Source organism: Aneurinibacillus uraniidurans (genome assembly GCF_028471905.1).
GTDB lineage: Bacteria > Bacillota > Bacilli > Aneurinibacillales > Aneurinibacillaceae > Aneurinibacillus > Aneurinibacillus uraniidurans.
Genome location: NZ_CP116902.1, coordinates 877,528 through 992,870 on the forward strand (window position 1 = coordinate 877,528; position 115,343 = coordinate 992,870).

At 45.4% G+C, this 115,343-nt stretch carries 108 protein-coding genes, 3 pseudogenes, 2 riboswitches and 1 other annotated feature; of the genes and pseudogenes, 83 read left to right on the top strand and 28 right to left on the bottom strand.

The annotated features are described in order from the left end of the window. The first annotated feature begins 689 nt into the window (after positions 1 to 689). Positions 690 to 2,282 (top strand): FMN-binding glutamate synthase family protein, encoded by a 1,593-nt coding sequence (locus PO771_RS04370; protein ID WP_272562064.1) that lies wholly within the window; start codon positions 690 to 692, stop codon positions 2,280 to 2,282. A gap of 60 nt (positions 2,283 to 2,342) precedes the next feature. On the opposite strand, the gene PO771_RS04375 is transcribed toward PO771_RS04370, so the two are convergent. Both PO771_RS04375 and PO771_RS04380 read right to left on the bottom strand, forming a co-directional pair. Beyond that, positions 2,343 to 3,788 (bottom strand): aldehyde dehydrogenase family protein, encoded by a 1,446-nt coding sequence (locus PO771_RS04375; protein ID WP_272562065.1) that lies wholly within the window; start codon positions 3,786 to 3,788, stop codon positions 2,343 to 2,345. 23 nt (positions 3,789 to 3,811) lie between these two features. Beyond that, on the bottom strand, positions 3,812 to 5,386 hold the full coding sequence (locus PO771_RS04380; protein WP_272562066.1) for an acetolactate synthase large subunit: 1,575 nt from the start codon (positions 5,384 to 5,386) through the stop codon (positions 3,812 to 3,814). Positions 5,387 to 5,604: 218 nt separating this feature from the next. Between PO771_RS04380 and PO771_RS04385 the strand changes: the two genes are divergently transcribed. From PO771_RS04385 to PO771_RS04400, 4 genes are all read left to right on the top strand, one after another. Beyond that, positions 5,605 to 6,006, top strand: coding sequence for a DoxX family protein (locus PO771_RS04385; protein WP_272562067.1), 402 nt, complete (start codon positions 5,605 to 5,607; stop codon positions 6,004 to 6,006). 23 nt (positions 6,007 to 6,029) lie between these two features. Then, the gene (locus PO771_RS04390; protein ID WP_272562068.1) at positions 6,030 to 6,911 is read left to right on the top strand and encodes a pirin family protein; all 882 of its coding nucleotides are present in this window, start codon (positions 6,030 to 6,032) and stop codon (positions 6,909 to 6,911) included. Positions 6,912 to 7,358: 447 nt separating this feature from the next. After that, positions 7,359 to 7,526, top strand: coding sequence for a hypothetical protein (locus PO771_RS04395; protein WP_272562069.1), 168 nt, complete (start codon positions 7,359 to 7,361; stop codon positions 7,524 to 7,526). A 32-nt stretch (positions 7,527 to 7,558) separates the two neighbouring features. Next, a complete protein-coding gene (locus PO771_RS04400) occupies positions 7,559 to 8,608 on the top strand; it encodes an HD-GYP domain-containing protein (protein WP_272562070.1) in 1,050 nt (349 codons plus the stop codon). A gap of 250 nt (positions 8,609 to 8,858) precedes the next feature. Here the strand turns inward: PO771_RS04400 and PO771_RS04405 are convergent, their stop codons facing one another. Further along, positions 8,859 to 9,233 (bottom strand): PaaI family thioesterase, encoded by a 375-nt coding sequence (locus PO771_RS04405; protein WP_272562071.1) that lies wholly within the window; start codon positions 9,231 to 9,233, stop codon positions 8,859 to 8,861. A gap of 192 nt (positions 9,234 to 9,425) precedes the next feature. On the opposite strand from PO771_RS04405, the pseudogene PO771_RS04410 reads away from it, so the two are divergent. From PO771_RS04410 to PO771_RS04420, 3 genes and pseudogenes are all read left to right on the top strand, one after another. Then, positions 9,426 to 9,779 (top strand): annotated as a pseudogene (locus PO771_RS04410) (sigma-70 family RNA polymerase sigma factor); the annotation flags it as partial. Positions 9,780 to 9,908: 129 nt separating this feature from the next. Next, the gene (locus PO771_RS04415; protein ID WP_272562072.1) at positions 9,909 to 10,631 is read left to right on the top strand and encodes a PIG-L deacetylase family protein; all 723 of its coding nucleotides are present in this window, start codon (positions 9,909 to 9,911) and stop codon (positions 10,629 to 10,631) included. Between the two features lie 273 nt (positions 10,632 to 10,904). Further along, complete coding sequence (locus PO771_RS04420; protein WP_272562073.1) at positions 10,905 to 11,123, top strand: hypothetical protein; 219 nt, start codon at positions 10,905 to 10,907, stop codon at positions 11,121 to 11,123. Positions 11,124 to 11,574: 451 nt separating this feature from the next. On the opposite strand, the gene PO771_RS04425 is transcribed toward PO771_RS04420, so the two are convergent. Further along, positions 11,575 to 11,724 carry a hypothetical protein gene (locus PO771_RS04425; protein ID WP_272562074.1) on the bottom strand — a complete coding sequence of 50 codons (150 nt, stop codon included), beginning with the start codon at positions 11,722 to 11,724 and terminating at the stop codon, positions 11,575 to 11,577. 877 nt (positions 11,725 to 12,601) lie between these two features. Here PO771_RS04425 and PO771_RS04430 point away from each other — a divergent pair. From PO771_RS04430 to PO771_RS04440, 3 genes are all read left to right on the top strand, one after another. Continuing rightward, positions 12,602 to 14,110: a recombinase family protein gene (locus PO771_RS04430; protein WP_272562075.1), complete on the top strand. Its 1,509-nt coding sequence runs from the start codon at positions 12,602 to 12,604 to the stop codon at positions 14,108 to 14,110. 104 nt (positions 14,111 to 14,214) lie between these two features. Then, positions 14,215 to 14,460 carry a YkuS family protein gene (locus PO771_RS04435; RefSeq protein ID WP_272562076.1) on the top strand — a complete coding sequence of 82 codons (246 nt, stop codon included), beginning with the start codon at positions 14,215 to 14,217 and terminating at the stop codon, positions 14,458 to 14,460. A 154-nt stretch (positions 14,461 to 14,614) separates the two neighbouring features. Next, positions 14,615 to 14,929 (top strand): YbjQ family protein, encoded by a 315-nt coding sequence (locus PO771_RS04440; RefSeq protein ID WP_272562077.1) that lies wholly within the window; start codon positions 14,615 to 14,617, stop codon positions 14,927 to 14,929. A gap of 119 nt (positions 14,930 to 15,048) precedes the next feature. Here PO771_RS04440 and PO771_RS04445 read toward each other — a convergent pair whose 3' ends face one another. Then, entirely contained in the window at positions 15,049 to 15,660 is a 612-nt protein-coding gene (locus PO771_RS04445) for a dienelactone hydrolase family protein (protein WP_272562078.1), read from the bottom strand. Between the two features lie 348 nt (positions 15,661 to 16,008). Here PO771_RS04445 and PO771_RS04450 point away from each other — a divergent pair. Further along, positions 16,009 to 16,107 (top strand): annotated as a pseudogene (locus PO771_RS04450) (RNA polymerase subunit sigma-70); the annotation flags it as partial. A 611-nt stretch (positions 16,108 to 16,718) separates the two neighbouring features. Further along, positions 16,719 to 21,839 carry a cadherin-like beta sandwich domain-containing protein gene (locus PO771_RS04455; protein ID WP_272563096.1) on the top strand — a complete coding sequence of 1,707 codons (5,121 nt, stop codon included), beginning with the start codon at positions 16,719 to 16,721 and terminating at the stop codon, positions 21,837 to 21,839. Between the two features lie 156 nt (positions 21,840 to 21,995). Here PO771_RS04455 and PO771_RS04460 read toward each other — a convergent pair whose 3' ends face one another. Together PO771_RS04460 and PO771_RS04465 are read right to left on the bottom strand one after the other, a co-directional pair. Further along, entirely contained in the window at positions 21,996 to 22,499 is a 504-nt protein-coding gene (locus PO771_RS04460) for a recombinase family protein (protein WP_272562079.1), read from the bottom strand. A 52-nt stretch (positions 22,500 to 22,551) separates the two neighbouring features. Beyond that, a complete protein-coding gene (locus tag PO771_RS04465) occupies positions 22,552 to 22,701 on the bottom strand; it encodes a hypothetical protein (RefSeq protein ID WP_272562080.1) in 150 nt (49 codons plus the stop codon). 31 nt (positions 22,702 to 22,732) lie between these two features. On the opposite strand from PO771_RS04465, the gene PO771_RS04470 reads away from it, so the two are divergent. Then, a complete protein-coding gene (locus PO771_RS04470; RefSeq protein WP_272562081.1) occupies positions 22,733 to 23,140 on the top strand; it encodes a helix-turn-helix domain-containing protein in 408 nt (135 codons plus the stop codon). Between the two features lie 185 nt (positions 23,141 to 23,325). Here PO771_RS04470 and PO771_RS04475 read toward each other — a convergent pair whose 3' ends face one another. Further along, entirely contained in the window at positions 23,326 to 23,493 is a 168-nt protein-coding gene (locus PO771_RS04475) for a hypothetical protein (RefSeq protein ID WP_272562082.1), read from the bottom strand. Positions 23,494 to 23,575: 82 nt separating this feature from the next. Here PO771_RS04475 and PO771_RS04480 point away from each other — a divergent pair, with 82 nt between their 5' ends. Continuing rightward, positions 23,576 to 25,147, top strand: coding sequence for a recombinase family protein (locus PO771_RS04480; RefSeq protein ID WP_272562083.1), 1,572 nt, complete (start codon positions 23,576 to 23,578; stop codon positions 25,145 to 25,147). Between the two features lie 131 nt (positions 25,148 to 25,278). On the opposite strand, the gene PO771_RS04485 is transcribed toward PO771_RS04480, so the two are convergent. After that, positions 25,279 to 25,437 (bottom strand): hypothetical protein, encoded by a 159-nt coding sequence (locus PO771_RS04485; protein ID WP_272562084.1) that lies wholly within the window; start codon positions 25,435 to 25,437, stop codon positions 25,279 to 25,281. Between the two features lie 152 nt (positions 25,438 to 25,589). On the opposite strand from PO771_RS04485, the gene PO771_RS04490 reads away from it, so the two are divergent. From PO771_RS04490 to PO771_RS04500, 3 genes and pseudogenes are all read left to right on the top strand, one after another. Continuing rightward, on the top strand, positions 25,590 to 26,156 hold the full coding sequence (locus tag PO771_RS04490; RefSeq protein ID WP_272562085.1) for a TetR/AcrR family transcriptional regulator: 567 nt from the start codon (positions 25,590 to 25,592) through the stop codon (positions 26,154 to 26,156). 57 nt (positions 26,157 to 26,213) lie between these two features. Beyond that, the gene (locus PO771_RS04495) at positions 26,214 to 28,073 is read left to right on the top strand and encodes an alpha/beta fold hydrolase (protein ID WP_272562086.1); all 1,860 of its coding nucleotides are present in this window, start codon (positions 26,214 to 26,216) and stop codon (positions 28,071 to 28,073) included. A 103-nt stretch (positions 28,074 to 28,176) separates the two neighbouring features. Beyond that, positions 28,177 to 28,470: pseudogene (locus PO771_RS04500) on the top strand (sigma-70 family RNA polymerase sigma factor); the annotation flags it as partial. Between the two features lie 67 nt (positions 28,471 to 28,537). Here PO771_RS04500 and cspD read toward each other — a convergent pair. Then, the gene (gene cspD, locus PO771_RS04505; RefSeq protein ID WP_096464194.1) at positions 28,538 to 28,741 is read right to left on the bottom strand and encodes a cold-shock protein CspD; all 204 of its coding nucleotides are present in this window, start codon (positions 28,739 to 28,741) and stop codon (positions 28,538 to 28,540) included. Positions 28,742 to 29,195: 454 nt separating this feature from the next. On the opposite strand from cspD, the gene PO771_RS04510 reads away from it, so the two are divergent. The 6 genes from PO771_RS04510 to PO771_RS04535 all read left to right on the top strand — a co-directional run bounded on the left by PO771_RS04510 (position 29,196) and on the right by PO771_RS04535 (position 34,326). After that, entirely contained in the window at positions 29,196 to 30,290 is a 1,095-nt protein-coding gene (locus PO771_RS04510; RefSeq protein WP_272562087.1) for an acyltransferase, read from the top strand. A 180-nt stretch (positions 30,291 to 30,470) separates the two neighbouring features. Next, positions 30,471 to 31,058 carry a PilZ domain-containing protein gene (locus tag PO771_RS04515; protein WP_272562088.1) on the top strand — a complete coding sequence of 196 codons (588 nt, stop codon included), beginning with the start codon at positions 30,471 to 30,473 and terminating at the stop codon, positions 31,056 to 31,058. Between the two features lie 110 nt (positions 31,059 to 31,168). Further along, on the top strand, positions 31,169 to 31,429 hold the full coding sequence (locus tag PO771_RS04520) for a hypothetical protein (protein WP_272562089.1): 261 nt from the start codon (positions 31,169 to 31,171) through the stop codon (positions 31,427 to 31,429). A 129-nt stretch (positions 31,430 to 31,558) separates the two neighbouring features. After that, positions 31,559 to 32,986, top strand: coding sequence for an aspartate ammonia-lyase (gene aspA / locus PO771_RS04525; protein ID WP_272562090.1), 1,428 nt, complete (start codon positions 31,559 to 31,561; stop codon positions 32,984 to 32,986). A 103-nt stretch (positions 32,987 to 33,089) separates the two neighbouring features. Next, positions 33,090 to 33,275 (top strand): alpha/beta-type small acid-soluble spore protein, encoded by a 186-nt coding sequence (locus PO771_RS04530; RefSeq protein ID WP_272562091.1) that lies wholly within the window; start codon positions 33,090 to 33,092, stop codon positions 33,273 to 33,275. Between the two features lie 178 nt (positions 33,276 to 33,453). Continuing rightward, positions 33,454 to 34,326: a DUF2167 domain-containing protein gene (locus PO771_RS04535; RefSeq protein ID WP_272562092.1), complete on the top strand. Its 873-nt coding sequence runs from the start codon at positions 33,454 to 33,456 to the stop codon at positions 34,324 to 34,326. A gap of 48 nt (positions 34,327 to 34,374) precedes the next feature. Here the strand turns inward: PO771_RS04535 and hemY are convergent, their stop codons facing one another. The 5 genes from hemY to PO771_RS04560 all read right to left on the bottom strand — a co-directional run bounded on the left by hemY (position 34,375) and on the right by PO771_RS04560 (position 39,559). Then, complete coding sequence (gene hemY / locus PO771_RS04540; protein ID WP_272562093.1) at positions 34,375 to 35,805, bottom strand: protoporphyrinogen oxidase; 1,431 nt, start codon at positions 35,803 to 35,805, stop codon at positions 34,375 to 34,377. Beyond that, entirely contained in the window at positions 35,805 to 36,749 is a 945-nt protein-coding gene (gene hemH, locus PO771_RS04545; RefSeq protein WP_272562094.1) for a ferrochelatase, read from the bottom strand. Before hemH ends, hemY begins: the two co-directional genes overlap by 1 nt. Positions 36,750 to 36,780: 31 nt before the next feature. Continuing rightward, a complete protein-coding gene (gene hemE / locus PO771_RS04550; RefSeq protein ID WP_272562095.1) occupies positions 36,781 to 37,818 on the bottom strand; it encodes a uroporphyrinogen decarboxylase in 1,038 nt (345 codons plus the stop codon). 85 nt (positions 37,819 to 37,903) lie between these two features. After that, on the bottom strand, positions 37,904 to 38,713 hold the full coding sequence (locus tag PO771_RS04555; protein ID WP_272562096.1) for a M15 family metallopeptidase: 810 nt from the start codon (positions 38,711 to 38,713) through the stop codon (positions 37,904 to 37,906). 117 nt (positions 38,714 to 38,830) lie between these two features. Beyond that, complete coding sequence (locus tag PO771_RS04560) at positions 38,831 to 39,559, bottom strand: 2-phosphosulfolactate phosphatase (protein WP_272562097.1); 729 nt, start codon at positions 39,557 to 39,559, stop codon at positions 38,831 to 38,833. Between the two features lie 121 nt (positions 39,560 to 39,680). Between PO771_RS04560 and PO771_RS04565 the strand changes: the two genes are divergently transcribed. Both PO771_RS04565 and PO771_RS04570 read left to right on the top strand, forming a co-directional pair. Beyond that, positions 39,681 to 39,944: a DUF2619 domain-containing protein gene (locus PO771_RS04565; protein ID WP_272562098.1), complete on the top strand. Its 264-nt coding sequence runs from the start codon at positions 39,681 to 39,683 to the stop codon at positions 39,942 to 39,944. Between the two features lie 19 nt (positions 39,945 to 39,963). After that, positions 39,964 to 41,190 carry a M14 family zinc carboxypeptidase gene (locus PO771_RS04570; protein WP_272562099.1) on the top strand — a complete coding sequence of 409 codons (1,227 nt, stop codon included), beginning with the start codon at positions 39,964 to 39,966 and terminating at the stop codon, positions 41,188 to 41,190. Here PO771_RS04570 and PO771_RS04575 read toward each other — a convergent pair. After that, positions 41,187 to 41,954: a sulfite exporter TauE/SafE family protein gene (locus tag PO771_RS04575; RefSeq protein ID WP_272562100.1), complete on the bottom strand. Its 768-nt coding sequence runs from the start codon at positions 41,952 to 41,954 to the stop codon at positions 41,187 to 41,189. The two genes, PO771_RS04570 and PO771_RS04575, sit on opposite strands and share 4 nt — an antisense overlap. Before the next feature lie 120 nt (positions 41,955 to 42,074). Here PO771_RS04575 and PO771_RS04580 point away from each other — a divergent pair, with 120 nt between their 5' ends. From PO771_RS04580 to PO771_RS04595, 4 genes are all read left to right on the top strand, one after another. After that, complete coding sequence (locus tag PO771_RS04580; RefSeq protein WP_272562101.1) at positions 42,075 to 43,352, top strand: ArsB/NhaD family transporter; 1,278 nt, start codon at positions 42,075 to 42,077, stop codon at positions 43,350 to 43,352. Between the two features lie 25 nt (positions 43,353 to 43,377). Further along, positions 43,378 to 43,656 carry a hypothetical protein gene (locus tag PO771_RS04585; RefSeq protein ID WP_272562102.1) on the top strand — a complete coding sequence of 93 codons (279 nt, stop codon included), beginning with the start codon at positions 43,378 to 43,380 and terminating at the stop codon, positions 43,654 to 43,656. 128 nt (positions 43,657 to 43,784) lie between these two features. After that, positions 43,785 to 45,497: a methyl-accepting chemotaxis protein gene (locus tag PO771_RS04590; protein ID WP_272562103.1), complete on the top strand. Its 1,713-nt coding sequence runs from the start codon at positions 43,785 to 43,787 to the stop codon at positions 45,495 to 45,497. Between the two features lie 12 nt (positions 45,498 to 45,509). Then, positions 45,510 to 46,103 carry a L,D-transpeptidase family protein gene (locus PO771_RS04595; RefSeq protein ID WP_272562104.1) on the top strand — a complete coding sequence of 198 codons (594 nt, stop codon included), beginning with the start codon at positions 45,510 to 45,512 and terminating at the stop codon, positions 46,101 to 46,103. Positions 46,104 to 46,125: 22 nt separating this feature from the next. On the opposite strand, the gene PO771_RS04600 is transcribed toward PO771_RS04595, so the two are convergent. Then, positions 46,126 to 47,166 carry a YkvI family membrane protein gene (locus PO771_RS04600; RefSeq protein ID WP_272562105.1) on the bottom strand — a complete coding sequence of 347 codons (1,041 nt, stop codon included), beginning with the start codon at positions 47,164 to 47,166 and terminating at the stop codon, positions 46,126 to 46,128. A 147-nt stretch (positions 47,167 to 47,313) separates the two neighbouring features. Between PO771_RS04600 and lepB the strand changes: the two genes are divergently transcribed. Both lepB and PO771_RS04610 read left to right on the top strand, forming a co-directional pair. Further along, positions 47,314 to 47,826, top strand: a complete 513-nt coding sequence (lepB, locus tag PO771_RS04605) for a signal peptidase I (RefSeq protein ID WP_272562106.1) — start codon at positions 47,314 to 47,316, stop codon at positions 47,824 to 47,826. Between the two features lie 128 nt (positions 47,827 to 47,954). Continuing rightward, positions 47,955 to 48,122: a hypothetical protein gene (locus PO771_RS04610; protein ID WP_272562107.1), complete on the top strand. Its 168-nt coding sequence runs from the start codon at positions 47,955 to 47,957 to the stop codon at positions 48,120 to 48,122. A gap of 71 nt (positions 48,123 to 48,193) precedes the next feature. Here PO771_RS04610 and PO771_RS04615 read toward each other — a convergent pair whose 3' ends face one another. After that, entirely contained in the window at positions 48,194 to 48,916 is a 723-nt protein-coding gene (locus PO771_RS04615) for an alpha/beta hydrolase (RefSeq protein WP_272562108.1), read from the bottom strand. Between the two features lie 197 nt (positions 48,917 to 49,113). Between PO771_RS04615 and pdhA the strand changes: the two genes are divergently transcribed. From pdhA to lpdA, 4 genes are read left to right on the top strand one after another with little or no spacing between them, the layout of a single operon-like run. Next, complete coding sequence (gene pdhA / locus PO771_RS04620) at positions 49,114 to 50,154, top strand: pyruvate dehydrogenase (acetyl-transferring) E1 component subunit alpha (RefSeq protein ID WP_272562109.1); 1,041 nt, start codon at positions 49,114 to 49,116, stop codon at positions 50,152 to 50,154. 2 nt (positions 50,155 to 50,156) lie between these two features. Further along, positions 50,157 to 51,137 carry an alpha-ketoacid dehydrogenase subunit beta gene (locus PO771_RS04625; RefSeq protein WP_272562110.1) on the top strand — a complete coding sequence of 327 codons (981 nt, stop codon included), beginning with the start codon at positions 50,157 to 50,159 and terminating at the stop codon, positions 51,135 to 51,137. Positions 51,138 to 51,177: 40 nt separating this feature from the next. Continuing rightward, the gene (locus tag PO771_RS04630) at positions 51,178 to 52,500 is read left to right on the top strand and encodes a dihydrolipoamide acetyltransferase family protein (RefSeq protein ID WP_272562111.1); all 1,323 of its coding nucleotides are present in this window, start codon (positions 51,178 to 51,180) and stop codon (positions 52,498 to 52,500) included. A gap of 5 nt (positions 52,501 to 52,505) precedes the next feature. Beyond that, entirely contained in the window at positions 52,506 to 53,918 is a 1,413-nt protein-coding gene (lpdA, locus tag PO771_RS04635; protein ID WP_272562112.1) for a dihydrolipoyl dehydrogenase, read from the top strand. Positions 53,919 to 54,337: 419 nt separating this feature from the next. Here the strand turns inward: lpdA and PO771_RS04640 are convergent, their stop codons facing one another. Beyond that, positions 54,338 to 55,198: a methyl-accepting chemotaxis protein gene (locus tag PO771_RS04640; protein ID WP_422664980.1), complete on the bottom strand. Its 861-nt coding sequence runs from the start codon at positions 55,196 to 55,198 to the stop codon at positions 54,338 to 54,340. A gap of 243 nt (positions 55,199 to 55,441) precedes the next feature. Here PO771_RS04640 and PO771_RS04645 point away from each other — a divergent pair, with 243 nt between their 5' ends. The 12 genes from PO771_RS04645 to PO771_RS04700 all read left to right on the top strand — a co-directional run bounded on the left by PO771_RS04645 (position 55,442) and on the right by PO771_RS04700 (position 67,468). Continuing rightward, a complete protein-coding gene (locus tag PO771_RS04645; RefSeq protein WP_272562114.1) occupies positions 55,442 to 56,866 on the top strand; it encodes a nicotinate phosphoribosyltransferase in 1,425 nt (474 codons plus the stop codon). A gap of 113 nt (positions 56,867 to 56,979) precedes the next feature. Beyond that, a complete protein-coding gene (locus PO771_RS04650; protein WP_272562115.1) occupies positions 56,980 to 58,335 on the top strand; it encodes an S-layer homology domain-containing protein in 1,356 nt (451 codons plus the stop codon). 120 nt (positions 58,336 to 58,455) lie between these two features. Beyond that, positions 58,456 to 58,974 carry a YqeG family HAD IIIA-type phosphatase gene (locus tag PO771_RS04655; protein ID WP_272562116.1) on the top strand — a complete coding sequence of 173 codons (519 nt, stop codon included), beginning with the start codon at positions 58,456 to 58,458 and terminating at the stop codon, positions 58,972 to 58,974. A gap of 10 nt (positions 58,975 to 58,984) precedes the next feature. After that, positions 58,985 to 60,088: a ribosome biogenesis GTPase YqeH gene (gene yqeH / locus PO771_RS04660; protein WP_272563097.1), complete on the top strand. Its 1,104-nt coding sequence runs from the start codon at positions 58,985 to 58,987 to the stop codon at positions 60,086 to 60,088. 62 nt (positions 60,089 to 60,150) lie between these two features. Then, positions 60,151 to 61,008: a shikimate dehydrogenase gene (aroE, locus tag PO771_RS04665; protein WP_272562117.1), complete on the top strand. Its 858-nt coding sequence runs from the start codon at positions 60,151 to 60,153 to the stop codon at positions 61,006 to 61,008. Between the two features lie 19 nt (positions 61,009 to 61,027). After that, entirely contained in the window at positions 61,028 to 61,321 is a 294-nt protein-coding gene (yhbY, locus tag PO771_RS04670; protein ID WP_272562118.1) for a ribosome assembly RNA-binding protein YhbY, read from the top strand. Continuing rightward, positions 61,305 to 61,904 (top strand): nicotinate-nucleotide adenylyltransferase, encoded by a 600-nt coding sequence (locus PO771_RS04675; protein ID WP_272562119.1) that lies wholly within the window; start codon positions 61,305 to 61,307, stop codon positions 61,902 to 61,904. Before yhbY ends, PO771_RS04675 begins: the two co-directional genes overlap by 17 nt. Beyond that, complete coding sequence (gene yqeK, locus PO771_RS04680; protein WP_272562120.1) at positions 61,894 to 62,481, top strand: bis(5'-nucleosyl)-tetraphosphatase (symmetrical) YqeK; 588 nt, start codon at positions 61,894 to 61,896, stop codon at positions 62,479 to 62,481. Before PO771_RS04675 ends, yqeK begins: the two co-directional genes overlap by 11 nt. 5 nt (positions 62,482 to 62,486) lie before the next feature. Then, positions 62,487 to 62,831 carry a ribosome silencing factor gene (rsfS, locus tag PO771_RS04685; protein WP_272562121.1) on the top strand — a complete coding sequence of 115 codons (345 nt, stop codon included), beginning with the start codon at positions 62,487 to 62,489 and terminating at the stop codon, positions 62,829 to 62,831. Then, positions 62,812 to 63,594, top strand: a complete 783-nt coding sequence (locus tag PO771_RS04690; protein WP_272562122.1) for a class I SAM-dependent methyltransferase — start codon at positions 62,812 to 62,814, stop codon at positions 63,592 to 63,594. Before rsfS ends, PO771_RS04690 begins: the two co-directional genes overlap by 20 nt. Before the next feature lie 45 nt (positions 63,595 to 63,639). After that, positions 63,640 to 63,873, top strand: a binding site (T-box leader). Between the two features lie 69 nt (positions 63,874 to 63,942). Next, a complete protein-coding gene (gene leuS / locus PO771_RS04695; RefSeq protein ID WP_272562123.1) occupies positions 63,943 to 66,402 on the top strand; it encodes a leucine--tRNA ligase in 2,460 nt (819 codons plus the stop codon). Positions 66,403 to 66,493: 91 nt separating this feature from the next. After that, entirely contained in the window at positions 66,494 to 67,468 is a 975-nt protein-coding gene (locus tag PO771_RS04700) for an ABC transporter substrate-binding protein (protein WP_272562124.1), read from the top strand. Positions 67,469 to 67,499: 31 nt separating this feature from the next. On the opposite strand, the gene comER is transcribed toward PO771_RS04700, so the two are convergent. Next, positions 67,500 to 68,336, bottom strand: coding sequence for a late competence protein ComER (comER, locus tag PO771_RS04705; RefSeq protein WP_272562125.1), 837 nt, complete (start codon positions 68,334 to 68,336; stop codon positions 67,500 to 67,502). A 108-nt stretch (positions 68,337 to 68,444) separates the two neighbouring features. Next, entirely contained in the window at positions 68,445 to 68,693 is a 249-nt protein-coding gene (locus PO771_RS04710) for a DUF2533 family protein (RefSeq protein WP_272562126.1), read from the bottom strand. Between the two features lie 96 nt (positions 68,694 to 68,789). Between PO771_RS04710 and PO771_RS04715 the strand changes: the two genes are divergently transcribed. The 9 genes from PO771_RS04715 to holA all read left to right on the top strand — a co-directional run bounded on the left by PO771_RS04715 (position 68,790) and on the right by holA (position 78,537). Continuing rightward, on the top strand, positions 68,790 to 69,434 hold the full coding sequence (locus tag PO771_RS04715) for a helix-hairpin-helix domain-containing protein (RefSeq protein ID WP_272562127.1): 645 nt from the start codon (positions 68,790 to 68,792) through the stop codon (positions 69,432 to 69,434). A 102-nt stretch (positions 69,435 to 69,536) separates the two neighbouring features. After that, positions 69,537 to 69,639, top strand: a riboswitch (SAM riboswitch). 127 nt (positions 69,640 to 69,766) lie between these two features. After that, positions 69,767 to 71,065 carry a homocysteine synthase gene (locus PO771_RS04720; protein ID WP_272562128.1) on the top strand — a complete coding sequence of 433 codons (1,299 nt, stop codon included), beginning with the start codon at positions 69,767 to 69,769 and terminating at the stop codon, positions 71,063 to 71,065. Positions 71,066 to 71,148: 83 nt separating this feature from the next. Further along, complete coding sequence (locus PO771_RS04725) at positions 71,149 to 71,652, top strand: deoxycytidylate deaminase (RefSeq protein WP_272562129.1); 504 nt, start codon at positions 71,149 to 71,151, stop codon at positions 71,650 to 71,652. A 106-nt stretch (positions 71,653 to 71,758) separates the two neighbouring features. Further along, complete coding sequence (locus PO771_RS04730; protein ID WP_272562130.1) at positions 71,759 to 72,343, top strand: hypothetical protein; 585 nt, start codon at positions 71,759 to 71,761, stop codon at positions 72,341 to 72,343. A gap of 94 nt (positions 72,344 to 72,437) precedes the next feature. After that, positions 72,438 to 73,082, top strand: a complete 645-nt coding sequence (locus PO771_RS04735) for a MazG-like family protein (protein WP_272562131.1) — start codon at positions 72,438 to 72,440, stop codon at positions 73,080 to 73,082. A gap of 16 nt (positions 73,083 to 73,098) precedes the next feature. Beyond that, a complete protein-coding gene (locus PO771_RS04740; RefSeq protein WP_272562132.1) occupies positions 73,099 to 75,477 on the top strand; it encodes a DNA internalization-related competence protein ComEC/Rec2 in 2,379 nt (792 codons plus the stop codon). A gap of 68 nt (positions 75,478 to 75,545) precedes the next feature. Beyond that, positions 75,546 to 76,088, top strand: coding sequence for an RNA polymerase sigma factor (locus PO771_RS04745; RefSeq protein ID WP_272562133.1), 543 nt, complete (start codon positions 75,546 to 75,548; stop codon positions 76,086 to 76,088). Position 76,089: 1 nt separating this feature from the next. Further along, entirely contained in the window at positions 76,090 to 77,292 is a 1,203-nt protein-coding gene (locus tag PO771_RS04750) for a zf-HC2 domain-containing protein (protein ID WP_272562134.1), read from the top strand. Positions 77,293 to 77,475: 183 nt separating this feature from the next. After that, positions 77,476 to 78,537 (top strand): DNA polymerase III subunit delta, encoded by a 1,062-nt coding sequence (gene holA / locus PO771_RS04755; protein ID WP_272562135.1) that lies wholly within the window; start codon positions 77,476 to 77,478, stop codon positions 78,535 to 78,537. A gap of 76 nt (positions 78,538 to 78,613) precedes the next feature. Here the strand turns inward: holA and rpsT are convergent, their stop codons facing one another. After that, the gene (rpsT, locus tag PO771_RS04760) at positions 78,614 to 78,880 is read right to left on the bottom strand and encodes a 30S ribosomal protein S20 (protein ID WP_096464284.1); all 267 of its coding nucleotides are present in this window, start codon (positions 78,878 to 78,880) and stop codon (positions 78,614 to 78,616) included. 157 nt (positions 78,881 to 79,037) lie between these two features. On the opposite strand from rpsT, the gene gpr reads away from it, so the two are divergent. From gpr to deoC, 20 genes are all read left to right on the top strand, one after another. After that, positions 79,038 to 80,150: a GPR endopeptidase gene (gene gpr / locus PO771_RS04765; protein WP_272562136.1), complete on the top strand. Its 1,113-nt coding sequence runs from the start codon at positions 79,038 to 79,040 to the stop codon at positions 80,148 to 80,150. 535 nt (positions 80,151 to 80,685) lie between these two features. Continuing rightward, positions 80,686 to 81,858: a stage II sporulation protein P gene (gene spoIIP / locus PO771_RS04770; RefSeq protein ID WP_272562137.1), complete on the top strand. Its 1,173-nt coding sequence runs from the start codon at positions 80,686 to 80,688 to the stop codon at positions 81,856 to 81,858. Between the two features lie 16 nt (positions 81,859 to 81,874). Further along, on the top strand, positions 81,875 to 82,192 hold the full coding sequence (locus tag PO771_RS04775) for a DUF3679 domain-containing protein (RefSeq protein WP_272562138.1): 318 nt from the start codon (positions 81,875 to 81,877) through the stop codon (positions 82,190 to 82,192). A 91-nt stretch (positions 82,193 to 82,283) separates the two neighbouring features. After that, complete coding sequence (locus PO771_RS04780; protein WP_272562139.1) at positions 82,284 to 83,408, top strand: M24 family metallopeptidase; 1,125 nt, start codon at positions 82,284 to 82,286, stop codon at positions 83,406 to 83,408. A 346-nt stretch (positions 83,409 to 83,754) separates the two neighbouring features. Continuing rightward, complete coding sequence (lepA, locus tag PO771_RS04785; RefSeq protein WP_272562140.1) at positions 83,755 to 85,569, top strand: translation elongation factor 4; 1,815 nt, start codon at positions 83,755 to 83,757, stop codon at positions 85,567 to 85,569. A gap of 78 nt (positions 85,570 to 85,647) precedes the next feature. Next, on the top strand, positions 85,648 to 86,802 hold the full coding sequence (gene hemW, locus PO771_RS04790) for a radical SAM family heme chaperone HemW (RefSeq protein ID WP_272562141.1): 1,155 nt from the start codon (positions 85,648 to 85,650) through the stop codon (positions 86,800 to 86,802). Positions 86,803 to 86,874: 72 nt separating this feature from the next. Beyond that, positions 86,875 to 87,909, top strand: a complete 1,035-nt coding sequence (gene hrcA, locus PO771_RS04795) for a heat-inducible transcriptional repressor HrcA (RefSeq protein WP_272562142.1) — start codon at positions 86,875 to 86,877, stop codon at positions 87,907 to 87,909. Positions 87,910 to 87,945: 36 nt separating this feature from the next. Next, complete coding sequence (locus tag PO771_RS04800; RefSeq protein WP_272562143.1) at positions 87,946 to 89,490, top strand: TCP-1/cpn60 chaperonin family protein; 1,545 nt, start codon at positions 87,946 to 87,948, stop codon at positions 89,488 to 89,490. An 11-nt stretch (positions 89,491 to 89,501) separates the two neighbouring features. After that, on the top strand, positions 89,502 to 90,053 hold the full coding sequence (gene grpE / locus PO771_RS04805; RefSeq protein ID WP_272562144.1) for a nucleotide exchange factor GrpE: 552 nt from the start codon (positions 89,502 to 89,504) through the stop codon (positions 90,051 to 90,053). 63 nt (positions 90,054 to 90,116) lie between these two features. Next, positions 90,117 to 91,949, top strand: a complete 1,833-nt coding sequence (gene dnaK, locus PO771_RS04810) for a molecular chaperone DnaK (RefSeq protein WP_272562145.1) — start codon at positions 90,117 to 90,119, stop codon at positions 91,947 to 91,949. A gap of 102 nt (positions 91,950 to 92,051) precedes the next feature. After that, entirely contained in the window at positions 92,052 to 93,185 is a 1,134-nt protein-coding gene (gene dnaJ / locus PO771_RS04815; RefSeq protein WP_272562146.1) for a molecular chaperone DnaJ, read from the top strand. Between the two features lie 57 nt (positions 93,186 to 93,242). After that, positions 93,243 to 94,277: a 50S ribosomal protein L11 methyltransferase gene (prmA, locus tag PO771_RS04820; RefSeq protein WP_272562147.1), complete on the top strand. Its 1,035-nt coding sequence runs from the start codon at positions 93,243 to 93,245 to the stop codon at positions 94,275 to 94,277. 14 nt (positions 94,278 to 94,291) lie between these two features. Next, entirely contained in the window at positions 94,292 to 95,026 is a 735-nt protein-coding gene (locus tag PO771_RS04825) for a 16S rRNA (uracil(1498)-N(3))-methyltransferase (protein WP_272562148.1), read from the top strand. Positions 95,027 to 95,079: 53 nt separating this feature from the next. Beyond that, positions 95,080 to 96,420: a tRNA (N(6)-L-threonylcarbamoyladenosine(37)-C(2))-methylthiotransferase MtaB gene (gene mtaB, locus PO771_RS04830; protein ID WP_272562149.1), complete on the top strand. Its 1,341-nt coding sequence runs from the start codon at positions 95,080 to 95,082 to the stop codon at positions 96,418 to 96,420. 80 nt (positions 96,421 to 96,500) lie between these two features. After that, positions 96,501 to 98,102, top strand: a complete 1,602-nt coding sequence (locus tag PO771_RS04835; protein WP_272562150.1) for an ATP-binding protein — start codon at positions 96,501 to 96,503, stop codon at positions 98,100 to 98,102. A 1-nt stretch (position 98,103) separates the two neighbouring features. Next, positions 98,104 to 98,811 (top strand): response regulator, encoded by a 708-nt coding sequence (locus tag PO771_RS04840; protein WP_272562151.1) that lies wholly within the window; start codon positions 98,104 to 98,106, stop codon positions 98,809 to 98,811. A gap of 120 nt (positions 98,812 to 98,931) precedes the next feature. Next, positions 98,932 to 100,194 (top strand): dicarboxylate/amino acid:cation symporter, encoded by a 1,263-nt coding sequence (locus tag PO771_RS04845; protein ID WP_272562152.1) that lies wholly within the window; start codon positions 98,932 to 98,934, stop codon positions 100,192 to 100,194. Between the two features lie 103 nt (positions 100,195 to 100,297). Further along, entirely contained in the window at positions 100,298 to 101,353 is a 1,056-nt protein-coding gene (locus tag PO771_RS04850; RefSeq protein ID WP_272562153.1) for a DctP family TRAP transporter solute-binding subunit, read from the top strand. A 32-nt stretch (positions 101,354 to 101,385) separates the two neighbouring features. Further along, on the top strand, positions 101,386 to 101,835 hold the full coding sequence (locus PO771_RS04855; RefSeq protein ID WP_272562154.1) for an NUDIX hydrolase: 450 nt from the start codon (positions 101,386 to 101,388) through the stop codon (positions 101,833 to 101,835). Then, entirely contained in the window at positions 101,832 to 102,503 is a 672-nt protein-coding gene (deoC, locus tag PO771_RS04860; RefSeq protein WP_272562155.1) for a deoxyribose-phosphate aldolase, read from the top strand. The genes PO771_RS04855 and deoC overlap by 4 nt, the downstream gene beginning before the upstream one ends. Positions 102,504 to 102,535: 32 nt before the next feature. Here the strand turns inward: deoC and PO771_RS04865 are convergent, their stop codons facing one another. Continuing rightward, positions 102,536 to 103,462, bottom strand: a complete 927-nt coding sequence (locus PO771_RS04865; protein WP_272562156.1) for a Na/Pi cotransporter family protein — start codon at positions 103,460 to 103,462, stop codon at positions 102,536 to 102,538. A gap of 96 nt (positions 103,463 to 103,558) precedes the next feature. Here PO771_RS04865 and PO771_RS04870 point away from each other — a divergent pair, with 96 nt between their 5' ends. Then, a complete protein-coding gene (locus PO771_RS04870) occupies positions 103,559 to 103,795 on the top strand; it encodes a hypothetical protein (RefSeq protein ID WP_272562157.1) in 237 nt (78 codons plus the stop codon). A gap of 28 nt (positions 103,796 to 103,823) precedes the next feature. Here PO771_RS04870 and PO771_RS04875 read toward each other — a convergent pair whose 3' ends face one another. After that, positions 103,824 to 104,213 (bottom strand): hypothetical protein, encoded by a 390-nt coding sequence (locus tag PO771_RS04875; RefSeq protein WP_272562158.1) that lies wholly within the window; start codon positions 104,211 to 104,213, stop codon positions 103,824 to 103,826. After that, positions 104,210 to 104,683, bottom strand: a complete 474-nt coding sequence (locus PO771_RS04880; protein ID WP_272562159.1) for a hypothetical protein — start codon at positions 104,681 to 104,683, stop codon at positions 104,210 to 104,212. The genes PO771_RS04875 and PO771_RS04880 overlap by 4 nt, the downstream gene beginning before the upstream one ends. Positions 104,684 to 104,875: 192 nt before the next feature. On the opposite strand from PO771_RS04880, the gene PO771_RS04885 reads away from it, so the two are divergent. The 3 genes from PO771_RS04885 to PO771_RS04895 all read left to right on the top strand — a co-directional run bounded on the left by PO771_RS04885 (position 104,876) and on the right by PO771_RS04895 (position 108,373). Then, the gene (locus tag PO771_RS04885) at positions 104,876 to 105,487 is read left to right on the top strand and encodes a lysozyme family protein (RefSeq protein ID WP_272562160.1); all 612 of its coding nucleotides are present in this window, start codon (positions 104,876 to 104,878) and stop codon (positions 105,485 to 105,487) included. A gap of 98 nt (positions 105,488 to 105,585) precedes the next feature. Next, positions 105,586 to 107,760 (top strand): sensor domain-containing protein, encoded by a 2,175-nt coding sequence (locus PO771_RS04890; protein ID WP_272562161.1) that lies wholly within the window; start codon positions 105,586 to 105,588, stop codon positions 107,758 to 107,760. 25 nt (positions 107,761 to 107,785) lie between these two features. Next, complete coding sequence (locus tag PO771_RS04895; RefSeq protein ID WP_272562162.1) at positions 107,786 to 108,373, top strand: YdcF family protein; 588 nt, start codon at positions 107,786 to 107,788, stop codon at positions 108,371 to 108,373. A gap of 49 nt (positions 108,374 to 108,422) precedes the next feature. Here the strand turns inward: PO771_RS04895 and PO771_RS04900 are convergent, their stop codons facing one another. Next, entirely contained in the window at positions 108,423 to 110,123 is a 1,701-nt protein-coding gene (locus PO771_RS04900; RefSeq protein ID WP_272562163.1) for a YcdB/YcdC domain-containing protein, read from the bottom strand. Positions 110,124 to 110,366: 243 nt separating this feature from the next. Between PO771_RS04900 and PO771_RS04905 the strand changes: the two genes are divergently transcribed. Both PO771_RS04905 and PO771_RS04910 read left to right on the top strand, forming a co-directional pair. Then, positions 110,367 to 110,495, top strand: a complete 129-nt coding sequence (locus PO771_RS04905) for a hypothetical protein (protein ID WP_272562164.1) — start codon at positions 110,367 to 110,369, stop codon at positions 110,493 to 110,495. A 155-nt stretch (positions 110,496 to 110,650) separates the two neighbouring features. Then, on the top strand, positions 110,651 to 111,634 hold the full coding sequence (locus tag PO771_RS04910; protein ID WP_272562165.1) for an NAD(P)H-dependent flavin oxidoreductase: 984 nt from the start codon (positions 110,651 to 110,653) through the stop codon (positions 111,632 to 111,634). Here PO771_RS04910 and PO771_RS04915 read toward each other — a convergent pair. Further along, positions 111,629 to 113,050, bottom strand: a complete 1,422-nt coding sequence (locus tag PO771_RS04915; protein ID WP_272562167.1) for a HAMP domain-containing methyl-accepting chemotaxis protein — start codon at positions 113,048 to 113,050, stop codon at positions 111,629 to 111,631. The two genes, PO771_RS04910 and PO771_RS04915, sit on opposite strands and share 6 nt — an antisense overlap. A 164-nt stretch (positions 113,051 to 113,214) precedes the next feature. Next, a riboswitch (cyclic di-GMP riboswitch) is annotated at positions 113,215 to 113,300 on the bottom strand. Positions 113,301 to 113,447: 147 nt separating this feature from the next. Further along, entirely contained in the window at positions 113,448 to 115,139 is a 1,692-nt protein-coding gene (locus tag PO771_RS04920; RefSeq protein WP_272562168.1) for a methyl-accepting chemotaxis protein, read from the bottom strand. Positions 115,140 to 115,343: the final 204 nt, after the last annotated feature.

Here is a 115,343-nt window from a genome sequence, read left to right on the forward strand (position 1 = left end):
TTCATCCTTTAGTTATCCTTTAAACGGAACATAAAAAGGTAAAATGTCATAAGTAACAAGATACCTAAAATAAAGGGAAATATGTATGGAATATTCACAAAGGTTTCTTCGTAGTGTTGAAGTTTGGTTAGATAAACAGCTGGACCAAACACGAGAATAAAAGCACCTATTTTTTGAAATGAAAATGATGATTTCTGTGCCTTGGGTCTGTATAGGTTGGATATAAACAAAAGAGTTGTTGATGTCCACAGTCCCAAAATAAGAATAGCATGGGAACAACGTATCCATATAAGTGTTTTAATGGATAGCACGAAAGCAGTAAGTATAATGAAAGCTACTATCGGGGAAACCATGAAAATGATAAATCTTTTTTTCGAACCAAACGTAACCGTTTTAATTTCCTTGTCACTTAATAGAAAATAATATAGTAAACCAGCCCAAATAAGAAATGAAAAAATTGACATATACAGCTCCTTGAATAGTTTCTATGCCTTGATTTTATCATGAAAGTATGAATACAAAAATGTCTAAAAAACCTATCCGTGATTGTATTACACAAAACCATGGATAGGTTTTTACTTTTTATTCCGATTGGTTTTCGTAAACATAAAGACGAAAGGGTGATGTTGGATAAAAATCTGTACTTGGTGGAATAATAATCTAATACAAAAGCTCTGAGGAGAGAAAAGATGAATATAGCGAACTATTTAACCATCATCGAATTTGTTGTGGTTGTTATGCTGCTGTTACTTGTTACTTTTGTTTTAACCTACATGTTTTTCATTGATAAAAGGCAAAAGAGACACCCTGTGTTACGGAATTATCCGGTGCTTGGTCGGATGCGATATTTTCTCGAGAATATCGGGCCGGAAATGCGTCAATATTTTTTCGATAATGATACAGAAGGTAAACCTTTTTCCCGTGATGATTATCAGCATATTGTTAGAAGTGCTAAATATAAGCGGGATGTTATCGGGTTCGGTTCTAAACGTGATTTTGAGCAGCCCGGTTACTATATCCGAAATTCTATGTTCCCGAAACAAATGGAAGAATTGAACATGGACCGTGAGACAAAGGTGAAAACAAGAAAATATCTGCTGCTTAAGGAGACGTTATTTACACAACGAAAAGAAGAACTTGTAGATGAAGAGACACTTACCTACTTGCTAAAAGAGGAAGACGCAGTTGTGATCGGGGAGAAGGCAAGAAATCCTTTTGTGGTTAAAGGACTTATTGGCATGTCAGCCATGAGTTTCGGAGCTCTAGGAAGCAATGCGATTACCGCGTTGTCGGAAGGACTAGCGATCGTAAAAGGTACCTGGATGAATACTGGAGAAGGTGGACTCTCCAAGTATCACTTAACAGGTGGGGCTGATATCATTATGCAAATCGGCCCAGGAATTTTCGGGGTCAGAGATGAAGATGGAAATTTTGATTGGGAAGAGCTGAAGAAAAAAAGTGAGATTCCGCAAATTAAAGCTTTTGAACTTAAGTTAGCCCAGGGAGCCAAAATACGCGGTGGACATGTGGATGGTGAGAAGGTAACACCGGAAATTGCGGAAATTCGCAGGGTTAAACCTTACAAACCAATCGATAGCCCGAACCGTTTTCATCAATTCGGGGATTTACCGACGATGTTTGATTTTATTGAGCGTATCCGTGAGACTACAGGAAAACCGGTTGGGATCAAAGTTGTAATTGGGAGTTATGATGATGCAGATGAATTGGCAGTGTATATGAAACAGTCAGGAAAGGGCCCAGATTTTATTACAGTAGACGGAGGAGAAGGGGGAACGGGTGCCACCTTTCAAGAACTGGCAGACAGTGTGGGCTTGCCGATTAAATCAGCTTTACCCATTCTTGATGCCGCCTTGCACAAGCACGGTGTACGAGATCGTGTAAAAGTAATCGCCTCAGGGAAGCTGTTTACTCCTGATCGGGTTGCCATTGCACTTGCCATGGGTGCCGATCTAGTAAATATTGCACGTGGTTTTATGATTACAGTAGGTTGTATCCAGGCCCTTAAATGTCATTCTAACGCCTGCCCAGTTGGTGTTGCGACAACTGATCCAAATCTTCAGAAGGCGCTAGTCATCGATGAGAAGAAATATCGCGTTGTTAATTATGTAATAACGATGCGCGAAGGCCTCTTTCGATTAGCGGCTGCTGCGGGAATTGACTCACCTGTTCAATTTGAGCGGAAGCATATTGTGTTTAAGGACGATAAAGGAACTGTTTATCCATTAGAGGATATTTATCGGTCATATCTTAAAGCATTCTAATCTGCTTAGAAAAAAGCGATCCTTTCCAAAAAAGAAGGGATCGCTTTTTGTATCTTTATTTTATGGTTGGTATACATTCATACGCAGTACGACGAGTTTAATATCCATCATTTCCTCCATTGCGTAGCGGATTCCTTCACGACCGCTACCGCTCTCTTTAACCCCACCATACGGCATCTGGTCAACGCGGAAAGTCGGAATTTGATTAATTAAAACACCACCGGATTCCAATTTTTCTGCTGCCTGGAATGCACGCTCAATATCTTTCGTAAATGCACCGGAGTTTAAGCCGAATTTTGAGCGGTTAGCCATGTCGATCGCTTCTGACCAAGTCTCGAACGGTGTAATCGTTATAATTGGACCAAAAGCTTCTTCCGTATTTAATTCTGCATCTGGAGATACGTTGGTAAGGATCGTTGGCGCCATTACATTGCCTTCAAAGGTGCCTCCTGTTTGAACGACGGCGCCTTTTGAGACAGCATGCTCTACCCATTTTTTGAGTCGATCTGCGGCTGTGGTATTGATAAGAGCGGATATATTTGTATCTTCTGCGAGCGGATCGCCGATCTTTAGTTTTTCTGCCCGCTGTACCATGCGCTTCACAAAACCGTCGTATATATTTTTGTGCACATAAACCCGTTGAATCGAGATACAAACTTGTCCATCGTAATTAAAGGAACCGTTTGTTGTTTCGTCCGCAATTTTTTCTAATTCATCAGGGGAAAACCCTTCATCGATGAGTAGCGGCGAGTTTGAACCGAGTTCGAGTGTAACTCTGCGTAAACCAGCTTGAGCACGAATTAATTTTCCGACCCGTGGACTACCTGTAAAGGTGATAAAAGCTACTTTTGGATGTGTGGTCAGTATTTCACCTAGTTCGGCACCGGAGCCAGGAATAATGTTTAGTACACCAGCAGGCAAACCCGCTTGCTGAAATAGCTCAGCCAATATGAGTGAAGATAACGGAGTTTGTTCGGCTGGTTTTAGGACAATTGTGTTTCCGGCAGCTATGGCTGGTCCTACTTTATGGGCGACTAAATTCATCGGAAAGTTGAACGGTGTAATAGCGGTAACAACACCAAGTGGTTTACGCTGTGTATAGGCGATATGATTTTCGCCGTGTGGGGCAGCATCCATCGGAATGGTTTCGCCTCTGTTGTCGCGTGCTGCTTCTGCTGCAAACAAATACGTTTGAATCGTCCGATCGATTTCACCGCGTGCCGCTTGAATCGGTTTTGCGGATTCTTCGGCTATGAGCCGGGATAATTCTTCGTGTCGCTTTTCCATCGCACTTGCAACTTTCCGTAAAATCTCTGCGCGGGTATATGCCGGTACCTTATAAAAGGATTTAAACGCAGCCGCGGCTACCTCAATAGCTTGCTCTGCTTGTTCGACTGATGCATAGCCGATTTCTGCAATTGGATTTCCATTATAAGGGCTATGTAGTGTCACGGTGCTTGCTCCGGGAATCCACGTATCACCAATCCACAATTGTGTTTGTTTCATATACATCCTCCCATGCATATCTCTTAAAGCACAACTTCAATGAGGTTTAACTTGTTACTACCAATGGCAGATTGTAAACAATCGTCGAATGATTCCGGTGTTTCAGCCCTGTAATATTCAACACCAAAGCTTTTTGCAAGCAATTGAAAGTCTGGGTTGCTAAAAGAGATTCCTGTTACAGCTAAATTGGCATCACGCTGTTTCTTTTGAATAAGGCTGTACGTTTTATCGGTGAAAACAATCATGGTGAATGCAGCACCCAGTCGTCTCGCTGTTTCGAGTTCATGTACATTCATTAGAAAACCACCATCTCCAGAGACAACAACGACTGAGGAATGAGGTTCAACCAGTTTACTTGCAATACCTGCTGGCAGGGAGCCTCCCATTGATGCAAAGCCGTTATAAATGATGGTTCGACCCGGTATTTTTGGCTGATACCATCGTGATACCCATACCTTGTGTAATCCGACATCTGATATAACGAGTGTGTTCTCGGGGAGTTTCTCTGACAGGGTTAACATTACATGACGCGGCAGTTCCTCCTGGTTATGTGAAATGGAAGTGATTTCTGCCAGGCGATGGGATCGAATTTCATTATGCAAGGTAGGTTCCGGCTGCTGCTCAATGAAACGTGTTAGCAGCGTAAGGGTATGACGTAAATCACCAACGAGCTCTGTTACGGTAGGGAAATGCTCATCTACATCGACAGGTGTCTCATGAATGTGCACAACGCGACGGGCATGGTCAAAGTTCCATGTTGCTGGCTCATATTCAACAAGATCGAATCCAATCGCAATGACTAAATCTGCTTCAGATAGGGGTCGTAGTACTTTTTGCGAATACGGTTTTCCGCCTACGGTAAAGAGGTTTCGCGGATGTTCGAAAGGCAGAATCCCTTTTGCCATAAATGTATTGACTAAAGGAAGATTGGACTTATCTACTAAAGCGCGAACCTCGTTCCACGCTTGTGAGCGAATAACCCCATTTCCTGCTAAAATAACGGGACGACTTGCTTGGGAAATGATATCAACAGCCGACTGTATCATCGATTCGTTTACAAGAGGGGGGGAGAGATGCGATTTTAGTAATGGACGTCCCTCAATATCCTTTTGAGCTACATCTTCTGGTAGTTGAATATGTATAGCGCCGGGGCTTTCCATGACAGCAAGCTGGAACGACTTGCGAATCACCTCTGGAATGATACTTGCGTGTAATACTTGCTGACTGTACTTCGTAATTGGTTCAAACATCTTAACGGTATCAATGTTTTGATGAGATTCTTTATGCAATCGTGTTCGTGTTGCTTGTCCTGTAATCGCCACAAGGGGAACCCGATCCAGATGTGCGTTGGCCACGCCAGTGACCAGGTTGGCAGCACCTGGGCCAAGTGTCGCCAGGCAGACACCGGGTTTACCGGTCAGGCGGCCGTACATATCGGCCATAAATGCGGCCCCTTGCTCGTGTCTTGCGATTACAAACTGAATCGAGGAGCGAGAGATAGAGTCCATTAGATCAATATTTTCTTCACCAGGAATGCCAAAAATGTATTCCACGCCTTCCGCTTCTAAACATTGCACAAATAAATCGCTTGCTTTCATAACTATCGCACGCTTGAGAGCCTATTTCGTTACTCAAGCTACCTCCTTTCATGTTACAGTTCTGATTTTATGGTTTCACACTGCGTACACATGTATACGTACCTCTGTATAGCAATACCCATATGAAAGTTGCTTGACATATACTGATTTTAGAAGTATCATACTAATATAAAGTTTATAACTAAAAGTAAGTAATAGTATAAATCAAGGAGGATGAAATGATGAATTTTGGTCTATTGCTCATTCGTTTAGTTGTAGGAGTAAGTTTTATGGGGCACGGCGCACAAAAATTATTTGGTTGGTTCGGAGGATATGGTCCGAAAGGGACTGGAGGTTGGATGGAATCTATTGGAATTAAACCGGGTGTAATGATGGCGGTTCTTGCCGGATTGAGTGAATTACTCGGAGGATTGCTATTTGCAAGTGGATTCTTGACTCCAATAGGTGCGGCTTTGATTGTGATCACGATGTTGATGGCGATTATCAAAGTTCATGGACCAAATGGATACTGGGTTACATCCAATGGATACGAATATAACTTACTGCTCATAGTAGTCGCAATAGGTGTGGCTTTGACTGGTGCTGGTGCATATTCCGTTGATTCCTTGTTAAACATGTAAAAAATGATAGGAGTTGTGAAACGATGGCAGCATTTCGTTCAATTGTGGGAGCCTTTAAAGGGGCTCCCTTCCATATGGTAGGGGACGGTTTTCGAGTATCAAACTATTTCCCGTCAGGAAATAGTTTTCAGCAGCGTATCAGTCCCTTTATTTTATTGGACTATAATTCACCTTTCGAATTTCCACCGAGTTCCACTCCGAAAGGTGTAGGAGCACATCCACATCGAGGTTTTGAAACGGTGACGATTGCCTATGAGGGTTATGTAGAACATCATGATAATGCAGGAAATCATGGGATCATTGGTCCCGGCGATGTGCAATGGATGACGGCTGGTTCTGGTGTTTTGCATAAAGAATATCAAGAAAAGTCATTTTCTCAGCGCGGTGGCGAACTTCATATGATTCAATTATGGGTTAATCTCCCAAAACAATATAAAATGAGTTCACCTAAATACCAAGCCCTTTTAGACGAACAAATGAGTCGGGTGGAGCTTCCAAACGATGGTGGTAGAATCCGCATTATCGCAGGTGAGTTGGAAGGTGTAAAAGGTCCTGCTCAAACATTTACTCCTGTCAATCTTTTTGATATTACATTTAAAGAACATGGTAAAGCTCGGTTTACTCTCCCTTCTATGTTCAATACTGGCTTATTAGTGCTTAAAGGAAAAGTAAAAATCAACGAAACAAATGAATACTCCGAAACCGATTTTGTTTTATTTGAAAATGAACAAGGAGAAATCGAAGTAGAAGGAATCACCGAAAATGCGCTGGTGATCGTAATGAGCGGTGAGCCAATTAACGAACCGATGATACAGTACGGACCGTTTGTCATGAATACCAAACAAGAAATCGTTCAAGCTTATGAAGATTTTCAATCAGGGAAATTTGGCAGCCCTAATTTTTAAATACCCAGCATTCAAAACTAAGAGCAACATGTATCTATGTTGAAAATTGACCAATGTAAAAGCCACATTAATTTGTGGCTTTTTTTATGGATTGATAAATATTCTGATAGTTCCATTTGAATTAATGTGGCACTACTAGTTCAAAATTAAAAAAATAAAAATAAAAATAACTAGTGAGCTACATTATCTGTGTTACATTTATTGGATTTTGTTCAGAATTTGTTCAGTAGCGTAATGTATAATTTGACAATAGTTGCTGCTATGCAGCCTATGTTTGATAAAAGGAGGAGTGCATTATGTCCGATACTACACTTTCCTTATAAGTCAAAACCTGAAGCCCTACGCCAATATCAGTTCAGGATTCTGCAGACTACGGTATTTGGGATACTATCTGTGTGATTTTTGGGAATGAAGGTGGAGAACTATGAATAAGGAAGAAGTAATATTATGAAGGAATCATTCAGTCCCTGTGCAGTAGTCGAGGCATTAATTCATATAAAAGAAGAGATTAAAAATAAAATTATGGATTCATCAATCACTTGGGAAGAACGTCTTTTGCTTTATGAAGCGACCCAAAGGATTAACAAATATATCAAAGAGATTAGAGAAGGTTAAACATAATTATCTAATCTTAGAAGGGAGTCAAGATGAATATAAAGAGGTCTAACTTTGACTTCGTTGGTTTTTGTTTAAAACATGATATTATTAATCACCATGGCATACTGCTTTTAGCAGCAAACACCACAATAGGTAAAGAACATATTGTATTGCTTATGAATAATCATATCATTTTAACCGAACATGATTTCATTTCAGAACAAGAAAATAATCTTGCTCCCCAAAAAGATACGATAACAGAAAAACTGATTGAAGAAGCAACCCTACAAGTAAAAGATATTTTTCAATTTGTACGGAAGAGAAATAAAATTCCTATACTAGAAGTGAGAAACCATATTATCCCTGTAATTCATCAAGCATCTGAAAATAGCGATGTAGTTCAATTGTTTTCCATGCTGCAATCAAAAGATGATTATACCTATCGACATAACATTGGGGTAGGGGTATTTGCTACTTTGATTGGAAAGTGGTTACATTTACATGAATCTGATTTGAAATTGCTGACCATTTCGGCTACGTTACATGATGTGGGAAAAATGAAAATTCCCGATGAGATTTTAAATAAACCAGGTAGATTAACGGCTGCGGAATACGATGAAATCAAGAAACATACGACTTATGGATATGAAATGCTAAAAAAAACAATAGGTATTTCTCCTACATGCGCTCTTGTTGCTTTACAGCATCATGAGCGAGAAGATGGAAGTGGATATCCATTTGGATTGAAAGGTGATAAAATTCATCAATTCAGTAAAATTGTAGCGGTGGCTGATATTTTTCACGCTATGACTTCTAAGCGTGCTTATCACGAACCTGCTCCCTTTTATAAAGTCATTAACCAGATGCAAGAAGATCGGTTTGGCAAATTGGACCCTAAAATAATCAGATTATTCTTGCATAAAATCATGATGATTCTTATAGGTAGTGAGGTTGTTCTTTCAGACGGAAGAAAAGGGGAAATTGTAATGATTCATACCCATGAACCTGCTCGGCCACTTGTCAAAATAGGAAATGAATTTATTGATTTAAGTAAAAGTTCATCGATAAATATAGAACAGATCGCACTTCCTTACGCTTAAATTTAGAATAAAGAAGACAGTCTGGTGTTGGTCCACCAAGCGATCGAGATACAAATAGCCGCTTCTCCACAAGGAAGCGGCTCAAAGATTCGTATTTCTAGTAATAGACTTCCCAGTGCTTTGCAGGCTCAAAGGAGGTCTATTTTTCTTTCTTCATGACAGCAATGGTCAGCTCATCCCTCCTTTTCATGCGGGGATGAGCTGACTACCCTTGAGAGAGCCATATCTACTTGTTTCTATGTGTGAATACTCATGGTGTGCGAAATAAGATCGCTTTAGATTTAGCAACAAGCTCTTGTTTATCGTTATAAATCGAACATTCCGTATGGATTAAAGTTCTACCCTGTTTTTCAATTTGGGCATGTGCTATCAAGTATGTACCAGTAGCAGGTTTTAAAAAGGAAACATTTAAATCGACGGTTACGACTTGTTGTATACCGTGCTCATTTGCTGGAATCAAGTTTGACATGGCTACATCAGCCAATGAAGAAATGACTCCCCCGTGTACAACCCCTGCACTGTTAATGAAGAGGTCTTGAACTGGTAATCGAACTTGTAATTTATTATCATCAAGCTTTTTATATTCAAAACCTAAAAATTCGTCAAACAGCTGTTTTATAAACATGCATACACCTCCTAGAGAAAATGACAATATGTATACATTACATATTCGTTTATGTTCGTAAGCTATCCTGCCCGTTATTGAAATAAGGAAAGTGTTGAAAAAATAGGCTTATCCTTTGGAACCGTACAGGCACGGACTGGGCGCGGAGTTCATACCCTGAGATAAGGTGAAAAACATCTCGGGGGTGACGCTATGTCAAGCTTGTTCGCAATGCTAACTATGTTTTTCAAAGACATGATGATGTTCGTGTCGTACATTAAGAACAATGCGTTTCCGCAACCGCTCAGTGAGACGGAGGAAAATCGATATCTGGATTTGATGGCGGAAGGTGACAAGTATGCGCGGAATATGCTGATTGAGCACAACTTACGTTTAGTCGCGCATATAACAAAGAAATTTGAAAACACCGGGGAAGACAGCGAAGATTTGATTTCCATTGGTACGATTGGACTCATTAAAGCAATTGAAAGTTATAAGAAAAACAAAGGTACGAAGCTGGCAACATATGCAGCACGTTGTATCGAAAATGAGATTTCGATGTCAATAGTGGTGCGTAAATAAGTAGAGAGTAGTGAGCGGCCTATTTCTTACAAAGTAACTTTCTGTGTATATTTCCGATTTGTTCATCACAATTTAAATACGGAGAAAAGAATTAGTAAAGAGGAGAAGAATGTAATGTCTCATATTCTTGCTGTTTTCCCCCATCCAGATGATGAATCATTTACATGCGGAGGTACACTAGCGAAGTATGCAGAGCAGGGGATTCCTGTCACTCTAGTTTGTGCAACAAATGGAGAATCAGGTATTCGGATGGGGGATCCTCCTTTTACAACAAAGAAAGAACTTCCAAGTGTAAGGAAACAGGAATTGCAAAAAGCATGCGAAATATTAGGTGTATCTGAATGTATTTTTCTCCATCTACCCGACAAGGGGATTGAAAAAATAGAACCCGAACTCCTTACGAAAGTGTTGATTAGAATTATTTGTACAGTTAAGCCCAGTGTTATGATTACATGTGGACCCCAAGGAGAATTTGCTTATCATCCGGATCATCGCTCGCTTGGGCGATGTGTAACACATGCTTTTTGTTTATCAGGCAATCCTGAAGTAATTGAAAAAGGATATAATCCGCATAAAGTGAGCAAGCTCTATTATCCAGTGCTAAGTCGGGAGTACCGCCAGCCAGAAAAGGTAGGGGCTGTCCTAGCTCAGATGACAAAGATCGATATTACAGCGACATGGTGCAAAAAAGTGAATGCGTTAAAAGCACATTTAACACAATTTCAACAAGAAGCATGGCTCTGGAATGAAGAAGCGGTAAAAAGAAAATTACCTGACTGGGAAGGTTTCATTCAATACCACAAGCCTTATCATAATGAGGAAAATGATTTTTTCTAGCACAATTAGAACAGGACTCTAACAGCTATAAGACAACCCCACTGTCCGTTTGGGTGGTGGGGATTTTTTATTTTGTCAAAAATTATCCCTAGGAATAACAACATGAGAAACACGACGAAAAACAGAGGAATCATAAGATTACATATTATGACATCCGCTTTCATCCTCTTTCAGCACCAATGATTGTCGCTTTCATGAAGGAATATCAACTTTGTGAAAATGCACCATAAAGGTGATAATAAAGATGTAGTACATACACGGGGGTAATAAAAAATGAATGCAGTTCAAGTTAGGAAATCAGAAATGAAGGGTATCCTACAAGCACTCCTCTTTATTTCTGTTTTATGGGGCGTACTCGCATTAGCGACTAAAGTAGAAATCATAACACCATCAATAGAAAAATCACCAGAGCAAAAACATATTAATCTCTATGAAGCAAGAGCAAACTCTGCTAATGTATGGGCAGAACAAATGAAAGTTAATGTTAAGTAACCAGTAGGAGTCTACGTATAAATTCCTTTCTATGTGGAAATAATCTGGTTGCTCCACAAGCACGATAAACCATACCAGACTGTATACAGTCAAAAGCCTCCCAGATGAACGGGAGGCTTATTTATTGTGTTAAAAAATATCAAAAAGAAGATCATTATAAATATTTAATCACTTATCGTCCTCGCATCAGCCAAAGTTTTACTGCCATGGCTATAAACCAAATCGCCGATGTTGCGAACAATGCATAATCAATCCATCTAAGGTTTGAGTAGTTAGTAGTAGTTAAGGCAATGACTAAGGCAATAGCCAATAAACCATCTGTCCATGTTATACGCTTCATTTTGTTTGGTGGTTAATGCTGTGAAGGATTTTATTGTGTAGCCCAATGCAACCACCATCGTTCCTCTCCTCTCCACACCCCAATTTAACATATTTTCGAAAAAAGACTGCATCACTTTGATTCGATTACTTGAATCATTCCTGTTAGCTGTTTGATTTTCTCAGTATCTGTGCTATCACTTTCCAGCAGTAGTTCCCTTGCCACAAAGTAAAACATGGTAATGCTTTTTTCGTTATCTTTAATAAACTTTTCCACATCCATACAAAAACAAACTCCCTAATCTATTTAGTCTAATAATACTATATAAGTATCAGTATTTACTATACAAGTATATAGACTCTAAGACTATGGGTACTCGGGTATCGTGTGGAAATAAATAAAATCGGCGCGAGGAATTGAGTGGAAAATAGAAGATGAGAACATCTTGATCCCCGAAGAACTCTGATAGCATATCGGATTAGATACTGGAAATCATCTACAGGTGTATGTAGATGATGGGGAAATTATTTTGAAGCGAATTTTGGAGTGACCAGCTAATCATTTTCATCCGACTAGCTGGCTTGATATTAAGATATCTGCGGAATAATCCCGATTCTTTTATGTTCATATCCATACTTTTCTAGATACCTATACTTTTCTTCTGTGTCAATTGGTCGCCAACCATAACATAGTCTTTCGGCATCATTAATCCATTGGTTAGTGAAACAACAGAGCTTTCTCATACAACCTTCATCTTTTGCCCACCAGCAGTTTTTGCAATTTCTATAGTCTTTTTTGTTATGCATCTCTCACACCCCTAACTTTATACTCGAAAAAAAACATCACATAAAGTTATTTACGGTATTTATGTGACATACATTTTATGGGGTATTTTGATCATTTTTGTTTTTTTCTTACAGGATAATGAACCTATTTATAAATATTTATAAATGCATGAAGCTCAACGGAAATAATATAACCCTACTGCCCGTTTGGGTGGTGGGGTTTTTTAATCATTTGAACAAGCAGCGTCTGCATAGCTTTCAGTAGCGAGGTGATACGCAGATGCATGTGAAAATTGTGAAAGGTGACTCTACTGATAAAAGAATGCTTGCCTGCTATATGTATCTCAAAGAGAAGTATAGGAGGGAGAAGCTGCGTGATCGGTATCTATGCGAGGGTAAGTACAGAAGAACAGGTGAAGAGTGGCTTCGGTCTGGAGAGTCAGATCAGGGAGTGTCGGAAGAAGGCCGGGACCACTGAATGCAAAGAGTATGTAGATGAAGGAATTTCTGGAGAGTTTCTAGATCGGCCAGCATTATCACGCCTACGCCAAGATGCTCGTGATGGGCTTATTACTAAGATTGTTTGCCTTGATCCGGACCGGTTATCACGTAAGCTTATGAATCAGCTGCTGATCACAGAGGAGTTTGATCGTCGAGGGGTGGAACTTGTTTTCGTAAATGGTGAATATGCACGCACACCTGAAGGGCAACTTTTTTACAGCATGCGTGGTGCGGTTGCAGAGTTTGAAAAAGCCAAGATCAATGAGCGAATGAGTCGAGGACGCAGGGAGAAAGCGCGTCAGGGGAAAGTACTGCGTGACTTTCAGGTGTATGGTTACAACTATGATAAAGAGACCGGACAGATGGTTATTAATAAAGAAGAAGCAGCTGCTGTTCGTCTTATTTTTAAGTTGTTTACAAAGCCAGGAGAGGTACAGGGGATGAACGGGATTGCTCTGTACCTTACCAAAGAAGGGATACCTACTAAAAAAGGAAAGGGTGTATGGCATCGTCAAGTAGTGCGCCAAATCCTAATGAATCAGGCTTATGTTGGTGAGTTCTATCAGAACCGCTGGAATACAGAGGGGATGCTCGGGAACAAGCATAAAGATCCAGATGAGCGTGTGCAGATGAAAGAACGTCCGAGAGAGGAATGGATTCATGTTCCTTGCCCACCTATTATCGATCATGAACAATTTGAATATACGCAGGAACTGCTACAGGATTCGCGTCGTCGCTGGGCTAAAAAAAGTTTAAATCAATATTTATTGAGCGGGGTGCTTCGCTGCGCAGATTGTGGAAATACCTTAACCGGCAGAAAAGCAAAGAACTGGGGCAAATATGTATACGAGTATAGTGACATAAAGAATACTGCTGGAGCTAAGATTAGAGGATGTGGCAGAAGAGTAAAAGTTGAAGAGCTGGATCATGAGGTGTGGGAAACAATTCGTACCTGGTTAGAGCATCCAGATGAAGTGGCAGCGGCGGCGGAAGTCGAAGGTGAAGAGCACGAAGAAATTCCATTTGAACAGGTAGAGATTGGACGGCTAGAAAAAGAGATAGAAAAAGTGAAGACGGGACGTAAGAGACTGCTTTCCCTTTTTGCTGTTGGTATGGATATAGGTGAAGAAGAGATTCGGGAAGAAATACGGGCTTTGAAGGAGAAGGAAGAAGCAGCTATGAAACAACTGGAAGAGCTGAAGATAAGGTTCAAAGAAGTAAAGGAAGCCGGGTTTAATCAGAACCTATTGAGTGAGGCAGCTGAATACTATTTGACCAGGAGGCATGATGAGCTAACGTTTGAAGATAAGCAGCAGCTGATTCGCCAGATGGTGCGCGAGATTATCGTGTATGAGGACCACATCGAGATCTTTACATACTAGGCAATATTATTGACCTTGGGGTAGAGGATATTTCAATGTTAATAGTAATGCATAAAAATCTCCTTATTTGGGATAACTATGAACTGTACAAGGAGGTGGATATCATGGCGAAAATTGCAGTGGAACAATCATTGACAGCAGTGAAGCAAGAACTTCAGAATCGTGGTCATCAAGTTGTTGACCTGAAAAATGAGTCAGATGCAAAAAATTGCGATTGCTGCGTGATTTCAGGTGCGGATAATAATGTGATGGGAATGCAAAATGTAGTGACACAAGGATCTGTAATCGATGCAAGCGGCCTCACAGCTGAGGAGGTTTGCCAGCAGGTAGATAACAGCTTCCAAGCATAATAAGGATCAACTATGTAGTGGAGAGGCAATGATATAAGGCCTCTCTTTTTGTTTGTATCAGTGGTGATACATATAGTAATGAAACTACAGGGCCGCGAATTTCGTAATAAAGAATAAGCTTCAAAAATCCATATCCTTTATAGGGGGAATCACGATGATCGTTACAACGACACCAACATTGCAAGGAAAAGAAATCGAAGAATATATTTCAATTGTAGCGGGAGAGGCTATTATGGGCACGAATGTAGTGCGTGATTTCATGGCAGGCATTACTGATATTATTGGGGGACGCAGCGGCACTTACGAAAACAAGCTCGCGGAAGGCCGGGAGATCGCGATTAGAGAAATGATTGATAAAGCACGTTCGCTAGGTGCCAACGCAGTTGTTGGTGTTGATCTAGATTTTGAAACGCTTCGAGAAGGTATGATGATGTGTATCGCTACAGGAACAGCAGTGAAAGTTCGGTAAGTAATAAGACATTACATAACACAAATGTATAAAGTGAAAGCGTGAATATTTTAAATCCAAAGCTGGTATTTCTAAAGTAAAGAAATATCAGCTTTTCTTTGTTTAACAATGGACTCACATTAGCCCAATATGACTAAATGTCTCTGAAGAAAAACCAACATTTGGTTAAACGATTTTTTAGCTGATTCTTTGTTATACTTTAGGGAGAATGGATCACTAAATCCGTGTTTTCCATTTAATTTATGAACCTCGACTTTATTCTTATTATCTAAAGCCAAAACCAACTCATCAACATTAAAAGACTTTTCTTCCTGCGGAAAAAACAACAATACAGGACATTGAGGTGATATTTCCATATAATTTCTGATACGAGAACCATAATACCCGATTATTCCATCAACAAGCTGTTCTTCACTACACTGCCAAGCAACAGTTGCTCCTACACTGAATCCAACGACAAATATTTTTTTATATTCGTCTTTAATATCCATTAATAAATTTTTTATTGTGACCAAAGCATTTGTAAAACCAACGTTCTTCATAAAATTAGAGTAAGCATTTTCCTCATTAGAATAATCAAAAGGCAGTTCTCGTTCTAATAAATTCGGACACAAAACATCAAAGTCATATTCAGATAATGATTGACAAATAAATTCCATGTGTTTATTGATTCCATAAATCTCGTGAACAACGATAATTGCAGTATCAGAATCTTTTTGTATGCTAAACATTTTGTTCCCCCATTAAAAGTGTTGTTCCATAAATTCCTCGTGCATCTTTTTCTACTTTTCAGAGGTTTATTCATTTTCCTTTATTATACAAGACTTCTCGTTAGCAGAACAAATAAATTGACGTAAATAAAATCGTGAATTGCTTGATGTTTTTAGGTTAAATTTATACTAATTAATGTTCCCGCATAAAATGATATCCAATTACTTTCGCGACAACCTGTAAAGCATCCTTGTGATGCTTTTTCATTTTCTCTGACGGGGAATTTGAGCATGCAGCTGTTGCATACCTTTCAGTAGCGGGTTGATACGTACTGCATGTGAATAAGCAACACTATTGACTTTAGAATGGAGATTCTCATGCATCTTAGATCTTTGAAGAAAACGAAGAAAGATGTATCTCTTCATGACCCGATTGGTACAGACAAAGAAGGAAATGAGTTTCCTTTACATGGTTATCTGTTTATAAATAGGCTTCCTCCTCTCTTCTTTCTCAAAAAAGGTCCTCTTTCTTTTTCGCTTGTGTATCTCACTAATTTACCAGTTGTTAAACGGTTATAGGTCAAAAGTACTTATATATAGTGACTGAAATATGACTTATTTGTTTGATATAATTGATTTTACCTACATATTATTCTTCCTAGCTACTATAAGTTTTAGAGAAAGGGGGCTATTTATTGAGAGTCAATTATTCAAAAGTAAATGAGACTTAGATAGGAGAAGCATAGTATTTGTTTCAATGCTATGTTTATTGTTGTTGTTGATATCGTGTTTATTTCTAACCAAAGTCGTTGTTGCATCGTTGGGGTTACACAAGTCATATTAAGTGGAAATATTCAGTTTCAACTTTCTAATAATTATAGAACGTCAACCTAGGCAGCTTGATGATAAGCTAGGGAGCATTATATCAGGCGTTTGCCTCTAGCACAAAGAGTTACAATGCAATTAACGATCAGATGGTGTCGTAGAATTTAAAAAGACATCATGTAACAAAAAAGGAGAGGGGGTGTCCGGTTCTGTATCAGTCTTTTTTTAAAAAATGGGTTGTTCGATTTTTGAGCGTGTTTTTGATTTTTGCCATTCTTTGCTCGGTAACTGAGATTCGTTTTTTTGTTGCTCCGGTAGAAGCTTCCACGGCTTGGACATTGCGTGCCTCTAATACTGGCGGCGACATCAATGGAATAACATATGCCAACGGATTGTTTGTTGGCGCGGATAATAGATCATCTAATCTCGTAACTTCTACCGATGGTGCTACGTGGAACGCCAAGAGTTTTAGTGGCAAGGCTACAGCACTGTATTCGTCTGCATATGGCGCGGGGAAATGGGTATTGGCTGCTAGTGATGGGAAGGTAATTGTTTCTAACGATAACACCGTGACGTGGGGCGCTCCGATTCAAGCTCATTCTCCCGGCAATGATTTATGGTCGATTACGTATGGCAACGGGAGATTCATTGCTGTGGGAGCTTCTGGGGCTGTGACGCAATCTGTGGACGGGGTGACTTGGAGCCAATCCACACTAGGCCCTGGTGCTCCCACATTGTACTCGGTCATCTATGCGGGTGGGCAGTTTGTGACCGTCGGGACGAGTGGGAGTATCTACACTTCTCCTGATGGGACGGCGTGGACCAAGGGAACAATCGGTAGCACCACCAACATCAATTCTATTGCTTACGGGAATGGGCTCTACGTCGTGGCTACAGATAATGGACTATACAGTTCAGTAGACGGCATTACGTGGGCAAAACGCTATACGTCCAGCAGCATTATCTATGGAGTAACGTATGGAGGAAATAAATTCGTCGCCGTAGGTGCAGGAGGCAACGTATACGTTTCACAAGAAGGGATCTTTTGGACGATAGAAGGACCTAGCGGAACTAGTAACGATCTGTATTCAGTGGCATCTGGAGGTGGACAGTTTGTTGCAGTCGGTGCTAACGGCATTCTTTTGACGCAATCGCAAAGCAGCGTCGCTGATTTGAGCAGCTTGTTACTCAGCGCCGGAACTTTGTCTCCGAGTTTCTCGTCGTCTACCACCAGCTATACAGCCTCAGTAAGCAATGCGACGACCAGTTTGAAGGTAACGCCTACTGTGGCTGATGCGTATGCGACGGTTACGGTCAACGGAGCTTCGGTGACGAGTGGTACAGCTTCTAGTTCGATCCCTCTGACTGTCGGCTCGAACACCATCACGGTGGTGGTTACGGCTCAGGACGGCTCGACGACGAAGTCCTACACGATTTCAGTTACTCGTGCAGCGCCTCTTTCTACCAATGCCGACCTTAGCGACCTTGTTCTCAGTCAAGGTACGCTGTCTCCGGCCTTTAGTTCCGGTACGACTTCTTATACCACCAGTGTTGGGAATGAGGTTACGAGCCTGACGGTGACGCCGACGGTGGCTGACTCGACGGCATCAGTGAAGGCGAACGGAACGGCAGTTACTTCGGGCAGTGCATCTATTCCGATTACGCTGAATGTGGGATCGAATACCATTACGGTATTGGTCACGGCACAAAATGGATCGACTAAAACGTACATGGTGACAGTGAATCGAGCATCGTCTAGCAATGCTAATTTGAGCAATCTGACGATAAATCAGGGGACTTTGTCACCGGCGTTTGCCTCTGGCACAACCGATTATACAACGAGTGTAGCGAATGGGGTAAGCAGCATCGATGTGACATCAACAGTAGCAGATAGTACGGCAACCATGAAGGTAAACGGTAGCACTGCAACGAGCGGTACTGCATTCAATGTACCACTGACTGTGGGAACAAATCCGATTGCAGTGCAGGTAACGGCGCAGGACGGCATCACGCAGAAAACGTACACCGTAATAGTAACCCGGGCGCCATCTAGTAACGCCAACCTAAGTGGAATAACTGTATATGTAGCAGGATTGAATGAACCTTTTTCACCCGATACAACAACCTATACACAAAGCTTAGCGAACGGAGCCACTGAGACATGGGTGAAACCTACAGTAGCCGATGCTAATGCAACTGTAACTGTGAATGGGATTTCTATAGCAAATGGACAGGTAAGCGGAGCGATTCCTTTACAAGTGGGATCGAATACAGTCACGATTGTGGTGACAGCTCAGGATGGAACGACTAAGATATATAAAATTATCATAACGCGAGCACCGTCTAACAATTCGAATCTGAGCGGTCTGACATCAAGTCATGGAACTTTGTCTCCAGCGTTTGCTTCTGGCACGACGAGTTACACAGCGAACGTGGAGAATGCAGTGAGCAGTTTGACGGTGACCCCGACCGTGGCTGACTCTACAGCCACGGTGAAAGTGAACAGTACTTCCACGACGAGTGGTGTTGCTTCGAACCCGATCTCTTTGAACGTCGGCTCGAACACCATCACCGTTCTGGTCACTGCTCAGGATGGAACGTCAAAGGCGTATACCGTTACGGTGACACGCGCAGCCCAAACGGATGCAGAAGCGGTGGCGGCAGCCAAAGCAGCTCTGGACATTGGCTATGCCGGAGGCGATAGTGCCAGCAGCGTGATGCAGAATGTAACGCTGGGTACTACGGGAGCGAATGGCACGACGATTAACTGGGCTTCCAATAATTCAGCGATGATTGCGGCGAATGGTGCAGTAACACGCCCAACTCATAGCCAAGGCGATCAAACGATAACACTGACCGCTACGATTACCAAAGGTGGGGAAAGTGATACGAAAAGTTTTACCGTGACAGTAAAAGCTTTAGCCGAAACGGATACAGAAGCGGTGGCGGCAGCCAAAGCAGCTCTGGACATTGGCTATGCCGGAGGCGATAGTGCCAGCAGCGTGACACAGAATGTAACGCTGGGTACTACGGGAGCGAATGGCACAACGGTGAGCTGGAGTTCAAGCAATTTGGGTGTTCTTGCGGTGGATGGCACGGTGACGCGTCCGTCTAATGCAGACGGGAACAAGACAGTAATACTTACCGCAAGCATCAACAAAGGTAGTGTTACTGATACAAAGGAGTTCAATCTTACAGTCATAGCGTTATCTCTATCCCCACCCGTAAATGTACCGATCACAGGCGTGAGCCTGGATCAGTCTACGTTAAGTCTGACAGCAGGCGGAGCGACAGGGACGTTAACGGCTGCAGTCCTCCCTGCGAATGCGACAAATAAGAAAATCATATGGAGCAGTAGCGACCAAAGTGTAGCGACAGTATTAGGTGGTGTAGTGACTCCATTGCAAAAGGGAACGACGACCATTACCGTTACATCAGAGTCTGATCCTACGAAACAGGCAACTTGTCTTGTTACAGTAGAAGAGTCGACGACGACTCCAGATACGATAGCCGTTACAGGAGTATCGCTGGATCAATCCAGTCTTACGTTAACAAAAGGCGGAGCAACAGGAACGTTAACAGCTGCAGTCCGTCCAGCTGACGCAACGAATAAAAAAGTGCTATGGTCGTCCAGTGACCCGAATGTGGCAGCGGTAGATGAGAATGGAATCATTACTCCTGTGGAGGTTGGAACGACGACGATCACCGTGACAACAGAAGCTGGAGGTTATACCGCGACAAGCACAGTCACGGTAAATCCGGCACCACTAGTGAATGTACCGGTGACCGATGTGGTGCTGGATAAAACGGCGTTGAATCTGACAGCAGGAGGCAGCACAGCACGACTTACGGCTACAGTGAAGCCAGACAATGCAACGAACAAGGAAGTCATGTGGAGCAGTGACAATTCAAATATAGCCACAGTCGATGCAAATGGTGTGGTGACTCCAAAGTCAGCGGGAACGGCAACCATTACGGTCACAACAGCAGGTGGAAATAAAACCGCCGTTTGCCTTGTGACAGTACAGCAAGTACCTTCTTCCGGTGGTGGAAGTGCTGGCAGTGGAGGAGGCGGTGGCAGAAGCAGCACACCTGCACTGCCTTCTACTCCAAGCGTACCAAACACTGGAGTTGAAGTGCTTGTTAATGGGGAAGTGGAGAATGCGGGAACCGCAACCACAACCAAAGTGAATGGCCAGACGGTAACGACCATTACGGTTGACGCGAAGAAGATTGAAGAGAAGCTTGCAGCGGAGGGTCAGCATGCCGTCATCACCATTCCGGTCAATGACAAATCTGATGTTGTTGTTGGAGAAATGACCGGACAGATGGTCAAAAACATGGAACAAAAACAGGCGGTTGTAGAAATCAAAACAAATAATGCTACCTATACACTACCTGCACAGCAAATTAACATTGACGCTATATCGGATCAAATCGGCAAAACGGTGGCCCTTCAAGATATTAAAATCCATATCGAAATCGCCAAACCGACAGCGGGGACAGTCAAAGTGGTGGAAAACTCCGCAGCAAAAGGAGAATTTATGATCGTTGCTCCGCCACTCAATTTCACGGTCAAAGGCACATATGGAGATAAAACAATTGATGTATCCAAGTTTAATGCATATGTAGAAAGAACGATTGCGCTCCCTGAAGGTATAGATCCGAATAAAGTTACAACAGGAGTGGTTGTTGACCCGGATGGAACTGTACGTCATGTACCAACTAAAATTGTTGTCATTAATGGTAAGTATTTTGCCAAAGTGAACAGCTTGACGAACAGCACGTATTCTGTCGTATGGCATCTATTGGAATTTAAGGATGTCGAACATCACTGGGCAAAGCAGGCGGTAAATGACATGGGGTCTCGAATGGTCATCAGTGGCACTGGCAATGACCTTTTTCATCCGGATCAGGATATTACACGCGCCGAGTTTGCGGCAATTATCGTTCGGGGACTGGGACTCAAGTTGGAGAACGGTCCAAACCCATTTGCGGACGTAAAGGCTGTTGATTGGTACAGTAGCTCCGTGCAAACCGCCTATAAGTATAATTTAATCAGCGGATTTGAAGACGGTACGTTCCACCCAATGGACAGAATTACTCGGGAGCAGGCAACGGTCATCATCGCTAAAGCGATGAAAACAACCGGTCTTCACGCAAAACTTCAGGCGAAAGAAGCTGAGGAACTGCTGCAGCCATTCACAGATGCGAAAAAGGCATCGGAGTGGGCGAAGAGCAGTCTAGCGGATTGCCTGCAGGCAGGGCTTGTGTCTGGAAGAAACGGCAAGCAGTTGGCACCAAAAGAGTACATCACAAGAGCAGAAGTTGCAGCAATTGTTCAGCGGCTTCTCCAAAAGTCTGAGTTTATTTAAGGAATGGAAGGGCTATTCTCTAAACGATCGAATGAGCGTTTTGGAGAATAGCCCTGTTTCATTTCCATTTCGTTGCTTTAAAAATAACTATTTGCCTAATTATCGAGAGATACAGATAAACATTAATTGTCGTTGTTCCTAATAACCGAATAAGGATTATGAATTTGTCCACCTGACTATAATGGAGAATAGGACAAACCGTTGGTATCTCTTGGGACAAGACAAATTATTGGTACAATGTGCTCGGTGAATAATTTGTTCGCCTTCCCTTTGAAGCATGGAACCTAAGATTAACTCGAAAAATTCTGCAATAGGTGTGTACTCCATTGAAAGCTCTTGTTCAGCGGTAAAAATAACGTTTACCTTTTGCGCACGTAATTTGTGATAAATCAACAAGTGCTGAAGGGTATTTCTGGCTAGTCGATCTCTCTTGTATACAATCAGATTTTTAACTTTACCTTGATCAACGAGGTCCAATATTTGATGTAGCGCTTTTCTCTCTTGGATATTTGTTTGGCGGGCAGAAACGGCATCATCAATAAACTCCTGATCGATAATTAGACTATGTTTAATGCTACATTGAAGTGCTTTAAACCTTTGCATCTCGATGGAGTGTTCTTGGATCGTAGATGATCGGCGATAGTATGCAACGGTAAGCAAGTGGACACCTCCAGATTTCTTTTTACAAATACGTATGCGTACAGCGAAGGTACTAGTCCTTTCGCTCAAGTTTGGAGCATTCATGTAACAGCTCTTTTTTGGCGAGCTTTACCCATATGTCAAACCATTTCATGTTGGAATCCGGGTCTAGTGAATAGCTAATGGAGCGAATTTCGATTTTGTTTTTCTTCTTCTTTGTCAAATTAGACACCTACTTTTAGGAGGAATACGTCATGAAGCATGAATTCGGCAAGCAGGTGCGCTTGCTTCGTGAACAACAGGGAATCAGTCTGAATGCTATGGCCAAAATGTTAGGTGTTTCTACAGGCTATCTGAGTAATTTAGAAAGTGGCAAAACGGAAACCGTCAACTTAACCGTCCTACAAAGATTGTTTAGTATGCTTGAGATTAAAGCTTGTCCTTTATGCCAGCAAGAAAAGAGTTCTTCAAAGTCATCTGAGGGCAGCTCATTGAACTGGCGGGTTCATCGCCTTTACCAAACCATGATTGATTTAGCAAGTAGTGATCCCATGGTGCTTGAACACCAGCTTCAATTGCTTGAATCGGGTTTTCTATTTTCTAAAACTGCTCTACGTCATTCTGTGTCCACTCCTATCTCTGATCATTCCATCATCAATTAGAATGCCAACTTATATCTGGATTATTCATCACAATGAAAACATCTTGTTCACCTGAATGAATACAAAAGCAAAAAGGAGACAGCCTAACATCGATGGGCTGCCTCCTTTTTGCTTTTTAAGATATGTATGATTGTACGTCTGGAATAAGGTCTATGGATGTAGTTTTCGCCATAGCGTGTAATGTATCAAAGGATTTTACTCTCCTCCTTCTCCTGTATTTCTTCAAGGATAGCCCACCCGGCAAAATGGAATTCGTCTAAAATCCGTTCAATTTCGCTATCTGTTACTGAGGAAGGCGCCACAAAACAGATGGTCGTCTTTCCTACTTTGATGGTCATGTCATACGCTTCCATGTAAACATCACCTCTACATGATGTGTATGCAGCCATAAGCTGAGGACGGGCCTGATTTTTTAGTTTGTAGGGAGGTTTCGTGATGGAACGAGTCTGCATGTATCTAAGAAAATCGCGTGCCGACCTGGAATCAGAGGCACGTGGCGAGGGAGAAACGCTTGCTAAACATAAAAAAGCTTTATTAAAGCTGGCTAAAGAGAAGAAATTAAATGTCATTAACATATATGAGGAAATCGTATCGGGAGAAAGTTTGGTACATAGGCCACAGATGCTGGAGTTGCTGAAAGAAGTGGAAGCTGGCGTATACGAAGCGGTTCTTTGCATGGATTTGGATCGCTTAGGCCGTGGAAATATGCAGGAGCAGGGCTTGATTTTGGATACGTTTAAACGTTCCAAAACGAAGATTGTTACACCTAGAAAGACATATGACTTAATGGATGAGTGGGATGAGGAATACAGCGAGTTTGAGGCTTTTATGGCACGCAAAGAATTAAAGATTATTACTCGTCGGCTGCAAAGTGGCCGTATCCGATCTGTGGAGGAAGGAAATTATATTGCCACTACCCCTCCATATGGATACCAGATAAAAAAAACGGATAAAGAACGATATCTTATCCCTGATCCTGAGCAGGCTCCTATTGTAAAAATGATTTTTGAATGGTACACGCATGAAAATCCAAAGATTAGATTAGGAAGCGGCAAAATTGCTAACGAATTGAATCGATTAGGATACAAAAGTTCAACAGGACAGGAATGGAAGAGTCATTCTGTACTTAATGTCATTAAAAATGCGGTATATGCTGGTCGGATTCAATGGAAAAAGAAAGAGGGAAAGAAATCAAAAGAACCAGGAAAGAAAAAAGATGTTCGTACTCGGCCACGTGAAGAATGGATTGATGTAGAGGGGAAACATGAACCATTAGTTTCGATGGAAACATATGAGAGAGCGCAGGAAATATTAAATAAAAAATATCATGTGCCGTATCAGCTTGTAAACGGAATTAAAAATCCGTTAGCAGGTTTGATTAAATGTGGGATGTGTGGGGCCTCTATGGTTCTGCGACCGTATGGGAAGCAGAAGCCGCATATTATGTGCTATAACAAGTCGTGCAAAAATAAAAGTAGCCAATTTGCTTATGTGGAAGCCCGTTTGCTAGAAGGATTAAGGCACTGGTTGAAGACGTATGAAGCGGAATGGGATAAACGGAAACCAAAAGACAACAAGGAGCAGAGTGATAATGAATTAGTGATTAAGGAGCAGGCACTTTTAAATCTGCAACAGGAGATGAAACATCTAATCCAGCAAAGGGATAAGCTCCATGATTTTTTAGAGAGAGGGATTTATGACGAGGAAACGTACCTCACCCGTTCACAAAACATAGCCGATAGAAAGGAAAAGATAAAGGATTATATTGAAAAGGTTCAACAGGAAATTGAAACAAAAAAACGTCAGGAGAAAGCGAAACAAAAGATTATTCCTAATGTAAAGCATGTTTTGGATTTGTATGAGAAAACAGATGATGCTGCAAAGAAGAATAGTATGTTGAGGTCTGTACTAGAATATGCTACCTATCGGAAAGAAAAGCAACAGAGAAATGATGATTTTATACTTGTTATTCATCCTAAATTATCAAATAGTTATCAGGGGTTATAAATAAAGGGCGGTTTTAGATTACGCCCTTTATTTATAACTATTAGAAAGAGATGCATTTTCACAGTCTGTTCGTGATGTCTCGGACAATTATTTGTTGGTATGAAGCTTTTATATCCAATTTAGAACATTCATTATTGTCCCTTATAGAACGGCACAGGAAACAAGGACCTCGCATACATCTTATCCAGCTCTTCATTCACCAGTTTCTGCAATATAAACGTAAAAGGCAGCAGCAGTAACAAATATCTAGTTTTCAATTTTTTTGCATAAGAACGAATGTGTTGAATCATTTGATCTCCCCCTAATTCATTGTCATCGACTACAAACAAAGTGTAATGTCTTCCGTAATGAGAGAGTCAACGATGAATGTATAGAGAATTATAGCTGCTTGAAATTCCATAACTAGTACTGTATAGTACTAGTTATGGGAAATCCAAAAAGAATGAACCGACATCGAGTTGTTGAAGCAGCAGCAAAATTATTTTTAGAAAAAGGATATGCTTATACGAGTATCGATGAACTTGTTCGGGTAAGCAAAGTATCAAAATCCAATGTATATTACCATTTTTCCAATAAGGAGGAGCTATTAGCAGGTGTAATCGAGTATTGGATCAATACGTATAACGATGCCATTGAAAAAATTCTTGTACAGGATCATCTATCAGTTGAGAGTCGAGTTATGCTCTTTTTAACGCATTTATCGCAGGGGATTCAAGAGAGGGAGTTTAAGGGGAGCTGTCCATTTATTACGCTTTACATTCAAAGTCCTGAGCAGGCTGCTCAAATGAAAGAAAAAATCGCGGGCTTTTTCTTCGAATTACAAGCAAGAATAGGTTTATTATTAAAACAGGGGATTGAAAGGGGAGAATTTAGAAACAACATACATATACATGAAGTCTCTGCGCTATTTGTAACTAATCTTGAAGGTGCTTTGTTTATTTCAGAAGCCTTGAAAGATGCATCGGTTGTCACAAATACTGCACAGCAATTTTTTAATCTGCTTCGGTAATAGAGGCATTTTTTTTGTAATTAATTAGTACTAAATAGTACTAAAAGGGAGGAAGCGATGAAGACAATATTTTTAACCGGGAGTACAGGTTTTATAGGCAAACAATTAGTTCAGGAATTAATGAAGGAAAAGGTAAAAGTTTTACTGCTCGTTCGTTCAAAAATAAAAGCTGCAACTATCTTTGAAGAAATGGGGATTTTTAATCCGGAAATCATGGAATTCGTCGAAGGAGATTTAACAAAAAAAAACCTGGCATTACGTGATGAAGATCGAAGAAAAGTATTACAAGCAGATATTATTATTCATGCTGGCGGACCTATGGATATTCAATTGGGGGAAAAGGAAGCTGTTTCTTCTTTTTTACAAGGCGCAAAGTATATAGGGGAAGTAGCCAAAAGCATTCACGAATCGAAGGGTCTGGAACAATTTGTTCATATTGTTGGTTATATGAGCCCTTTTGATGATGACAATAGCCGGATTTCCATTGATGTCTTTAAAGAAGGAAATGAGTATTTGAAAATAAAAAATCCTTATGAAAGAACAAAGTTTTTAGCAGACCTCTATATTCGACAACAAGCAGCTTCCATTGGGTACCCCCTTTCCGTTATTAATCCACCTACTGTCGTCGGATCGAGCAAAACAGGCAGCACGGAGCAAATGGAAGGCCTGGGATTGCTTGTCTCAGCTGTAAGAAAAGGCTTTATGCCTGTTGTACCTGGAGGGAAAAAATATCGATTACCGATCATACCAAACGATAAATTGGCTGCATTCATTACCCGAGTTTCCATGATGGAAGCTTCGTCCATTAAGACTTATACATTGGTTCCTGATAAACATACAGACCTTGATATATATGAGCTATTATCAGTGATGGCAGAAAGTATGAATATGAAACCCCCGACGATTTCCGTTCCAAAAGGGCTAATAAAACTGCTCCTGAAAAGTGGAGGAAGCAAATTGACCGGAACTTCTTCTGAATCACTAGCCTTCATTACGAACAGAGAGTTTTCAAATGAATCAGCGAAAAAAATAGTGAACAAAGGATGGCTTGAAGACGGAAGTGTAAAAAATCTCATCCCTGTAGTTGTGGCCGATTTAGACTATCGGTTGACGTATCAGAATCACCAAATGGACAAAAGATTTGAAAGAACACGTGTGGAACATACAACTGTTTATCGATTAAAAGGAGAAGGGAACCCCTTTATTTTATTTCATGGACTCCTTTGCGATGGGGAAGATCTTTTTCCATTGGGCATACGTATTCATGAAAAAACGGGTCATCCTGTATGGATTGTCGATCTTCCTGGTTTAGGACGTTCGCCTTTTCTACGAGAAAAAAAGCTTCTTGCTCCTTACATTCATAGTGTAAAAAAACTTTTGAAAGAATCTGCCAGCGGCGCCTATCTTATTGGACACTCCTTTGGCGCCCTGACTTTATTAGAAGCATTGAAAGAAAATGTGATACGGACACAAGATTCTCTTATCCTTCTTCAACCCCCTATAAAAAAACAAGTAACAGCATTAGATCGATTCCCTTCTATAAGCAAGTGGTTGCTGAAATTGGCTACCCCGAACAAAATCGAACAATACATATTGAAACAAGGATTATTTGACCATAAGGAGACGATTCCAGCAGGGTATATAAAGAAAGTCGCACAAAGCTTTACTTCACCTAGAATATTACATACAACCGTTCAACTGAATTCCTTTTTGTCAGAGACAATGGAAAAGAATGTGGATACTCATCCAAATCGTGAAATTCATATTATTTGGGGGAACAAAGATGCTGTTTATACGCCGCCAATATCACTTGGTACTATGGATTATGTACCCTTCGGCCATCACTTTCCTATCTCTCATCCTGATGAAACGGCAGAGAGGATTATTCATCATCTAAACAAACAGGGACTTTCTTGAGTAAGCATCTTTGTTTTCTTTTTATCCAGTTTCTCCGGCCTTCCACCCAGGCCTCCTCTTGCTAAATTCAGCAAACGCCGCAAACAGATAACCTGTTAGCAGAAACGAAATCAGCCTAATTGATATTCTTGGAACCGAAGCTAATGAAATCGAAGACCTTGTTCAGCTCAAAATCGAAAAAAATAAAATCTATAAGCACATCCATATTCTTGACGAGCGGGAAAAGGAAGTCATCATCGGTCGGTTCGGACTCGATAATGAAGAAGAACGTACCCAGCGTGAGATTGCGCGGGAGCTGGGGATTTCGCGGTCTTATGTATCACGAATCGAGAAGCGGGCATTGCTTAAATTGTTCCACGAGTTTTACCGAAAGAATGAAAACGAAGTGAAAAATTAATGATTTGATCCATTTTCATAAAAAAGGACGCTTCCCGAGGGAGAGCGTCCTTTTGCATGATTGAGTCTTACAGCTTAACTACGTTTTCAGCTTGCGGTCCACGGTTTCCTTGAACGATCGAGAACTGAACGCGTTGACCTTCTTCTAACGACTTGAATCCTTCGCCTGTAATTGCGCTGAAGTGAACGAATACATCGCTGCCGCCTTCAACTTCGATAAAACCAAACCCTTTTTCAGCATTAAACCATTTAACTGTTCCTGTTGTTTGCATGAAAGGAACCTCCAAAAAATTAGTATTTATATAAGGTCTCTATTTACCGGGTAAATAAACACGCATATATCAAAAAGTGAATGGTACTTTTGACATCTCAAAACAATGAAAGCCCTACCTCTCTTTCATCCTTACGGTTCCGATGACCGTGCCAGTGTGAATTGCATGGCAAAAATATAAACCGATACTTAGTATCACCGTTTCTTACAGGATTATACATGGAGTTGATCAGAAATAAGAAAAAGAAGTGATAAAAAGAGGATATAATAGAAGAGAAGGAACGATAAGATATACAATCATGGCGTGTCTACACGCGAATTACCCAACTATACGCTCTTTCCGAAGAAAAGTCAAATGCATTCTTCATCTGTTTTGTATAAAAAAAGATTGCTCCTACTGTTATTTTTTCGATATAGTAACATCGTATTCTTCATGTAGAAAGGACTTTATTTCCATGCAAAAAAGGTTGCGCGAGTTGGACTGGATGCGGTCATTTGCTGCCCTATCGGTTATTATGATTCATGTCACGTCGGGATATGTGATCGCTAATCCAGCTGCTTATGTTGTAAATCAGGCGATGCGCTATGCAGTGCCGCTCTTCATTATTTTATCCGGCTTTTTATTGTTTTATGTGGATCGGAATCGTGATCAATTATCATGGTCTTCTTTTTATAAGAAGCGCTTCAGTAAAATTGTCGCCCCTTATTTGATTTGGACAGTCATATATACGCTGTATACCTACCATGATGCAGTAGCGGCAGGGCAATATGGGAAGTGGCTAGCCGCATTGAAGGTAGATCTTATAAGAGGAACGGGATTTGTCCATCTGTATTTTCTTCTGATTATGGTGCAGCTGTATGCCATCTATCCACTGCTGTGGAAATGGCTGCAAAAGCATGCGGCTAGCTTTTTGGCGGTAACATTTGTTGTGACGGTGTTTTCGCAGACGATGATTTATTTCCATGCGCTGCACATTGTTCATTTGCCACGGCTGGTTGTGCCCTATGTTATTCTTTTCCCGCTCTGGTTGTTTTATTTTGGCGCTGGGATGTATGTGGCAAAACATAATGAGACGATTACTTCTGCGCTATCTGGTTGGACTGTACAGCTTGGTATAATGTATATAGCTTCATTTGGGCTGCTGTTACTGGATAGTCACTATACGCACACGTACGATTCTTCAATCAAGCCGACGGTTATGGTGTATTGCTTTGTCTCTTACGCATTCTTCCTGAGCATAGCGATGAAGCTCAAAGACGTGCGTGGCCAACTGGCTCGATTTTCTGACTGGTTGGCAATTCAGTCCTTTTTGGTATTTTTGCTGCATCCACTTGTACTTGTTTGGATTCAGCGCACGTATCATGAATGGGCACAGTTCTGGAAAACAACACCAGGATTCCTCCTGTTGTTTGGTATTGTTACAGCTGTATCATGTTTGCTCGTTTATATGGCGAGCTGGCTTCGCCCTGTTATTTGGATCGGTGGCATACCGCGGTCAACTCCTGCGGCTTCTTCCTCTAAACAGAAGCAAGCTACAGGTGCACAGTAAAATAACATCTATGAAAAAAGTCTGCCCAGATATGTTTGAATTTGGGCAGGCTTTTTTCACAAATTCTTACGTTTAATAGGTCTAATTATTCATTTATTACCTCCTTGTTAGGGGGTAAAATTTTCTTATATTAAATGTGAACAAAGAAAAAAGTCCCTGATTTGTTTTGGAGGTGTCTTTATGGAGCAGGTCAAGTTTGAATATAAAGGAAGACTTGAGTTTGGGAATATGGGCGTGATTGAAGGTGAATTGCTTAGTTTAGAAGTTGCCAATGCAGATAGATATACTGTGGGTGACGTGATTATGTTTTTAGATGCAGGAAAGCGTTTTCCTATGAAGATTATTAAAAAAGGAATACGTGAGCTATATTTATTTGTCCCTTTATTTGAAACCCACTTTCCAAACAATCGGCGCCGTATGGCACGGGTTCCTGTGAAACTGCCAGCTTATGTGAATGATTATATCAGCGAGCGAGTGTATGAAATTCCTGCTGACCTGCGTGTTCGCGTCATTGACGTAAGCTTACAGGGCTTTGGTTTTGTATCGTCTGAACGCTTACGAGTGAATCATGCATATTATGTAGCATTTGATACGAATGACCTAGAAATTAAAACAAAGACGATCATTCGTAATGAAACGATGGCCGATGAGGGATATCGATATGGTTGCGAAATTCAGTCAATCACACGAGAAGACTTCCATGTGTTGCGACGATTTTTATTGGTTCGCCAACTATCTCGGGCACTACAGAATCCATTGCGTTCGTAAGACGCAGAATAATGATTAATTTCTTGAATATTGTCTATTGAGTTTTGAGTAAATATACCTATAATTAAGTATAAAGATAGTAGGAAAGAGTATGCTTGGAGGTGGGAGAGATGTTGTGGGGACCGGTTAGCCTTATTGGTTTCTTTTGTACACTTGTTTTTTTAGGATTTGCGATTCTTTCGCTTTTGTTGATTTTCTCGAAGCGAGGAACGTTTATGCAGGGTATTGGTGGCCTCCTTCTTTCTTGTGCATGTTTCGCTGTTTTTGTATTTGGTGCAGTCAAGGTACAACAAAATATCGAGAACTCTTCCCATAAATTAGATGCTCGTGCTACCCAGGTGGCTAAGATACAGTCTGAAGTGAAAAAATAAATGTAAAACCTGTTTTCTTCTACTGTAGGAAAGCAGGTTTTTTTGTTGGCAAATGAATAAACTATGATACGATGATGGAAGTAATGAATATTTTTATATGATATTACGTTATAGGAGATGTTACTAACTATGGAACAAGCAAACAATTATCGCGTAGAAAAAGATTTCCTTGGTGAAAAACAAGTACCCCTTCACGCTTATTATGGTGTGCAGACGATGCGTGCCGTTGAGAACTTCCCGATTACAGGCTACCGTATTCACGAATCCCTTATCGTAGCGATGGCGATTGTAAAGAAAGCTGCAGCGCTGGCAAATATGGAAACTGGTCAGCTGAACTCGCGCGTTGGAGAAGCAATTGTTAATGCAGCGCAAGAGATCATGGATGGCAAGCTGCATGATCAGTTTATTGTCGATCCGATTCAAGGCGGCGCTGGTACGTCCATTAATATGAATACAAATGAAGTAATTGCAAATCGTGGACTTGAACTGCTTGGCAAAGAAAAAGGCAACTATTTTGAGTTAAGTCCGAACACACATGTGAATATGGCCCAGTCAACGAATGACTCGTTCCCAACTGCGATTCATATCTCAGTGCTGAGTATGCTCGATAAACTGCTGATTACGATGCAGGAGATGCATGATGCATTCGGCAAAAAAGCAAAAGAGTTCGACCATGTGATTAAAATGGGACGTACGCATTTGCAGGATGCAGTGCCGATTCGCCTTGGTCAGGAATTCGAAGCATACCGACGTGTGATAGAGCGTGACATGAAGCGAATCAAGCAGTCACGCCAGCATATGTACGAAGTAAACATGGGAGCAACTGCCGTTGGTACTGGTTTGAATGCTGATCCGCGCTATATTGAAAGCGTTGTAAAGCATCTGGCTGATATTTCAGGCTTCCCGATTGTGGGGGCGGAGCACCTGGTTGATGCGACACAAAATACTGACGCGTATACAGAAGTATCTGCTGCACTTAAAGTGTGTATGATGAACATGTCCAAAATCGCCAACGATCTGCGCCTGATGGCATCTGGTCCACGCGTTGGACTTGGTGAGATTACACTGCCAGCGCGCCAGCCAGGCTCTTCGATCATGCCAGGTAAAGTAAATCCGGTTATGGCCGAAGTCATCAATCAGATCGCGTTCCAGGTAATCGGTAACGACCATACAATCTGCTTGGCATCTGAAGCAGGTCAGCTGGAACTGAATGTTATGGAGCCTGTGCTTGTGTTCAATTTGCTACAGTCGATTAGCATTATGAACAATGGTTTCCGTGTCTTCCGGGAATACTGCCTTGAAGGCATCACAGCTAATGAAGAGAAGATGAAAGAATACGTGGATAAGAGCGTGGGAGTTATTACAGCCGTAAATCCACATCTTGGTTATGAAACAGCAGCACGCATTGCACGGGAAGCTATTCTGTCTGGTAAGTCCGTACGGGAGCTGTGCTTGCATTACAACGTGCTAACAGAAGAAGAGCTGGATCTCATTCTTGATCCGTTCGAGATGACACACCCAGGCATTGCCGGCGCATCGCTGTTGTTCAAAGATTAATCCAGTAAGAAGAAAATCCTCCTGCTCTGGAAAGAAGTACGCCTTATAAAATGCTTCGGACGACGGACACTAAAGGTACTTTCCGAGGCAGGAGGTGAACAGTATGGCACGCAACAACAAGCTTCTTGTACCGCAAGCAGCTCAACTGCTTGACCAGTATAAATACGAGATCGCATCCGAATTTGGTGTACAGCTAGGGAGTGATACCGTCTCTCGCGCAAACGGTTCGGTTGGCGGGGAGATTACGAAGCGTCTCGTCCAAATGGCTCAGCAGCAGCTAAAAGGATAAGTAGCATATACATGGATAAAAGCACCCGTATCGGGTGCTTTTTTACTATGTTATGAAGTGTAAAATATTACTGTATTACAATAAAAAGGTAAATATTGCACATGAGATATAAAGGTAAAAAAAGTATAATTTTAAAATATTATTCCATTTTATATTAAGAGAGAAAAGGGGAGAGTATATGCGATTTTGGTTACGTATTTTTGTAGTATGTACCCTGCTAACAAGTATTTCTTCAGCAGTTCTGGCAGAGGTACAGGTCAATTGGATTAAAGGTGGGAAACCTGTTCAGGTTGGCGATAAATTCGCAACCTTTGATATGAGTCCGAAGCTTCAGTATTTACATAAAGACGATACGATCAAGCTGCAAAAGGAATATGGGAATACACCGACCTCGCGGGAGATTGGAAGTATTTATCCGGTTGATCGGAAAGAGAACTGGTTTGTTGTTCTTGAATATGATGAAGTCGGACATATTAAGGACGAAGAAAAAGGTAAAATTGATGCGGATGCCATTTTGCAAAGCTATAAAGATGGAAGTGAGGAAGACAATAAAACTAAAAATCCGGAAGATCGTCTTCAGGTAATCGGCTGGGATATTGTGCCTTCCTATGACGAGAAAACTCATCAGCTGCAATGGTCTATGCTAATCGAAGATGCCAAAAAAAATCGTCTGATTAACTACAATGTTGAAATGTTAACGCGTCAAGGATATGTCTCATTTATTCTCGTATCTGATCCAGAAAATCTGGCTAAAAACAGAAAGTCATTAAATGATCTCATCCTATCCAAGTTTAAAGTAAACGAGGGAAATCGCTATGAAGATTTTAACGCTTCTACTGATAAGGTTGCAGAGTATGGTTTGACCGGATTAATTATGGGTGGACTTGGACTAGCAGCTGCTAAGAAACTTGGATTATTAGCTCTGTTAGGTTTATACTTTAAAAAAGCAGTCATATTGATTGTAGCTGCACTTGGGGCAGTAGTAGTTTTCATCAAAAAACTCTTTACGAAAAAGAGCGAGACGGATGATGATTTAAAAACAGGTACATAACGAAAGAAAGACTCCCGCTATGTGGGAGTCTTTCTTTCGTTATGCATATTAAAGTGAAATAGCTGAAGGCGTATGTAAAAACTTGATTACTTCAGATACAGCAGCTTCTCCCTGGTCAATACAATCGGGAAGCCCTGATCCATAGTAGGGAGCGCCAGCGACAAACATACCAGGCATGTTCTCACCAAGCTCATGTACGAATTGATCGATGCGAGCTTTATGCCCGACTACATATTGTGGACGCACTTGTTTCCAACGGGAGATACGATAAAATTCCGGTTTTTGATCGATCTTCATAATTTTGTTCAAGTCATTCATAATCACCGCGATTAGTTCCTCATCCGGAAGGTGGACCGGAGAATCATCCCACGGACGACCAACAAAGCAACGAAGTAGTGCTTTACCTGCTGGAGCTGTATGCGGCCATTTTTTATGTGTCCACGTACAGGCGGTAATCGTAAAGTTTTCGTTGCGGGATACGATGAAGCCTGTGCCGTTCACATCTTGCTGAATCGCTTCGAGTGGAAAGGCGAGGGCAGCAGTTGCAACAGATGAAGTAGGAATTTCAGATAGCAGATGAGAGAAATCGTATTCCGCTAGCATCTTCCGCGTTGGATGTAGGGATGAGCTAAGCACCACACTGTCTGCATTCAGTTGTGTGCCATCTGATAGATGAAGCGTATAGCCACTTTCCGCCTGTGCCACGCGAGATACGCTCGTTCCTGTGCGGATACAGTTTGGGTCGAGCCGAGCTTCAATCGATTCTACCAATGATTGGAGTCCGCTTTTGAATGTCATGAAAGCGCTTGACGACTTTTTATCACCGGCTGACTTTGGTTGCTTAGGTGTCGTAGAGCGCATGCCAAGAATGAGACTGCGATATTTTTGCTCCACCTGATAAAACTGCGGGAATGTCGACATTAGGCTTAAGTCATCAATATCCCCTGAATATACACCGGAGAGAAGTGGCTCAATCAAGTTTTCTACCACTTCATTGCCAAGACGACGACGGAAGAACTTCCCTAGTGACTGATCAGATCCGTTTGACTGGGCGCGTGGGAGAAACAGGTCGCAGGCTGCTCGCATTTTCCCAGGTAAGGAAAAGAGAGACGTGGTAACAAACGGAGCTACTTTTGTCGGAATGCCCATGATGGAACCGCCTGGCATTGGATGAAGCTGGCCATTTGTCAAAATAAAAGCCTGTCCGGTATGATTGCGCACAAGATCATCTTTAAGCCCGACTTCCTCTGCGAGACGAATTATGCTTGTCTTGCGAGCCAGAAAGGAATCGGGTCCGAGTTCAATCACAAAGTCGTTCGTGTAATCTGTTATGATTGTACCGCCTAGACGGTCTTCTGCTTCAATGAGTACATAGCGGATCGGCAAATTTTGTTCCCGAACGGCCTTTTGCAAATAGTACGCAGTTGTCAGGCCAGTGATCCCACCGCCGATGATCGCAACTGTATGGGTTGGAGTCATTATTTATCACGTTCTTTCTTTGCAATCTCATCCAGCACAGCGTTTGCAAGTCCCTCGATGAATGTATCATGTGTGTTCGGCATAGGTGGACGCAGATAGCGGATACCAAGTTCATCGGCTATCTGCTTACATTCAATGTCGTTGTCGTACAATACTTCTAGATGGTCCGATACGAATCCAACCGGACAGAATACCATTGTCGTGTAGCCTTCTGCATGCAGCTCACGCATTCGGTCCTGCACATCTGGTCCAAGCCATGGCTCTGGTGTTCGACCTGCGCTCTGCCAGGCGGTTGTATAATGCTGTATGCCTGCTTCTTCTGCAATCATACGAGCGGTATGGGCAATTTGCTCGGGATACGGATCATTCATCTGCTTGATGCGTTCTGGTAAGCTGTGCGCTGTGAATAGCACAACTGTCCGATCACGGTCCACTTCCGAAACGGTCGAAAATGTCTCACGCAGGCGATCTGCCCAATAACGGATGAACGCAGGCTGATCATACCAGCTGTCAATCGAATGGATGCGTATATTCCCGATTGCTTTCGCCTCCGCCTGTGCGCGATCATTATATGATTGCGCACTAAACGTGGAGTAGTGCGGCGCAAGCACGATGCTAACAGCTTCGTGCAGGTCTGCTTCCCGCATGTTTTTCACTCCGTCTTCAATGAACGGGGTAATATGCTTAAGCCCGAGAAAGGCTGTAAACGTAATCGTGTCTTGCATCTCATTTAACTTTGCAGCAAGCGCCTTGGCCTGTTCCTCTGTAATACGAGCAAGAGGGGAGAGCCCCCCAATCCGTTCATATCGTGTGATCAACTCATTCAGAAGTTCGGGGGTAGGTTTTCGCCCGCGTCGAATATGTGTATAGTAAGATTCTACTTCATCGGGACTGTGCGGCGTTCCGTACGCCATCACGAGCAGTCCCATTCGCTGTTTCGTCATCGTTCTTACTCCTCCCACTTGCCTTCGTCCGCTAGTTTTTGGCGGAGTATTCATGGATGAACGCCGTCAGACGTTGCAGGGTTTCAACTTGTACTTGCGGATATACACCATGACCAAGGTTGAAAATAAAGTTCGGGTTTTCCATGCCTTGATCAAGAATTTCTTTTGTTTTTTGTTCAATCTGTGCCCAATCAGCAAGAAGCAGACCTGGATCAAGGTTACCTTGAACAGTACGAGTTACGCCCTGCTCCCGTGCAGACTGGATGCTTGTGCGCCAGTCAAGTCCGATGACATCAAGCGGCAAGCGATTCCATTCCGTAAGCAGATGGCTTGCTCCGACACCAAACATAATTTTTGGTGCGTCTTCATCTTGAAGAGCAGAGAAAATCTTGTTCATAACTGGAGCTACGAACGTCTGATAATCTTGCGCATTAAGTGCTCCTACCCAGGAGTCGAACACTTGAATTGCCTGAGCACCTGCCTTGATTTGTGCTTTCAAATAAGTAATCGTCATTTCGCCAAGCTTGTCCATCAATAGATGCCATGCTTCTGGTTGAGCATGCATGAAAGCTTTTGTTTTATAGTAGTTACGTGATGGACCGCCTTCAAGTAAATAGCTGGCAAGTGTGAAAGGAGCGCCTGCAAAGCCAATGAGTGGGACATGGAGCTGTTCACGTAACAGTTTAATCGTATCAAGAATGTACGGAACGTCTGCGTCCGGATCAAGCGTACCGAGTTTTTCTACGTCAGCTTTGGATGTGATCGGATTGGCAATGACAGGTCCGATGCTTGATTTAATTTCTACATCAATTCCAAGGGCCGGCATTGGTGTCATGATGTCAGCAAACAGAATGGCCGCATCCACATCAAGCTGCTGGATTGGAAGCATAGTAACTTCCGCACAGACCTCCGGGCGGTGTGTAATTTCAAACAGCGAATATTTTTCGCGAATTTTACGGTATTCTGGCTGATAACGACCCGCCTGACGCATATACCATACAGGTACGTGGTTGTGCTCCTCACCTCGGCATGCTTTCAAAAAATTATCATTAAATGGCTTTGCGCTCATTCTTCCACACCTTTCTCTTCCATAAACACGTGTTTAATTATTTCTTATTGTACGATAGCATAAATGTTCGAGCAAAGTTAAGGAATTATTGTGACAGATACTCTTCAAGAGTGATCCCTTTCTCTGTAATTTCCTGGGCAACAGTTTTGCCTACATAGCGAATATGCCACGGTTCATACGCGTAGCCTGTAATGGATTCTTTACCTTTTGGATAGCGGATGATAAAGCCGTATTTTGGTGCATTTGCTGCAAGCCATTTTCCTTCCGGTGTATCGCCAAACGTTTGCTCAAGTGTATTACCCATGCGTTTGCTTGTGATGTCAATCGCAAGGCCGGTCTGGTGCTCGCTTTGACCTGGATAGGCACTGACGGCATTTGCTTTCTCTTCACTGCCGTATTTTTTGGTTAGGCGGGCAAATACTGATTTTTGCATCGAATACGGACGGTACGCTGATTGGCCGAGGAGGTCGATGTTTTCCGCTTTCGCTTGAGCGAATAGCTCTTCAAGCGCTGTCGCTGCTTCTTTACGCATCATTTTGCGCGGGCTTTTTTCTTTGAATGAGAATGGAATATTTGGCTCTACAAGATCAGACGGTTCAAAAGTAGATTGAAGATTCCGCTGCTTGTTTACCACGACCAGTACATCATTCATATTTGTTACTTCCTGAACACCGCTATTATTTTTCATAACGGTAGTAGCCAGTGCTGCTTTTGTTCTCTCATCTGTAAGCGGGTCAGGTTGAGCTTGGGCCTGGGTATTTTTGTGGCTGTTATTTTGGCTTGGTGGTTGCGTAGCTGTCTGATCTGATGGTTTTGATCCGGTCTCAGATGTGCAGCCTGCTGTAAAAGATGCGGCCGCCAACAGGAGTGCCAGCATCGTTGTTTGTTTGTTCACAGTATATCCCTCTCTTTTTAGAAAACACAAAAATCGAGCATACACGCTTTGGGGTGAATGCTCGGTTTTTTCGTTTTTTAGCTTCTCTAGTATTCTAGCATACTATCGATTTAGCATTCAATTTAATGAAGAGATTGTAGCTGCAATCAGATTTTTGTCTTGCAGCATCGGAACGATGGAAGTTGTATTCAATCTGGCGCAGTACAGCACATCTGCTGTTCCCTGCTGCTGGGCGATACGCCTGCCGGTTGCGGTCTCAAGCAGGAGATCAGGAAGGGATGAGGCTAAGTGTGTGTAGCTTGCAGCAAGAGCAATGCCGAGGTCGCATATACGTACGCATGGTAGAAGGGTTCTGGCGTGTTCGATCATAAGTCCGGCTGCCAGTCCGTCTTCTAAGGCAAAAGCCTGCCGTGTTCCGGCACAGTACAGCGTAATATCGAGCTGACGACGCAGTGCTTCTTCGATGCAGGCATATGCATTTAGGAAGCAGCCAATCAGTAGATGAGCGGCACGGGCTGCTTTACTGATTGCGATTGTGCCATCTGTTGTTGTCAGCACAAGCTGTTGTCCGGGCTGTTTATGGGTGCACAATTCAGTAGGTGAATTACTGTATGTGAATTCGGAAATTTTTTTGCCGTGCCGCTCACCAGCGAAGATGACATTTGGCGTCTTTCGTAGTAGTTGTGCCTGCCCAATGGTTTCGACAGGGAGTACAGAAGCAAATCCCAAATCAAGTGCGGTTACAATCGTACTGCCTGCTTTTAGCACATCAATGACGATAACAGTACGTCCGGCCACCTGCTCATGGCGGATTTCTTCTACGGTTTGCACGACTTCGATCTTCATAGTTGTTCTCCTCTTTCCGTAGACGTTATGTCTGTATAGTATGCCGGACAAAACAAAGAAGTGTCGGACGACTATTCCGGTAGGTACATGCATACGTTTGGAAGAAAGGGAGGGAAAGCCCGTGTTTGAAAAGGCAATTCTCGGTATGGCCTCACTCCGCATTTTGTCCGGGTCACTGGAAATACTTGCGGCACTTTTTATTTTACGTGTGAATCAGGTGGAAAAAGCACTTCTGATTAACTCTGGCTTAGCATTTGTTGGACCGCTCGTGTTGTTGTTGACGACAACCATCGGCCTGCTTGGTGTAGCGGAACGGGTTAGTTTTGGAAAATTAGTATGGATTCTGGCCGGCGTGGCGCTTATTTTGATTGGGGTACGAAAATAAAGAGAAAGGGGAGATGCGTATGCAATATACAGTGCGAAAAGGAGACACACTGCAAAAAATCGCCAACCGATTTGGTGTGAGCGTAGAGGCAGTTCGATACTGTAATCCAGGAGTAGTTGGCGTACGGCTCATACCGGGACAAATGCTGTCGATTGTCGGATCACTTCGACGTTACGAGATACAACCGGGTGATACTCTTGATTTTATTGCGCAGGCGTTCAATCTAGCACCAGAGAGGATTGCAGCTATCAATCATTTTTCGGATGGCATGGCACTTGAACCTGGTAAAGTGATTGCATTGCCTCCAAGTCAGCCTGATGGAATCGTACGCACGGATGAAGAGTATACGCATCGCAATCTTGCTCATGATCTGGCCGCACTCCTTGATCTGTATCCCTTCCTTGGGATGGAGGTGATTGGTTATTCAGTATTAGGCAAGCCGCTGTATGCCATTCGACTTGGAATAGGGGAAAAAGAGGTATTCTACAGTGGTGCCTGGCATGCGAATGAATGGTTGACAGCAGCTGTATTAATGAAATTCGTGGAGAATGCTGCTTGTGCATATGCACGTGATGAATGGCTAGATGGGTATAATGTGAGACAGTTACTAGACACGTTTACGATCTGGATTGTGCCGCTTGTAAATCCTGACGGAGTAGAGCTATCTGTAGAAGGAATGGATCCATGCCACCCGTTCTACAAAGAAGTACTCGATATTAATGGTGGAGTATGTAATTTCACCGGATGGACGGCAAATGTACGAGGGGTGGATTTGAACCACCAATGGCCGGCGGGATGGGAGGAGGAGGCTAAAACAAGCCCGGATCGCCCATCGCCTCGCCATTATGGTGGACCGACTCCTTTGTCAGAGCCGGAAGCCCAGGCTGTTTATGCCTTTACAAAAGCGCATGATTTTCTTGGTGTACTTGCGTATCACTCGCAGGGTCAGGTGATCTACTGGGGATATCAGCACATGGAGCCGCCGGAGAGCCGGGCGATTGTCCAGCAGCTGCAGGTGCTGAGTACGTATCAGCCAGTCCGCACAGCGAATAGTTATGCCGGATATAAAGACTGGTTCATTCAGGAGTACCGCCGCCCTGGCTATACGGTTGAGATCGGGATTGGTGTCAATCCGGTGCCGCTGGAGCAATTTGATTCGATCTATCGGCAGAATCAGGCGGTTCTGCTTGAGACACCATTGTTGCTTGACAAGCGATGGGATGAACCGAGTAAGCAGCAGGATTAATGGGCGAGCAAATCCCACACTTGTTTGCCGATCATCAGCACGGTTACACCAATAAACAATGGCCGGACGTAGCTAGAGCCTTTACGGATGGCAACCTGTGAGCCGATCAATGCGCCGATAATCATGGCGATCCCCATTGGAATCCCGTATTGGTAGTTAATATGGCCAAGTGCAGCAAAGGTAACCAGCCCAGCGATGTTACTGCCAAAATTCAGCACTTTGGCATTGCCAGCCGCTCCCACAAAATCAAATCCCATCATTAAAAAGGCAAACAGTAGAAACGAACCCGTCCCCGGTCCGAAGAAGCCGTCATAAAAACCAACGAGTAGCGCCACTGTCACAGACAGAATGGCGATTTTTTTTGTGATTCCTTGATACGTCGATGTGCTGCCCCAATCTTTTTTGAACAGCGTGTAAACCGTTACGCCAATTAATAGTACAACGACGAGCGGTTTAAGGAATTCTGGCGGGATTTTGGTAACCGCATAAGCACCAAAAGCGGACCCGATTAACGAAAGTGGAAATAAATATTTGACTAGCTTAAAATTGACTTTGCCAGAGCGCATAAAAGAAATTGTGCTGGTGCAGGACGCCATTGTGCTCGCCAATTTATTTGTACCGAGTGCTACCGTTGAAGGAAGACCGGTCAACAGCAGGGCAGGAAGTGAGATGAGTCCGCCACCGCCGACAACTGAATCAATGAAGGCGGCGAGGAACCCTGTCGCAAGCAGGAAGAGTAGCATGTGAGTATCGAGCATTTCCATGTAGAATGACCTCCTGGTTAAGATAAGAAATATCATGTATTTTTAAACTATACACTAAAAATCCGGTATAATAAGCATTAATAACAAAGTAATTTGATTAGACAAGCAGGAGGATGGTTTATGGAACAGCAGGCGATTTATGCGATCGCCATTTTTCTGGTGATTTATGCGCTTATTATTTCAGAAAAAATTCATCGCACGATTGTTGCCATGATCGGTGCGCTTCTGATGGTGGGGGCAGGGATTGTTAGTCAGGAAATGGCACTCCATCATATTGATTTCAATACACTTGGGTTGTTGATCGGGATGATGGTGATTGTGAGTATTACCGCTCAGACAGGATTATTCAAGTATATTGCGATCTGGGCCGCAAAGAAAGCAGGCGGGAATCCGGTTCGGATTTTGGTAGCGCTCGGGTTGATTACGGCGCTGGCTTCGGCTTTTCTTGACAACGTAACAACGGTGTTACTTATGGTGCCAGTTACGTTCAGTATTACCCGGCAGCTGCGTGTGACACCGATTCCGTATTTATTGACGCAAATTTTGGCGTCTAATATTGGCGGAACGGCTACGCTGATTGGAGACCCGCCGAACATTATGATCGGCAGCGCGGTTAAAGAGCTGACATTCATGGCTTTTATTGTGAATTTGGCTCCGGTTATTGTTGTAATTCTTGCGGTAACGATTGCGATCCTCGCTTTTTGGTATCGCGATCAGCTCCGAACACAGCCGGAATTGCAGGCTGAGCTTATGCAGATGAATGAGAAGGAAGAGCTAATTGATCACAAATTGCTCAAAAAGAGCTTGTTTGTGCTTGTGCTGACGATTGGTGGTTTTTTTGCCCATCAGGCACTGCATCTTGAATCTGCTACGGTAGCCCTAGCTGGAGCATTTTTGCTGCTGTTGATTAGTGGAGAGGCTTACTTAGAGCCTGCGCTCGAACGAGTAGAATGGACGACGATTTTCTTCTTTATTGGCCTGTTTGTATTAGTTGCTGGTTTAATCGAGACCGGAGTAATTGCTGCATTAGCACAAAAAGCGGTAGCGCTTACCGGTGGCAATCTAAAAGAAACGGCTATGTTGATTTTATGGTTGAGTGCAATTGCGTCTGCATTTGTCGATAATATTCCATTTGTGGCTACGATGATTCCGATGATTCAGGAGATGGGCAAAATGGGGATGGAGCATCTCGAACCGCTCTGGTGGGCGCTGTCGCTCGGCGCGTGCCTCGGTGGGAACGGAACGTTGATTGGAGCGAGTGCGAATGTGATTGTAGCAGGAATGGCCGCGAAGGAAGGGCATCATATTTCATTTATGCGGTTTTTATGGATTGGCTTTCCGCTTATGCTGATTTCGATTATTATCTCGACTGTATATATTTACATACGCTATTTATAAATATAGTAGCAAAAGGAGGAATGGGATGATTCGCTATCATTATGCTACAGAAGAGTTGGATGTTGAAGAAAAGGAAAACGGTCAGGATCGTGAATTTCTATTTCATTTTAAAATTCCTGGTCAGTATGTGCATGATTTTCAGAAAGTACGTGCTCATTTTGATCGTGATCGTGTGATTACAGACGTATTTTTTTATCCGCAGGCCGACCAGAGGTGTCGTGTGATTGTGCGAAATGATTATTATATTGACTTTGTGCTGGCATTGTTCAAGTATCAGATTTTTTCTCGCATAGAATGGATCTAGTAGAGAGCTCGTCTTTTATGACGAGCTTTTTTTGTAACGAAAAATTTTAATATAATAAATACTAGGTTAGTAATTCTCTGGTAAAATAAAAAAAGGGAGTATTGATGTACAGAGGGGAGATGGATGGTATGGGATGGTTGCGTAATTTACGAGTTCGTCAGAAAATGCTTGTATTGAATGTGGTAGTTGGGATTTTTCTGGCCACTGTAGGAATTTCGGGATATACACATATGAATGATTTAAATAAGCAGACAGAGGCAATGTATGCAGAAAGTCTTCAACCTGTAGAATGGTTGAATGAAGCACGTACTCATTCACGGGGGATTGAGGCGTTGACAGCTCGGTTAATGCTTGAGAAAGATGTGAAGCGACAGCAGGATATGGTGGAAGAGATTAAGGAGCGGATTGAGAAATCGGATCAAGTGTTGGGACAATTTGCAGCACTTTCACTTGATGAATACGAGAAAGAACGTATGAACAAAATTAAGGAAATTGTACCGGAGTATCGAGCAGAGCGACAGAAAGCGATTGATCTTGCATTAGCAGGACACCAAACGGAAGCGTATACATACTTTGTAAGCCATGCGCTTACACCGTTAAATGAGTTCAACAGTCTTCTGCAAGAGTTGACCGATTACAACGTCAAACGGGCAGATGAGATGAGTAAGCAAGGCAGACAAAATGCAAATGAAGCGAATCTCATTATGATTGGTACTTTTGTAATTGCTATGATTGTTTGTGCAGCGCTTTGTTCGATTATCTCGGGCATGATTTCTAAGCCGCTTGTGCGCATACAGGAATTGATGGAGCAGGCAGAGACCGGGGATATGACAGTCCGGGGAGACTATGAAGCAAGCGATGAACTAGGCCAATTGAATCGCACGTTTAATAATATGATGAATGGGCTGTGTACGGTTATTAAGCAGGTGAATGACAATGCAGCCGGTCTCGCGAATAGTTCTCGTCAGCTCGCTGCAAATGCGGAGGGAGCGAATCATGTAACGCATGAGATTGCAGCAGCTATTCAGAAAGTGGCTGCAGGTTCTGAGACGATGATGGGAGGCGCGGGTGAGAGTGCGCGTTCAATGGAAGAGATGGCGATTGGGATTCAGCGGATCGCAGAGAATTCTTCGATCGTTTCTGAATCATCGGATGTAATGGCGAAACAGGCACAGCAGGGCAATGAGATGATTCGCAAAGCCGGGAATCAGATGAGACTAATCAATAGCTCGGTTGACAATTTATCTGCAGTCATTACCCAGTTACATACACGCTCGCAGGAAATCGGACATATCGTAGAAGTGATTACCGACATTGCTTCCCAGACGAATCTGCTGGCGCTTAATGCAGCGATTGAAGCAGCTCGTGCTGGTGAACATGGCAAAGGCTTTGCTGTTGTGGCAGATGAAGTGCGTAAGCTTGCCGAGCAGTCTGAGCAATCAGCTGGTAAAATTACGGAACTGATTCAGGAAATACAAGGTGACACGATTCTTTCAGTAGAAGCGATGGAAAAAGGAACGAAAGATGTAGCCGAAGGGATGGAAGTTGTTCGACATGCTGGAACTACATTTGAAAGCATTGTAGACGCGGCTAAACAGGTCGCGGAACAGATTCAGGAAGTATCAGCAGCAACAGAGCAGCTATCTGCAGGTTCTGAGCAGGTGACGGCATCTGTAACTGATATGAGCTGTATTGCGAAGGAATCAGCAGAGGATACGAGCCGGGTTGCATCGGCCGCACAAGAGCAGTTGGCTGTTATTGAACAAATTCACGACTCGGTAGAATCGCTTAGTGCGATGGCAAAAGAACTGGATGGAGCGGTGCGCAAGTTTACAATCTAGGGGGCTGATCCGATGGAACAGGCGGAACAGATGCTTGTGGTCACCGTACAGAAGGCGCAGCAGCGAGCGGCTTACGTAACCGCTTATGCAAAAAAAGCAGGTGAATGGATACCGGTACTTGGTCCGTTTCCTGCTGTTGTCGGGAAGAATGGAGTTACGGCGAATAAGCGGGAAGGGGATCGTAAAACGCCGCTGGGGCTGTACCCGATTCGATACGCATTCGGAACAGCAGTCAAGCCGCACGGTATCCACCTGCCGTATCGCATGGTGACGCGGCATGATTACTGGGTAGATGACCCTGCTTCACCTGACTATAATCGCTGGGTAACATGCTATGCACAGCCGAAAAAGTACTGGAATTCGTTCGAAAAACTAAGCATTTCAGCATACAAATATGCGCTCGTAATCGGGTACAATGATGACCCGCCGATCGCAGGGGCCGGAAGTGCGATTTTTCTCCATGTATGGCGTGGGCCTGCAAGTTATACCGCCGGGTGTGTGGCTCTGGCAGAAGCAGATGTACTGCGCATTCTGCGCTGGCTGCGCCCAGAGAGTAATCCTGTGATCTGGATCAGAACTATACAGGAAGAGCCTGTCTCTATATGAACTTGAATGAAAAAAGCCGGAATTATACCGGCTTTTTTTTCATGAAGATAAGCAAGAGCGTAATACAGCCTATGATACCGAACAGTGGATAGAGGTGATGAACAAGAACGGCAAATCCAAACTGGCTGATGAAGCAGCAGATGGCAAGCAGACCGATAATAAGTGTGCGCTCGGTAACAGAAGGAGGGAACAGACGCCGTAGTTGCCGGGTAATACCGAATACATTGCCAGCAAGCGTTGTAAAAATCTCACCAAAAATAACGAGGGAAAATAGCCATTGAACAAGCGGACCAAAATTTACGACGATGACGGCCATTGGAATCTCGGCTCCTTCAATTTGAGACAGATGAGCAGTGAGGACGAAATTGGACAACCAGAGCAATATCCCAAGCCCGACGCCCCCCATTATGCCGCCAGCGATAATCGTTTGTCGATTCTGAAATTCGCTGCCGAGTGGCACAAGTACGGCGAGTGCCAAAGTAAGATTGAAAGCCGCGTACAGAAAAGGTGATAACATCCATAAGTCGCTATCTGGTGTCGGAGCAGGAAGTGCTGTAGCTGCTCGTCCGCTTCCGAGCGTAGCGATGCCGATTAACATACTGAATAAGAGCATGACGGGCACAACGATTGTATTGATTACCATAACGGCATGCATACCGCGAGTGACAACAAGATATAGGATGAATACCGTAATCGCAACTCCAGGAACCCCCAGGCCGTTTACGTGCTGATTGAACAGAGCAGCTGTTCCTGCAAGCATCACACCCGTAATACAGATCAAGATAAGTAAGGTTATCAGATTAATCCATGCCCCGGCTGTTCGCCCGAATATATACTCGTTGAATGCATCATACGAAGCGGTCCGCATTTTGCTGGAGAGTAACATAATTTTTGTGCCAACAATGATAAACAGCAGCACTGCCACCGCGATAATGAGATAGCTTTTATCACCAAAACGGGTGATGAATTGAAAAATCTCCTGGCCACTGGCAAAACCAGCCCCAACCACGGTTCCGATGTACGTGAAACCGATCTGCATAACAGCTTTGTACGATATTCGCATTTTTCGCTCTCCCGTGCTTTTTCCTTTTAGCCTATGAGGTTGTCCGGTAAAGTAGAATCCAAAAAATTAGTCGTTACAAGATAACCGGTTTGTTTTACAATGTAGGGAAGGAAGAAGTACAGTTGAAGTACAGGAGGACCTATCTGTATGTGGAAATGGTTAAAAGAATGGGTGCCGATTATTGTGATCGCACTTGTACTTAGTATGACAATTCGGACGTATGTTGGAGAGGCTGTTGTCGTTCCAAGCGGCTCGATGCTGCCTACTATTCACATTAATGACCGCCTTGCGGTAGAAAAGTTTAGTAAGACGGAAAATCTTAAGCCGGGTGATATTGTGGTCTTTTACCCACCTGTTCCGGATAAAAAGGATGAGCGTTTCATTAAGCGTCTAATCGGAGTCGGTGGGGATACGATTGAGATTAAAGATGGAGCATTGTACCGCAACGGTAAAAAAGTAGATGAACCGTATATTCGGGAGCCGATGACGTATACTTTCGGCCCGGTAACTGTTCCACCTGGTAAGTTTTTCTTCCTCGGGGACAATCGAAATGAAAGCTTTGATTCGCATCTGTGGCCGACTCCGTTCGTAGATAAGAGCGCCATTTGCGGAAAAGCAGTTTTTCGTTTCTATCCATTCTCTGATATGAAAGTGATGTAGTCTCCCATACTTGTGTATTCTCCCGCTTTATTTTTATGTAAAAGCGGGAGATTTTTTTGTGTCTTTCTATTGTACTACTACAGAACATCTGTTATAATACAGAAAAAGAGCGATGGAGGGGAAAAAATATGGGATACGGATACCGACCACAGCGCGGTGTGACTCAGCCGGAAACAGAATCTTTTTCAACAATGTACGGACGAAACGTGTCCGTCAAACGTGATGGCAAAATGATGTTTATAAACCGCATTGTTGTGCAGGGGACATCCGCTATACCCGCCCGTTCGCTTCGCTAGTCCGTGTATAGTACGCAATTGAATTAACTAAGCTGCCTCCTCCACCAGGGATTTTTTATCCTGGTGGTTTTTTATTTTGGCACGCCAAAGAAAAAAGTAAGGGCATCAGGGAGTTCGCGCTGCCAGAATCCCCAGTCGTGTCCACCTGAGCGTTCCACGTACGTGACGGAAGCACCGCGTTCTTCGAGTAGCGCTTTCATCTCACGGTTCAGAGCAAGAAAGTCAGCTGTTCCATCCCAGACAGGTACGGCAGTTTCTTCTAGTCCGATAAGCATATAGATCATCAAAGAGCGAAGTTCCGGCTTACGTAACACACCTTTCATTACCTCTGGGTAGAACGCTCCAGACAGGGAGAGTACGTGAGAGAAAAGTTCTGGATGTTCAAGAGCCAAATCCAGGCTGACAGTACCGCCCAGCGAATCACCAGCGAGCACCCGCTGACTGACGGATACTTCCTGTTCAACGGCGGGCATAAGTTCTTCGATGAAAAAAGACTTGTACAAATGATTGCGTGAGCGATTTGTACCATATTCACTCGTGCGGTTCTCACGAGATACTGTAACAGCAGCTATTATGAATGGATACAGTTCACCGTTGAGAATCATTTCTTGTGCTACTGTTGCCCCCCGGCCAAAGTTGAGAAACTGCTCGCCATCCTGGGCATATACAATTGGATACGCTTGATCCGCATTGTATCCCGGTGGCAGATACAGCTTGTAGGAGCGTATTTCCCCTAGATAGTTGCTAGTAATTTCACGACGTAGGATGGTTCGCTTTCGTAAGTTTTCCTCCATAAATACAACGTCTCCTCTCGCAATGTATGCAAAATAATTGGACATGCTAACAATGAAGTGCTATACTCATCGCGAATTCAGAATACGTAAACTGTATTTGTTCTGTAACACGATGTGTTATAGTTGGTGTTTGTTCTATTACAGTAGTGTTAACCGAATTTTACTTAATTCATTTTTATAAAAAGGAGCTGTCATTGATGTTACAAATTCTTTCGCCTGAAGGCAAGATTACCGACACACAGCAACCTCAAGTCGATAATGCGACACTTCAAGAATTAATGCACAAAATGGTGTATACCCGAGTGTGGGACCAACGTGCAATCAGCCTGAATCGTCAGGGACGCCTGGGCTTTTATGCACCGGTTGCCGGACAAGAAGCGTGCATGATTGGGAGTCAGACTGCACTTGATAAGCAGGACTTTATTTTGCCAAGTTATCGAGATATTCCGCAAATTGTTTGGCATGGACTTCCACTGTACCAAGCATTTCTGTATTCACGCGGACACTTCCATGGCGGTCAAATCCCGGAAGATGTAAACGTTCTTATGCCACAAATTATCATTGCTGCCCAAATTACGCAGGCGATGGGTGTGGCCATGGCATTCAAACTGAAAAAAGAAAAACGAGTTGCGATCACATACATCGGGGATGGCGGTACATCACAAGGTGATTTCTACGAAGGTCTTAACTTCGCTGGTGTATACAAAGCGCCTGCTATCTTCTTTGTACAAAATAACCGATATGCGATTTCAACGCCATTCTCCAAGCAAACAGCCGCTGAATCCGTTGCGATCAAAGCACAGGCAGCTGGCATTAAAGGTGTGCAGGTAGATGGTATGGACGTACTTGCTGTCTATAATGCAGTGCGTGAAGCGCGTGAACGTGCGCTGGCAGGAGAAGGTCCGACACTCATTGAAGCACTCACATTCCGCTACGGCCCGCACACGATGGCCGGCGATGACCCGACGCGCTACCGTAAACAGGAAGAGATGACAGAGTGGGAACAGAAAGATCCACTTGTACGTTTCCGTTCATACTTAGAAAGCCAAAACCTCTGGTCCAAAGAGGATGAAGATAAAGTAATCGAGCAAGCAAAAGCTGAAATTGCCGATGCGATTAAAAAAGCAGACGCGCAGCCGAAGCAGAAGGTGACAGACCTCCTCGACATTATGTACGAAGAGAAAACACCACTCCTGCAAGAGCAATATGACGAGTACAAGCAGAAGGAGATGAAGTAGTCATGGCACAAATGACGATGATTCAAGCGATTACAGATGCGTTGCGTACTGAGATGAAAGCAGATCCGAATGTTCTTGTTTTCGGGGAAGACGTCGGTGTAAACGGCGGGGTATTCCGTGCGACAGAAGGATTGCAGCAAGAATTCGGTGAAGAGCGTGTCATGGATACACCGCTTGCTGAATCCGCAATCGGCGGTATGGCAGTCGGCCTGGGTCTGCAAGGATTCCGTCCGGTAGCCGAAATTCAATTCTTTGGTTTTGTATTTGAAGTATTTGATTCGGTTGCGTCTCAGGCAGCCCGTATGCGCTACCGTTCAGGCGGTAAGTACAACGCGCCGATTACATTCCGTGCTCCGTTTGGTGGCGGTGTAAAAACACCAGAACTGCACGCAGACAGCCTAGAAGGTTTGTTCTTGCAAACACCAGGTGTAAAAGTTGTTATTCCGTCTAATCCTTATGATGCAAAAGGACTTTTGATCTCCGCGATTCGCGACAATGACCCGGTTATTTTCCTTGAGCATATGAAGCTGTACCGTTCATTCCGTGGTGAAGTACCAGAAGGATCATACACAGTGCCGATCGGCAAGGCTAATGTTGTCAAAGAAGGAAAAGACGTTACGATCATCACATACGGTGCCATGGTTCAAACATCACTCAAAGCGGCAGAACAAATCGAAAAAGACCGCAATGTAAGTGTCGAAGTCATTGACCTGCGTACGATTAATCCGCTTGATGTAGAAACGATTATTGCATCTGTTGAAAAGACAAATCGTGCCATTGTGGTACAGGAAGCGCAGCGCCAGGCAGGCGTGGCGGCTGAAATTATCGCTCAAATTAATGAGCGTGCGATTTTGTCTCTTGAAGCACCAGTTCTGCGTGTAACAGCTCCAGATACTGTCTTCCCATTTGCAGCTGCAGAAGATGTATGGCTTCCAGACCCGACTCGCGTAATCGAAGCCATTAACAAAGTGCTTGATTTCTAAACCTGAGTGATCGATACGAATATCCAAAGGAGGGTTCCGCATGGCGTTCCAGTTTAAAATGCCGGACATCGGTGAAGGCATTCATGAAGGCGAGATTGTAAAGTGGCACATTAAAGAAGGAGATCAGGTCGAAGAAGATCAGATCATCATGGAAGTGCAGAACGATAAGGCAGTCGTGGAAATTCCATCCCCGGTAAACGGGAAGGTTCTCGCTATTAAAGTAGAAGAAGGCACGGTAGCGGTTGTTGGTGATGTACTGGTTGAGTTTGACGCAGAGGGTGCACCAGCAGAAGAGGCACAACCACAAGCTGAACCAGCTGCTGCGGAAAAAGCAGAGCAGAAGACTGTGGAAAGTGCTCCAGCAGCACAGGCTCCTATTCAGCAAAATGCTGCACCTGTTGATGAATCCAAGCGTGTATTTGCCACTCCGGCTGTTCGCAAGCTAGCCCGTGAGCGCGGCATTAACATCCGTCAGGTAGCAGGAACCGGCAAAAACGGACGGATTACGCGTCAGGACGTAGAAGCATTCGCATCCGGTGGTGCACCGGTAGCACAGGCTGTACCAGTTACCGCTCCGCAAGCGGCACAGCAGGCAGAGAATGTGGTTCCTGCGGAAGCAAAAGCAGCGTCAGCAGCAGCTCCGGTTCAAACACCGGCAGGACTCGAAGAGCGCAAGCCGCTTAAAGGCATCCGCAAGGCCATTGCAAATGCTATGGTCAAATCGATGTACACCGCTCCGCACGTTACAATCATGGACGAAGTCGATGTAACGAAGCTGGTTGACATGCGTACACGCTTCAAACCACTGGCGGCTCAAAAAGAAGTGAAATTAACATACCTTCCGTTTGTCGTTAAAGCAGCGATTGCTGGTCTGCGCCAGTTCCCGGAACTGAATGCAAGCATTGATGAAGAGACAAACGAAGTGGTACTGAAAAAATACTACAACATCGGAATTGCAGCAGCGACAGATGAAGGTCTGCTCGTGCCAGTGATTAAGGATGCTGACCGCAAACCGCTGTGGAAAATTGCCGGGGAAATCTCCGAACTGGCGACAAAAGCACGCGAGCGTAAAGCATCTGCTGATGAGCTGAAAGGCAGCACATTCTCGATTACGAATATCGGTTCAGCAGGCGGCATGTTCTTTACTCCGGTTATTAACTATCCAGAAGTAGCAATTCTTGGTGTTGGCCGTATCGCGAAGAAACCGATTGTGAACGAAAATGATGAAATCGTAGCAGCTCCAGTACTTGCCCTCTCACTTAGCTTTGACCACCGCCTCATTGATGGGGAGTTGGCTCAGCTGTACATGAACTACATCAAGAACTTGCTGCAAAATCCTGAAATGCTTGTTATGGAGGTGTAGAATCCATGGTAGTAGGGGAATTTACGACAGAATTAGACGTTCTCGTCATCGGAGCAGGTCCAGGTGGGTATGTGGCAGCCATTCGCGCTGCCCAGCTCGGTAAGAAAGTAGCCATCGTGGACAAGTCAGAGGTGGGTGGCGTCTGCCTAAATCGGGGATGTATCCCATCCAAGTCCTTGATCTCAGCGGCACACCGCTTCGAGCAGGCAAAAGACGGCCACGAAATCGGCATTAATGTCGGTGACGTAAGCGTTGATATGAAAAAGGTTCAGGAGTGGAAGCAAAGCGTTGTGAGCAAGCTGACAGGCGGTGTACGCTCCCTTCTGAAAGGAAACGGTGTGGAGATTATCGAAGGCGAAGCACTGTTTGTCAACGAAAACGAAGTGCGTGTGTTTCATGGCTATGACGTGAATCGCTATCATTTCAACCATTGCATCATCGCAACTGGCTCCCGCCCAATTGAAATTCCGGCGCTGCCGTTTAGCGACCGCATTCTGTCTTCGACGGAAGCTTTGACACTTGATCATATTCCAAATAAGCTGCTTGTTGTTGGTGGTGGCTATATTGGGATCGAGCTTGGCACTGTATTCGCGAAGTTAGGTGCACAAGTAACGGTGCTGGAAGGATCGGATGGCATCCTGCCAGGCTTTGAGAAAAACATGGTGCAGCTTGTGAAGAAAAAGCTGAAAAAACTGGGTGTAGAGATTCATACGAATGCTCTTGCAAGCAGCAGTGAAGTAACAGGCAATGGTGTCAAAGTTACAGCCAAAATCGGCGATAAAGAAGAAGCGTTTGAGGCGGATTACTGCCTCGTTACTGTTGGACGTCGCCCGAATACGGATGAACTTGGTCTGGAAGCAATCAGCATGAAAATGACTGATCGCGGCTTGATTGAGATCGATAAACAGTGCAAAACAAATGTGCCAAACGTATACGCTATCGGCGATATCGTAGCGGGACCTGCGCTCGCACATAAAGCGTCATATGAAGGCAAGGTAGCAGCAGAAGTAATTGCGGGGCTGCCAAGTGAAATCGATTATCTGGCGATTCCGGCGGTTGTTTTCTCTGATCCAGAGATGGCAAGCGTTGGCTTGACAGAAGATCAAGCAAAAGCGGAAGGCTACAACGTGAAAACAGGTCGTTTTTCTTTCGGTGCGAACGGTCGCGCCCTCAGTGTAAATGAAACAGACGGCTTTGTGAAAGTGGTAGCGGATGAAGCAGACGGCCGTGTACTCGGCGTACAGATCGTTGGACCAGAAGCATCTGACTTGATTGCCGAAGCAGGACTTGCGATTGAAATGGGTGCAACATTAGAAGACATTGCACTGACCATTCATGCGCATCCAACGCTTGCGGAAGTGACGATGGAAGCTGTAGAAGCGGCACTTGGACATGGGGTTCATTCCTTGTCAAAGTAACTCGGCGAGCGTGAATTCAATAAGCTGAAAATGGTAAGACGGAAGCTGCCCTAAAAGCCAGAACATGGCGAATGGGGCAGCTTCTTTTTGTAGAATCGACAACGTTTTGGGGATGAGGGAGCGGGATCGGGCGGGGCAACGGAACGCCTGTACGCGACCTCCCAGCGGAAGGGGCTGGACGGACGGGCCTTTGCCCACAATACTTCGAGGTACATACATCGTAGGCATCTTTTGTGGGCGAGTTCGTCTGGCACCTGGAGCGGACAGTCCAAACTTCTTCGTAAGCGTATCGAAGTGACGAGGTCCCGCCCGATCCCGACTCCTCCACCACACTTTGGAGAAAACCGCCCCCAAGAAAAGAAAGAGGCTGCCTTCAATCGCTGTGTTACAGCTTTTGAGACAGCCTCTTCCATTTATGATCATTGAGTCAGCGTTTCCGCTACCTCGCTTACTTTGCGTGAGTTTTCTTCGAGAGATGACATAGATGCGCTAATCTCCTGAGTAGCAGCAGCCTGTTGCTGAGCGAGTCCATCGAGGTTTTTGACTTCTTTGGCGATCTCTTCGATTGTGTTCGACATCTCCATTAAGTTCTTTGAGATTTCTTCCACATTCTCACGTGTACTTGAAGCAAGCTTACGTACTTCATCGGCTACTACGGCAAAGCCGCGACCGGCATCTCCGGCACGAGCTGCCTCGATCGCTGCGTTGAGTGCTAGCAGGTTTGTCTGATCGGCTACTTGCTTAATGAGATTGATTACTTTGCCGACGGTGCTGAGGGCGTTCTGTGCGTTTTGTGAATTGACGGCCAGTGCGCCAACAGCATCTGCCATGCTTGTTGCACCAGATGCGATTTCTTCCGTTGCAGTAGTCGTCTGTTCTGTTGTTTGCATTAATTCAGACGCCATCTTCTTCAGGATTTCTTGTTTATATGTAGGCATCGCAATTCCAAGTGCTCCGATGACTCGGCGGCTATCATCATAGATAGGCATTGTGTTGCCCGTATAGCCGAAATTAAAGGTGGACTCGTGTTCAGAGACGTTTTGATTAATTTTGCGTTTCTGGTCCATAGCCTGACGCATAACGGTATTCGCTGGTAGGGGAGAACCGACTTTGAAGCCAAATTTGATATGTTTTCCTTCCCAGTACCCTACAATTTTTTCTGTATCAGATACAATAAAAGTATTTTCCTGATTAAACATATCAAATAGATGAGAACATGCTTTTAAGAGAGCGCTAAAATCATCACAGCGGTGCTCATGTTCTTGAGTCGTCATAAACATTCACTCCTGTCCTGAAGGTAATTGTTAATCTTTTTCTTTTTTGTTTTAAACTATATCTTCTTAATGATAGAACAAAAGTCTGTATTTGCAAATAGTTAAAAGAGCACAGATGATGAGGATAGCAGGAGAGAATACGGCTGCATATATTCCATAAATTTCGATTAGGGTGCATACTAATAAGAAATGATTTTGTCGGAGAGAGACCTTATTCCGAGCGATAATCAGAAGGGAGGTTCACAGAAAATGAACCAGACAATGAGCACAGATTTGTATCAGATTAATATGATGTACGCGTACTACAAGCGGGGAATGGAAAATACTCGGGTTGTATTTGATATGTTTTTTCGGAAGCCACCGTGCGGCAATGGGTACGCACTGTTTGCAGGTCTTGAGCAGGCGCTTCATTTTATTGAGAATATAAAATTTACCGAAGAGGACCTGAGTTATTTTCGCAGTCTATATCCGTATGAAGAAGCGTTTCTTGAACGACTGGCCAATATGAAATTTACAGGAAATATCGCGGCTGTGCGAGAAGGAACGGTGGTATTTGCTGGTGAGCCGCTTGTTCGGGTAGAGGCCCCTGTGATGGAAGCACAGCTGATCGAGACAGCGCTGCTTGCGATGATTAATCATCAGACATTAATTGCGACAAAAGCAGCGCGTATTGTGCGGGCGGCTGGTAACGATCCGGTACTGGAATTTGGACTGCGCCGAGCTCAAGGGACGGAGGCGGGCTATTATGGCGCACGTGCCGCGTATATTGGTGGGGTCGCAGCTACTTCGAACATCATGGCAGGACGTGATTTTGGGATTCCGGTCAAGGGAACGCATGCGCACAGCTTTGTGCAGCTGTTTGAAGATGAGCAAGAAGCGTTCCGTGCATATAATGAAGCATTCCCGGATGAGACGACGCTATTAGTTGATACATACGATGTGCTCGGTGTTGGTGTGCCACATGCGATTGAAGTAGGGCTGGAATTACAGAAGCAAGGTAAGAAGCTTGTCGGCATTCGTATCGACTCGGGTGATCTGGCGTATTTATCGAAGAAAGCACGCAAGCAGCTGGATGAGGCAGGATTGACCGATGTTGCGATTGTGGCTTCAAGCGATCTGGATGAGATGCTCATTCGCGATCTAAAGACACAGGGAGCTAAAATTGATGTATGGGCAGTTGGTACGAATCTGATCGTGGCACAGGGGTGTCCGGCGCTTGGTGGCGTGTACAAGCTTGCCGCTATCCAGGAGAACGGAGAATGGAAGCCGTGTCTAAAAATATCGGAGAACCCGGCCAAAATCACAACACCTGGCTATAAGCGGCTGGTGCGCTTTTATGATGAGCAGAGTGGACAGGCGCTTGGTGATTTGGTGGCATTTGCAGAGGAAGAGATTCCGAGTGACATGATCACCTTGTTTGATCCGCTATTTCCACATAAACGAAAAACCATTCGGAGATATCGAATGGAGGAGCTGCTTGTACCAGTTATAGAGAATGGTCAGCGTATCGGAAAGCCAGTTTCGCTTGAAGAAAGCCGGGTGCATGCGAGGGAACAGCTGGCTCATTTCTCAGATGAAGTGAAGCGCCTTGTCAATCCACACGGCTATCATGTAGATTTAAGCCAGAAGCTGTGGGATAGCAAGCAGGAGTTGCTACAACGTTCACGTCTATAGAGGAATCCATGTATTCTCTTCCTCATCTTTTTTCTCCATACTATGAAACTTTTTCCACACTTTTCTCGTATGTAAGTAATGAAGAGATTACATATATGCGAGGAGAGGTAAATATGAAAAAACGTAATGCTGCAGCTGGTTTGCTTAGTTTGTCTATGCTGTTCGGGGGTTCAGCAGTTAGTGTGTTTGCAGCTGAACCTGCACCTGTGTTGTCTTCGCAGGCGCAAAATATGACACGCGGTGAGTTTTTGCTCATGCTGGATAAAATGGTTAGTCTGCCTGATACAGCAGTACACAGCCAGTATAAAGATGTTCCGGCGGGAAGTGCCTTGTCGAAAGTGATCGATAAGATGCGAGCGAATGGCGTTGTTGCTGGAAATAGCGCACAAATAAACCCGAACCAGCCGATTACCCAGATTGAGGCACTGGCGTTCGTTGGCCGTGCGCTTGGTATTCCGAATAAGGCCCTGCCAGGTAGTACAGTAGATCTGCCGAAGTCACATTGGGCATACGGTACGGCAACCTGGTTATCAGCAGCGGGGGCCAATATTGATTGGAAGCAAAGTGATCGTATCCTGACAACAGCGGAAGGGGACGCACTGCTTGCACAGCTTTTGAAAACATCGCCAGAAGCGAAACAAAAGCTTGAACAGTCTCAGAAGGCACAAGCAGCTGTGAAGTCGTTCAAAATGAATGGTACGATGACGATGCAAGTTAAGTTTGATGAACGTGCGCTTGCTTCTATGCCATCTGACGCTCGCAAACAAATGGATACATTGGATGAGCCACTCAAGATGAAGATTGCTGCGGCATTCTCGCTGCCGGATCACATTAAAATGGAAACAGAAATGAAGCTCCCGGCCATGCCAGGACTCGCTCCTGAGATGAAAATGGAGCAGTATATTATCGGCCATGATATGTACATGAAAGTGAACATGCCAGGTATGCCGGAGAACAAAGAAAATCCGTCTGGCTGGATGAAAGCGTCGAATGCGTTTCCAATGGATATGAAGGCAATGATGGAACAGCAAATGCAAGGTATTCCACCGGAGCTTGAAAAAAATACGTTCTACTCGATTACTAAAGACGGGCAGCTTAGCTATAAGACCCGTATTAATAGTTTGAAAGATCTGATGAGCATGGTTCAGGGCATGCAGGGTATGGGCGATATGAAAGCAATGTTTGATGAAGCGGACAAGATGGTTCAATCGATTTACTTGCAAGGTACAATGAAGCTTGATGAAAAAACACAAATGCCTGTTGTGAATAACAATCAAATCGTGATCAACTTCAAGCCACAACAAGATATGCCGCTTACCCAAATGATTATGACGCAAGATCTAACATATAGCGATTATAATGCGGATGTTAAGATTGAACTGCCAGCGGAAGCAAAAAATGCTCAGGTCGTTCCGATGATGGGCGAGAAAACAGCAACAGAATCTGGAACAAAATCTACAACAAAATAATATGTACGGGAGAGAAAGGCATGCGTAAGAAGCATGCCTTTCTTTTATAGGGGGAATATGGTATAGTAAATGCCGGATTTATGCGCATGATTATACGTAAAAACCAGATGGAGGGGTCGCATGATTACCTCGTTATTGATTCCGGATCTACACGTCGATTCGATTTATGACATTGATTTGGTGCAGCTAAAGCAGCGTGGTGTGAAAGGGATTATCACTGATCTGGACAATACGCTGATTGAATGGGATCGGCCTGAGGCAACCCCGGAGCTTATGGCATGGATCAAAGAGCTCAAGGAGCAAGGGTTCTCCGTTGTGATTGTGTCCAACAACAATGAGATTCGTGTATCTAAGGTTGCGGAGCCGCTCGGTGTTCCCTATATTCATCATGCGAAAAAACCGACAACGAACGCATTTCGTAAGGCAACGCGCGATATGGGACTGTCCGTGCAGGAAACAGTTGTCATCGGAGATCAGTTATTTACCGATGTGCTCGGCGGCAACCGCATGGGCCTATATACGATTCTCGTTGTACCGGTCTCGCAGACAGACGGCCTGATTACCCGTTTTAACCGCGGACTGGAACGAGCTGCATTGAGCTGGATGAGAAAACGCGGAAAAATTCCGTGGGAGGATTAGAATGAACAATATGGAACATGACATTTACTGTGCGGGATGCGGGGTCGAGATTCAGACGGAAGACCCGAAGAAGGTTGGCTATGCGCCGACTCAGGCACTGGAGAAAGAAACGATTATTTGCCAGCGCTGTTTCCGTATCAGACACTATAATGAAGCGTCTACTGTTACACTTGGTGACGATGAATTCGTGCGTATTCTGAATAGCATTGGTGATACGAAGTCCCTTGTGGTACAGGTAGTTGATATTTTTGATTTTAACGGAAGCTGGTTGCGTGGTCTGCAACGCTTCGTCGGCAATAATCCGATTTTGCTTGTTGGCAATAAGGTGGACTTGCTTCCGAAGAACGTCAATCGTAACCGTTTGATCAACTGGATGCGTAAGTCAGCGGCTGACCTTGGTTTGAAGCCGGTTGATGTCATTCTTGTGAGCGCACATAAGGGTGAGGGGATCGATCGTCTAGTAGCGGCGATGAATGAGTACCGTCGTGGACGTGATATTCATGTTGTCGGTGTAACGAATGTCGGTAAATCCTCGCTTATTAACCGATTACTGAAGCAGTTTGGGGAGTCTGAGCTTGATATTACAACATCGCAGTTCCCTGGAACAACGCTGGATGTAATTGAGATTCCACTTGATGAACGCTCATCCTTATATGATACACCGGGGATTGTGAATCGCGATCAAATTCTGCATCTGGTAGCGCCATCTGAGCTCAAGCTTCTTTTGCCAGATAAGCAGCTGAAGCCGAAGACGTATCAGTTGAATGATAAACAGACGCTATTTATTGGTGGCCTTGCACGGATTGACTTCGTGAAGGGAGAGCATCAGCCGTTTGTATTCTACGTTTCGAATCAGCTTACCATTCACCGTACGAAGCTGGAGAAGGCGGATGAGCTGTATGAGAAGCATTTAGGCGAGCTGCTTTCACCGCCAGGAAAAGAAATGGCAGAAAACATGCCGAAACTCGACCGTTTCACGTTTAAAGTGCCGGCAGGTAACCAGGATATTGTCATCTCCGGTCTCGGCTGGATTGCGCTGCATGGGAGCGGTGCGAATGTGGAAGTGCGTGTGCCAAAAGGTGTAGCGGTCAGCATCCGTCCATCGCTTATATAAACACGAGAGAGGTGCCCCTGCCGCTTGCTGTAGGGGCATTTTTGAAACGGAGGAGAGAGGGCATGAATAGCCAGACCGTCATAATGGGACTTCTTGGCCATCCCGTCAGTCATTCGCTGTCACCGTTGATGCACAATCGGGCATTCGATGTGCTCGGCTTGAATATGCGTTATGCGGCATTTGATGTAGAGCCTGCACGCATCGGGGAAGCTGTTGCGAGCATTCGAGCCCTTGGACTTCGTGGTGTGAATGTCACGATTCCGCATAAAGTAGGTGTGATGGAGCACCTTGATGAGATTGATGAAGAAGCGCGTTTTATTGGGGCGGTCAATACGATTGTAAATGAGAATGGGCGCCTTATTGGGTATAATACAGATGGAAGAGGGTATGTTCGCTCTCTTGTTGAAGAAACGGGAGTTGTACTGGCTGAACAGTCGGCTTTAATGCTTGGAGCAGGAGGAGCAGCACGCGGTGTGGCATTTGCTTTACTTGCATCTGGATTGCCTAAGCTTATCATTGCGAACCGAACGCGGGAAAAAGCAGATAGCCTAGTTCGTGATCTTGGACGTATCTATCCGCAAGCACAGTTGACTGCGATCTGTACGGAAGAAGTCGATGCTTGTGTAGCAGATGTAACATTGCTTATACAGACTACTTCAATTGGTATGCACCCGCATATCGACGTTAGTCCATTGGATGCGAAATATTTGCATGATGGACTGCTTGTCAGTGATCTGATTTACAATCCGCTCGATACGAAGCTATTGCGAGATGCGGCTTACGTAGGTGCACGTACGCATCGAGGGGTTGGAATGTTTATTTATCAGGGGGCGTTGAGCTTCGAGTACTGGACGAAGCAGCAAGCACCTGCCCAGGAGATGCGTGAGACTGTTATGGACGCACTTACGCATCGCAAATAACGGAAGGGGACTACTAAACGTGTTAACAGGCAAACAAAAACGGCATTTACGCGCATTGGCGCACCATCTTAACCCAATCTTTCAAGTGGGGAAGGGTGGCGTAAACGATAATTTGATCAAGCAAATTGATGAAACGCTAGAAGTGCGGGAGTTGATTAAAGTATCAATCCTGAACAACTGTGGAGAAGACAAACATGAAGTAGCAGAAGCGATTGCGGAAGGAAGCGGCGCGGAAGTTGTTCAAATCATTGGCAGTACAATTGTGCTGTACAAAGAATCGCAGGAACACAAAACGATTGAGCTTCCGAAATAAAAAACGGCGCATCGGTGTGTACGGTGGGACGTTTGATCCTGTGCATACCGTGCATCTGATTGTCGCAGAACGAGCACGTGATGCGCTCGCGCTCGACGAAATCTGGCTCATGCCAGCCCGCATTCCACCGCACAAGCAGGATAAAGTCATTACGGCCGACCGCCACCGGGTTGAGATGCTCAGGCGGGCTGTAGCGGGGAACCCGTTTTTTCAGATTAATACGGTTGAGCTTGATGTACAGGAGAGCATGCCATCGTATACGTATGATACGATGTGCAGACTGATAGCAGCCCATCAGGACGTGGATTTTTTCTTTATTATTGGTGGCGACATGGTGGAATACTTACCGAAGTGGCATCGAGTAGACGAGCTGCTTCGCATGGTGCAATTCGTGGCGTTAGCCCGTCCAGGGTATTCAATGAACACGCCGTATCGGGAGCGGTTGATTGAAGTGGATATGCCGCAGCTTGATGTCGCTTCCAGTCAGGTGCGCGATCTAATCCGGAGCGGACATTCCATCCGTTATCTTGTGCCGGAAGCGGTTAGACTATATATAGAGGAGAACGGGCTGTATGAATCGTGAACAATTGTTGGCGGCTGTCAAAGAACAGGTCACGAAGCATCGCTATGAGCATATCCTAGGCGTCGTAGAAACAGCGAAAAAGTTGGCTAAGCGCTATGATGCAGATAAGAAGAAGGCAGAACTCGCAGCGATTCTTCACGACTACTGCAAGTTCTGGCCGGAAGAAAAAATGAAGCAGATTATTGAGGACACTCCACATATTCCAGATGATTTGCTTGAGTACGATAAAGAGCTATGGCATGCTCATGTGGGAGCGGAAGTAGCCAGACGAGAGCTTGGCATTGAGGATGAAGAGATACTGGATGCCATTCGCTACCATACATCCGGTAGAGAAAATATGACACTACTGGAGCGAGTTGTATGTCTGGCGGATTATATCGAGCCGAATCGTCAGTTTCCCGGCGTGGATGAACTGCGGAAGTTGGCGAAGGAAGATCTGGACCGGGCGCTGGCACAGGCGCTTGGTGGCACGATCACGTTTCTTGTGAATCGGGAAAAGAAGATTTATCCGCTCACGGTACTTGCACGCAACTCGCTCGTAAAACCAAAAAAGAAGCAAGCCAAGGAGGACGCATAACGACCATGACAGAACTCGATATTGCCAAAATTGCCGCGCGTGCGGCAGACGATAAAAAAGCACAAAAGGTAATGCTCCTTGATATTCAAGGATTGTCAGTTATCGCTGACTATTTTGTAATTTGTCACGGGAATTCTGAGCCGCAAGTACAGGCGATTGTCGATAATATTAAAGACAGTGTGGAAGAAGCAGGAGCTACAATTAAAGGACGAGAAGGATATGATGATGCACGCTGGGTGTTGATGGATTTAGGGGACGTTGTCGTTCATGTGTTCCATCGCGATGAGCGTGAGTTCTACAATATTGAGCGCCTGTGGAAAGATGCCCGTGTTGTCGAATTCGAAGAATAACACCAGCTATCGTCGTCTTGCGGACGTGTACGACCATCTCATGGCAGATGCACCGTATGATCAGTGGATGCAGGTGGCGGTTGAAGTATGGCGTCATGCCGGAGTTCGTCCAGCTCGTGTGGCAGAGCTTGGTTGCGGCACAGGGTCATTGACCCGGTACTTATTGGAGCATGGCTTAGAAGTATGGGGTGTCGACTTATCAGCCGATATGTTACACGTCGCCAAGGAGAAAGTTGAACGGAGCCATCCGGATGCTCCTGTTCACTGGTTATGCCAGGACATCCGGGAGCTTACGCTTCGTTCGCAAGTAGATAGCGTGCTATGCTTTTGCGATACGCTGAACTATATTCCAGATGCGGATGGCATACAGCGTGTATTTGCCCATGTATACGAGGCGCTTGTACCGGGCGGCACGTTCCTGCTTGATGTACATACCCCATACAAAATTGCGGAAGTGTTTGGCAACGAGTCGTTTACCCATCAGGATGAGGAAGTAGCCTATATATGGGAGAGTACGTATGATCCAGAAGCAGAAGCGGTTGAGCATGACTTGACGCTATTTGTGCAGGAGCAGAACGGATTATATCGGCGGTTCCATGAACTGCATCGCCAGCAGGCGTATCATCTTGCTGATCTGACAGATTGGCTTGCAGCAGCAGGATTTGAACTGTTATCGATTACCGCTGATTTTACGAGACAGCCGGTGGAAGCAGACAGTGAACGGGCATTTTTTGCAGTGCGGAAGCCTGTCAGGGAAGATTAGTTGACAGTAGTAGAATATGTTGCATATAATCGTACATAATTGCACATACAGGTTAAGAAGAGGAATAGTAATGACGAGCAGACGTATGCAGAGAGTTAACGGATGGTGTGAGTTAACCGTCTGACGTAATGAACTCACCTCGGAGCCGACAGCGGGAATGATAGTAGCGCTGTCCGCGTGATCCACGTTATGGATTATAAGGTGAACGCTTGCATGCTTTAGTGTGCATATTGCGTTAACTAGGGTGGTACCGCGGGAAGTAGGCTTCTCGTCCCTGGGTTTTCCCGGGGATGGGAGGCTTTTTTTGTTGTATTTTTGAAGACGTAAGATGTTTAGGAGGGCAAGCAAATGTCAGCTTACAAGCCGCATGAGATTGAAGAGAAGTGGCAGCAGTACTGGAATGAAACAGGGGCCAACGTAACAAATGAAGACGATAGTAAACCAAAATTTTACTGCCTTGAGCAGTTTCCGTATCCGTCCGGTCGCCTGCATATGGGGCATGTGCGCGTATACTCGATTGGGGATGTTGTAGCTCGCTATAAGCGCATGAGTGGGTATCAGGTACTTCATCCAATGGGTTGGGATGCCTTCGGGATGCCAGCAGAGAACGCAGCCATTAAGCTTGGTGCACAACCGGCAAAGTGGACGTATGAAAACATTGATTTCATGCGTAATCAACAGAAAAAACTTGGTGTGAGCTATGACTGGGATCGCGAATTTGCGACCTGCTCACCGGATTACTATAAAATGACACAGCAGCTTTTCTTGCTGTTCTATGAACGCGGTCTTGCTTATCGCAAAAATGGTGCCGTAAACTGGTGCCCGAATGACCAGACTGTACTTGCGAATGAGCAAGTAGAAGAGGGCTGCTGCTGGCGCTGCGGCACGGAAGTGGTGAAGCTTGATCTTGAACAGTGGTATTTCAAGATTACAGATTACGCCGACCGTCTGCTTGAAGATCTGGATCAGCTGCAAGGCTGGCCGGATAAAGTTAAAACGATGCAGCGTAACTGGATCGGCAAGAGCACGGGGGCTGAAGTCACGTTTGAAGTGCCGGAAATTAATGAATTGTTGACGGTATTTACAACGCGTCCTGATACGCTGTACGGTGTTACATTCATGGTCCTTGCACCGGAGCATCCAGCTGTGCGCAAGTTAATTGCGGGTAAAGACAATGAGCAAGAAGTTACTGACTTCATTGAGCGTATTCGTAAAGAATCAGACATTACTCGTACAGCGGCCGATGCGCCGAAGGAAGGGATGTTCACAGGAGCGTACGCTCGTCATCCGCTGACTGGTAAAGATGTACCGATCTGGATTGCCAACTATGTCCTGATGGACTACGGTACAGGTGCAGTTATGGCTGTTCCGGCACATGATACACGTGACTTCTCATTTGCGCGTCAATATGACCTGCCGATTGTACGTGTTATCGCACCAGCTGGAGAAGATGTAGATGTGTCTGCTGAGATGGAAGAAGCATTCACCGAAGATAGTGTGCTCGTGCAGTCTGCAGAGTTTGATGGTATGCCAAACCGGGAAGCGCTTGTAAAAATTGCCGACAGTCTGAAAGAAAAAGGCATTGGCGGTTCTACCGTTTCATATCGCCTGCGTGACTGGCTTGTATCTCGTCAGCGCTACTGGGGGGCACCAATCCCGATTATTTACTGTGATACATGCGGCACCGTTCCAGTTCCAAAGGATCAACTGCCAGTTCTGCTTCCAGAAGATGTTGTGATCGACGGGGCAAGCAATCCGCTGGCTAAGTCAGAGGAATTCGTGAACACTACATGCCCGTGCTGCGGTGGTGCGGCACGCCGTGAAACAGACACGATGGATACGTTCATTGATTCGTCCTGGTATTATTTGCGGTTTACTGATTCGAAAAACGATGAGATTCCGTTTGAAGCGGCAAAAGCAAATAAATGGCTGCAGGTTGACGAATATATTGGCGGGATTGAGCATGCGATTCTGCACCTGCTGTACTCCCGTTTCTTCACGAAAGTACTGCATGATGCAGGCATGGTTAACTTTACCGAACCGTTCAAGAGCCTGCTGACGCAGGGCATGGTTCTTAGGGACGGCGCAAAAATGTCGAAATCCAAAGGCAACGTTGTGAGCCCGGATGAGATCATTCAGAAATATGGGGCGGATACGGGACGTCTATTCATCCTGTTCGCAGCTCCACCGGATCGTGACCTAGAGTGGAGCGATTCTGGTGTAGAAGGCAGCTTCCGTTTCTTAAACCGCGTCTGGCGGGTAGTAGAGACAAATGCAGAGCTTGTAGCGAGCCATCCAACTGTGAATATGTCTGACAGCGATGCAAAAGAATTAAATCGTACGCTGCATGCGACAATCAAAAAAGTAGGCGACGACATCGGTGAACGCCGTCAGTTCAACACAGCGATCAGCTCGATCATGGAGCTTGTTAATAAAATTTATGCGTATCCGGAAACAGCAGACCGCGGCATGTTCGCTCATGCGATTGAAACAACAATCAAGCTGCTTGCGCCGTTCGCACCGCACATCGCTGAAGAAATGTGGCGAATGATCGGACACGAAGACAGCGTGCATCATCAGGCATGGCCGACATTTGATGCATCGGCGCTTGTGCTTGACGAAATCGAGATCGTACTGCAAATCAACGGCAAAGTGCGCGACAAAATGATCATTCCGGCAAGCGCGACAAAACAGGACATGGAAGCGCTCGTGAATGAAAATGACAAAATCAAGGAATTGATTGCAGGTAAGACCGTGCGTAAGGTCATTGCGGTACCGGGCAAACTTGTTAATATTGTTGTTGGATAATGTGATAGTATTCCTCTAATCCTCCGTGCTATAATCTTGACAAGCATAAGGCTTACAAGACTTTAGTTGAGAGAGTTGGAGGAGAGGTAAGATGAGAAGAGCAGCAGTTGTATGCATTCTGTTTGTATTCGCGATGATGATGGCAGGATGTGGTCAGGGAAAGCAGGCGGCGAATAAGCAAGTGAAAGTGGGCATTACCCAACTTGCTGAGCATCCGGCGCTTGACTCGATTCGCAAAGGCATTGTTGACCAGCTGGCAGCGGAAGGATACAAAGATGGTTCGTCCATGAAGCTTGAATACATTAACGCGCAGAACGACATGAACAATGTCGCGGCAATTGCCGGGAAGATGGCAGCGGATCGTAAGGATATCATTATCCCGATTACGACGCCGTCCGCGCAGGCTGTTGTTAACCAAGCGAAAGACACACCGGTTGTGTTCTCGGCTGTTACCGACCCGGTAGCGGCAAAGATTGTCCCATCACTTAATAAGCCAAAGGCAAATGTGACGGGTACATCAGATGCGTCTCCGATGGATAAGCAGGTAGAACTGGTGAACGCTTTTGTTCCGAAACTGAAAAACCTCGGTGTCATCTATACGACGGGTGAAGTGAATTCATCTGTTCAAGTTGACATGATCGAGAATGCAGCAAAGGCAAAAGGCATTAATGTTGTGCGTGTCGGCGTAACGAATTCAAACGAGGTAAAACCGGGTGCAGAATCGCTGGCTGGTAAGGTGGATGCGATTCTCATTCCGGTCGATAATAACGTAGTGTCTTCGTTTGAATCGCTGTTGAAGGCGGCTAATGCTGCGAAAATTCCAGTGTTTGCGTCTGATAGCGACACAGTGAAGCGCGGTGCGGTTGCGACGTACGGTATTGACTATTACAAGCTGGGCAAGCAGACAGGTGTTATGGCTGCGCGCGTGCTGCGCGGTGAGAAGCCAGGAGACATTCCGGTGGAGACACTAAAAGATGTTCAGTTGATTGTGAATACGAAAGCGGCGCAAAGCTTCGGCCTGTCTATCCCTGAGCAACTTAAAAAGGGAGCACAGATCGTTAAATAATGTGCTACCCAAAAAATCCCCTCCACAGTAGTTAGTGGAGGGGATTTTTTTTGTCAGTAAACTGTTCCTGTACGTCACGTAAATCTGTGTGGAATTTGCGCTGGGTGGCCTGCACGAGATGATTGAATGTGTCTTTTGTTTCCTTATCCAGCACATTTAGACCGATGCCGGTCACACCGCCAGGTACACACACTTTGGCCTGTAAGGATGGCAACGAGTAGCGTCCGTCTTCGAGCAGACGACCCATGCCAATAACCATCGCCGTCATCATCTCAGTCGCCTGCTCCTCCAAAATTCCGGTTTCTTCTACGGCACAATCGATATAGCGCTGCATAAGAAAACTAAAAAAAGCAGGTCCGCAGCTTGTGATATCCGAAGAAATGCGCGTGTGTTCCTCCTCAATCTCAATCGGTGTACTGATTGCAGTGATTAGCTTCAGGAGGGTCATTCTGTCTGCTGGTGTCAGGCGAGAGCCGAATGTAACAAGGGAAGCTCCGGAATGTGCTGTGTTTGTAATGCTTGGAATAATACGAGCGATTTTAGCTGGGCTATACGCTTCTAATCGTTTAACACCGATTGAGCTCGTAATTGATAGAACCAGCTTTTGAGGAGTCAGGTATGCCCCAATTTCATCAAGGACAGTCCGGTATTCAAGAGGCTTAACGCAAAGAAAAATAATGTCTGCTTTCTGAGCTACATGAATGTTCGTTCCGGTATGCAGACCAGAATGTTTTTGCATGAGAACAGCGAGCTTCTGAGGAGAACGATTGGAAGCGATGATCTGATTGGGTGCTATAGCACCTGATTCAATAAAAGCCTCTAGCAACATGCCCCCCATGCTTCCAGTGCCAATAAAGCCGATATGCATCTGAATCCCTCCGGCTTTGTTTTTATTATTCGTAATACTGTATGGGAGCCAGGAGAGATTCAGTACACATATTTTTACTGATGTGATAAAATGTAAATAAATGGAATATTATTTACTTGCGCTTTCGATCATGTCCGCTGTAACAAATTTACGTGGCGGCAGATGGTGGCGCTGTGCCAGTTGATTGATTTGTTGAGTAACTTCGTTAATAGAAGCAAGATCAACAGCCTCTCCTGCGCGGTGTTGTTCAATCGCCCGTTCAATTCGGACTTCACGCATCACATCAAGTTTGCGATACAGAACGATATACTCCGCCTGACTAGCCGAATGGGCTGAAATCGCATGATGAACACTCATAGTTAGTAACCTCCTTGTTTCCGGTATAAATCCAGAATTGTTTATTTAAATTATAGGCAAAGCAATAGCAAATCACAAGCAGGGGGAATAAAAGAGATGAAAGAATGGCTGCGTACACGAAAAAAACGAGTTGCTAGTATTATATGCGCTTTATTCCTCGGTAGTAGTTTTTATTTGTATAACACGAGCAAAGCGGAGCCAGAACTTGTTCCTGTGACAGCAGCAGCTCCTGCTACAAAAGAAGCACATGATTCGAGATCAGGCCAGAAGCCAGCGCAGGAGACCGATGCTTCTCTTCCTGCTACGCCGGTTACTGTGGATGTGAAGGGAGCGGTCATTCGACCGGGCGTATATACGCTGTCACCTGACTCCCGTGTACATGAAGCGATCAAGCAGGCGGGTGGTCTGGCACCGAATGCAGACAGCCGCAGTGTGAACGGAGCAAAGAAGCTGGTGGATGGGATGCTGATTTATGTGCCGCACCAGGGAGAGACGCTGCCGATGCCAGGCGGGGAGAATAGTACAACCGGTACAGATAGCGGGAAAGTGACTGTCAATCTGAATCAGGCGACATCTGAACAACTCCAGACCATTCCGGGCATTGGCCCAGCGAAAGCGGCGGCGATTCTGGAATACCGGGAGAAAAAAGGGACGTTTAAGAAAGTAGAAGACATTACGAACGTGTCTGGTATTGGACCGAAAACATTGGAGAAAATTCGTGCTCATCTCACCGTTGAATGAAAAAGAATAAAAAAATTTTTCAGATTAAGTTGACAGGTCGGAATAGTGCGCCTATAATAAATAACAAGAACAGCACGACACACGTACACAACAAAATAGTATCTCTTATCGAGAGAGGCGGAGGGACTGGCCCTATGAAGCCCGGCAACCGGCACGACGTGCAAGGTGCTAAATCCAGCAAAGCAATGGCTTTGGAAGATGAGAGCGGTGATACATACCTGAGTATGCAACCCTCTTCTTCCATAACGGAGAAGAGGTTTTTATTTTGGTACATAACATCGCCCTCCGTGAAGAACAACTACTACACTTACTTTTTCAAGGGGGATATGACAATGTCACAAGAACGCGAATTGAAATTTGAAACCATCTGCCTGCACGGCGGACAGCAGGTAGATCCAACTACACAATCACGTGCGGTTCCGATCTACCAGACGAGCTCATATGTATTCAAGGATACAGACCATGCAGCAAACCTGTTTGGACTTAAAGAGTTTGGCAATATTTACACACGCATTATGAATCCAACGCAAGATACATTTGAGCAGCGGATTGCACAGCTTGAAGGCGGTGTGGCTGCGCTTGCTGTATCATCTGGTCAATCTGCGATTACTTTCGCAATTCTCAACATTGCCGGTGCAGGTGATGAGATCGTTGCATCGAGCAACCTGTACGGTGGCACATACAATCTGTTTGTACACACATTAGGCAAACTTGGTATTAAAGTAAAACTGGTTGATCCGTCTGACACAGAAAACTTCCGTGCGGCGATCACAGATAAAACAAAAGCAGTCTATACGGAGACAATCGGTAATCCGCGTATTGACGTAGCGGACCTTGAAGGGATTGCCGCAATCGCACATGAGAATGGTGTTCCACTTATCGTGGATAACACATTCGCAAGTCCATACTTGTGCCGCCCGATTGAATTCGGTGCAGACATTGTCATTCATTCTGCTACGAAGTTCATTGGTGGACATGGGACATCAATCGGTGGCGTAATCGTTGATTCTGGTAAATTCGACTGGAACAATGGCAAGTTCCCAGGCCTGAGCGAGCCGGACCCAAGCTACAATGGAGTAGTATATACAGAAGCGGTAGGTAACCTGGCGTACATTATCAAGGCTCGTGTACAACTGCTGCGTGATATCGGGGCTGCTACGACACCGATTAACTCCTGGTTGTTCATTCAAGGTCTTGAAACGCTTCACCTGCGCATGGAGCGTCATGTGGAAAATGCGCTGAAGGTTGCGCAATTCCTGAAAAATCATGAGCTTGTATCATGGGTGAACTATCCAAGTCTTGAAGGTGACAAATATTATGAGCGTGCGCAAAAATATTTGCCAAAAGGAGCAGGGGCAGTCTTCACATTCGGCATTAAAGGCGGAGTTGAAGAAGGTAAGAAATTCATCAACAGCCTGAAGCTGTTCTCACACCTGGCGAATATTGGGGATGCGAAATCACTCGTCATTCACCCGGCAAGCACAACGCACTTGCAGCTTACAGAAGAGCAGCAAATCAGTGCGGGTGTATCTCCTGACCTCATCCGTCTGTCCATCGGGATTGAAGCCGTTGATGATATTATCGCAGACCTGGAACAAGCGCTTAAAGTGAGCCAGTTGGCAACTGTATAAGATACGAAAAGGATGCTGTGCATTTTGCACGCATCCTTTTTTCGTTTACTATAGAAAAAAGAACATGTAGAGGAGAGAGAATCATGAGTGAACGAAAAACATGGGATGAATATTTTATGGATCTGGCTTATATGGCATCTACACGTGCAACGTGCCCGCGTCGGCATGTAGGGGCTGTGCTGACAAAACAGCGCAAAGTACTAGGCACTGCCTATAACGGGAGTCCGAGTGGTGTACCGTCCTGTCTGGAGGAAGGGTGCTTGCTACATAATTATTACGAGACAGATGAAGTAGGCGTTATTCAGGAGAAACAGAAGTGCATTCGAACGATTCACGCGGAGCAAAACTTGTTGTTGTTTACAGATCAGGCAGATCGACAGGGGGCGACGATTTACGTGACTGATCAACCGTGCTGGACGTGTGCGAACATGATTGCAAACAGCGGCATTGCGGAAGTCGTTTTTCATCGTCCGTATGCAAAAGATCATGCGAAAGTAGCAGAGTTATTCCAAAGGAAAGAGATTTTATTCCGACAGCTGGATATATATAAGGCTCCTGCTGGCGTTAAGATGGAGTTTGTGGATTAGCATAATTTTTTTATAAAATGCATGAAAAACTGGTATGGACTGGTCGCGAGGGGGTAAAGATGTAGCAAGAAGGCAATGAAGCTGAACTACAAAAGAGGTGAATGATATGCAACCGCATGTGACAACGATACGTGGTGTGTGCGATAATTTTCAAGCTCCGCAAGAACGCGTGGATGATGTCTATCGAATTGTAGAAGAAGCCAAAACGCGTCCGGAAATTACAGTAGAAGAAAAGAAAACAATGCAAGGCACGCTTCTGCTCGGATTTTATACAGAACATGGTGTGTTTCGACTGGTTGTACAGTCAGGGCTTCCGATTAAAGGGAGGCTGTACATTAACGGGATCACCGAGGAAGAGCTCAAGGCCAACCCGCTCATTCGTTTATTCCATGGCTCGATCTATTTGATGGGAGCGAGCGGTATGCTTCGGTTGTATGAAGAAGGACTGAGCAAGGACATTCATTTCCGAGAAGGTCGCATCTTTGAAAACAATGGTTTCGGGGAAGAAAAAGAGCTGGCTAACGTTTTGGTTGAGCAGTATATCGAACAGCAAATTGTCGAAGGCCGCATTAACTGGCTGCTTGAGAGGTTGAATGACTGCATGGAGCAGCAGGAAGAACCGAATATGTACATAATTAAGCAGGAATTGTCTGTACTTACAGATCAGTGGAACAGCCTGCAAAGTTCGTAAAAGGAAGAGAGCTGCCTCTTCCTTTTTTACATTTATTTACAAAATGTTTGCGCGGTATGGTACAATAAAGAGAAAAAAGGGAGTTGTCCATACGATGATTGAGATTGTACTGCCCCGGCTGAACCAGCTTGTTCCATCGCTGGAATCGACATTTCAAAAGCTGGTAGAAGAACAGGGAGAGCTGAGTGAAGCGATTCTGCGCTGGATAGAGGAGCAGGGAACACCAGGTGCACGTGAGGCGCTGCATCATGTAGCAGGGGAGTTGCTTGATGTGGCACAGACATGCATTTCCATGACATTCGTGCTCGAAGACATTGCGCCGGATGTACGGCTTGATACGATGATAGATGAGCATCTTGCCAAACTGATACGCAAAGGCTATGTGCAGCAGATGCAGGAGGTAGACGATGTATATATAACGGTAACAGCGGATGGATATCGGTCGCTGCGGCTGCCGCGTCTAGTCATTCCGGGTGTTACGCTCGATAGTACGGTGTTGAATATCTCGGTCGCGATTGGGCGGTTCGCGCAGTGGATTGGCAAATTCCGTGGGGCTAGTGGAGAAGAGTGTGTTCGGACGGAGGAACAGGTGCTGCGTGGCTGCGGTCTAAACTTACTGCATATTGCCCAGTGCTGTTTTACGATGTTATACATATTGGAAGAAACGTTTGTGATGGATATTACGAGTCTATTGCACGCGCATGTAGAGAAGCTGAAGCTGCGCGGATATGTGAAATAATATGATCAGGCGGCGGATGTTGTTTGTATATAGTTTGTACGCATTAGGTGGACTCATTTGCGCCTCAGTATATGCAAACAATGTCAGGTCCGCTTTTTTGGTAGTCGCGATAAGCCTTCTGGCGTCGACTGTTTTATTTATGCGATGTACAGCGTGTAGACGCTACATCATCATCGGTTTATGTTTGTTTGTGGCTGCGTTCGGTTACTATCGGTTGATTGACAGCCGTAATGTAAGTATGCTTCCAGTTGGGTCCATTACATGTGAAGGGGAAATCGTGAGTAAGGTTACGCACGACGGAGATCGCGTTCGGTTCGCATTGCGTGTATATAAGGTATATACACAGCCGAGTGTAGTAGAGGAAACGGTGCAGGTAACGGTACGTCTGAAGAATATAGACGAATGGAAGCGAGCCCGGGACGTGTTCCAGTACGGCACGCGGCTTGCGGGTCCGATTGAGCTTTCAGTGCCGCCCGAACCAACGAATCCTGGTGCCTTTGATTATGCGCGTTTTTTGTATTTCCAGCATGTTCATCGAGTGGGGAGCATAGATGGGCTGCGCGCGATTTCGTATCATGCTCCTACGTTTAGTGTATGGGGGAGTTTAGTAGCATCTCAGGAATGGCTGGCGGAACGGTTGAAGGAGATGTATGGGCCGGATACAGAGGGGCTATTGTCCGGATTTTTACTCGGCTCTGTTACGGAGATTGATCCAGAGACCTATGCGAAATTCTCTGGTCTTGGTCTAACCCATGTCATTGCCATCTCGGGTCAGCACATTACGATGCTTGCTGCCGCTATCGTCTTTCTGTGTCGACTTACTGGCCTGTCGCGAGAGCGTAGCTTTCGACTCACTATGGCACTGCTGCCGCTGTATGTGTTTTTGACCGGAGCTAGTCCGTCTGCTATGCGTGCTCTCATTATGGGAGAGCTTGTTTTGCTTGCCCTTCTCGTACGGCGACGAGCGGATGGTTGGAATGTGCTGGGTGCCGCCTTTCTTGGGATGACAGCGGTTGATCCGTATGTGATTCATCAAGTTAGTTTTCAACTTTCTTTTCTCGTTACATTTGGGCTGTTATTGCTCGTTCCTCCGCTACAGGTGCGCTTGCAGTGGATGAAGCCAGCTTCCTTGCGTGGCCTTGTGGCAGTAACAGCAGCGGCTACTCTTACATCGTTTCCCTTAACGATGTATTATTTTCATGTCTTCTCCTTTCTTTCTCCTCTCGTTAATTTTTTATTCGTTCCGTTTATAAGTGTATGTATTGCACCTCTTGCTGCTCTTTCGCTTATTTTTGGAGCTATTCATCCTGGTTTTGGTTTTTTAGCCGCAAACACTGTAGACAGCATATTAACTCCTGTTTTACACTTTTTGTATACAATCGAGTCCCAAGGCCTAATGCGCATCGTGTGGAAATCTCCCTCTATCATATGGTTGACTCTTTATGGGCTATTGGTTGCTTTCGTTTCTTTACTTTTGTATGGTAAAATGACCTTTAATTGGAAAAGTTGGTTGCTTTGTATCACACTTGCTCTCATTTGTGTGTCTCTTCCTTATGTAGATCGCCGTACTGAAGTGCGGATTACGTTTCTTGATGTCGGACAGGGAGATGCGATTGTGATACAGACACCAGACCGAGTTGTATTAATTGATACGGGCGGCATTCCGGCAGTGCCGTTTGATGGACAGACGTGGCGTATACGACGTAAGCCATTCTGGCCAGCGCGAGATGTCATTCTCCCTTACTTATACGCACAGGGAATTGGGAAAATTGATCAGTTGGTTATGACACATGGTGATGGTGACCACATCGGTGGTGTTCCATATGTTCTTACACATGTGCCCGTTCAACAGGTAATTAGCAACGGGGATTTGCCGCGGTCTCCCCTAGAGCAGGAAGTGACTGCTCTTATGCAAGCGAAGCATATTTCTCATGTGGCTGTGTCAGGTGGCCAAGTATGGGAGGAGCGAGAGGGGGTACGGTGGCGTGTGCTGAATCCGACCGGGATGAACGGATCTGGAAATAATGATCGTTCTGTTGTGCTGCTGCTTGAAGTGTACGGTCGCCGTATTTTGTTTACGGGCGATCTCGAGCGAGAAGGGGAACTGCGTTTGCTTGCAAATGAAATAGAAAAAGTTGATATTTTGAAAGTTGGCCATCATGGAAGCAAAGGCTCAACTTCAGAAGAATGGTTGACCCAGACAAAACCGGATCTGGCGATTATTTCAGCCGGACGAAACAATCGATACGGGCATCCGCATCGTGATACAATGGAAAGACTGAACCAAACCGGCAGCCGTATTGTGCGAACAGATGAATGCGGAGCTGTTACGGTCATCGTAAACAATAAGCAACTCGGCTATACAACCGTAAAAAACGGGACGACATGCCGATAAAATTTCTAGATGGATGCAACTTTTTTTAAAGGGGTTCCGTCTGTAGGGTAGAGAGGGGAGGCAAGAGCGTGGTTGATGAACAATTGATACGCTCCGCCCAGAACGGGGATCGGGATTCTCTCGTGCGGCTGCTAGAAGAGATTGAGCATTCCGTATACCGGACCGCATTTTATATAGTTGGCAATGAGCAGGATGCGATGGATGCATCGCAGGAAGCTCTTATTCGAATTTATACAAAGATTGATACGTACCAGGAGAAGGCGAAGTTTTCGACCTGGGTTCAGCGTATTGTCACAAACGTATGCATTGATAAATTCCGCAAGAAGAAAGAGACGATTTCGATTGATCAGCACGAGCTTATGCTGTATGACAAGCAGAATGTAGAACAAGAGGTCGAACGTGCCGGGATGGCAGTTGAGGTGCGGGAAGCGATCAAGCGTCTGCCTGATCATCAGCGTACGATTGTAACGTTGCGTTACATGCAGGATCTATCATACGGCGAAATAGCAGAAGTGATGAATATGCCGCTTAATACAGTGAAATCGTACCTCTATCGCGCGCGACAGCAGCTTCAGGAATTACTACATGAATATCAGAAAGGTGGTGTATAGAGTGAGTTGCGACATGATATATGAATGGATGCAGCGGGATCTAGATGATGATCTGAGCCATGTTGAGAAGCAGCGCCTGCTTGCGCATGTGTCGTCGTGTCAATCATGCTCGGAGCTATATGAGCGTCTTCACTCGCTCTCTGCCCATCTTGCCAAACTTCCCGCTGTGACGCCTCCGGTAAGTATCGTGCAGTCCATTATGCCGCGTCTTGATGAAATTGACCGTATGAAAGCAGGACGTTCAGAGCAAGCGGCAGCTTTTGAAACAGGAGTAGAGAAGACGGGATTGCGTTCAGAACGGAAGATATTCTGGTTCCGCTCTCTGGCCGGAGCAGCTGCGGCGGCCGCTGTATTGACGATTACGATCTGGAATATGGAGGATTCTCCGCTCCAGCATACGGCGTTTTCTCCGACTCCACCACAGGTTGAGGGGCGGGTTGCCATGCAGGGTGCTGACAAGCCATCTTCTGCCAAACCGTCTGCCGCAAATGCAGCGGCTGCGGGTGAGAAGTCGGTAACACCATCTCAAGGCCAGCAGACCGCTGTTCCGAGTGAGAAGCCGCCTGCTGCGACACAGTTAGTAAATAAGGCTAAAACAAATGGTGTTTTAGAAGGCAAAAAAAATGAAGCGCCTGATAAAGTGCCTCCTTCTTCTGTGGCAGGGACGGCACCAAAAGTATCAAACCAAGTGCCAGACAATCAGATGGCTAGCAAGCAGGAAAAAGCAGCTGTTGCTGAGAAAACTGAAGCACCTGCGGCTAATTCGCAAGCGGACAACGTGCCGGATCAGAAACAGGAGAAGACAGCGTCTGAACCGGCGGCAGTATCCAGCCCTGAGCAGGTTGCTGGTAAGCGCGGTATGATGCTTGGATTTGTGGCGCCGGATGATGCAAAGGATAAGGCAGAGAATAATGCGAGAGCGGCTGAATCGGAAAAGGTGGCTGTCAGCCGTGCTTTAACCGAAGAATTTTTCGTCAGCAAGAATGGGAATCGTTTGTTAGTGCGGGATGGAAATGGACAGATCAAGTTCGCTACACATGATTGGGGCGATATGTACGGAGTGTCCTACCGCTGGATTGATAGCCATCGGATTTCATATACACTGGATTATCAGGGAACGAGCGCGGAGATCGGCCCGCGTCCGCAAACACAAGAATGGTTGATTGACTTGCATAAAAATATTGAACGTCCACTTTTCAAATAATATGAACCTTTTATGATGATGTGCGTATCATGTAGTAAAAGCAGAGGTGCTTATCGTTCAGCCGACGGGTAAAGGGCCCACCCGAACCTGAACGTTTACATATACGCACAGCTTTCCCACCGCCATGGCAGGCATCTGCCATGGCTTTTTCCTTCTGGTATAATAAGAGCGAGGTGAAGAGGCATGGATATCCGGCAGGCAGCCCGGGAGATTAAAGCAGGACGTACCGCCCCTATATACGTGTTGTACGGCACAGAGCACTACCTAATGGATGAGATCATTCGCATGATGGAAGCGGCGATACTGGATGAAGCGAGTCGCGATTTTAATTATAGTGTGCATGATATGCGGGAAGTAGCGGTACAGACCGCGTTGCAGGATGCCGAGACTTTTCCGTTTATGGGCGAGAAGCGGCTGGTACGGGTTCGGCAGGCGTTATTTTTAACAGGTGCGAAGCAGACCGGATCAGTGGAACATGACCTGGAGCAGGTGCTTGCTTATGCCACCAATCCGCCGGACTATTCTGTGCTCGTATTTGAAGTGAACCAGCCAAAGTTGGACGAGCGGAAAAAAATCGTTAAAGCGCTGAAAGAAAATGGGGTTTTCATTGAATGTGCGGAGCTTGGGGAACGGGCGCTTGTGGAATGGGTAAGTAGGCAAGCGCAGCGTTACGAGGTGAGCATGGAACCGGATGCCGCTGAGCTGCTGCTGGCGATGAGCGGTACCAAGCTTCGCCAGTTGGATCGGGAAATCGAAAAGATGGCGGCGTATGTCGGTACGGGTTGTGAGATCACTGTAGAGACAGTGGAGCAACTGGCAACAAGGGAGCTGGAACATGATATATTCCGTCTGATTGACTATATTGCCCGGCTGCGGATTGAAGAAGCGCTGCGGATGTATTATGATTTGCAGCGGCTAAATGTCGGAAGTAGCGAGACAAGAGGGGAAGGGGAGCCGTTGAAAATATTAACGCTTCTTGCTCGTCAGTTTCGGATTTTGCTGCAAATTAAAACACTTGCGCCGAGGGGGTATTCTCAGCAGCAGATTGCATCTACACTCGGGATTCATCCATATGTGGCCAAGCTAGCAGGTGAGCAGGCGCATTCTTTCAGCGAAAAAGCGCTGAAAAATATTGTGCATCGTCTGGCAGAAGAGGACATTCGGATTAAAACCGGCCAGATTGAAAAAGGACTGGCTCTTGAACTTCTCATTGTCGGATTGAAAGACATCATTCAGGCATCGTAACGAAAAGGCTACCATAAAAGAAAAAGCGACCCTTTAGGGGGTCGCCTTTTCTTCATATGAATGCATTCATATATGCTTAAGCGGACAGGCCGTTAACCTTCTTAGCCAGACGGGACTTCTTGCGGGAAGCCGCGTTTTTATGGATCAGACCTTTGGTTACTGCTTTGTCCAGTTGTTTGCTGGCAGCTTGAAGAGCAACTTTAGCGCCTTCGAGGTTGCCTGCAGAAACAGCAACTTCTACACCTTTAACTGCAGTGCGAAGAGCAGACTTTTGAGCTGCGCGATGAGCGCGACGCTTTTCGATCGTTTTTGTACGTTTGATCGCAGATTTAATATTAGGCATGAGATTCACCTCCTTGGTGCATCCGGTACTACGTGAACTTGTTAAAAGTCAACAAATTAAATTGTATCAGGTCTAGTAGGCATTTGCAAGATTCATTTTGAATAGTGTCATGTTTTTTTTCTTTACACCAGGGCAAAACTAGAATGGAGGTGATAGCATGGAGAATAAACTGGATTTAAGCGTCTATAACATTCGGACAGACCTTGCACTTGAAGCGCGAGAGCTTGCATCGGAACGTGAGCCGGAGGCGGCAATGAACGGTGTGCAGTTCCATACGGAAGAAGAGAATGGGATTACAGTTTCAATGATGACGATTGATACAGATGAAGGCGCACAGCGTATTGGTAAAGCAAAGGGGCGATATGTAACGCTTGAAGTACCGGGACTACGCTCACACGATTCAGAATTACAAGATCGGGTAACGACAAGATTTGCGCGTGAGTTTGGGGAGTTTCTAAAAGAGATTGGCATTACGGAAAAACAGAGTGCACTCATTGTCGGACTAGGGAACTGGAACGTAACGCCGGATGCAGTCGGGCCAATCGTTGTAGAGAACGTGCTTGTGACCCGGCATTTGTTTCAGCTTATGCCGGAGCAAGTTGAAGACGGGTATCGACCAGTTAGTGCGATTTCACCTGGTGTGCTTGGCACTACCGGAATTGAAACAAGTGAAATTGTACATGGCGTGATCGAGAAAGCGAAGCCTGATTTCATTATCGCGATTGATGCGCTTGCATCCCGAGCGCTTGAGCGGGTGAATACGACGATTCAAATCTCGGATGCGGGCATTAGCCCGGGCTCCGGAGTCGGCAACAAGCGGAAGCCGCTGACGAAAGAAGCGCTTGGCATCCCGGTTATCGCAGTCGGTGTCCCGACGGTTGTTGATGCAGTGACGATTGTACACGATACAATTACCTATTTGCTTGGACACTTGGGACGGCAGGTGAAAGAAGCGAAAAATCCGCGTCCATCCAGCAGGCTTGCGCCGGGAGGCTTCTCGTTTCCGGGCAAGGTAAAGCGCTATACAGAAGATGATATGCCGACACAGGAAGAGAAGCAGGCCATCCTTGGCATGATCGGCAGCCTTGAAGAACAAGAAACCCGTCAGCTCATCCATGAAGTACTTGTGCCGCTCGGACATAACCTCATCGTCACTCCAAAAGAAGTGGATGATTACGTCGAAGACATCGCCAACGTAGTCGCAAGCGGATTGAACGCCGCCCTGCATCGTGCTGTTAATATGGACAGTACATCTGCATACACCCATTAAAAACATAGGTTGTCTCAAAAGCTGTAGCATAGCGACTGAGACAGCCTTGTTTTTCTTTATGGGGGTTTTATCCAAAGTATGGTGGAGGAGCGGGATCAGGCGGTGCCTCGTCACTTCGGTACGCTTGCAGAGAAGTGGAAACTGTCCGCTCCAAGTGCCAAGCGAACTAGCCCACAAAAAGTGCCTGCGATGTATTCGCATCGAAGTATTGTGGGCAAGAGCCCGTTCACTTGGCCCCTTCCGCTGAGAGATCGCGTACAGGCGTTCCGCTGCCCCGCCCGATCCCGCTCCTAACACACTTTTGTTAAACACCAGCAAGCAGTAGCAAGCAGCTCTCTCGCCACCAAACGTTGTCGATATCACGAAAAGCTGTTCGTTCGCAATGTTCAGGGTTCCTGTCTCTATCACTACACTTTGTTACCATGCCGCTCTCAAACAAATCTACAGATTCCAGTTCTATCATGCTCCGCTCTTTCATAGATTGCTAGAGAAGAGCGGGTTGTCCATTCCGTTCAAAGGGAGGGGAGAGTGGGGCATGCAGCGGAAATATCGCGGCGTCGTACTGAATCTTAACGGAGTAGGCGTCCAGCGGAGCTTCATTATGTTATCGCTCAGTACAGCTGTCGTTTTTATCCTGCTCGGGATGCTATTCGTGTCACAGGCGGGGCGGGGACTATCCTCGCAGCACGTCGGAAAAATCGCGGTCGGAATGTCAAATGGCTGGATGCTCCAGACCTTACGCTACGAGTTACCGTACTTTCAACCGAATGTACCAGAAGGGGAATCGGTAAATATTCCAACACTGATGTTTCGACTTGTAACAAGTATTAACCCGGATGATCCACGGACGCTTCTTGGCTATGAGCTTCCGGGATTTAGTTTGTTTGATACCGAAGTACTTGTCTCAGAAAAAACGGTAGCATTAAGTGACCTGCCATTCGAATCATCTCCACCACCGGAAGCGTTGCGCGATGAATCAGAAGTGGAGAAAAAGACAACTCCAGTTCCGCTACAGGATACGATGCTATCGACTAAAGGGAAAAAAGTAATGTTCCTCTACAATACGCATAATCGTGAATCGTGGGTATCAGAGGTACCGAAAGCACGCGAGCAGAATGATCCAAATCTGGCGATGGATGCGAAAACGAATGTGACGTTGATCAGCAAGCGAATGGCCAAAACACTCGAACAAGATGGAATTGGTTCAACAGTAGGATTACGTGATTTCACAGGTATCTTAAATCAGCGCAGCGCCTCTTATTCCTTGTCGTATGCCGAATCGCTCAAAATGGTGAAGTCAGTCATGGCACAGGATCGCAATCTGAATTACTTCATTGACATTCATCGTGATTCGCTTCCACGTAAATCGACAACAACGACGATCAACGGGAAGAGCTATGCTCAGGCCTTTTTTGTCATCGGCATGCGTAACCCGAACTGGGAGAAAAATCAGCAGTTCGCACTTAAAGTTCATAACGTAATCGAGAAAAAGTATCCGGGCCTCTCCAAAGGTATATTTGGCAAAAAAGGTGGGAATGGTGAATATAACCAGTCTGTATCGCCTAACTCGATTTTGATCGAGGTTGGTGGACCTGACAATACAGTAGAAGAGTGCTACCGCACAGCGGACATTCTGGCGGAAGCAATTGCCGAAGTATACTGGGAAGCGGAGAAAGCGAATGCAAAGCCAAAAGCGAAACATTCGTAGGCAGGAGGGAGCGCTCGTGAAACTGGCCGCAAAGTTTTGTTTGCTAGTCGGAGTGCTGTTTGTAGGAATTCTATTCGGGATTAATACAGCGGAAAAAGGCATGCAGCGCATTGAAGGTACGACGGATCTGCCAGGCAAAAGCTTCGTGATCAAAAAGATAGAAGGCGGCAAGATGGAAGTGGAAGTGCTAGGCAAGCAAGTCTCATCCAGTGTGCCGATCTCAAGTGGAAAGGCAGCAGCTGGAAACTGGCTTAGCCAAGTTGGAGGAGACATCCGTACGCTTGTTATCGGGACAACACGCACGGTAATGGAATGGATAATGAGTAAGTTATAGAAGACCGCCTTGGCGGTTTCTTTTTTTGCTACATTAGTGTTAGGTGGTTCTATTCGTGTTGGTATAATTAAGAAAAAAGGGAGGGATGAATATGACAATCTATCAGCAAAGACTACATACTATCAAGCAGGAGATTGAGCGGGTTGGGGTAGAAGCAGCACTTCTAACATCTCCGCTGTCTGTGGCGTATGTGTCCGGGTTTGTATGTGAACCGCATGAACGGTTTATGGGGCTAGTCGTACGTCCCGATGCAGAGCCTGTGCTGTTTGTGCCGTCACTAGAGAAGGATAAGGCAGAAGCAGAGCTTTCGGCACACGGTGATTTTATTCGTAAGGTGATTGCGATTAGTGATACAGATAATCCATATGCCCGTCTATCAGAAGCTGGGTTGGGTACTGGTGTAAAACGTCTGGCGATTGAAAAGTCATACATGCGTGTCCAGGAAGCGGACAGGCTGGCGGAAGTGCTTCCGGGAGTGCAGTTCACAGATATTGGAGATGCGATTGTACGCTTGCGCCTACACAAGTCGGAAGAAGAAGTAGCACGTATGGAGATCGCGATACGTCTAGTAGAAGAGGTGCTAGCAGAAGGGCTAAAAAAAGTTCGTCAGGGTGTAACGGAACTTGAACTAGTTGCGGAGCTAGAATATCTCATGAAAAAGAAAGGCGCAGATGCTCCGTCATTTGACACGATGGTGCTTGCCGGGGCCAATTCAGCTCTGCCGCATGGTGTGCCGGGAATGACAAAAGTCCAGGAAGGACAGTTTCTACTGTTTGACCTCGGTGTGTTCAAGGACGGTTATTGCTCAGATATTACCCGCACGTTCGTTGTAGGCGAGCCGACAGAAGAAATGGAGCGCATCTATCAAACCGTACTTGCGGCCGAAGAAGCTGCCATTCAGGCTGTACAACCAGGGCATGCACTCGCAGCAGTTGACCGTGCTGCCCGCACTACTATCACAGGTGCCGGATATGGACAATACTTCACGCACCGTGTCGGTCATGGTCTAGGGCTTGAAATACACGAAGCACCATCCGTTCATGGCGAAAACCAGACTCCGATGGAAGCAGGTATGACCTTCACCATCGAACCTGGCATCTATGTTCCGGGATTGGGCGGTGTCCGTATCGAAGACGACATTCTTGTAACTGAATCTGGGGCACGGGTGCTGACTGCATTTCCGAAGGAGCTTACGAAACTCCTAGTACAATTCTAGAAATCATCCTCGAATCACGAAGAAAAAATCAACAACGAAAAACAGCGAAAGTATGTCGGGGTGTGGAGGGCGGTGTCTGTCAAGCGAACATTCTGGCTTTTTGCTTAGCGATCTGAACCGGAAAGCGAAATAAACTCGCAATTGTCTCCCTCTTCGAGCTGCCCAGATGTTTTGCGAGTTCGCTTGGAGGTGAAGAGAGCGGACAGTGTAACATCCCTGCCAAAAAGCCAGCACGTGAGCGGACAGACACCGCCCTCCATGCCCCGCCACCATACTTTCGCTTTGTTTTTCCCCCACTGCCTGATATAATAGTACTTAGTGCATTTTTTCCTCGTGGGAGGTACGTATGGATCGTAGAAAAAGACAAGAAAAAATCCGCAATTTCTCTATCATTGCTCACATTGACCATGGCAAGTCCACATTGGCAGACCGGATTCTCGAATTCACCGGCGCACTGAGTGATCGGGAGAAGGAAGACCAGTTCCTTGATCAGATGGATTTGGAACGTGAGCGAGGCATTACGATTAAATTAAATGCCGTTCAGCTTAAATATAAAGCACAAGACGGCGAAGAATACATTCTACACCTGATCGACACACCTGGGCACGTCGACTTCACTTATGAAGTGTCGCGCAGTCTCGCAGCTTGTGAAGGGGCGTTACTCGTAGTAGACGCTGCTCAGGGCATCGAAGCACAGACGCTTGCCAACGTGTACCTGGCGCTTGATAACAACCTGGAGATTCTTCCAGTTATTAACAAGATTGACCTGCCGAGTGCTGAGCCAGAACGTGTGAAACAGGAAGTGGAAGATGTAATTGGCCTTGATGCGAGTGACGCCGTACTGGCGTCAGCGAAAGCAGGCATTGGCATTGGTGATATCCTTGAGCAAGTTGTAGCCAAAGTTCCGGCTCCAACAGGGGACCCGGATGCGCCACTGAAAGCGCTCATTTTCGATTCGTATTATGATGCTTACCGTGGGGTAATTACATCTGTTCGAATTGTGGATGGAAGCGTGCGCAAAGGTTCTAAAATTAAAATGATGGCGACTGGTGCGGTGTTTGAAGTTACTGAAGTTGGTACACATGCGCCGTTTGCGAAGCAAGTAGATGAGCTGACAGTCGGAGATGTAGGCTACATCGCAGCAAGTATTAAAAGTGTACGGGATACACGGGTCGGGGATACGATTACATTAGCGGACAATCCAGCTGCTGAAGGGCTGCCGGGCTACCGAAAAGTAAACCCGATGGTATTCAGCGGGATGTATCCGGTTGACAGCAGTGACTACAATGACCTGCGGGAAGCGCTGGAGAAGCTTCAGCTCAATGATGCGTCGCTCCAGTTCGAGCCGGAGACTTCACAGGCGCTTGGCTTCGGTTTCCGATGCGGCTTCCTTGGCATGTTGCACATGGAAATTATGCAGGAACGTATTGAGCGGGAATTCGACATCCCACTTATTACGACTGCACCGAGCGTAATTTATCGTGTTACCAAAACGGATGGAGAAGTGCTTGACATCGAGAACCCGTCCAAAATGCCAGAAGCACAGCGCATTGATTTCATTGAAGAGCCATATGTAAAAGCTTCGATCATGGTGCCAAAAGATTTCGTCGGCGCGATTATGGATTTATGCCAGCGCAAGCGGGGCGAGTTCGTTGACATGCAGTACATTGACGATCTTCGTGTGCAGATTATATATGAAATGCCGCTTGCCGAGATCGTATTCGAATTTTTCGACCAGCTGAAATCAAACACAAAAGGATATGCATCTTTTGATTATGAGCTAGTTGGCTATAAAAAATCGAAGCTTGTGAAGATGGACATTATGCTGAATGGCGAGACGGTCGATGCTCTCTCGTTCATCGTTCACCGCGATACCGCCTACCAGCGCGGTCGTGTGTTCTGTGAGAAGCTAAAAGAACTCATCCCACGTCAGATGTTCGAGGTGCCAATTCAGGCTGCTATCGGACAAAAGATCGTGGCGCGTGAGACGATTAAAGCGATGCGCAAAAACGTATTGGCTAAGTGTTACGGCGGGGATATTTCCCGGAAGCGTAAACTGCTTGAGAAGCAGAAGGAAGGGAAGAAGCGCATGAAGTCAGTCGGAAGTGTGGAAATTCCACAGGAAGCGTTCATGGCGGTTCTCAAAATGGATGATAACTAGGCAAGTAACGATAGAGAGAGAAGAGTGGGCGCATGCTCGCTCTTTTTTCTTCATTAGGAGAGAAAGAAGGGATGCTACATGACACGGGCCGTATACATTCACATCCCGTTTTGTACGAACAAATGCTACTACTGTGACTTCAACTCCTTCGTCACGAAAAATCCGCAACTCGTATGGGAGTACCTTCACGCGCTTGACCGTGAGATGGAGGAGACTGTACAGCGTTTCCCACCAGAGGAGATCCAGACGATTTTTGTCGGGGGAGGAACGCCGACGTTTCTTGATGCGAAGCAGATGGAGTTTTTTGTTGCATCCGTCGCCAAGCATTTTCCGCGTCGGAGTGCAAACGTTGAGTTTACGATGGAAGCGAATCCAGGGACAACCGACCCGGAGAAGCTTGCGATTATGCGGGCGGGCGGTGTGAATCGGATCAGCTTTGGCGTGCAGTCGTTTGATGATGCGTTACTTGCGCGCATCGGGCGCATTCATGACAGCGCACAAGTGTATCGCAGTATGACGCACGCGAAGGAAGCGGGATTTACGAATTTGTCGATTGACTTGATTTTTGGCCTGCCGGATCAGACGCCGGCATTATTTAAGAAGACGTTGGATGCTGCATTTGCGCTTGATCTGCCGCATTTTTCTTCCTACAGTCTTAAAGTAGAAGAAAATACGTTATTTCACACGCTGTATGAAAAAGATAAATTGCCGCTCCCAACGGAAGAGGACGAAGTGGCGATGTATGAGATGCTCATGCGGGAGATGGCTGCACATGGTTATCGTCAGTATGAGATTAGTAACTTTGCTAGGCCCGGATACGAGAGCCGTCATAATATGACGTACTGGCGTAATGAGTCATACTATGGAATCGGAGCCGGTGCGCATGGATATGTAAACGGGGAGCGGCATGTGAATGCAGGTCCGGTACAGCAGTATATTCAGCTTGTCGGGGAGCGCGGGTTACCGCGTGTTGAACAGTTTGCGGTAACGAAAGATGAACAGATGGAAGACCATATGATTATGGGTCTGCGTATGATGAACGGTATCGATGAAGCAGCATTTGCAGAGCGGTTTGGTGTGCCCCTTGCCGGTGTTTTTGGTGCTAATATAGCTGATTTAATCGAGCTGGGGCTGCTTATGCGCGTAGACGGACGTGTGTGCTTAACGCAGAAAGGGATTCCGCTCGGCAACGAAGTTTTTGCAAGATTTCTGGGACTGGTTGACAAAGCATAACGTCGTTTGGTATTTTGAAAGTAAGCTTTTTAGCACTCATCTTATCGGAGTGCTAACAAAGGAGGGGACAGCATGCTTTCGGAACGTCAGAAGTTGATTCTGCACGCCATTATTGACAATTACATTCGTTCCGCTGAACCTGTTGGCTCCCGGACGATTTCTAAGCGAGAGGATATCGGCTATAGCTCAGCGACCATTCGCAATGAGATGGCCGATCTAGAAGAGATGGGGTATCTAGAACAGCCACATACGTCGGCCGGTCGTATTCCATCGAATAAAGGATATCGTTTTTATGTGGATCAACTTGTTTACATGCCATCGATGCAGATTGAAGACGCTACGCAGATTCGCCGGGCATTTGCTGATCGGTTTTATGAACTTGAGCAGGTCATGAATCAGGCGGCTGCAATCTTGTCTGGTCTAACGAGCTACACATCGATTGTCCTCGGGCATGAATTAAAAACAACAAAGCTTAAGACGCTGCAAATGATCCCGCTCTCACCTGGATCAGCGGTTGCCATTCTCGTCACCGATACTGGACGGGTGGAGAACAAGATGATCTCCATTCCAGAGAGTATCCCGGTAGAAGAGCTTGAACGGGTTGTGAATCTGCTCAACTCACGCTTGCAGGGAGTGGCAATGGCGGAGCTGCGTCAGCGGTTGCATACAGAAGTAACGCGCGAACTAAGCCGCTATCTTCAACACCATGAACAAATTATCGAAGTGTTTGAAGATGTGCTTCGTACAAAGCCGGAAGAGCAGATTGTGCTCAAAGGGACAACGAATATTATGATGCAGCCGGAGTTCCGCGATATTGATAAGGTGCGGGATATTCTCGCGATTTTTGAGCAAAATGATATGATGATGCGCCTATTTGATTCACAGCAAAGTGGCATTCAGGTGCGCATTGGAACGGAAAATCAGGAAGAAGCGGTAAGTGGATGCAGCATTATTACCGCTACGTACCATTTTGACGGTCTGCCAGTTGGCACAATTGGGCTGCTTGGTCCAACGCGAATGGAATACGGTCGAGTAATGGGGATTTTGCAGGAACTGGCGGGTAACCTGACCGATGCGGTTACAAGGTTTCATAAGCCGGGAACATAGTTCCCGGCCTATTCCATGAGTAAGAAGGGGATGCGTATGAATTCACATCCGAGCGAGGCGGGCGGAGCTTCCGACGAGCGGCTCTCCACTTTGTTACATAATATGCGGGCTGTGCAGGCGGTTGCGAGTTCAGTAGAGGGAACCATTGGACCTAAAGGACTCGATACGATGCTGGTCGGAGAGGATACGGTCATTATTACGAATGACGGGGTTACGATCCTCGAAGAGATGGAAGTGAAGCACCCGGCAGCTCGATTGATGATTGGTCTTGCACGTTCGCAGCAGCAGGAAGTAGGAGATGGCACGACGACAGCCACGCTGCTCGCTTCAGCGCTGGTAACAGAAGCGGTAGCACAGGTGCAGCGCGGTGTGCCCGTAACCCGGATTATTACCGGGATGGAGCGCGGGATTACAGAAGCAGTGCATTTTCTTAGTGAGCAGGCACAGGCAGTGGCAGATTTTACAGACGAGCGGCTGTATCATATTGCGAGCATTGCTGGCCGGGAGCAGGCCGACATTGCGCAGCTCGTGATCGAAGGCGCACGTGTGATCGGCCGGGATAAAATGCTTGAACCTGACTTTGTGTTTAGTGACTTGATCACGGCACAAGAAGGAGCCGAAAATGAAGTGCTTCCAGGCGTGTTAGTGCATCAGCATCCACTTGCCCGTGAAATGCCCACTGTCGTGGAGGGAGCCCGGCTGCTCATTCTAAATGATGCGCTCGAACCAGAAGAGATGGATGATGAGGCGCTTGGCACTGAGGTTGGGTTTCAACGTTATCTGGAGCTGAAAGAAGAATACCGACACAATTTGGAGAAGCTGCTTGCTCTTGAGGTGAATGTCGTTGTGCTTGATCGCAGTTGTGACAGTGTGGCAGAAGAGTTTTGTCTCGACCATGGCATTCTCGTTCTCCATCGGGTTCATAAGTCAGAGCGTGAGCGGCTTTCGCTTCATACAGGTGCGCGCTCTTTAAAACGCACAGCACTTGGAAAACCCGTAAAAGAGCTTGCGCGATCACTTGGTCATGCCGAAAAGCTTGTGTACAACGAATCACTTGCACAAGTGCGCGTAACAGGTGGAAAAGGTGTTTCAGCAGCGACGATGATTGTCGGGGCTTCTACCCAGGAGGTTGTAGGTGAGCGTGAGCGTATTGCCCGCGATGCGGCAGCAGCCGTGCAGGCAGCTGTACGATCAGGTTATTTACCCGGTGGGGGCAGTATGGAATTGTTCGCATCCCGTCATCTTGAAGGATGGCGCGACACTCTTCGGGGGCTAGAAGCATTCGGAGTAGATGTAGTGTCGACAGCATTGCGCAGTCCGCTGGCCCAGATGATTCGTAATGCAGGTTTTAGCCCACTTGAGAAAATGGAGCAAGTCAAGGCAGCACAGGTGAAAGAAAATAGCGGCAGTATCGGGCTTGATTTTGACACCGGGGAATGTGCGGATATGCTCGAAGCTGGCGTCGTGGATCCGGCGCTTGTCAAGCTGCATGCACTCAAAACGGCAGGAGAAGTTAGCCGCGCGATTTTGCGCATACATACTATTATTCGTAAAAAATCTTCGCATCGTGAGGAAGAATAGGAGGAAGTTGCGTGACAGAAGAAAATAAACAGACGGCAGAAGTAACAGAAGAGACTGAGGCAGTTGAAACAGAAGTAGTGGACACTGAGGAAGTAACAGAGGATAATAGCCTCGAAGCACAAATTGCCCAGCTTCAGGCTGAAAAAGATGAGATGTACAACAAGCTCCTGCGTGCGCAGGCGGATCTGCAAAATTTCCGTACTCGCGTTAATAAAGAAAAGGAACAAATGCTTACGTACTCATCGCAGCGTGTGATCGAAGCATTGCTTCCAGTTGTGGATAACTTCGAGCGTGCGATTACGGCAAGTCATGGAACGGGTGATACGGAAGCGCTCGCGCAAGGTGTTGAGATGGTATTCCGCCAGCTGCAACAAGTGCTTGAGCAAGAAAGTGTCACGACCGTTCCAGGTGTTGGTTCTCCGTTTGACCCAAACATGCATCAGGCGGTTATGCAGGAAGAAAGCAGCGAGTATGAATCAGGCATCATCATCGAAGAGTTCCAAAAAGGCTACAAGTTAAAGGACAGAATCATTCGTCCATCTATGGTTAAAGTAAGCTCTTGATAGCCCACAATCATCTAGTGTTTACATTTTAATTTCAATATATCGAAAGGTTGGGAATTATACATGTCTAAAGTAATTGGGATTGACCTTGGTACAACAAACTCTTGCGTAGCAGTAATGGAAGGCGGCGAGCCAGTCGTTATTCCAAATCCGGAAGGCAACCGTACAACTCCATCTGTTGTTGCGTTTAAAAATGGCGAGCGTATCGTCGGCGAAGCAGCAAAGCGTCAGGCGATTACAAACCCGGATAACACAGTAAGCTCTATTAAACGTTACATGGGTACAGCTCATAAAGAAACACTCGAAGGAAAAGACTACACAGCGCAGGAAGTATCTGCAATGATTCTGCAAAAGCTGAAATCAGACGCAGAAGCATACCTTGGCGAAACGGTAACACAGGCAGTTATTACGGTTCCAGCATACTTCAATGACAGTCAGCGTCAGGCAACAAAAGATGCGGGTAAAATCGCAGGCCTTGAAGTACTGCGTATCGTAAACGAACCGACAGCAGCAGCACTTGCGTATGGTATGGATAAAGAAGAAGATCAAACAATCCTTGTATACGACCTTGGTGGCGGTACATTCGACGTATCGATCCTTGAGCTCGGCGATGGCTTCTTCGAAGTAAAAGCAACAAGCGGCGATAACAAACTCGGCGGTGACGATTTTGACCAGGTCATCATTGACTACCTCGTGAGTGAATTTAAAAAAGAAAACAGCATCGACCTGTCAGCTGACCGCATGGCGATGCAACGTCTGAAAGACGCAGCAGAAAAAGCGAAAAAAGACCTTTCTGGTGTTCTGACAACAACGATTTCCCTGCCGTTCATCACAGCAGATGCGACAGGACCAAAACACTTAGAAGTAAACTTGACTCGTGCGAAATTTGAAGAACTGAGTGCACGTCTTGTAGAACGTACAATGGAACCGACTCGCCGCGCTCTTGCAGATGCAGGCATGAGCCCGTCTAATCTTGATAAAGTAATCCTTGTTGGTGGTTCAACTCGTATCCCAGCCGTACAAGAAGCGATTAAGAAGTTTACAGGTCAGGAGCCGCATAAAGGCGTAAATCCAGACGAAGTAGTAGCACTTGGTGCAGCTGTTCAAGCGGGCGTACTGACTGGCGATGTAAAAGACGTTGTTCTGCTTGACGTAACTCCGCTTTCACTCGGTCTGGAAACAATGGGTGGCGTTATGACAAAACTGATCGAACGTAACACTACGATTCCGACAAGTAAATCACAAGTGTTCTCAACAGCTGCTGACAACCAGACAGCGGTAGACATCCATGTGCTGCAGGGTGAGCGCCCGATGGCATCGGACAACAAAACACTCGGACGCTTCCAGCTTGGTGACATTCCACCGGCACCACGCGGCATCCCGCAAATCGAAGTAACATTCGACATTGATGCGAACGGTATCGTAAACGTATCAGCGAAAGACTTAGGTACAGGCAAAGAGCAGAAGATTACGATTACGTCTTCTTCCGGCTTAAGCGATGATGAGATTAACCGCATGGTACAAGAAGCCGAAGAAAATGCGGAAGCAGATAAACAACGCAAAGAGCAAGTGGAATTGCGTAACGAAGCAGACCAGCTCGTATTCATGACTGAGAAAACTGTGAAGGATCTCGGTGATAAAGTAGAGCAGGCTGAAATCGATAAAGCAAATGAAGCGAAAGATAAGCTGAAAGCGGCGCTTGAAGGTAGCGACCTGGAAGCGATCCGTACAGCGAAAGATGCATTGCAAGAAATCGTTCAGCAGCTGTCCATGAAACTGTATGAGCAAGCGGCTCAACAGGCACAAGCAGCAGAAGCAACAGAAGGCGGCGCTGCAAAAGCAGATGATGTTGTAGACGCAGATTACACAGTTGTAGACGAAAAAGACAAGAAATAAGCAGGATGGACGAAGTCAAAGTCAGGGCAACTTGGCTTTGACTTTTTTTCTCAACCTGTTATGATTGAGGTTATGAATTAAATCGTGCGGGAGTGGACATAGATGAGTAAACGCGATTATTATGAGGTACTCGGCGTCGCGAAATCAGCTTCGGAAGACGAGATAAAAAAAGCGTATCGCAAGCTTGCCCGCCAATACCATCCGGACGTAAACAAAGAGCCGGATGCGGTGGAGAAGTTTAAGGAAGTTAAAGAAGCGTATGATGTGATAAGCGATCCGCAGAAGCGGGCGCAATACGATCAGTTTGGTCATGCTGCAGGACAGCAAGGTGGTTTTGGCGGGGCTGGTGCTGATTTTGGCGGCTTCGGTGATATTTTTGATATGTTTTTCGGCGGTGGTGGCGGAGGACGACGCAATCCGAATGCGCCGCGTCAGGGGAACGATTTGCAGTATACGATGTCGATTAGCTTTAAAGATGCCTATTTCGGCAAAGAAGAAGAGATCGAGATTCCGAAAGAAGCAACCTGCTCGAAGTGTGACGGTTCTGGTGCAGAGCCAGGAACAAAAGTTGAAACATGTCCGACATGTAACGGTGCCGGTCAGCAGGAAGTTGTACAAAACACACCGTTCGGTCGTGTAGTGAACCGCCGTCCATGTCCGTCTTGTAAAGGCAAGGGTAAATACGTACAGACAAAATGCAGCAAATGTCACGGCAATGGTAAGGAGACGATTCGTCGTAAAATCCGGATCAACATTCCAGCCGGTGTAGATGACGGCATGCAGATGCGAATTTCTGGCGAAGGTGAACTTGGTGTAAACGGTGGACCACCGGGAGATTTGTACGTGGTGTTCCGCGTAAAACGTCATGACTTCTTTGAACGGGATGAAGACAATTTGTTCTGCCAGATTCCGATTACCTTTGCCCAGGCGGCGCTTGGCGATGAGATCGAAGTGCCGACCATGGAAGGCAAAGTCAAAATGAAAATTCCAGCTGGTACGCAGACAGGCAAGACATTCCGCCTGCGTGGACACGGCATGCCACGAGTGAACCGGGGTGGAGCAAAAGGTGACCAGCACGTCAAAGTAACGGTTGTTACACCGACTAAGCTGAGCGACCGTCAGAAGGAATTGCTGCGTGAGCTTGCTGAACTTGGCGGGGAAGAAACGCATGCGGCAGGTAGTGCAGAGAAAACATTGTGGGATCGATTTAAAACGATGATGCGCGGCGATGTGTAGTCTGCTGCATCTTACACAATAGAACGGGATAGCAATGAGAGGATGGGACAACATACAATGAAATGGTCGGAAATTAGCATCCACACCGCCGAGGAAGCGGTCGAAGCAGTTGCGAACATTCTGCATGAAGCCGGTGCCACAGGAGTTGTGATTGAAGACCCGGAGATTTTGCAGCGTCAGTGGGAAGATAAATTCGGAGAAATTTATCAATTATCGGAGAAAGATTATCCGGAAGAAGGCGTCATTGTTAAAGCGTATCTTCTCGTGAACAGCTATCTCGCAGAAACCGTTGAGCAAATTAAAGAAGCGGTTAACAATCTTGCTTTATATGATATCGAGGCAGGGCCGGGCACGATCTCACTTGCGGAAGTGCGAGAAGAAGAGTGGGAAACTGCCTGGAAGAAATATTATAAGCCTGTTGAAGTATCAGATCGGATTACGATTACTCCGACATGGGAGGAGTATAAGCCGAAGCGCGAAGATGAACTGATCATTGAACTTGATCCGGGCATGGCGTTTGGCACAGGTACACACCCGACGACGGTACTGTGCATTCGAGCGCTTGATGAAGCGATCAAAGGCGGCGAGACAATCATTGATGTCGGCTGTGGTACAGGTGTGCTCGCGATTGCGGCGGCAAAACTTGGTGCTTCGTCTGTGCAGGCACTTGATCTTGATGAAGTGGCCGTGCATTCTGCCCGCATCAATGTGAAGCTAAACCATACAGCGAAGCAGGTTAATGTTGATCAGAACAATCTGCTTGATGGGATCGAAGGCCCGGTTGATATCGTGGTCGCTAACATCCTGGCAGAAGTCATCGTTCGTTTTGTAGATGATGCAGCTCGCGTACTTAAGCCGGGGGGACGATTCATTACATCCGGTATTATTACGCTTAAAGAAGAAGAAGTGAAGCAGGCGATGGAGTCGGCAGGATTCCGGATTGTCGAGTCTCATTATATGCATGACATGTATGACAGCGAAGATGACGGTGCGCATTATCCATCAGGTGATACCGTAGCACCGCCGACAATTTTGGACCGGACGGCGATCACATCTGGCTGGGTATGTATTATCGCTGAAAAACTGGCGTAGCCGAGGAGGTAAATATGCAGCGTTATTTTGTAGAACCGATACACATGCGGGAGCATGAGGTGACGATTACCGGAGACGATGTGAACCACATCGTCCGGGTTATGCGAAATCGTGTCGGGGATGAAGTAATTTGCTGCAACGGTCAGGGACGTGATGTGCGCGGCGCGATTGAGGCGATTGAGCCGGATGCTGTGCACATCCGCATCGTGGAAGAAGGCTTGAAAAACCGTGAACTTCCGGTGCAAGTTACCATTGCCCAGGGATTGCCGAAAGGTGATAAAATGGAATGGGTTATTCAGAAAGGCACTGAGCTCGGTGCTTTTTCTTTTTGCGCGTTTACGTCAAGTCGGACCGTTGTAAAGCTTGATGCAAAAAAAGAAGCCAAGCGTCTGGAACGCTGGCAGAAAATCGCGAAAGAAGCGGCAGAACAGTCGCATCGAAGCGTAGTACCGCAGATCGAGAATGTGCAGAGCTGGCGCGAGTTGCTTGCATCTGCATCCGGTTTCCATTATGCTGTACTTGCATATGAAAAAGAGGAAAGTGCCACATTTGGCCGTGTGTTGGCGGACATGACACCTGGATCAAAACTACTTGTTGTCATCGGGCCAGAAGGTGGATTCGATGAGAAAGAAGTAGCAGAAGCCGAAGCGGCAGGCTTCGCAGCTGTGTCGCTTGGCAAGCGTATCCTGCGGGCCGAGACAGCGCCGCTCTATGCACTATCGTGTGTGTCTTATCGATTTGAACAATAAAACTCGGTTTCGTTTCATCGGGTGATTTTTATAGGTAAGGAGTTGGAGACAAAATGCCAACTGTTGCGTTTCATACCCTCGGATGCAAAGTAAACCATTACGAGACCGAAGCAATCTGGCAGCTATTTAAAGATGTCGGATATGAGAAAACGGATTTCGAACAAAAAGCGGACGTTTATGTTATTAATACGTGTACAGTAACGAATACAGGTGACAAAAAAAGCCGTCAGGTCATTCGTCGGGCGATTCGTCGCAACCCGGAAGCGGTTATCGCTGTCACAGGTTGCTATGCGCAAACGACGCCGCACGAAATTATGGCGATCCCAGGGGTAGACATTGTTGTCGGAACATCGGGTCGTGAGCAATTGACTGACTATGTAAATCAGTATTTGCAGGATCGTCAGCCGATTAATGCGGTATCGAACATTATGAAAGCACGCGAATACGAAGAACTCGATGTACCAGAGTTTACGGATCGCACACGTGCCTCGCTGAAAATTCAGGAAGGCTGTAACAACTTCTGCACCTTCTGTATTATTCCGTGGGCACGCGGCCTGATGCGCAGCCGTAAACCGGAGAGTGTCATTGAACAGGCGAACAAGCTTGTGGCAGCAGGCTACAAGGAAATTGTGCTCACAGGCATTCATACCGGCGGCTACGGAGAAGACCTCGAAGATTACAATCTTGCTCGTCTGCTGCGTGATCTCGATACGAAAGTGCCGGGGCTTGCTCGCATCCGCATTAGTTCCATTGAGGCGAGTCAAATTACGGATGAAGTAATCGAGATCTTGAATTCATCGGATAAAATGTGCCGTCACCTGCACGTTCCGCTGCAGGCAGGCGATGATCAAGTATTAAAACGCATGCGTCGTAAATATACGACAGACGAATACCGTGCGACGATTGAGAAGCTGCATCAGGCGCTTCCAGACGTGGCGATTACAACGGATATTATTGTAGGATTCCCTGGCGAGACGGAAGAGATGTACGAGAACGGCTTCCGTTTTATCGAAGAGATGAAATTCGCTGAGCTACACGTCTTCCCATATTCGAAGCGCAGCGGTACACCAGCTGCCCGGATGGAAGATCAAGTGGATGAAGAGATCAAAAATCGTCGCGTGCATGAATTGATTGAGCTATCGAACCGAATGGCAGTTGAGTATTCAAGCAAATTTGTCGGTCAGGTACTTGAAGTTATTCCAGAAGAGCCGTACAAAGAAGCACCGGATAGCGGTCTGTATGTCGGTCATGCGGATAACTATCTTAAACTAGTATTCCAGGCGAATGAGTCACTCGTCGGCAAGATTTGTATGGTGCGCGTGGACGAGCCAGGCGCAGAAACGTGCAAAGGCACATTCGTGCGTGTACTGAGCGAAGAAGCGCTTCAGGCATAAGCAGAGAAGCTGTCCTAAAAGCCAGAACATGGCGAACGGGACAGCTTTTTGTTGTAGAATCGAAAGCGAGGGGGAATTAAATGCGACTAGATAATTGGCCGATTCGCTGGAAGATCACACTGCTGGCATTCGGTATCGTGTTATTTTCCCTGCTTATGGGGACGATGATTCTCATTGGAAAAATCGTAACAGTTAAAGTAGAGGATGTAAGTGACCGCTCGCTTCTCATCGCAAAAGTGACTGCCCAGATACCGGAGATCAAGCGATTAGTGGAATCCGGTGATCCTAATCGTGTTGTTCAAAAGCTGGTTGAGCAAGTGCGGGCGATTTATGGAGCTGATTATATTGTGGTCGTCAACATGGACGGAGTGCGTTTGTCGCATCCACTGGAGAATCGGATTGGGACGAGGTTCCCGATAAACCAGGCGGCGAAGCCTGCGTTTGCAGAACACGTATATGTCGATCAGGTACAGGGTGACCTGGGGGATGGTGTACGGGCATATGCGCCAATTATGAACGATGAGCATCAGCAAGTCGGGGTAGTAATGGTAGGCAATACCGTGCCGCCGCTTAGTGCGATTTTGCATGATTTGAGCGGCGAGATGGTGCTGATTTTATCACTGACGCTTTGTTTTGGTATTTTCGGAGCGTATTTGCTCGCAAGCCATATTAAGCAGCAAACATTCCAACTTGAGCCCCAAGAGTTGGCCCGTACCATTGATGAACGAACGGCAGCTTTCCATGCGATTCATGAAGGCATTATCGCGATTGATGATAAGGAACGCATCACCGTTATAAATGAAGCCGCCAAGCGCATGCTTAAGGTGCACGTGGAAGCAGTCGGGGAAAATATTTGGGATGTTATTCCAGATACGCGACTGCCGGAAATTTTGGAACTGGGTTATCCACTTTATAATCGTCAGTTTTATATTGGTGATACGCTTATCGTGAGCAACCGGGTTCCGATTCAAGTGAAGGGAAAAACAAAAGGGGCGCTTGCCATCTTCCAGGACAAAACAGAAGTGACACGTATGGCAGAAGAGTTGACGGGCGTTAAATCATTCGTGGACGCGCTGCGTGCCAAAAACCATGAACATAGCAACAAACTCCATACGATCGCCGGGCTTATTCAGCTTGGCAAAGACCAGGAGGCGCTTCGTTACATTTTCCAACTCGATGAAGAACAGGAGAATGTCGCGCACTACATTGGAGATCGGATTCAGGACGTGAATCTGATGGGCCTGCTCATCGGCAAAATTAGCCGAGCCAAGGAACTCGATATTACTCTGTACATTGATCCGTACAGTGAATTTCGACGTTTCCCGCAGGATGTGACGTATCATGATCTGGTCATTATCATTGGCAATCTGATTGAGAATGCGTTTGACGGTCTTGCAGAAGTAGTAGATCGCGGGAAAAAAATTGATGTCTCAATTGTACAGGATGACAGCTATGTGATTATCGAAATAGACGATAATGGCATCGGAATTCCAGAAGAGATGCGTCAGCATATTTTTGAGAAAGGCTTTTCCACCAAGCAAAAAGGTGAGCGAGGCATTGGATTATATCTTGTTTCGTCCATTGTAGAGCGAAGCGGGGGCGAAATTGAAGTAGACAGTAGCGTAGGTTTCGGAACATGGGTGCGTGTTACGCTGCCGATGGAGCGGAAGGAGGAAGAGTAAGATGAGCAAGCCAATCGAAGTGCTGCTTGTGGAAGATGATCCGATGGTCCAGAACATTAATCGGTCTTTTATTGAGCGTGTGGAGGGATTTGCCGTGACGGGGGTGGCCCGTAGCGGAGAAGAAGCATTAGAGAAAATAAAAGAACGTACTCCCGATCTTGTCATTCTTGATCTGTACATGCCTGGCAAGGGAGGTCTTGAGACGCTACGCGTTATTCGGCAGGATGAGCAGGATGTGGATGTGATTGCGGTAACGGCAGCGAATGATCGTGAGACGGTTTTACGTGTGATGCGGCTTGGGGCAGTCGATTATATATTTAAGCCATTTCAGTTTGAACGTATCCAGGCAGCACTTGTACGCTATCGTGAACAATTTCTGCGCAATCAGTCGGCAGATACGTTCACGCAGACAATATTTGACCGCACATATGAGAATACTGCGTCCGATACAGGTGGTAATTCGGCACGGGACGAAGCAGAATTACATTACCCGAAAGGAATTCAGGCGTTTACGTTGCAACAAGTGGCAGAATGCTTGCGGCAGTCTGACCGAGGGATGTCCGCGGAGGAGATCGGCCAGCTGATCGGGATGTCTCGCGTTACCGTTCGCCGTTATCTCGAATACTTGGAGTCAGTTGAGCAAGCCAAATCCATGATGAATTATGGCACAGTTGGTCGTCCGATGAAAATGTATCACTGGCTTACATGAACAAAAAGAACAAAACGTTTAATAAATACAAAAACTTCTCCTCTCTGTGTGCAAACGTTATCATGAATCTATCAGAAAACGACAGACAATGATGAATATTTGCAAAGGAGAGGATACTGAATGAGACTTATAAAAAACTTGACGTTTCAAGTTCTCATAGCGATTGTGCTTGGTGTTATCGTAGGGCAAGTATGGCCCAAGTTTGGACAAGATATGAAAGTGGTTGGGGAGACATTTATCAACCTGATCAAGATGGTAATCGCTCCAATTATCTTCCTGACCATTGTCATTGGTATTTCGAGCATGGGTGACATGAAAAAAGTTGGCCGTGTTGGGGGTAAAGCACTTTTATACTTTGAAGTTGTAACAACGTTTGCACTTTTCATTGGTATTATCGTAGCAAATCTAGTAAAACCAGGTGCCGGTCTTGATCCGGAAAAACTGAAAAAAGGCGACATCACGAAATATGTAGACAGTGCAAAAGATATGGATTGGGTGCAATTCTTCACCCACATCATTCCGTCGAATGTATTTGACGCATTCGCGAAAGGCGACATTCTGCAAATTCTTTTCTTCTCCGTGCTGTTCGGCCTTGGCCTGACGATGCTTGGGAATACAGGAAAACCGGTAATTGACTTCTTTGATAAGCTGTCCAAAATTTTCTTCAACATACTTGGTATGGTTATGAAGCTTGCTCCGATCGGTGCTTTTGGGGGGATGGCGTACACAATCGGTAAATTCGGGATTGCGACATTGAAACCGCTCAGCATGCTGATGGTGAGTGTATATGGAACGATGTTTCTGTTCGTGTTCGTTGTCCTTAACATAATCGCCAAACTGTATGGCTTTAGTCTGTGGAAATACTTGAGCTTCATAAAAGAAGAACTACTCCTTGTTCTCGGTACATCGTCTTCCGAGTCTGCACTGCCGGGCATGATGAACAAGATGGAGCGTTTTGGCTGTTCGAAGCCGGTAGTAGGTTTGGTCATCCCGACTGGGTATTCGTTTAACCTTGACGGTACGACGATTTATCTGTCTATGGCGACAATCTTTTTAGCACAGGTCTTCCATGTTGACCTGAGCATTGCTCAGCAATTGACCATTATTGCGATCTTGATGCTTACCTCTAAAGGTGCAGCAGCTGTAACAGGCGGTGGATTCATCGTCCTTGCTTCTACACTGACAGCGATGCAGGTCATTCCAATTGAAGGTCTTGCCCTTTTGCTTGGTGTAGACCGCTTCATGTCTGAAGCGCGTGCAATCGTTAATCTGATCGGGAACGGTGTAGCGACAATTGTTGTGGCGAAGAGTGAGAAAGAGTTTGATGAATCGAAGCATCAGGAAGTACTTGTCGAAATGGCACAGCCGAAGTTGAGTGCCTAATACTTTTTTCGTAATCATTTAGAGCGTGGACAGGCTGTTGTCCGCGCTTTTTTGTGCTATGATACACGCAAAGGATTTTTCAGAGGAAAAAGGGGAAAACAGCATGAAGTCGCTTCGCTGGCTTATTGTATTTCTTATATCTGGTCTTGTGCTTTCGATTGGAATTGGGTTTGGCTTTAGCTTTACAATGCAAAAGCCGAAATATGAAGATGAAGAACAGGCTGGACTCAACCAGAAAGTAATCATTCGATTCAGCCATGTGGTAGCGGAGAGTACGCCGAAAGGTCTGGCGGTTGCTCGCTTCGCCGAGCTTGTTCGTCAGAAAACAAACGGCATGGTCGAGATTCGCGTATATCCGAATGCTACTTTGTATAATGACGCAACAGAGTTTAATGCGCTTCAGCAGGATCAGGTGGAAATGATTGCGCCTGCCACATCGAAGCTATCCGCTCGCTATCCAGCATGGATGGTGATGGATTTGCCGTATGCGTTTCGGGATGAGCGTATGGTTGGCGAAGCGATGGATGGTCCGCTTGGGAAGCTTTTATTTCAAGCGATTAATGATCCGAACGTGAAAGGTCTTGCACTGTGGGACAATGGATTTAAACAAATGACGTCGAATGAGCCGCTGCGCAATCCGGATGATTTCAAAGGAAAGACATTCCGGATTATGGCGAGTCCGGTGCTGCGTTCACAATTTACAGCACTGGGGGCACAGGCAGAGAGTTACGGTTTTGATGATCTGTACCGGCAATTAGAGATGGGAAGCGTAGAGGGAGAAGAAAATACACTATCTAATATTTACAGCAAGCGGCTTTATCAGGTACAGAAGCATATGGACGTTAGTAATCACGGGTATTTGGGTTATATTGTATTAATAAACAAAACAACCTGGAATCGACTATCAGACAAGCAAAGGCAGGCTATTCAGGAAGCGATGACAGAGACGACTGCCTGGGTACGCCACTATGCACATGACATTAACAACCAGGCATTAGCAGAGATGAAGAACCGTCATCTTATGACGATTCATATGCAGACGGACACAGAGAAACAAGCTTGGCAGCGGGCGTTTTCTCCTTTGTATGATCAGTATAAAGACATAATCGGAGAACAGGTGCTGACAGAATGGCGAAAGCTGAGCAGTCATCCGTACTAGATAAAAAATGCTTTTTCAAGGAGGAATACTTGATGGCAAAAGAGATTTCGGCAGGAGGAGTGGTATACCGCAAGACAGAGGACAACCAGATCGAGCTGATGCTGATTGAAGATCGGTATATGAAGATATCACTTCCGAAGGGAAAGCAGGAGCCGGGAGAGACGATGGAAGAGACAGCGCTGCGGGAGATTGAAGAGGAGACAGGCATTCATGGTAAGGTTGTGGAGCCACTGGAGACAATCTATTATCACTACTATAATCCGAAGATCGGTGCCATTAAGAAAGAAGTGCACTACTATCTTGTAGAGGCAATGTCCGGCATCCTTACACCGCAGCTGGAAGAAATCAACACGGTAGCCTGGATGACACCGGATAAAGCGTGGAAGAGGCAGCAGGAAAGCGGATACCACAATAATATCTCCGTGCTGAAAAAGGCATATCGCTTGCTAGGCATTGCAAATGGTCAGGAGGGAATCGGATGAAGCGGGAACTGGCAGCATATATTGACCATACTCTGCTTGCGCCAGCAGCTTCTGCGGCGCAGATTGATCGACTATGTGAAGAAGCACGTGAGCATGGGTTTTATGCGGTATGTATCAATCCGTACTGGGTGCGCCGGGCCAAACAGGCGCTTGCGGGAAGTGCTGTGCGGGTCGCAACGGTAATTGGTTTTCCACTTGGGGCTACTTGTACGGAAAGTAAGGTATTTGAAGCAGAAAAAGCGGTGGAAGACGGAGCGGATGAGCTGGATATGGTGCTTAACATCGGTGCGCTCAAGAGCGGGGCAGATGAAGTGGTTCGCCGTGATATTTCAGCTGTTGTGGCTGCGGCAGGTACCCATCCCGTGAAGGTCATTATTGAGGCGTACCTGCTTACGGAAGAAGAAAAAATTCGAGCGTGCCGCCTGAGTGAAGAGGCGGGTGCGCGATTTGTCAAAACGTCGACTGGATTCAGTTCGGGAGGGGCGACTGTCGAAGATGTAGCACTTATGCGTCGGGCAGTTAGCGCGGCGGTATCAGTCAAGGCTTCAGGTGGCGTCCGTACGTATGAAGCAGCTAACGCGATGATTCAGGCAGGCGCGGATCGCATCGGCACAAGCAATGGAGTAGCCATTGTTACGGGTGGTCAGGCAGATGCAAATGCGTATTAGTAAATAAAAACGAGCTGCGGCTACGCTCGTTTTTATTCATCTCGTATGGACATGCGGGCTAGTCGAGCAATCATGTTTACGAATGGCAGGGCTAGTACAGAGCAGATGACGTTAAAGAGTGTTTGAGCGTGAGCGATCTGCACATCCGGGTGATTGGTCAGCATTTGTACGAGATCAGCAAGTGGCCCGATGAATGGCCAGAATAAGAGCACACCTGCGACATTCAGAAATACATGCACCCAAGCGACCTGTTTAGCAGCCGCTGAACTGCCGATGGCGGCCAGTATAGCGGTTATGCATGTACCAATGTTGCTGCCCAGAATGATGGCAATGCCCATCGTGAGCGACAAGATATGCTCGTTCACAAATCCCATCGTAAGTGCCGTTACCGCCGAACCACTGTGTAAAAGCGCAGTAAACGCAGCTCCAAGAACGATCCCGTTTAAGTTTGAGGCGTGTTCTCCGGTAAGGGTTGAGAGGAAAAAATGGCTTTCCTGTAGTGGTCCTGTAATGGTCTGCATCATGCGAATCCCAAGAAATATACAGCCGAATCCGGCCAGAGAGGCGCCCAGTGCCTTCATAAAAGTATGACGGAAAAAGTACAGCACACATCCAATGATAAACAGCGGGAGTGCCAGCTTATGCGGATTTAGGGCAATGAGTTGTGTTGTGAACGTCGTGCCGATATTCGTGCCGAGGATGATCCCAACCGTTTGCGGAAAGGTCAACAGCCTGGCATTGACAAGTCCGATCGTAATAACGGTAACTGCACTGCTGCTCTGAACAAGCATGGTAATAAGCGTTCCAGTGATCATGCCGCGCGATGGTGTGCGGGTGAAAGTAAGCAACCAGCGTTGCAGCTTATCGCCTGTTATCGCCAATAAGCCAAACCGCATTAGGCGCATGCCGCCGAGGAACAGGCCGAGCCCTGCAAACATGGGCCAGAGAAGCGCTGTCATAAGACGCCCCCTTTCTACATGGTTCACTCCACTATATGCAGGGAGAGGGACGGGCATGACAGGCTTACATCATCAAATGAGAGAGAAGGAAACGATATGGAAAAGAAAAATACATGCAATCTTGACCACACAATAGAAGATGTGCAAAAAAAATACGAGGCAATCAAGCCGTATCTGCCGGAGAATATTATCGCAGCGCTTGCTTTATACCTCGCACAATCCCGTACACAGGAAGAACTGAATGAAGTGTTTCATTTGCTGAAAAAATATGATCTTGCGGACGCAGCAGAACAGGCACGCCGCAATGCAGAATTCGCCCGACTGTTATTTTAGGTCAGGGCTTTTTTTATGTATGGAGTTATCAAGAGAAGTAATCAACAGGATAAGAAGATGTATAAATAATGTCGTACTTTCCAGTCAGATAGCGAACATAATAATGTTCTAGCGCGTTCGGACCATTAGAAAAATACAAGTCTCGTCCTTTTTGGGAGCTGAGCGTACAGCCTTCCTCATTCATTTTTTCGATAAACGGCTGATAATTTCCTCGGTGTACAACATACGAAATCGTGCCATCTTTCGCCTGAATTTTTGCCATGGATTTTTTTTCGATATGAAGTTGATACATGGCGGATGCATACGGAAATGCCCCACCTGCGACCGCTATACTTTCTTTTTTCGCATAGAGAAGAAGTGAGAGACTTACAATACAAAGAGAGAATAGAAGTACAGTTACTTTTAGAATTCGCTTCATTTGACAGTCCCTTCGTTCGATTTAGTAGAAAGCCTATTCTCGATAAAACGGGCTAGGTCACCACTTCTAATATAAAACTGTGATTCGGGGTCAATATGGCTCGGAGCCGTTTCGAATTGAGAGCCGACGTCATCTGGACCCCTTGCGCAAAATGAGAAAGAAACGTGCCCCTGTTGAAGTTCAAACGAGATAGCCCCATCTGGTGTAGAGCCAAAATGTTCACGATTGCTGCCGGAGAAGGAAGCGTCTTGTAGTATAGCAATTACCGCCTGTTGCTCTTCGTGAGAGAGAGTGATCGTTTGATCACTTAGGTATTGAATGGATACATGTTTTACGTTATCAGTTGTAAGTGATGTACGAAGTTCTTTCCAGACGGGACGATCTTTTCTGCCATCACTTGTGGTGTATAGGGCGATAAGAAAGACGACAATCAAGAAGAGAGTCCAAATACGCAGCTTTTTTTCGGACATATATATCCCTCTTTTTAAGGATATTTTACCATATCTATTAAAAAATTACGTGCTACTTTTTCCTGGTCGATTCGTATAAGAAAATGAATACGAATGTTACTACTTGGCCACAGGCTTCAGCATGAAAAGGGAAGTATGGGGATTCTTGATAGGTGGAAGTAGTAAGAGTGAAGAGAAACATGGGAGAGGGCAATGAACCGAATAAAAAAATGGATGCGAAATTTTATGCTAGTCGTTATGATAGCTACAATAGGCTTAACTGGTCTGGTGATTTTTCTATGGGGAGAGGGAGGAGCCCCTCGACAGATTGACCCGTATGCGCATGTAAAAAAATATGAGCCCGCCCTGCGCAGTGAGCTGGCTCAGTACGGCCTGGAGCAACAAACTGATGTCCTGGTAGCACTGATGTATCAGGAAAGCCAGGGCAGAGGAGGAGACCCGATGCAGGCATCCGAATCAGCCGGACTGCCGCCAAACACCATTAAAGATCCCGAACAAAGCATCAGACAGGGCGTTCGTCATTTTCATAACGTGTATACATATGGTAAGAAGAAGCATGTAGATATGGCGACAATTATTCAGGCGTACAACATGGGACCTGGCTATATCGACTTTGTGGCTGCACATGGTCAGAAGCACTCGGAAGAATTAGCTAGACAGTACTCTGCGATCCAAGTCCAAAAAGCACCAAATGTATACACATGCGGTGATGATCAAGGAAATTTTCGATATCCATATTGCTACGGTGATTTTTCATATACGACAAAAATACTGCGAGTAGAATCGAAAATAAAAGGAGAGTGAAAATAAATAATTCTTTTTGCCGTTACGGTTGCAAATATATTCCGTTTTGTGGTATTAAAGAGTTAAATGACTTTTTTCCTAAGTTAAGAGGTGCTTCGATGGATACTGCTTTCGACAATCAATTTATTCTTGAAAAACTACATGCTTTTACCTCATCTATTCCAGAACATGAAGCGCATCAGAACGAGCATGATGGAAATATGGAGCAGATTCATACGCTTGTGCATAACTTTGCAGATGTATGGCGGGCACTGGATGAATCGACAATTGTGGCGCTGACAGATACAGCCGGAAGAATCATATATGCGAACGAAAAATTTTGTGAAATATCGAAATACTCCAGAGAAGAACTGATTGGAAGTACCCATCGTCTGCTGAATTCAGGGTACCATGGACGAGAGTTTTTTCAACAGATGTGGGCAACGATTGCCAAAGGTGAAGTATGGAGCGAGGAAGTAAAGAATAAAGCAAAAGACGGGACATTTTATTGGGTCAAAACCACCATTGTACCGCTTCTTGATGAGGATAGTATACCGTATCGGTATATCACATTTCGTACGGATATTACAAAAGGAAAAATGGCGGAGGAAAAGCTCCGTGAAGGGTTAAAAAACGATTTTATCCGCACAGTAAATGCTCTTCATAACATCGTATTCAAACTTCATCGCAATGAAAATGGGGTGCCGGTTTATACCTTATTTGAAGGAAAGCTTGCCAGCCAGCTTGGCCTTCGGACTGGCAATGTACTTGGTAAAACGCCGTATGATGTGTTTCCGATTGAGGCAGCAGAAGTTATGAATCAGCATAATCTTAAGGCATTTTCTGGCCAGCTAGTGACGTACAATTACCGCTATATGAATCGTGATTTTCATACCACCTTGTCACCGATCATTGAAAATAACACCGTCATTGAGATCATTGGTTCTACAGGTGAGATTACAGATTTGAAACGCGCAGAGGAAATGATTCGTCGCATGGCGTATCAAGATTCGTTAACCAAGCTGCCGAATCGCAGGATGTTTACAGAAGATCTGAAACGTGCCTTACAAAACGCGAGTGAAACTGATTGTGAAGTTGCGGTGCTGTTTATTGATCTGGACCGTTTCAAACAGATTAATGATACGTTCGGTCATACGGTGGGGGACAAGCTGCTTGTGAATGTAGCGGAACGACTGATCAAGCACATGATTGGAAATGGACATGTGTATCGCCTGGGCGGAGATGAATTTGTTGTGCTTATCCCGGAAGTAGACGAGGCGACAAGTGCAGAGATTGTTGCGCAGGAGCTGCTTTATGCATTTCGGACAACCTTTTCGCTTGATCATCATGAATTTTTCATTACATGCAGCATTGGAATTGCCATCTATCCTTTTGCGGGGCTTGATATGGAATCATTAATGAAGAATGCTGATACGGCGATGTATTATGCTAAAAATCATGGCCGTAACGGATACCGTTTCTATACACCGCAAATGAACGCGACATACGAAGAGCATTTGCGGCTTGAGATTGACCTACGTCGTGCCTTGGAGAATCAGGAGTTTGAACTATACTATCAGCCCAAAGTGGACATCTATACTGGGAAGTTGACCGGGATGGAGGCTCTCGTGCGCTGGAATCATCCGAAAAAGGGCTATATTTCTCCTGTCTCATTTATTCCGCTTGCAGAAGAGACCGGGCTTATTATTCCACTTGGTGAATTGGTGCTTAAAATGGCATGTGCCCAGAACAAAAAATGGATGGAAGCTGGGTATCCGAAACTTTGTGTAGCCGTGAATGTATCGGCCATTCAGTTTCAACAGCCGGATTTTGTCCTTCTTGTTGAGATGATTTTACAGTCAACCGGGCTTGATCCGGCATATCTTCAACTCGAAATGACAGAGAACAGTATGATGAATGATGCGGAAGAAAGTCTGTCTACTCTGCGCAAGTTGCATCAGCTTGGGATTTCGATTGCGATTGATGACTTTGGAACCGGATATTCGTCGCTTGGGTATTTAAAGCGATTTCCGATCAATGCACTAAAGGTTGATCGCTCTTTCGTCAAAGATGTTACGACGGATACAGGAGATGCAGCGATCGTAAAAGCGGTGATTCACCTAGCGCACAGCATGGGACTTACGGTGGTGGCAGAAGGGGTAGAAACGGAGGATGTACTCCGCTTTTTGCAAGAACAAGAATGTAATGAAGTGCAAGGATATTATTATAGTCGGCCGCTTCCAGAACCGGAATTTACGGCTCTGCTTGAGGGAGGAATCACGTTTACTTCCTAGTATGCTAAAGGGGATATTCGTTCGTATGCGGAGTAGGAAACAAAAAATAAGTAAGCGCGTTCTTTTACTTCTTTTACTTCTTCTGGTGCTTGTGGCTGGATATACCGGATGGGCCTATACAAAAATGAAAGAGGCGGCAAGTCGTCATGCAGAGCCCGGACTTCCGTATATGATTGTGCTGGGCGCTGCGGTGCGTGGGGAGACGATGTCATGGACGCTGCAAAACCGGATGGAAACGGCTCTTGCTTACCTGCGTACTAATCCACAGACAAAAGTAATCGTATCCGGTGGGCAGGGAGAAGGGGAAAATGTAACGGAAGCGAGTGCCATGCAGAAATTTCTACTTGCCAATGGTATTGCTTCCGAACGGATTTTGCTAGAAGATAAATCAACCTCCACTGCAAAAAACATTCGCTTTTCACATAAGCTTTTGACAGGAAATCGTGTGGTGCTTGTGACAAGTGATTTTCATGCGTATCGGGCGTTATGGTTAGCTGGTCGGGAAGGGATGCAGGCAGATATATTGACTGCACCAACGCCGCCGATTGTTCGTATGCAGCTATGGGCGCGCGAGTATATCGCACTGGGTAAGTCATTCTTATTTGATCGTTAAAAAACGCTGCAAAGCCAGGGGGAGCTATGCAGCGTTTTTTCGTGTTGTGTTAATTGTCGGATTCGAAGGGAATCGTCATATAGGTGCCGGTTCGGGCATCCACATAGAAATCGCCTGGAACCGGTCCAGTGATGCGGTAGATCAGAACTGGAGACGGGGCCCGCTGCCCGAAATAATCAGGCCACATGTACTCTAATGTAAGCTTTGTGTTCTGAGAAAACGTACGGGCTACATCAGCGCGAGATGCGAGAGAAGATGCAGGCGGCAGGCTAGGAGCAGGACGTTCAGGTGATAAAGAAAAGCTGGTAATTTCGCCTGCTGTATTTACGATAACAAAGCTGGAGCGGTCACGTATCGGAATTCCGTCTTTCTGCTCAGTAAAGCGGAACTCATATTCTTCCATCCTGTTTTCTTGTACGAAAGACTGGATTTTCGTTTTGTCTGCCCAGAACGGGAGAGGCTCCTTTTCACTGGAATGAAAATAATAGACTTGCATGGAATCAGCAGTAGTAGGCACATAAGTTTGGATAAATTGAGTCGCTTTCTCGAACGCTTCTTCTTTTGTGACAATATGATTTTCCTGGCCTGTTTTCGTTACATCTACATGTAGAATTTGTTTAGTTGCTTTATCGATCATAACATTAGCAGCGGCATTCGTATCATCGTTCCACCACGTATAAGCTATTGCCGTATTGACATATTGAGGATGAACGATCTGCTGCTCTTGCTCATCTACTTTCCATCCGCTTACGTCTACTCCGCATACGTTGAGGAGGACATGGGCTGCTTCTTCCTGAGAGGAAGCGTGCAGTTTTTGTTTTGTTGGCGCAATAGAAATTTTTTTCCATGGCTCAAAGCGATTTTCTGCTTCGCCTTGTACGTCACCTGTTACAAGGTCAACTGGTTTGCCAGTGAACGCGTTTACTGCAACCGGGAGATTCATATCGTAGCGAAGCACGGGTTGAATCGTTTTCATCTGATTCTTTCCTTGCGTATAGGAAGGCTGCTGTTCCACATAGGAAAGGGACACACGTTCTGGCGTGAACAGATGCTTTTTTAACGTATCCGTTTTTAGTGCATCCTTTGGATCAGGCAACACAGCCTGTGAAAGGGATGGCGGATTGTATTCAAAGCGTACAACGTGCCCAGTAGCATCGATATCCATACGCGGTCCAACGCCGCCCGTAGACGTTGGAATTCCATTAATGAGCAGCGGGAATTCGACAGTCCGGTGTGCCCATGTCAATTTAGTCCCATTCGGGTATTGAATAGATGAGGAGCCTCGACCATTTGAGACAGGGGTTCCGAATTGGGACAGTTGTTTTGAGCCGAACCAATTAAATAGAAACTTCTGTGCTTGTTCTTTGGCGAAGGAAGCGGAAGGTTCTAAAGACGAGCTTCGATCATGGAATTGGAAAGAAAAGCTTCGTAGTTCGCCTGTCTTACTACGGATATCGATATAGGCACTCGATAAGGGTGTTGGATCCTCGCCTTCGAGCATACGAATGGTTGTAATACCAGTCCGATCAGATGTAGAGCAGTTTTTAATATGCAGCTTTTTTAAATTTGGCTCCATTGTAAATAGCCGATCCAGTGTTTTCTGGACGGCAGGTGTAAGCTGACTTTTGTTTGCAGGCTGTATGGTTAAAGGCATACTTCCTGTGGCAGCCGCCTCGGCCGGAATGGCAGAGAATGTTGTCCCGAGGCCGGTAAGCAGTAGAGCTGCTGCCAGGCAGGTGTTCCGTTTCATAACCTTTCCCCCTTGATTCTCTCTTTATAAGTTCGTTCAATTTTCCTCGATTGTAGGATAGAGGAAGCAATATATTTCAATGATACTTCATAAAAGAAAGATTGCAAGAGAAGCTCTCTCATTTTTCTGCAAAAATAAGTGAAGCGAAGGTATTCGCCTTTTCTCATCGTATTGTGCAGATGTCTCTCTCCTTATTACATGAACAGGCATACGATAAGGAAGAAGGAGAGAGGGGGGAAGCATATGGATCCTCGTCGACGTACACGAGTCCGACGTACACGAGTTGTGGTTTTACATCCAGGTCAATCTGTTCGATTTTTGTGTAACGGACGCCGTATTATCGTCCGTTGCGGTCGCCGCCGTTTATTCTAATGACGGAGAAAGCGCCTGAGTTGTTGCAGGCGCTTTTTTCAGTTAAGTGGGTTAAGGTTGCTTGTTCCTCTCTCTTAAAGCAGGATATACCAGAATGAGAGCAGAAAAGAATGAGCAGGCGATGGTAAAAAGAAAATGGTAAGGGGATGAACCAAGTGTCAAAACAACGATCCGTGCAGCTAAAGGAGCAACTCGTATTACCTGTTATAATGGCCCCGATGTTTTTGGTTTCAAGTCCGGAAATGATTATTGCGGGGTGTAAGGCGGGAATTATTAGCTCATTTCCGCTCCTGAATGCCCGTACGACAGATAGTTTGGAACAATGGATGGAACAAATTACACAAGGGTTAGCGCAGGTGGAGGATGAGAATACAGCACAGCAGGTGGCTCCCTGGGCGGTAAATCTTATCGTACATCGGACGAATCAGCGGTATGAAGCCGATCTGGAATTAATTAAGAAGTACAAGCCGCCGATTGTGATTACATCGTTAGGAAATCCTCAATCCGTTGTAGATGTCGTACATGAATATGGAGGGCTGGTTTTCTCCGATGTGATCAATCTGACTCATGCCAAAAAAGCGGCTACGACAGGAATTGATGGATTAATTCTCGTGTGCAACGGAGCTGGTGGACATGCGGGAACACTGAATCCAGTTGCTTTTCTTGGAGCGGTCAAAGAATTCTGGGACGGAATAACGATTGTAGCCGGTTGTATATCCCGTGGACAGGATATTTTGGCGATGGAAGTACTTGGTGCGGATATGGTATATATGGGAACGCGCTTTATTGCTACGTCTGAAAGCTTTGCTAGTGAAGCGTATCAGCACATGCTGCTGGAATCTGGTGCGGAAGATTTGATTTATACGGATGCATTTAGTGGCGTACACGCTAATTATCTCGTGCCAAGCATTCGCAATGCAGGACTTGACCCGAATCATTTACAAAAGAAAGAATCGATGGATTTCTCTTTCTCACAAGCAGCTGAAACGGAAGCGAAGGCGTGGAAACATATTTGGTCCGCCGGACAAGGAGTAGGCGCGATCAAGCAGATCGCGCCGATTGCTGATGTTGTGGCCGAGCTGCGAAAAGAATATGAGCAAGCACGGAATTCTCTCATGCCTGCCCCTGACCGACTATAATTTAGTAATAAGATGAGACAATTTTTCTGACATGTTCGCCATCTCAACGACAGCAGCAGCGGTTTCTTCTGTGCCAGCTGCTGTTTGTTGTGTAACGGCGGCGATGTTTTCAACTGCACCTAGCACTTCTGATGATTGAGCTGCCTGTTCCTCAGTAGCCGCTGCAATCTCCGACACACGACCGGATAATTCTTGCACAATTGTTTTAATTTGTTCAAACGATTTGCCTGCATTTTGCGCTTCTTCATCGCCTATTTTCGCACTTAAAACAGCATCTTCTATCCCTTGCTGTATCAATAGGGTTAGTGTTGAAATTTCTTTCGTCTCTTGTCGACTTCTTTCCGCAAGTTTTCGAACTTCGCCTGCAACAACGGCGAATCCATTGCCTGCTTCCCCCGCATGTGCAGCTTCAATCGCCGCATTAAGTGCTAACAGATTTGTTTGATCAGCAATCTGACTAATCACCTTAATAATCTCTTGAATTTGCTGGGATTCTTTCTCGAGTTTATCCATTTTTTGTCTAACATCTCTCATTCCTGTTACGGCTTCTTGAATCACGCCGTTCCCATCGATGGATAGTTCTACAGCCTTCTCGGAAAAAATAGAGGCTTGCTCTGTATTTTTAGCTACCGATTGGATCACATTCGTCATTTCTTTTACAAGTTCCGATGAATGACTAGCTGAAGCGGCTTGCTGCTGACTTCCATGGGCAATTTCTTCAGTACTTGCTGAAATTTGCTGCGAGCTAGCTGCCACATGTTCAGTGAATGTAATGAGTTCTTTTGTTAAGCGTACGATTGAACGGAAGATAATGATAGAAAGAATAATGCCTATTAATAATGCGATGGTAGAAAAAATTAAGGTTAATAAATTGGTTCGAGCGCTCTTCTCAGAAGTGGCTTGCTGTGTATCACGAACAACTGTATCAATATTGCTTTTTAATTGTGTGGACTTTTCTTGCGCTGTTTGTAAATAAACCCTACCTTGCAAGGATAGATTTTTGGCTTTTGCGATATCTCTGTTCTTTCCCGCATCAATGGAAAGATCAACTATTTTCTCATATTCGCCGCTAGCTGCGATGATTTCTTTGATTAACCGTTGATTTTCTTCGACTTGGGTCATGGCTAATAAGTTTTCTATGTTTTTATGAAATTGTTCTTTTGATTTCTGTAACGTATTTAAGTATGTATCATCACCATACGCAACATACCCACGTAAACTTGATGCGATTACTGCCAAATTATAATTCATATTTTGTACTTCAACGGCAGCTGGCATGGCTCGATTAATTAAATCATCATATTTTTCTTTCGTTTGAACAGAACCGTGATACCCGATAAATGAAACCATAAGTAACAGAAGTAGTGTTGCGGAAAAACCAATTAATACGCGTGTCCGAATTTTTAAATCTCTCACGATAATTCTCCCCTTTTTGATTCTAGGAAAAGAAAAAGACTATCCATTTTGGGAATAGCCTAGTCATCCGATTCTTTTGGGTCATGTACGAATAAATCTCAAGTTAAAAAATATAAAAAGTTGGATTTATTCTTTGGCTAAAAGAATCATTACGAATATGTGACTTCGGCAACCGGCTGTCATAGTTTATACAAACTTTAGACCCATGGCTTTGCGTCCTTATTTTTCAATAAGTTTGCCTTTTTCAGAACCTATAGTAATGTTTTACTAGTCCGATGTTACCAGAAATCTTGCCTGTTTTGAATATTACTATCGTAATCTTAATAAATACTTAAAAGTAGATAAAAGAAGAGTACACAGACGAAGCCCTTCACAATAGAAGGGCTTCGTCTGTAGATTAAAATTTGAATTGGTGTGTAAGTCGATGTAATTCTTGTGACATGTGATGAAGTTGACTAACTGAGGCGGTTATTTCCTCCATGGAAGCAGTTTGCTCTTCCGTAGCGGCGACAACTTGTTGATTCATACCAGAACTTTCTTCAGACAAATGTGAGATCTCCGTAATCTGAGGTAACATTGTCTGCGAGTATTCGCTAACCTGAGTCATTAATACAACAACATCATTCGTACATGATTTAATTTTGTTGATTGTATCAGCAATACTATGGAAGGCGGAACCGGTTTGTTCTGCCATATGCAAGCCGGTTTCAACGGCCCTCGTACCTGTGTGCATGGAGGCAATGGCGTGTTTCGTTTCGTTTTGAATGCCATGAATAACAGACTGAATTTGGTCAGCTGCCGTACTGGATTGCTCCGCTAGTTTTCGGACTTCATCAGCAACGACAGAAAACCCTTTGCCGTGTTCGCCTGCTCTAGCTGCTTCAATCGCTGCGTTGAGAGCAAGTAGGTTTGTCTGTGCAGCAATTTCACTCATGATGCCAATAATTGTGGTGATTTCTTCTGCTTTTTCCCCTAATCCATTTATAACTCCTGCAGTAGCTTGTACACTCTGTTGCATTTGATGTAACTGTGTAAGAGTTTGTTGTACCAGATTTGTGCCGCTGCTCGATTTTTCTTCAGCCGATAGGGTAATCTCGGCTACGGTTTCGATTGAATGTGTTGCTTCTTCTATTGCTTGAGAAATGCCGGATACTGTTTTTACTGCCTGGTCCGCGTTTTCCACTTGTCGGTCAAGGCCAGTGGCGATTTCCTGTACGGCAAGTGTAATTTGTTCGGTAGCTTGATTTGTTTGTTCCACGCTAGCTGCGACTTCCTGCGAAGTGGAAGCTACAAGATTGGCGTTCTGTTCAAACTGTTGAATTAAATGTTGAAGATTGCTCACCATTTTATTAAAAGATGCAGCGACATCTCCAAGTTCATCTCGTCTATTTAAGACGATACGTTGAGATAAATCAGCCCCACCTTCTGCAATCTCACTTAATCGATCCCGTAACACGTATAATGGTTGAATGATAGAGCGTAAGATGACAAATCCGATAATCAATCCGGATACGACTAATACACTGATCACACTTCCAAGTAGAATTCTTTGATTAGATTCGATTGTTTGTAATGTTAGAAGATGTTCTTGTGTTTGCTTTTCAGTGGCTTTAACTAGATTGTCGACGGCCGGATCAAGTCCTTCTTTACGAATGGATCGCTCTTCTTGAAAATGGATCTGGGCTGCTTGCGTTTTATCTCCATGATTATATGTTGAGATCATATGCTCACTTGTGGTTATGTACGCTTGGTACTGTTTCTTTATCTCCTCTATTCCTTGGTTGTTCTCGGAAAGAGATGCTGAAAGGGTATCAAGTTGCATGAGGTATGTTGTAATATCCGTTGCTTTTTTCTTGATTTCTTGTGGATATTCGGCCTTTCCTGTTAAAAGGAAAGCGCGTTCATCATTAGAAATACCCGTAAGACGATATTGAATCGATTTAAGCGTAACGCGCATTTGTTCGATTTCTAGCATTTCTTTCGTTTTTTCTTGAATTTTGCTAGATGTAACGAACTGATAGGTACCCATACTCATAAGTGCAACTATTAGGACAACGAGTGCCCCAATAAGTTTGGTTCTAATTTTCAAAGCTTAGCCAACCTCCATTTGTAACAAATGTGAATGATCATAGTGTTTATATTAGTATAATAGACTTATGTCATAAAAGAAATTTTTTAAATAAACTAATTATTCTGTTTTACTGGTTTGGATTTTTGGGTTACATAAATAGTTGACTTTCCCCTTTTGTGGAAGGTTTATAGTAAAGACCAGAATACGTCATGATAAATACTA

Excerpts from the sequence above, each read along its gene's own strand:
- PO771_RS04370 (WP_272562064.1), top strand. The coding sequence starts at position 690 with ATGAATATAGCGAACTATTTAACCATCATCGAATTTGTTGTGGTTGTT.
- PO771_RS04375 (WP_272562065.1), bottom strand. The coding sequence starts at position 3,788 with ATGAAACAAACACAATTGTGGATTGGTGATACGTGGATTCCCGGAGCA.
- PO771_RS04380 (WP_272562066.1), bottom strand. The coding sequence starts at position 5,386 with ATGAAAGCAAGCGATTTATTTGTGCAATGTTTAGAAGCGGAAGGCGTG.
- PO771_RS04385 (WP_272562067.1), top strand. The coding sequence starts at position 5,605 with ATGATGAATTTTGGTCTATTGCTCATTCGTTTAGTTGTAGGAGTAAGT.
- PO771_RS04390 (WP_272562068.1), top strand. The coding sequence starts at position 6,030 with ATGGCAGCATTTCGTTCAATTGTGGGAGCCTTTAAAGGGGCTCCCTTC.
- PO771_RS04395 (WP_272562069.1), top strand. The coding sequence starts at position 7,359 with ATGAAGGAATCATTCAGTCCCTGTGCAGTAGTCGAGGCATTAATTCAT.
- PO771_RS04400 (WP_272562070.1), top strand. The coding sequence starts at position 7,559 with ATGAATATAAAGAGGTCTAACTTTGACTTCGTTGGTTTTTGTTTAAAA.
- PO771_RS04405 (WP_272562071.1), bottom strand. The coding sequence starts at position 9,233 with ATGTTTATAAAACAGCTGTTTGACGAATTTTTAGGTTTTGAATATAAA.
- PO771_RS04415 (WP_272562072.1), top strand. The coding sequence starts at position 9,909 with ATGTCTCATATTCTTGCTGTTTTCCCCCATCCAGATGATGAATCATTT.
- PO771_RS04420 (WP_272562073.1), top strand. The coding sequence starts at position 10,905 with ATGAATGCAGTTCAAGTTAGGAAATCAGAAATGAAGGGTATCCTACAA.
- PO771_RS04425 (WP_272562074.1), bottom strand. The coding sequence starts at position 11,724 with ATGGATGTGGAAAAGTTTATTAAAGATAACGAAAAAAGCATTACCATG.
- PO771_RS04435 (WP_272562076.1), top strand. The coding sequence starts at position 14,215 with ATGGCGAAAATTGCAGTGGAACAATCATTGACAGCAGTGAAGCAAGAA.
- PO771_RS04440 (WP_272562077.1), top strand. The coding sequence starts at position 14,615 with ATGATCGTTACAACGACACCAACATTGCAAGGAAAAGAAATCGAAGAA.
- PO771_RS04445 (WP_272562078.1), bottom strand. The coding sequence starts at position 15,660 with ATGTTTAGCATACAAAAAGATTCTGATACTGCAATTATCGTTGTTCAC.
- PO771_RS04470 (WP_272562081.1), top strand. The coding sequence starts at position 22,733 with ATGAAGCATGAATTCGGCAAGCAGGTGCGCTTGCTTCGTGAACAACAG.
- PO771_RS04475 (WP_272562082.1), bottom strand. The coding sequence starts at position 23,493 with ATGGAAGCGTATGACATGACCATCAAAGTAGGAAAGACGACCATCTGT.
- PO771_RS04480 (WP_272562083.1), top strand. The coding sequence starts at position 23,576 with ATGGAACGAGTCTGCATGTATCTAAGAAAATCGCGTGCCGACCTGGAA.
- PO771_RS04485 (WP_272562084.1), bottom strand. The coding sequence starts at position 25,437 with ATGATTCAACACATTCGTTCTTATGCAAAAAAATTGAAAACTAGATAT.
- PO771_RS04490 (WP_272562085.1), top strand. The coding sequence starts at position 25,590 with ATGAACCGACATCGAGTTGTTGAAGCAGCAGCAAAATTATTTTTAGAA.
- PO771_RS04495 (WP_272562086.1), top strand. The coding sequence starts at position 26,214 with ATGAAGACAATATTTTTAACCGGGAGTACAGGTTTTATAGGCAAACAA.
- cspD (WP_096464194.1), bottom strand. The coding sequence starts at position 28,741 with ATGCAAACAACAGGAACAGTTAAATGGTTTAATGCTGAAAAAGGGTTT.
- PO771_RS04510 (WP_272562087.1), top strand. The coding sequence starts at position 29,196 with ATGCAAAAAAGGTTGCGCGAGTTGGACTGGATGCGGTCATTTGCTGCC.
- PO771_RS04515 (WP_272562088.1), top strand. The coding sequence starts at position 30,471 with ATGGAGCAGGTCAAGTTTGAATATAAAGGAAGACTTGAGTTTGGGAAT.
- PO771_RS04520 (WP_272562089.1), top strand. The coding sequence starts at position 31,169 with ATGTTGTGGGGACCGGTTAGCCTTATTGGTTTCTTTTGTACACTTGTT.
- aspA (WP_272562090.1), top strand. The coding sequence starts at position 31,559 with ATGGAACAAGCAAACAATTATCGCGTAGAAAAAGATTTCCTTGGTGAA.
- PO771_RS04530 (WP_272562091.1), top strand. The coding sequence starts at position 33,090 with ATGGCACGCAACAACAAGCTTCTTGTACCGCAAGCAGCTCAACTGCTT.
- PO771_RS04535 (WP_272562092.1), top strand. The coding sequence starts at position 33,454 with ATGCGATTTTGGTTACGTATTTTTGTAGTATGTACCCTGCTAACAAGT.
- hemY (WP_272562093.1), bottom strand. The coding sequence starts at position 35,805 with ATGACTCCAACCCATACAGTTGCGATCATCGGCGGTGGGATCACTGGC.
- hemH (WP_272562094.1), bottom strand. The coding sequence starts at position 36,749 with ATGACGAAACAGCGAATGGGACTGCTCGTGATGGCGTACGGAACGCCG.
- hemE (WP_272562095.1), bottom strand. The coding sequence starts at position 37,818 with ATGAGCGCAAAGCCATTTAATGATAATTTTTTGAAAGCATGCCGAGGT.
- PO771_RS04560 (WP_272562097.1), bottom strand. The coding sequence starts at position 39,559 with ATGAAGATCGAAGTCGTGCAAACCGTAGAAGAAATCCGCCATGAGCAG.
- PO771_RS04570 (WP_272562099.1), top strand. The coding sequence starts at position 39,964 with ATGCAATATACAGTGCGAAAAGGAGACACACTGCAAAAAATCGCCAAC.
- PO771_RS04575 (WP_272562100.1), bottom strand. The coding sequence starts at position 41,954 with ATGGAAATGCTCGATACTCACATGCTACTCTTCCTGCTTGCGACAGGG.
- PO771_RS04580 (WP_272562101.1), top strand. The coding sequence starts at position 42,075 with ATGGAACAGCAGGCGATTTATGCGATCGCCATTTTTCTGGTGATTTAT.
- PO771_RS04585 (WP_272562102.1), top strand. The coding sequence starts at position 43,378 with ATGATTCGCTATCATTATGCTACAGAAGAGTTGGATGTTGAAGAAAAG.
- PO771_RS04590 (WP_272562103.1), top strand. The coding sequence starts at position 43,785 with ATGGGATGGTTGCGTAATTTACGAGTTCGTCAGAAAATGCTTGTATTG.
- PO771_RS04595 (WP_272562104.1), top strand. The coding sequence starts at position 45,510 with ATGGAACAGGCGGAACAGATGCTTGTGGTCACCGTACAGAAGGCGCAG.
- PO771_RS04600 (WP_272562105.1), bottom strand. The coding sequence starts at position 47,166 with ATGCGAATATCGTACAAAGCTGTTATGCAGATCGGTTTCACGTACATC.
- lepB (WP_272562106.1), top strand. The coding sequence starts at position 47,314 with ATGTGGAAATGGTTAAAAGAATGGGTGCCGATTATTGTGATCGCACTT.
- PO771_RS04610 (WP_272562107.1), top strand. The coding sequence starts at position 47,955 with ATGGGATACGGATACCGACCACAGCGCGGTGTGACTCAGCCGGAAACA.
- PO771_RS04615 (WP_272562108.1), bottom strand. The coding sequence starts at position 48,916 with ATGGAGGAAAACTTACGAAAGCGAACCATCCTACGTCGTGAAATTACT.
- pdhA (WP_272562109.1), top strand. The coding sequence starts at position 49,114 with ATGTTACAAATTCTTTCGCCTGAAGGCAAGATTACCGACACACAGCAA.
- PO771_RS04625 (WP_272562110.1), top strand. The coding sequence starts at position 50,157 with ATGGCACAAATGACGATGATTCAAGCGATTACAGATGCGTTGCGTACT.
- PO771_RS04630 (WP_272562111.1), top strand. The coding sequence starts at position 51,178 with ATGGCGTTCCAGTTTAAAATGCCGGACATCGGTGAAGGCATTCATGAA.
- lpdA (WP_272562112.1), top strand. The coding sequence starts at position 52,506 with ATGGTAGTAGGGGAATTTACGACAGAATTAGACGTTCTCGTCATCGGA.
- PO771_RS04640 (WP_422664980.1), bottom strand. The coding sequence starts at position 55,198 with ATGTTTATGACGACTCAAGAACATGAGCACCGCTGTGATGATTTTAGC.
- PO771_RS04645 (WP_272562114.1), top strand. The coding sequence starts at position 55,442 with ATGAACCAGACAATGAGCACAGATTTGTATCAGATTAATATGATGTAC.
- PO771_RS04650 (WP_272562115.1), top strand. The coding sequence starts at position 56,980 with ATGAAAAAACGTAATGCTGCAGCTGGTTTGCTTAGTTTGTCTATGCTG.
- PO771_RS04655 (WP_272562116.1), top strand. The coding sequence starts at position 58,456 with ATGATTACCTCGTTATTGATTCCGGATCTACACGTCGATTCGATTTAT.
- yqeH (WP_272563097.1), top strand. The coding sequence starts at position 58,985 with ATGGAACATGACATTTACTGTGCGGGATGCGGGGTCGAGATTCAGACG.
- aroE (WP_272562117.1), top strand. The coding sequence starts at position 60,151 with ATGAATAGCCAGACCGTCATAATGGGACTTCTTGGCCATCCCGTCAGT.
- yqeK (WP_272562120.1), top strand. The coding sequence starts at position 61,894 with ATGAATCGTGAACAATTGTTGGCGGCTGTCAAAGAACAGGTCACGAAG.
- rsfS (WP_272562121.1), top strand. The coding sequence starts at position 62,487 with ATGACAGAACTCGATATTGCCAAAATTGCCGCGCGTGCGGCAGACGAT.
- leuS (WP_272562123.1), top strand. The coding sequence starts at position 63,943 with ATGTCAGCTTACAAGCCGCATGAGATTGAAGAGAAGTGGCAGCAGTAC.
- PO771_RS04700 (WP_272562124.1), top strand. The coding sequence starts at position 66,494 with ATGAGAAGAGCAGCAGTTGTATGCATTCTGTTTGTATTCGCGATGATG.
- comER (WP_272562125.1), bottom strand. The coding sequence starts at position 68,336 with ATGCATATCGGCTTTATTGGCACTGGAAGCATGGGGGGCATGTTGCTA.
- PO771_RS04710 (WP_272562126.1), bottom strand. The coding sequence starts at position 68,693 with ATGAGTGTTCATCATGCGATTTCAGCCCATTCGGCTAGTCAGGCGGAG.
- PO771_RS04715 (WP_272562127.1), top strand. The coding sequence starts at position 68,790 with ATGAAAGAATGGCTGCGTACACGAAAAAAACGAGTTGCTAGTATTATA.
- PO771_RS04720 (WP_272562128.1), top strand. The coding sequence starts at position 69,767 with ATGTCACAAGAACGCGAATTGAAATTTGAAACCATCTGCCTGCACGGC.
- PO771_RS04725 (WP_272562129.1), top strand. The coding sequence starts at position 71,149 with ATGAGTGAACGAAAAACATGGGATGAATATTTTATGGATCTGGCTTAT.
- PO771_RS04730 (WP_272562130.1), top strand. The coding sequence starts at position 71,759 with ATGCAACCGCATGTGACAACGATACGTGGTGTGTGCGATAATTTTCAA.
- PO771_RS04735 (WP_272562131.1), top strand. The coding sequence starts at position 72,438 with ATGATTGAGATTGTACTGCCCCGGCTGAACCAGCTTGTTCCATCGCTG.
- PO771_RS04740 (WP_272562132.1), top strand. The coding sequence starts at position 73,099 with ATGTTGTTTGTATATAGTTTGTACGCATTAGGTGGACTCATTTGCGCC.
- holA (WP_272562135.1), top strand. The coding sequence starts at position 77,476 with ATGGATATCCGGCAGGCAGCCCGGGAGATTAAAGCAGGACGTACCGCC.
- rpsT (WP_096464284.1), bottom strand. The coding sequence starts at position 78,880 with ATGCCTAATATTAAATCTGCGATCAAACGTACAAAAACGATCGAAAAG.
- gpr (WP_272562136.1), top strand. The coding sequence starts at position 79,038 with ATGGAGAATAAACTGGATTTAAGCGTCTATAACATTCGGACAGACCTT.
- spoIIP (WP_272562137.1), top strand. The coding sequence starts at position 80,686 with ATGCAGCGGAAATATCGCGGCGTCGTACTGAATCTTAACGGAGTAGGC.
- PO771_RS04780 (WP_272562139.1), top strand. The coding sequence starts at position 82,284 with ATGACAATCTATCAGCAAAGACTACATACTATCAAGCAGGAGATTGAG.
- lepA (WP_272562140.1), top strand. The coding sequence starts at position 83,755 with ATGGATCGTAGAAAAAGACAAGAAAAAATCCGCAATTTCTCTATCATT.
- hemW (WP_272562141.1), top strand. The coding sequence starts at position 85,648 with ATGACACGGGCCGTATACATTCACATCCCGTTTTGTACGAACAAATGC.
- hrcA (WP_272562142.1), top strand. The coding sequence starts at position 86,875 with ATGCTTTCGGAACGTCAGAAGTTGATTCTGCACGCCATTATTGACAAT.
- PO771_RS04800 (WP_272562143.1), top strand. The coding sequence starts at position 87,946 with ATGAATTCACATCCGAGCGAGGCGGGCGGAGCTTCCGACGAGCGGCTC.
- dnaK (WP_272562145.1), top strand. The coding sequence starts at position 90,117 with ATGTCTAAAGTAATTGGGATTGACCTTGGTACAACAAACTCTTGCGTA.
- dnaJ (WP_272562146.1), top strand. The coding sequence starts at position 92,052 with ATGAGTAAACGCGATTATTATGAGGTACTCGGCGTCGCGAAATCAGCT.
- prmA (WP_272562147.1), top strand. The coding sequence starts at position 93,243 with ATGAAATGGTCGGAAATTAGCATCCACACCGCCGAGGAAGCGGTCGAA.
- PO771_RS04825 (WP_272562148.1), top strand. The coding sequence starts at position 94,292 with ATGCAGCGTTATTTTGTAGAACCGATACACATGCGGGAGCATGAGGTG.
- mtaB (WP_272562149.1), top strand. The coding sequence starts at position 95,080 with ATGCCAACTGTTGCGTTTCATACCCTCGGATGCAAAGTAAACCATTAC.
- PO771_RS04835 (WP_272562150.1), top strand. The coding sequence starts at position 96,501 with ATGCGACTAGATAATTGGCCGATTCGCTGGAAGATCACACTGCTGGCA.
- PO771_RS04840 (WP_272562151.1), top strand. The coding sequence starts at position 98,104 with ATGAGCAAGCCAATCGAAGTGCTGCTTGTGGAAGATGATCCGATGGTC.
- PO771_RS04845 (WP_272562152.1), top strand. The coding sequence starts at position 98,932 with ATGAGACTTATAAAAAACTTGACGTTTCAAGTTCTCATAGCGATTGTG.
- PO771_RS04850 (WP_272562153.1), top strand. The coding sequence starts at position 100,298 with ATGAAGTCGCTTCGCTGGCTTATTGTATTTCTTATATCTGGTCTTGTG.
- PO771_RS04855 (WP_272562154.1), top strand. The coding sequence starts at position 101,386 with ATGGCAAAAGAGATTTCGGCAGGAGGAGTGGTATACCGCAAGACAGAG.
- deoC (WP_272562155.1), top strand. The coding sequence starts at position 101,832 with ATGAAGCGGGAACTGGCAGCATATATTGACCATACTCTGCTTGCGCCA.
- PO771_RS04865 (WP_272562156.1), bottom strand. The coding sequence starts at position 103,462 with ATGACAGCGCTTCTCTGGCCCATGTTTGCAGGGCTCGGCCTGTTCCTC.
- PO771_RS04870 (WP_272562157.1), top strand. The coding sequence starts at position 103,559 with ATGGAAAAGAAAAATACATGCAATCTTGACCACACAATAGAAGATGTG.
- PO771_RS04875 (WP_272562158.1), bottom strand. The coding sequence starts at position 104,213 with ATGAAGCGAATTCTAAAAGTAACTGTACTTCTATTCTCTCTTTGTATT.
- PO771_RS04880 (WP_272562159.1), bottom strand. The coding sequence starts at position 104,683 with ATGTCCGAAAAAAAGCTGCGTATTTGGACTCTCTTCTTGATTGTCGTC.
- PO771_RS04885 (WP_272562160.1), top strand. The coding sequence starts at position 104,876 with ATGAACCGAATAAAAAAATGGATGCGAAATTTTATGCTAGTCGTTATG.
- PO771_RS04890 (WP_272562161.1), top strand. The coding sequence starts at position 105,586 with ATGGATACTGCTTTCGACAATCAATTTATTCTTGAAAAACTACATGCT.
- PO771_RS04895 (WP_272562162.1), top strand. The coding sequence starts at position 107,786 with ATGCGGAGTAGGAAACAAAAAATAAGTAAGCGCGTTCTTTTACTTCTT.
- PO771_RS04900 (WP_272562163.1), bottom strand. The coding sequence starts at position 110,123 with ATGAAACGGAACACCTGCCTGGCAGCAGCTCTACTGCTTACCGGCCTC.
- PO771_RS04905 (WP_272562164.1), top strand. The coding sequence starts at position 110,367 with ATGGATCCTCGTCGACGTACACGAGTCCGACGTACACGAGTTGTGGTT.